Consider the following 115343-nt stretch of genomic DNA (forward strand, 5'->3'; position numbering starts at 1 on the left):
CGTCGTGTACGTGGCCTGAATTCGGATATCGGCGATCTGTGCGATGAGAGACAGGGTGGTCTGTGTGCCGCCACCGGTACCGGCCGGAGACACGGCCTGATTGACGGCGACCGAATCATCGGCATTGATCGGCGGGGCCACCGCTTCCGAGGCTGTCACCGTGCTCTGGATCTGATCCGGGCCGCTGAAGGTGAAGGACGCGCAACGCTGCAGTTGCGACTTGTATGCGGCAAGCGGCTCGGCGACTCGCAGGACCGCGACCGTGATGGTCGAGGCGTCGGACTGGTTGGTCCCGACCGCCACCGCTGCGTCCTGAGGCACCGCGGGAAGAGGCGCCGGCGCGCATGCCGTCGGGACTACCGCCGCCGCGTCGGGGACGCCCCGGATTTCGCGAAGCGCCGATCCGGCCGCCTCGGGCTCCAGCGTCGTGGCGGGATACTGGCGCGGGAAATCAGTGGGCGCCAGCAGTAGCGGACCCACCGGTCCGGCTGGCGCACGCACGGCGCTCGCGGGGGTCGGTGTTGCGGGCTGGGCAGAGCCGGAAGCTTCCACGGCCGATCCATCGATGGCCCGCGTGCATGCCGGAGCGATGGCTGCGCAGCACCCAGCCACAACCATCGTCGCTACCAGCCGCGATGCCGTCACGGTCACATGCTGCCATCGGTACCGCCCGGGCCCCAGGAGGCGCGCGCGAGATTCAGGCGGGACAACTGTTCATATCGCCGTGACGCGCAGGGCATGCACGATTCGGCGAATCGGCGTATGAGTACACCCATGACCAACGGTCTTCGCCCGAGCGGCTCATCCCCGACAGCTGATACTCCTTCCTACGATCTCGTCGTCATCGGGTCCGGCCCCGGAGGCCAGAAGGCCGCCATCGCCGCGGCCAAGCTCGGCAAGTCGGTGGCGGTCGTCGAACGCGACAACATGCTCGGTGGCGTCTGCACCAATACCGGGACCATTCCGTCCAAGACACTGCGCGAGGCGGTGCTCTATCTGACGGGCATGAACCAGCGCGAGCTGTACGGCGCCAGCTACCGCGTGAAGGCCAACATCACCCCGGAGGATCTGCTGGCGCGCACCGAGCACGTCATCCGCAAGGAGATCGAGGTGGTGCGTGCCCAGCTGCAGCGCAACCGGATCGATCTGATCAGCGGCATCGGCCGCTTCGCCGACGAACACACCGTCGTCGTGGAAGAACCTTCGCGCGGAGAGCGCACCACGCTGCATGCCGACTACGTCGTCATCGCCACCGGAACCAATCCCGCCCGCCCCGATGGAGTGGCCTTCGACGAGAAGCGTGTCCTGGACTCGGACGGCATCTTGAATCTGCGTTTCATCCCGGGATCGATGGTCGTCGTGGGCGCCGGTGTCATCGGCATCGAGTACGCGTCCATGTTCGCCGCCCTGGGCACCAAGGTGACCGTGGTGGAAAAGCGTGACACCATGCTGGATTTCTGCGACCCGGAAGTGGTTGAGGCCCTTCGTTTTCACCTGCGGGACCTGGCGGTGACGTTCCGGTTCGGCGAAGAGGTGACCACCGTGGAGGTCAATGACACCGGCACCATGACCACCCTGGCCAGCGGCAAGCAAATTCCCGCCGACACCGTCATGTACTCCGCAGGACGGCAGGGACAGACCGACCAGCTCGACCTCCCCAAGGCGGGCCTGGAGGCCGATCGCCGCGGCCGCATCTGGGTCGACGCAAACTTCCAGACCAAGGTCGACCACATCTACGCGGTGGGCGACGTGATCGGGTTCCCGGCGCTAGCGGCCACCTCGATGGATCAGGGGCGTCTGGCGGCCTATCACGCGTTCGGAGAGCCGTCGAAAGGCATGACGGACCTGCAGCCGATCGGCATCTACTCCATCCCCGAGGTGTCCTATGTGGGCGCCACCGAGGTTGAACTCACCAAGAACGCGATTCCCTACGAGGTGGGCGTCTCGCGCTACCGCGAGCTGGCGCGTGGCCAGATCGCCGGGGATTCGTACGGAATGCTCAAGTTGCTGGTGTCGACCGAGGACCTGCGACTGCTCGGGATACACATCTTCGGATCCGACGCCACCGATCTGGTGCACATCGGCCAGGCGGTGATGGGCTGCGGCGGCACCGTCGAATACCTGGTAGACGCGGTTTTCAACTACCCGACGTTCTCGGAGGCGTACAAGGTGGCCGCACTCGACGTGATGAACAAGATTCGCGCGCTGAATCAGTTCAAGGCCTGAGGCATTTCGCGCTGGGCGAATAGCGGCCGGGCGCGGAATTCGCATCCCGCCCGGGCCGTTGACCCGATAGGTACATTCGCCGTTTGCCTGCCGGTAAGGGACACTGGTAGGACGAGGACGCGAAGGGAGGCGAGCCATGACCAGCAATGAGGGTGTAGAGCCACAGCCGTACAAACCGGATCAGAGCGGCATGTACGAGCTGGAATTTCCGGGCCCGCAGCTGGCATCTGCCGACGGACGCGGCCCGGTTCTCGTGCACGCGCTACAGGGTTTCTCCGACTCCGGCCATGCCGTGAAACTGGCCGCCGCGCATCTACGCCAGACGCTTGAGAGCGAGCTGGTGGCGTCGTTCGCGATCGACGATCTGCTCGACTACCGGTCGCGCCGGCCGGTGATGACATTCAAGAGCGATCACTTCACCGAGTACGCCACCCCCGAGCTGAATCTGTATGCCCTCAAGGACACCAAGGGCACACCGTTCTTGTTGCTGGCCGGGCTCGAACCGGATCTGAAATGGGAGCGATTCGTCAACGCGATCCGGCTGCTCGCCGAGCAGCTCGGCGTGCGTAAGACGATCGGATTGGGCGCCATTCCGATGGCGGTTCCGCATACCCGCCCGATCACGCTGACCGCGCACGGCAACGATCGCAAGACGCTCGACGAGCACCCTGGCTGGATCGATGAGGTTCAGGTGCCGGGCAGCGCGTCCAATCTGCTGGAGTTCCGCCTGGCCCAGCACGGGCACGACGTGGTCGGCTTCGCCGTGCACGTTCCGCATTACCTGGCGCAGACCGACTACCCGGAGGCCTCGCAGCGCCTGCTGGAAGAGGTCGCCAGGACCGGCGATCTGGATCTGCCGCTACAGGAGCTCAGCGAGGCGGCCGCCAAGGTGCGCAACCAGATCAACGAGCAGGTCGAGGGCAGCGAGGAAGTGGCGCAGGTGGTCCAGGCCCTCGAGCGCCAGTACGACGCCTTTGTCGCGGCCCAGGAGAATCGTTCGTTGCTGGCACGGGACGAAGAGCTGCCCAGCGGTGACGAGCTGGCCGGAGAGTTCGAGCGATTCCTCGCCGAACAGGCCAAGTTCGGCGACGATCCCTCGGGTCCGTCACCGGAAGGCCCCATTCTCTAGCCGGGTTGTGCGCTCGCCGCGCCAAATTTGCGGCGACGGGTCAAAATACTTCACATGAATCCTCCACCGCGGCTCCTGCGTCCGGTGCCGGATACCGAGCACATCGACGGGGTCGACGGCGGCGGCGATACGCCATCCGCAGCTACATCGACGCGTCCACGGCTGGCGTTCCGCACCATCCACGGGTACCGGCGCGCCTACCGGATCGCGGGCTCGGGCCCGGTGCTGCTACTCATCCACGGTATCGGCGACAACTCGGCGACATGGGACAGTGTGCATGCGCAGCTCGCCGAGCATTTCACCGTGATCGCCCCGGACCTGCTAGGGCATGGACAGTCCGATAAGCCACGCGCCGACTACTCGGTAGCGGCCTATGCCAATGGCATGCGGGACCTGCTGGCCGTGCTGGACATTGAGAGGGTCACCGTCGTTGGGCATTCGCTCGGTGGTGGCGTCGCCATGCAATTCACCTACCAGTTCCCTCACCTGGTGGAGCGTCTCATCCTGGTGGCGCCGGGAGGCGTGACCAAGGATGTCAACATCGTGTTGCGTTGCGCGTCATTGCCGTTCATCGGAGATGCGCTGGGCCTGTTGAGGCTGCCAATGGCCATGCCGATGCTCCGACTGGGCGGTGCGGTGGCGCGCGCGACGTTCGGCCGGGCGAGTATGGCCCGCGATATCCCCGATGTGCTGCGCGTTCTCGCTGATCTCCCTGAACCCCGGGCCTCCGCCGCGTTCACCCGCACGCTGCGCGCGGTGGTGGACTGGCGCGGCCAGGTGGTCACCATGCTGGACCGATGTTACTTGACCGAATCCGTTCCTGTTCAGCTCATTTGGGGTAGCGACGACCTGGTCATTCCCGTCAGCCATGGACACCTCGCGCATGCCGCGATGCCCGGCTCCGCACTGGAGATCTTCGACAAATCCGGACATTTCCCCTTCCATGACGACCCCGAACGATTCATCGGCATCGTTCGCCAATTCATCGCATCCACCGAGCCCGGCGAATACAACGAGGACGAACTGCGCCGATTGTTGCGAACCGGCGTCACCGAACACGCCATCAGTGGGGCCGCCCGCACCCGCATGGCGGTGCTCGATGCGATGGGCACCGACGAACGCAGCGCCACTTAGCGCGAGAGCTCAAGCGCTGTCAAAGATTTGCGCCAACTCCCGGGTACCCGAGTGCGCGCGGCGCAAGGGACGTAGAGTCGAGGAATGAGCGTTGATGTCGCGGTTGTGCGCGTATTCACCGACGAGACAGGCAACTTCGGCAATCCCCTGGGGATAGTCAACGGTGCCGATGTGGGCGCGGCGGACCGACAGCAGGTCGCCGCCCGGTTGGGTTTCAGCGAGACGGTTTTCGTGGATCTGCCAGCGGAAGGGTCCAACACCGCGCATCTGCGGATCTTCACTCCGGCGGCAGAACTTCCCTTCGCCGGACATCCCACGGTGGGACTGGCCTGGTGGCTGCGTGAACGCGGAACACCGGTCAACACGTTGCAGGTTCCCGCGGGAGTACTGCAGGTCAGCTACGACGATCGGACATGGATACGGGCCCGTTCCGACTGGGCACCGGAAACCGATTTCCACGAATCGGACTCCCCTGCTGATGTCGAGGCCGCGGACCCTGCCGACTACCCGGACGAACTGCTGCATTGCATATGGGCCTGGCAAAACCGCGACGCCAACCTGGTGCGGTCCCGGGTGTTCGCGTCTGATCTGGGCGTCGATGAAGACGAGGCGACCGGGTCCGTGGCGGCACGGCTGACGGACTTGCTCAGCCGTGACCTGATCATCAATCAGGGCAAAGGGTCGCAGATTTTCACGCAGTGGAGCCCGGAGGGCTGGGTCACGATCGGCGGCCGCGTGGTCGCCGATCAACCGCTCACGCTGGACTAGGCAGCCCGGAATCGGCCCGACGGGTCAGGATTCCGCCGGAGCGTCCCGATGGGCCCTCAGTGCTGCGATCTCACGTTCGAAGTCCTCGGCGGAGCTGAACCCGCGATACACCGAGGCAAAGCGCAGGTACGCGACCTCATCCAGGTCACGCAGCGGGCCAAGGATGGCCAGGCCCACCTCATTGCTGGGAATTTCCGGGGATCCAGCCGCCCGGACGGCATCCTCGACCTGCTGGGCCAGCAGGTTCAGCGCATCATCATCGACATCACGACCCTGACAGGCCCTCCGTACGCCCTTGACGACCTTGTCGCGACTAAAAGGCTCAGTGACCCCGCTGCGCTTCACGACGGCCAGCACGGCGGTCTCGACGGTGGTGAAACGGCGGCCGCACTCGGGGCATGAGCGCCGGCGTCGTATCGCCTGACCCTCGTCCGCCTCACGGGAATCGACAACGCGCGAGTCAGGATGACGGCAGAACGGACAGTGCATTACTGCTCCTTCGCCGGTTCTGGACTCTATGTCGTTGGGCTGGGATGACTGACGCACCGCGCAGCGCGCCCAGACCGGTGTCGAGGATACCCGTGCTCCCGCACGCCCGAAGGTCACGTCCGTGTGCCGATCAGCCGACCGGGGAAACCAGCGTCTGACCGGCTTGCACTGTCGCCGAATCAAGTTCATTGAGTTCGCGGATCTTGGACACCACCGCCGAGCGTGGCGCCTCAGGCGCGACACGCGACGCGACGTCGGCCAGGGTCTCTCCGGGAGCGACCTGCACAACCGCAAGGCGGTCCGGCACGCCCGCTCCCCCGATGCCCGCGGCGCTGACCTGGCCGAGCATCAACAGCCACATCGTCGCCACCGCGGCCCCCACCGCGACAACGATGGTGGCCTTCAGGCTCACCGGGCGGCGACGATGTACGCGATGCGCTACCCCCGACACACGGATGCCGTTACCGCGGTAGGCAACCGGTCGGCCGGCAGGCCGCCGATAGGCGACGGTGCGCACCGGCAGCGCCCGGCGCTGAGTCAATGGGTACTCCGCACTGTACGCGCGTGCCGGCGGGGCGTACTCGCGCGGCGCACCCTCGCGAGCGTGAGAACTACGCGGCGGGGTGAGAACGTTTGTGCTCATCGGTATGCCCTTCCTGTCCTGTCGATCTGTCCTGTCGATCGGTTAACCCGTTCGCTCTTATGTTCGAATGTACTCGATCATGTGTTCGACGTCCGAACATGTGATCGATTTGTAGCATCCGACACCGACAAGTGCTGCTGACCTGCCCCGTTACCCTCCCGGGGCGACCCGGCGCCCCCTATTTGCGACACGCATCGAACACATGTTTGATATATGCCGTCGACAGGGCTAGATTCGGGCCCATGAGCGATACACCCAGCAAGGGACCCGCCACCGGTTCACTGACCGAGCGCCAGCGGACCATCCTGGAGGTCATCCGCGCATCGGTGAATGAGCGGGGCTATCCCCCGAGCATCCGCGAAATCGGAGACGCCGTCGGGCTCACCTCCACCTCGTCAGTCGCCCACCAACTACGCACCCTTGAACAGAAGGGCTTTCTGCGGCGTGATCCCAATCGTCCACGCGCCGTTGATGTTCGGGGAATCGATGACGCGGGCACTCCATCGGCGACCACCGACGTGATCGGCTCGGGCGACCTGCCGGAGCCGACATTCGTGCCTGTGCTCGGGCGCATTGCCGCCGGCGGTCCCATCCTCGCCGAGGAGGCCGTCGAAGATGTGTTCCCACTCCCCCGCGAGCTTGTCGGCGAGGGCTCGTTGTTCCTGCTCAAGGTGGTTGGCGAGTCGATGGTGGACGCCGCGATCTGCGACGGCGACTGGGTGGTGGTCCGCCAGCAGAACGTGGCCGACAACGGCGACATCGTGGCCGCGATGATCGACGGAGAAGCGACCGTCAAGACGTTCAAGCGGACATCGGGCCAGGTCTGGCTGATGCCGCACAATCCACTCTTCGAGCCGATTCCCGGCAACGACGCCGCCATTCTGGGCAAGGTCGTCACCGTTATCCGGAAGGTCTAGGCCTCCCCGGGCGCCGGCCCCGGCGCGCGGGAATCGCCGGCGGAGGTCAAGAACAGCTGAAAATGCGTGACGTCATGCCAGCTGCCCAGCTTGTATCCAATCCGCCGGTACAGCGCGACCTGCTCGAATCCCATTGTCCGGTGCAGCTTTTCACTCGCCGCATTGGGTGTGACGACAACCGCGAGCACGGTGCGATAACCCAGCTCCCGTAGCCGGCCGAGTAACGCTGTGTACAACTGGCGTCCGGTGCCGCGCTGCCTGCGCGCGCCGTCGACATAGACACTGACCTCACAGGCCCATTGGTAGGCAGTGCGCGACTTCCACGGCGCCGCATACGCGTAGCCGAGAATTTCCCCGCCATCCTCGGCGACGAGCCAGGCATGTCGGTGGGCCGCCGTCTGGATGCGTTCGGCAAGAACAGCATCCGACGGCGGCACCTCCTCAAACGAGATGGCCGTATCGGTCACATACGGCGCATAGATTGCCGCACACGCGGCCGCATCGGCGGCCGTCGCGTCACGAATGTGCATGGGCGACTAGAGCGAACGCCCGATGATCTCCTTCATGATCTCGGTAGTGCCGCCGTAGATCGTCTGGATACGGGAGTCCATGTATGCCCGGGCCACCGGGTACTCGCGCATGAAGCCGTACCCGCCGTGCAGCTGCAGGCAGCGGTCGATCAGGTGGACCTGCTTCTCGGTGCTGTACCACTTGGCCATCGCGGCCTGCTCGACACTCAGCTCTTCTTTGTTGAGCAACGAGATGAACTCGTCGACCATGACCCGGATGACCGTTGCGTCGGTGGCCAGCTCGGCGAGCAGGAAACGACTGTTCTGGAAGCTCTTGATGGGCTTGCCGAATGCCTTGCGCTCGGTCGTGTACGCAATGGTCTCTTCGAGCACCGACTCCATCGCGGCGGCCGCCATGACGGCGATCGACATACGCTCCTGCGGCAGGTTCTTCATCAGGTAGATGAAGCCCTGACCCTCTTCACCCAGCAGGTTGGCCGCAGGCACCCGGACGTCGGTGAAGGACAGTTCGGCGGTGTCCTGAGCATCCAGACCGACCTTGTCGAGCTTGCGGCCGCGTTCGAAGCCCTCCATGCCGCGCTCCACAACGATCAGCGAGAAACCCAGCGCGCCCTTTTCCGGATCGGTCTGTGCGACCACGATCACCAGGTCGGCGTTGATGCCGTTGGTGATGAAGGTCTTTGCGCCATTGAGAATGTAATGATCGCCGTCCTTGACGGCGCGGGTCTTGATGCCCTGCAGATCGCTTCCGGTGCCGGGCTCGGTCATGGCGATGGCCGAAATCAGCTCGCCGGAACAGAAGCCGGGGAACCAGCGGGCCTTCTGCTCGTCATTGGCCAGGTCCCGGAAGTACGGGCCGGCGACATCGTTATGCAGGCTGAATCCGACGCCGGTGTGGCGTCCCTTGGTCACCTCTTCGGTGATGATCGTGTTGTAGCGGAAATCGATAAGACCACCGCCACCGAACTCCTCGGGCATGTCGGTGCCCAGGAAGCCCTGTTTGCCGGCCTCGACCCACAGTGCACGGTCGACGATCTTGTTCTTCTCCCACTCCTCCTTGTACGGCTCAGCGTGCCGATCCAGGAAGGTCTTGAACGACTCGCGGAACAGTTCGTGCTCGGGTTCGAAAATGGTGCGTTTGAACTTAACGGCGCCGGCCATGATCACCTTCCGGTTTGGATTTACGTACTTGGCAGAATGTATACCAACCCACTGGTCGGTCGGTACTCGCCTGCCCGGTTTCGTCGGACAGAAAGCCTAGAGTCATTCAGGTGATCAGGCCCGCGTTTTCCGCTGTTCAGGTGAGTGGCTCGGCACGGCTTTCCCACACCCACTGGGGCGCGTTCACCCCCGAGGTCCGGGACGGCGAAGTGATCGGCGTCACTCCGATCGAGACCGATCTAGACCCCTCCCCGCTGCTGCAGAACATTCCTGGTTCCATCCGGCACCAGGCCCGGGTGACCGCGCCGGCGGTGCGCAGCGGCTGGCTGCGGGAGGGCCCTGGCCCCAGCGACAAGCGTGGCGCCGACGAATACGTCGAGGTGTCCTGGGATGAGCTGACCGAACTGCTGGCCGATGAACTGCGGCGCGTCGTCGACACCCATGGCAACGAGGCTATCTACGGGGGCTCATACGGCTGGGCCAGCGCAGGGCGCTTCCACCACGCCCAGAGTCAGGTGCACAGGTTCCTGAAACTGCTGGGCGGGTATACCTTTTCGCGTCATTCCTATAGCCTCGGCGCGACCGGCGTCATCATGCCGCACGTCATCGGAACCCACGACGGGCTGTTCAAGCGATCCACATCCTGGGACGTGATCGTCGAAAACACCGATCTGCTGATCGCGTTCGGCGGAATCGCGCTGAAGAACACGGGTGTCAACCATGGCGGCACCACCGCGCACCCGGCGCGCGATGCCCTCAACAGATTCCGCGACCGCGGTGGACGCATCGTCTCCTTTAGTCCGCTACACGATGACATCGACGGCGAATGCGAATGGCACGCCCCGATTCCCGGGACCGACGTGGCGGTCATGCTGGCGCTGGCGCATGTGCTGGCGGTGGAGAAGCTCGCAGATCTGACCTTCTTGAGCAGCTACTGCACCGGCTACGAGCGGTTCGAGCGCTATCTACTGGGCGTCGACGACGGCGTACCCAAGAGCCCGGAGTGGGCGGCACCCATCAGTGGCCTGGACGCGGCCGAGCTGCGCACCTTGGCCCGCCGCATGGCGGCAGGGCGCACTCTGGTGACGGTCAGCTGGTCCCTGCAACGGGTGCGCCATGGTGAGCAGGCACCCTGGATGGGACTCACCCTGGCCGCGATGCTCGGTCAGATCGGGCTTCCGGGAGGCGGTTTCGGCCATGGCTACGGCTCGATGAACGAGCCCGGGCTGGCCCCGGTGAGCTGTCCGCTGCCCACCTTTCCGCAGGGCCCCAACCCCGTCGAGACGTTCATCCCGGTGGCGGCCATCAGCGAGCTCCTGCTGCGCCCTGGGCAGACGCTCGCCTACAACGGTCAAACACTGACCTTGCCGGACATCCGCTGCGTCTATTGGGCGGGCGGCAACCCCTTCCATCATCATCAGAATCTGCCCAGACTGCGCCGCGCGCTGTCCCGGGTCGACACCGTCGTCGTGCACGACCCGGTGTGGACCGCGATGGCCAAGCACGCCGACATCGTCGTGCCGTCCACCACCAGTCTGGAGCGCGATGACTTCTCCGGTAGCCGCAACGACCCACTGCTGGTGGCGATGAAAGCCGTCGCACCGCCCTATGCCAACTCCCGTGACGACTACACCACGTTCTCGGCACTCGCCGACAGACTCGGATTCGGCGAGCAGTTCAGCGAGGGACGCACCGCCGCCCAGTGGCTGCGCCACATCTACACCGAGTGGGCCGGCGCGCTGAACTTTTCGGTGCCCTCCTTCGACGAATTCTGGGACCGCGGCTATCTGGAGTTGCCGACCGATGCCGGCCTGACGCTGCTGTCGGACTTCCGTGAGAACCCCGCTGCGCACCCGTTGCACACTCCCAGCGGGCGCATCGAAATCTTTTCCGAGACCATCGACGGCTTCGGATACTCCGACTGCGGTGGTCACCCACAGTGGTACGAACCCACCGAATGGCTGGGCGGTGAGCGCGCTCAGCGTTTTCCGTTGCATCTGATCGCCAATCAGCCGCGCACCAGGCTGCACAGCCAGCTCGACTTCGGTGGCACCAGCCAAGGGTCGAAGGTGCGGGGACGCGAGCCTCTCCGGATACATCCGCAGGACGCCGCCACCCGTGGTATCGCCGACGGCGACGTGGTGCGGGTGTTCAACGACCGCGGCGCCTGCCTGGCCGGGGCGGTCCTCGATGAGGGCCTACGACGCCAGGTGGTGCAGCTGTCGACCGGGGCATGGTTTGACCCGATCGAGCCCGCCGACCCGAATTCTGCTTGCGCCCATGGCAATCCGAATGTGCTGACAGACGACTCGGGAACCTCGTCGCTGGCGCAGGGCTGCACCGGGCAGCACGTGCTGGTGCAGATCGAACGGTTCGAGGGGACGCCACCGCCGGTGCGGGCACACACCCCGCCGCGGTTCGTCGCCCGCGACTAGAGCGCGGTCAGGACGGCGGCAAGCGCCCGCGGCACCCGCCCCACTACCCGCGTGCCATCGGCGAGATGCTCGGTGGACTGCACCTGCCCCTCGGTGTGGATTCGGGCCACCAGATCGCCGCGCTCGTACGGGATCACCACATCGACGGGTACATCACCGCGGGGCACCGCCTCGGCGATCGCCTCGCGCAGCGTGGCGATCCCCTCGCCCGTGTGCGCCGACACGAATAGCGCCTTGGGTAACGCGCGGCGCAGCTGCGCCAGCGCCAGATCACCCGCCGCGTCGACCTTGTTGATCACCAACAGCTCCGGCGCCGCGGACGCATCATGATCGGCGACCACCTCACCGATCACCGTGCGCACCGCCTCGATCTGGGCCAGCGGTGCCATATCGGACCCATCGACCACATGGACGAGAAGATCCGCGTCGGCAACCTCTTCCAGCGTGGACCGGAATGCCTCGACCAGCTGGGTCGGCAGGTGCCGCACGAAACCAACGGTGTCCGTGATGACGAATTCGCGGCCGTCATCGAATGTTCCGCGGCGCGTCGTGGGTTCGAGCGTGGCGAACAACGCGTCCTGAACGAGCACCCCTGCCCCGGTGATCGCGTTCAGCAGACTGGATTTACCGGCGTTCGTGTAGCCGACGATGGCAACCGATGGGACATCGCTTTCCAGGCGGCGGCTGCGCTTGGTGTCACGAACCTTCTTCATATCGCGGATCTCGCGGCGCAACTTGGACATGCGCTCGCGGATCCGGCGCCGATCGGTCTCGATCTTCGTTTCACCGGGGCCACGGGTGCCCACCCCGCCACCGGCGCCGCCGGCACGACCACCGGCCTGCCGGGACATCGATTCACCCCAGCCGCGCAGTCTCGGCAGCATGTACTCCATCTGCGCCAACGAGACCTGCGCCTTACCCTCGCGGCTGGTCGCGTGCTGGGCGAAGATGTCCAGGATCAGGGCGGTGCGATCGATGACCTTGACCTTGACCGCCTTTTCCAGGGCCACCAGCTGGGCCGGGCTTAGCTCCCCGTCGCAGATCACCGTGTCGGCGCCGGTGGCCAGCACGATCTCGCGCAGTTCGATCGCCTTGCCAGAGCCGATATACGTTGCCGGATCGGGCTTTTGGCGCCGCTGGATCAGACCTTCGAGCACCTCGGATCCGGCGGTTTCGGCCAGTGCGGCAAGCTCGGCCATGCTGGCCTCGGCCTCCTGCGAGGTACCCTCGGTCCAGACCCCTACCAGCACAACTCGTTCCAGGCGCAGCTGGCGGTATTCGACCTCGGTGACGTCGGCGAGTTCGGTGGAAAGCCCCGCCACACGTTTGAGTGCGGCGCGGTCTTCCAGCGCAAGCTCGCCGTCGGTGGGCGTCTCATAGGTGGTACGCATACTGGCTACCGATGCTCCCACCCGGGGCTCATCGAACGCATCCGAATTATCCGCAGGCGCCAATGCCGCCCCACCATTCATCCGAGATTTCGCCATCGGCCAGCAACATGGAAGGCCCGCGCAGGAAGCTGGATTCACCGGTGACCGTCACGCGAACCTGTCCACCAGGAATGTTGACGACGACCTCGCCGGTCCGCTGCCCGATGTGACGCAGCGCGGCGTAGGCCGCCGCTACCGTTCCCGTTCCACAGGAACGTGTCTCGCCGACACCACGCTCGTGAACGCGCATATGCACCGTGTTCGCCGGGCCCGCGGACGGAGCCGTCAGCACCTCGACATTGACTCCATCGGGGAACAACTGCTCGTCGAAGGTAACCGGCGCACCCACATCGAGGATGCGCAGCTGCTCGGTTGTCAGTACGGCATCCACACAGGCCAAGTGTGGATTACCCACGTCGATGGCCAGGCCGGAAAACCGGCGTCCACCGACGATCGCCTCGCCGGCACCGAACTCCTTGACCGGCCCCATGTCGACCGTCACATCGGCGGTGAGCTGGCTCCAGGAATTGATGCGCACCGGCCGGGGCCCGGCCAGCGAGGCCACCACAAACTCGTCCCGATGCTCCAGTCCTACCGATCGCAGATAGTGCGCGAATACTCGCACACCGTTGCCGCACATCTCGGCGATCGAACCGTCAGCATTGCGGTAGTCCATGAACCAGTCTTCGCTGCTCACCCCGGCAGGTTTCTCGGCCAGGACCCCGCCCTCCAGAGCAGCGCCCACCGTGGTCACGCGCAGCACGCCATCGGCGCCGAGACCGCGCTGCCGGTCGCACAACGCCTGGACGGCGGCCACCGACAGGTCGCGTTTGATGTGGACATCCGGCAGCACCACGAAATCGTTCTGGGTGCCGTGCCCCTTGGTGAACTTCACGTATTCGAGGATAGGCGCCAGCGCGACACGATTTCGCCCGCCAGCCCTTCAGGGCCACCGGTCTCCACGGACTCCCCTGCCAGCCATACCACGCGATGATCGCGGCCGAACCACGACCGTTGACGACGGACATAGCGGCGGGTGCCGACGAAGGTCAGGTCGCGCGCCTGCGCCAGCGCCCCTGCACCACCCCCGGCGTCCAGCGCCGCGATGACCTGCGCGTATCCGATGGCCCGCGACGCGGTCACACCGTCACGCAACCCGGTACTCAACAGATATTCGACCTCGCCGACGAAACCCTGCTCGAACATCAGGTCCGTGCGCCGGGCGATCCGATCATCGAGTTTCTCCGTCTCCCAATCCAATCCGACGATCAATGTGTCCCACCGTGGCGGGCCGATGGTGGGCGCCGATGCCGCGAACGGCTGACCGGTGAGCTCGATCACCTCAAGCGCGCGCACTGTGCGGCGCCCGTCGGTGGGCAAGATGATCGCGGCCGCCGCCGGGTCACGCGCGGCGAGTTCGGCGTGCAGCGCGGTGACCCCGATCTGCGCCAAGCGCTCCTCCCAGCGCGCACGCACCTGCGGGTCCGTCGCGGGAAACGCCCAATCATCAAGTAACGCTTGGATGTACATCATCGATCCGCCGACGATCACCGGCACATGTCCGCGCGCACGGATATCGTCGATCGTCGCGACGGCGCGTTCTTGATAGGTCGCGACTGTGGCTGTTTCGGTCACGTCAAGCACGTCGAGCATGTGGTGAACGAGACCCCGCCGCTCGCATTCCGGCACCTTGGCGGTGCCGATATCCATACCGCGATACAGCTGCATCGCGTCGGCATTGACGATCTCCCCGCCCAAGCGCTCGGCCAGCTCCAGCGCGAGCGCCGACTTGCCGGTGGCGGTGGGACCGATGACCGCGATGGGCCGTGTCATGACACCCGCCAAATGCCGGCAAAATACCCCACCCCGTAGGGCGAGCCGCGATACAAGCACCTGGCCTCGACGACGTCGGAATCCACCAGCCCGGCGAGCACCTGGTATGCGGGACGGCCGGTGATGGCGTCCGGCAGGTGCCGTAACGAGGCGGCATCGCCCCGCGTCAGGGCATCGACGACGGCACGCTGCGCCGCCTCGGCGTCGGGCCGGTAACCGCCGGGCGCCTTGTCGGTCAGGGTGTTGGCGCCATCGGCGACGATCAGCACGCCGGGCGGCACCGGTCGCCTCTCGATCTCACCACGCAACGCCCGGCCGAAGGCCAGCGCATCCGTAGCAGGACCGACAAGCCGTACCTCGGCTTCGTCGGCTTCCGCGCGGCTGCGCAGCCACCCGGCGATAAGTACCGGCAGCGGGAGCTGGGCCGGCTTGCCCATCCGATCCGAGAGTGAAACGCGCACGTCAGCTCCGTAGCCGGCGAAAGTGCCCGACATATCGGCGTGGTACTGCCCGTCCCCGACTCCGATCGCGATCCATTGTGCGGGCAGGCTGCGGGCAACAGTCACGCTCGCCGCACGCAGCTCACCGGTCTCGGCCGCGGCCTCACCCCCCAATTCGGGTACCAGCAGCGGGGTCGACGGGCAGATGGCTATCGACAAATTCACAGCGCTAGCTGGCCTTCAGCGTCGGGGCCCACGCGATATCCACCTGGGACATCGCGGCCTCCTCGGGTAATCATCTGGCATATGTTCGCCCGTGCGGCGATGACACCTGTTTGAATGAACGGTGTAGTGAGCTTAGGGCGCCGTGCTGCGCGGCAACAATTGTAGGAAGAGGTTTCATGTCCGATCAGACACAGCCGGAACTCTCAACACAGCAAGAGCGTGTTACCCCCGTCCCCCGGCCGGGGCCGAAACCTCATCCGATGCCGCGCCGTCCCGCGGCGCCGGCTCCCGCGGCTCACCATGTAGACCCCCACAAGTTCGGCCGGGTGGATGATGACGGCACCGTGTGGCTGATCACGAGCGCCGGAGAACGCCAGATCGGGTCGTGGCAGGCCGGGGACGCCGACGCGGCGTATGCGCATTTCGGACGCAGATTCGAAGATCTGGAGACGGAAGTCCAGCTGCTGGAACTGCGGCTCGGGTCCGGGTCAGGTGACGCACGCAAGATCAAGACCGCCGCCGAGCACCTGGCCGAGACGCTGCCCGCCGCCGCGGTGCTCGGTGATGTGGACTCCCTGTCGGCACGGTTGTCGGCGCTCGTGGAGTCCGCGGACGCACAGGCAGCGGCGGCGCGTGCCCAGCGTGACGAGGCGCGCTCGGCCAGTATTTCCCGCAAGGAGGAGCTGGCCGCCGAAGCCGAGGAGCTGGCCGCCAACTCCACCCAGTGGAAGGCCGCCGGTGACCGGATCCGGGCCATTCTCGACGAGTGGAAGTCCATCCACGGTGTGGATCGCAAGACGGACGACGCGCTGTGGAAGCGGTATTCGACGGCACGGGAGACCTTCAACCGCAGACGCGGCGCCCATTTCGCCGAGCTGGACCGTGAGCGCGCCGGCGCCCGCGAGAAGAAGGAAGAACTCTGCAAGCGGGCCGAGGCGCTGTCGGATTCGACGGATTGGGGTGCGACCTCCGCGGCGTTCCGGAATCTGCTGAACGACTGGAAGGCCGCCGGGCGGGCACCGAGAGAGACCGACGACAACCTGTGGCACCGGTTCAAGGCCGCCCAGGACAAGTTCTTTGCCGCCCGCAACGCCGAATCCGCGTCCCGTGACGCCGAATTCGTGGCCAACGCGGAAGCAAAGCGCGCGCTGCTCGTCGAGGCGGAGAAAATCGATCCCGAGGCCGATGTCGACGCTGCCCGCGCGGCACTGCGCGCCATCGGCGACAAGTGGGACGCCATCGGGAAGGTTCCTCGCGAGCAGCAGGCCGACCTGGAGCGGCGCCTACGGGCGGTCGAGAAGAAGGTTCGCGAGGCCGGCGAATCCGGCTGGGGCGACCCGGAAGCCGAAGCACGTGCCGAACAGTTCCGCGACCGCGCACGCCAGTTCGAGGAGCAGGCGGCCAAGGCCGAGGCGGCCGGCAAGACCAAGGATGCCGAGAAGGCCCGCGCCAGCGCCCAGCAGTGGCAGGAATGGGCCGACGCCGCGGTGGCGGCCGTCAAGAGCCGCTCGCGCTAGCTACCCGTCCTACTTGTCGCGGTCCTCGTCATCCTCGAAGGCGTCGTCGAGGATGGTGCGCTGATCGCGCTTGGCGGCCTCACGCCGCTCCTGCTCGGCCGCGAGCTGCACCGCCGTGCGCGACCACACCACGCGCGCCCAGTGGAAGGTCAACAAAATGACAGCGATCCAGGCGATCACCAAGCCGATTCCCGGGCCCGGATGCCCGCTGCCCGCGGTCTGACGCGTCCAGATCGCCAGCATGCCGATGACACTGGCGACAAACGAGCCCGCCAGCGCGATCCAGGACAACACCCACCGGCGCGTCAGCAGCGCCAACATGGAGAACCCGACTCCGAAGATCATCGCGAGCCATACAAAGATCCGCGACGGTACCCGTACCGCTTCCTGATCGGCGATCGCGCCGTTGACCAGAACGTCGAATCCTCTGGCATGGCCGGTGTGCGGGAGCACGAAGGTCAGCAACAGCGCGAAAACCAGGACCGCCACCACCATGGCGCGGGCTCCGGGATCGATTTCGCCGGCGACCTTCTTCTCGGCGGCGTCGATGTCTTTGTGAAACGCCGCGAACTCATCGAATTCGGCGTCTTCTTTTCCCGGCTCGGAGTCATTCATAGCCCGCACCCTGCAACCTCAATCCGCTCTGTCTTCGGGGCCCCAATCGCGGGCATTCCCAAGCCAATTCCCGGCGTACTGGGCTTCTTGCCGGCTTCATGCGCGTCGCCCGCACGGGTGCGCCGGTGACTGCGCACGCCGTCGTCGGCAATCAGGTGGTGCGGTGCGGCACCGGTGACGTCGACGGTGATGATGTCACCGGGACGCAGTGCCCCGTCGACGTGTCCTTGCGGGCGGAAATGCACGAGGCGGCCATCGCGGGCCCGCCCGCTCATCCGGGCTGTCTCCCCGTCCTTACGGCCCTCCCCGGTGGCGATCAGCACCTCGATCATGCGACCGATCTGCTTCTGGTTTTCCTCCAGGGTGACGGATTCCTGCAGCGCGATGAGCCGGTCGTAGCGTTCCTGCACAACGGCTTTGGGCAGCTGGTCGGGGAGCTTCGCGGCCGGGGTGCCGGGACGGATCGAGTACTGGAACGTAAAGGCGCTGGAGAAACGCGCGCGGCGGACCACCTCGAGGGTCTGCTGGAAATCCTCTTCGGTCTCACCAGGGAAACCGACGATGATGTCGGTGGTGATGGCGGCGTCCGGCATAGCCGACCGCACCTTGTCGATGATGGACAGGAAGCGCTCGGACCGGTAGGAACGGCGCATCGCCTTCAGGATGCGGTCCGAACCTGATTGCAACGGCATGTGCAGCTGGGGGCACACATTCGGGGTCTGCGCCATTGCCTCGATGACATCGTCGGTGAATTCGGCGGGGTGCGGCGAGGTGAATCGCACCCGCTCCAGGCCGTCGATACGGCCGCAGGCACGCAGCAGCTCCGCGAAAGCTCCACGGTCCCGGGGAATCTCGGGGTCTGCGAAGTTGACGCCGTAGGCATTGACGTTCTGCCCCAGCAGCGTCACCTCCAGCACTCCCTGGTCTACCAGCGCCTGGACCTCACCGAGGATGTCTCCCGGCCTGCGGTCGATCTCTTTACCGCGCAGCGAGGGAACAATGCAGAAGGTGCAGGTGTTGTTGCAGCCGACCGAGATCGATACCCAGGCCGCATAGGCTGATTCACGGGTCGCAGGCAGGGCCGACGGAAAGTGCTCAAGTGCCTCGACGATCTCGACCTGCGCCTCATTGTTGTGTCGGGCGCGCTCCAACAATGCGGGCAGTGAGCCGATGTTGTGGGTACCGAAGACGACATCGACCCACGGGGCCTTGGCCAGCATGCCCTCGCGGTCCTTCTGGGCGAGGCATCCACCGACGGCGATCTGCATGTTCGGGTTGGCAGCCTTGCGGGGCGCCAGATGGCTGATGTTTCCGTACAGCTTGTTGTCGGCGTTCTCGCGCACCGCGCAGGTGTTGAAGATGACGATATCGGCGTCGGTGCCCTCGGGCGCCTTGACGTATCCGGCCGCATCCAGGAGGCCCGACACCCGCTCGGAGTCGTGCACATTCATCTGGCAGCCGTAGGTGCGCACCTGGTACGTCCGGACCGCCGATTCTCCGGAAGTCGCAGTACTGGTCACTGGCTTATGGTACGTGCCCGCGTTCAGGTGGATTTCAGCGCCGACTGGCACCGCTTCCGCCGGCACGATCCCGAACGTGCCAGCCCTGCCACCAATCGTCGACGGCGCAGATGGCGTTGACACCTATCCACGCCAACCAGCCCGCGCCGAACCACGCACCGGGGACAGTGGGTTCCACGACCGGCTCACACAGGGCTACCAGGACAGTGAGACAGATCAGCGCGATGACAATCGCGAACGAGATATCGCGCCGGGGCCGCGGTCGCTCAAGGTTCTCACCCTCTCGGAAATGCGCCCCCGTATCAACAGTTACTTGACCCGACGGGGTGGCCAAACGCATTAGCGAGCTAGGCAGCAGGAACAATCCGAAAATCAGCCCGAGACTTGCCATAGTCCAGCCCCAGGTAGTTGCCCCATTCATCACCGCAACCGGAAACGATGTGATGAACAGCACAGATGCGAGCACTCTTGCAAACGCCCTAATTCGCGGGCCCTCACCGGAAGACCGTCGACGCGCCCGCATGAATCCAGTATTACAGGAGTTTGCTGTAACCGGCCACACGAAAGGTTCGATCGCCCGGTGCCGGAGGCGCGGGACCATGCGTTCCGGACTGCAAAAGTGTGGGGAACCCGTATTGTCTGACCATGCCGGTGAGCACCGACACGTCAACGAGCGGGGAAAGTTCCTCCGCACCAAGCGTCCCCATGATCGCCCTTGAGCATGTCAATAAGCATTTCGGCGACCTACACGTACTCAAGGACATCACCCTCGAAATCCCGCGCGGTCAGGTCGTCGTAATCCTGGGCCCCTCAGGTTCCGGAAAGTCCACCCTGTGCCGCACCATCAACCGCCTCGAGCCTATTGACGGCGGCACCATCCGAATCGACGGCGCCATCCTCCCCGAGGAGGGACGCGCCCTGGCGAGCCTGCGGGCCGAGGTCGGGATGGTCTTCCAGTCGTTCAATTTGTTCTCACACAAAACCATCCTGGACAACGTGACGCTGGCACCGATCAAGGTACGCAAGCACAACAAGGAGACCGCGCGTAAACGCGCGATCGAACTACTCGAACGAGTCGGCATCGCCAGCCAGAAGGACAAGTACCCAGCACAGCTGTCGGGCGGCCAGCAGCAGCGAGTTGCCATCGCCCGCTCGCTGGCCATGGGACCCAAGGTCATGCTGTTCGATGAGCCCACCTCGGCTCTGGATCCGGAGATGGTCAACGAAGTACTCGACGTCATGGTGTCGCTGGCCAAGGAGGGCATGACGATGCTGGTTGTCACCCACGAGATGGGATTCGCGCGCAAAGCGGCCGACCGCATCATCTTCATGGCCGACGGGGCAATCGTCGAGGACTCCGATCCGGAGAGCTTCTTCACGAACCCGAAGTCCGAACGCGCCAAGGATTTCCTCGGCAAGATCCTCGGACATTGATGAGCCGCCTGCGTGATGAAGATGCTCGGGTGATGAGGAGACGGCACACCGCACTGGTGGCGGCGTTGGCCTTGCTCGCCACACTGGTCAGCGCCTGCGGCAGCACCGAACCACGCCAACTACTCGGATCGATCCGCGGCGGCACGGTCATTCTCGGCACCAAGTTCGACCAGCCTGGCGTAGGCCTGCAACATCCGGACAAGAAGATGAGCGGCTTCGACGTCAAGATCTCCGAGTACGTCGTCAACGCGATCGCCGACGAGCTCGGGGTGAAGCACCCCACCATCCGTTGGTACGAGACGCCCTCCGCACAGCGCGAGCAGCTCATCGACAACGGCACCGTAGACATGATCGCCGGCAGCTATTCGGTCAATTACAGCCGCGCACAGAAAGTCTCGTTCGCCGGACCGTATCTCATCACGTATCAGGGGCTCTTGGTGCGCAAGGCGGATGATTCGCTAACCACGTTGGATGACCTGAACCGAGGCAAGAAGCTGTGCTCGGTCTCCGGCTCGACGCCGGCACAAAACGTCAAGAACCTGCTGCCGGGCACCCAGTTACAGGAGTTCGATTCATACTCGTCGTGTGTCGAGGCGCTGCGACGCGGCAAGGTCGACGCGCTCACCACCGATGAGACGATCTTGGCGGGATACGCCAAGCGCTACGAGGGCGAGTTCAAGCTGATTCAAATGAACTACGAGCTGAGCAAGCCGCTGTGTATCGGAAATCCCAAGAGGCAACGGCGTAACGGGGACCCGTTCTCCCGTGAGGTGTACGGGATCGGCCTCGCCAGGGGCGATACCGCGGCCATCGAGGCCATCGATCGCGCGCTCGACAAGATGATAGCCACCGGAGCCTGGGATTCCGATCTGCGAGAAGCACTCGGCGACAGCACGATCGATGGCTGGGAGAAGCGCGCCGAAAGCGGCACCTACGGACTGCGGCCCGACCCGTCACTGGCCGCGATCGAGAAGATCACCGGCACCAAGCCGGCGGCCGATCCAGCCTGCGGGGCCGCATGAACGCACTGTGGGCGAGCATGGGACCGCAGCTGTGGCCGGCATTCTGGACCACTCTCAGATTGACATTTTTCTCGGCGGTGGGCGCCTTGGTGTGGGGCACCCTCCTCGCGGAGTTCCGGGTCTCACCGGTGCCGGTCATGCGGATCTTCGGCACCTGGTACGTCAACGTGGTCCGGAACACGCCGCTCACACTGATCATCTTGTTCTGTTCGGTGGGGCTCTATCAGAATCTCGGTATCGCGCTGGCACCCGAGAACTCCAACTTCATCAAGAACAACAACTTCTGGCTATCGGTTCTCGGGTTCTCCTTGTACACAGCCACTTTCGTATGCGAGACACTGCGTTCGGGCTTCAACACCGTTCCCTTGGGCCAGGCCGAGGCGGCGCGATCTCTCGGATTGCCGTTCTGGCGGGTCCTGACTCTCATCGTGTTGCCACAGGCCATGCGGTCGGTCCTGGCGCCCATGGGCAGCGTGCTGATTGCACTCGTGAAAAACACCTCGATCGCTTCGGCGATCGGCGTGGCCGAGGCTGCCTTGCTGATGCGTTCGGAAATTGAGCTGTTCGCCGATCAGATCGTGTGGATCTTCCTCATCATCGCCGCGGGATACATGGTGATCACGCTGACGATTGGATTGTCCTTCGGCTACTTCGCCAAGCGACTGGCGGTGAAGCGATGACCGGCGCCACCGTCATGTACGACGCACCCGGCCCAAAGGGCCGCGCGCTCAACCGGATTATCGCCGTGGTGTTCACCGCCCTGGTGGGCGTGGTGGCCGCATGGGTGATCTGGACTCTGGTCGCCAACGAACAGCTCACCACTGAGAAGTGGTCGCCCTTCCTGCGCCTGAACACCTGGACGACATACATACTGCCCGGCCTGCTGGGTACCGTCACCGCCGCGGCGCTGTCGATCGTGTTCGCACTGGCGCTCGGTGCGGTCCTCGGTATCGGCCGCCTCTCCGAACACCGCGCGGTGCGCTGGATCTGCAGCGCACTCGTGGAGTTCTTCCGCGCCATCCCGGTGCTGATCTTGATGGTCTTCTCGTACTACCTGTACGGCCAGCAGGCCGTTTTCCCGTCCGAGTACCTGGCCTTCGCCGCCGTGGTGACGGGACTGTCTCTCTACAACGGTTCGGTCATTGCCGAGATTCTGCGTTCGGGCATCCAGTCGCTGCCCAAGGGGCAGTCCGAGGCCGCGGTGGCGCTGGGCATGCGCAAGTCGCAGATGATGCGACTCATCCTGCTCCCCCAGTCGATATCCGCGATGCTGCCCGCGCTCATCTCGCAGATGGTCATCGCATTGAAGGACTCCGCGCTGGGCTACGCCTTTGGCTACATCGAGGTGGTGCGTTCCGGTATCCGGTCGGCGTCCTACTACGGAAACTATCTGCCTGCCCTCGTGGTCGTCGCGGTCATCATGATCATCATCAATTTCGCCCTGTCCTCGCTGGCCACCAGAATCGAACGCCAACTACGCCAGGGCAGAACGAAGAAAACCATCGAGAAGGACCTGAGCCAGGACTTCGGCGAATAGTCAGCGGATCGGCAGGGGCGACTCGTCACCTTCGGGTCGCGGACCGAAGATGCGGCGCTGCGTTTCGGCGATCGGGGTGTCGTTGATACTGGCTTCACGACGGGACATCAAGCCCTCCGACGTAAATTCCCATAGTTCGTTGCCGTAGCTGCGCCACCACTGCCCGGCCTCATCGTGCCACTCGTACTGGAAGCGCACCGCCATCCGGTTCTCCCGGAATCCCCAGAGTTCCTTGCGCAACGCATATCCATTCTCTTTGGCCCACTTTCGGGTCAAGAAGGCGACGATTTCTGCGCGCCCGGTAATGAACTCGTCGCGGTTTCGCCACACAGAATCCTCGGTATAGGCGGCGGCGACACCCTCGGGGTCGCGGGTGTTCCACGCATTCTCGGCGGCCCGTACCTTCTGGTGGGCGGTTTCGATGTCGAATGGCGGCAACGGCGGGCGTGTCATGTGTCTTTCCTTGTCTACAGCGTCTACAGCGGTGGATTGGCCGGCGAGGGTTCGGCATGCCCCCACCGCAGAGGGCTGCCATTGACGGTCTCAACAACCTCGTCGATGGTGAAGTCGACCGAGCACTGCGCGCCCGGGGCGAAGGTGCTCTCATCCCAATTCAGGCGCGCCGTCCCGGTGAGCTGCAACGTCGATCCGGTGCGCCAGTCGGGAATCAACAGGCCACACCGCGGGTCGACGTGCAGATTTCCTAATGTCATGAACATCGAGTTGCCCAGGTAATCGGGCCAGCGCAGCAACTTCGGCGACAGCAGGCGCAGAAAACCCGGGTTGCCACCGCGATGCGACGCATCGGCGTTGCCGTCACCGTCGGCCGTTCCGATGATGAAGGTGTCGGTCACCGAAACCGCCTGTTGTTGAGCGTCGTCCAGAGCGCTCCCGCGACGCGTCTCACCGGGCAGGCTGGGGCCGATTTCTGAGATATCGCGCCGTGCGATGTACTTGGGGCAGTTCGAGTACACCTGGTCAGTGGTGACAATCAGACCGTCCCCCGAAGGCACGGATGTGCCGTTGACACGCATCCGGCGCCGGCGCTGCGGCTGCAAGGCGAGCATCCCGATCTTGCGCTCCGATTGAAGAACCCCGGCCAGAGGATCACCGTAGTCCGGCGTCGCGTCTATCACGATGGTTCGGGCATCGGCGGCGTGCGCGAAACCCGGCGGGCCCACGATCTGGCTCGCCCACATGCGGCCATCGTCATCTCGCGCTGAAATAAACACCAGCGGCTGGGCGGCCAGAAAGGCCGCCGCAACCTCCGGTATATCTGCCGAGATGATCTGACCGACTCGAATGGCGTTGTCGGACTGACCCATTCGGTGCTGAACGGCGAGTTCACCGGGGTGATAGGCCATCTCAGAAGAACCCGCAGGTGGGCGCGTCGCCCACTGGCGCTTGGTGCTGCTCGGCGCCGCTCGCCGCGAACACCTCAAGACGTATTCCATCCGGATCGGTGAAAAAGATGCCTCCCGAGGTCGCACCCTCCCGGTGCGCGACAACCCCGTCGTGTACGAACACCGTCGATAGTTGCTTCAAGATCGCCTCCACCTGCTGCACCTGCCGCACGGAATCCACTTGGAACGACAGATGGTGTAAGCCCGGAGTGGCCGCCGAGAATTCCCCGCTGCTCTGTTCCCACAGGGTGAGCACGGGGCCGCTGTCGAATCCCAGGAAGGCGAACCGCTGCGCACCGTCGGCGCTCACCGCAAGTTCGTCGAATCCAAAGGCCTGGCGGTAGAACGCGATCGAGCGCTCCAGATCGCTGACGTTCAGTCCGATGTGGCCGGTGACGACGCGGGGCGCGGTGGCTGCACTCATGAGAAGCCTTTCTAACCTATTAAATAGTATTACCGGTTAGACCGTAATCACAGCCGGCCCGCATTGTCAACCATCTATATCGTTTTTGCCGGTTATAATTTCTCCGAGGCACTCGCGCGATAGGGAGGCCGCTAACCTCAGGCCATGTCCGATCCACGTCCCCATCTCGGCGAACCGCTCGCACTGGATCTACTGAACACCCGGTGGATGAGTGGCGATGGGCCGCGGGATCTACTGACCGATCTCGATGGCCTACGAGTCTGGTTGCATACCAACAATCTTCACACTCTCTGCGCCGCCGATACTCAGACGCGGGAGGCGCTACTCGCCGCACGTGAGGCCATCTACCGCGCGGTGAAGGATTCCCAGATCGACGGCCTCAACGCTGTGCTGTCCCACGGCGCGATCCGCCGATCTTTGACCGCCAACGGGCCACTCGACACTGCCGAGGTCACCGAATCACACTGGCTCCCCGGGTGGCTGGCCGCCGACAATCTACTCGCCTTGCTCTCCGAGTCACCCGACCGGATCAAACAGTGCGCCCACCCACAGTGCGTGCTGTTCTTCTATGACACGTCCAAGAACGGTGCGCGCCGCTGGCATTCCATGACTACCTGCGGAAACAGGGCGAAGGCTGCGCGGCACTACGCCAAAAACACCTAGCCAGCCTTCACAGCCGCATCACAGGTGGGATTCTTACTCAACTATCACAATCGAAGCATTACATAACAGGTACCACTTCGTTACCATAATCACCATGCGAAACATCGTATTGACCATTGGCGTGTCCGCCGTCTTTGGAGCGGCATGCGCGGGGGCAGCACTCTCCGGTGCGCCGGTGGCCTACGGCGCTCCGTTGAATTTCGACTGCTTGCAGGTTGCGACGCCTGTTGGCATGAATCTGACCTGCGTGAACCCCACCCCGTTCACGATGGACGCACATTTCAAGGGAAATTGCGGCCCCCTACCGATGCTTAACGAAGACACTGAGATCGGGCCATTCAAGACAATCTCCCGCCAAGTGCCATGCCTGCCGGGTGTGCAGTCACCATCCGCCGAAGCGTCGATGAGTATGCGGTCCAATGGCACCGATGAGGGTGATCCGCCGCCGAGCCCATCGGCTCGCCCCTTCGGGCTGTAACTCATCCGACGTCGCGTCGATCCTTTTCCGAGGCGAGGGCATTCTTCACCACGTCGTAGGCCATCGACTGGCCATATCCGCGCCGTGCCAGCATGGCGACCAACCGTCGCGCCGCCTTGATCCCGCCGTCGTCGAGATTCTCCGACCTGAGTTTCTTTGTGACGAGCTCCGCTGCCCGCGAGCGCTCGGCCTCTCCGTCGATCTGGGCGAGCGCGGCTGCCGCATTTTCGGCAGACACCCCCTTGGTGCGCAGCTCTGCGGCCAAGGCGCGCTTGCCCTTCCCGGAATACGTATGCCGGGACTGCACCCACTGCGTCGCAAAGTCAGCATCATTGACCAGCCCGGCGGTGGCCAACCGATCCATAATTCGTTCAGAGACATCATCGGGGTACCCGCGCCGCGCCAACCTCTCAGTCAGCTCGGCGCGGGTACGCGCCCGACTTGTCAGCAGGCGAAGGCAATATGACCACGCCTGCTCGTCCCGCGAGTCAACCGGTTCACGCGTCGGGGCTTCGGGGACCGACGCGACCCGGGCTCGCAGATCGTCAAGGGTTCCTTGCGAACCCGCTACAGAAACCGAATCAGAAATCGACTGGGGCCGGGACGACTTCGTCATCGGTCAGCACCGCTCCGATACCAAGCTTTTCCTTGATCTTCTTCTCGATCTCATTGGCGACATCGACGTTCTCCAGCAGGAAGTTACGGGCGTTCTCCTTGCCCTGGCCCAGCTGCTCGCCTTCATAGGTGAACCAGGAACCGGACTTACGAATAAAGCCCTGCTCCACGCCCATATCGATGAGCGAGCCCTCCTTCGAGATGCCCTTGCCGTAGAGGATGTCGAACTCGGCCTGCTTGAACGGCGGCGACACCTTGTTCTTGACCACCTTGACGCGGGTGCGGTTACCCACCGCATCGGTGCCGTCCTTGAGAGTCTCGATGCGACGCACATCCAGGCGCACCGAGGAGTAGAACTTCAAAGCCTTACCACCGGTGGTGGTTTCGGGTGAACCGAACATCACGCCGATCTTCTCGCGCAGCTGGTTGATGAAGATTGCGGTGGTACCGGAGTTGTTCAGCGCACCAGTCATCTTGCGCAACGCCTGGCTCATCAAGCGGGCCTGCAGACCGACATGGCTGTCACCCATCTCACCTTCGATCTCGGCGCGTGGCACCAGCGCGGCCACCGAGTCAATGACGATGAGGTCGATGGCGCCGGAACGCACCAGCATGTCGGCGATTTCCAGAGCCTGCTCACCGGTATCGGGCTGCGATACCAACAGCGAGTCAGTATCGACACCGAGCTTCTTGGCGTACTCCGGATCGAGTGCGTGCTCAGCGTCGATGAACGCGGCGATACCGCCGGCACGCTGCGCGTTGGCGACGGCATGCAGAGCCACGGTGGTCTTACCCGAGGACTCCGGACCATAGATCTCGATGACACGGCCGCGGGGCAGACCGCCGATGCCGAGCGCCACGTCCAGTGCGATGGAGCCGGTCGGGATCACGGAGATGGGCTGGCGCACCTCGTCGCCGAGCCGCATGACCGAGCCCTTGCCGAAGCTCTTGTCGATTTGTGCGAGCGCGAGCTCGAGAGCCTTCTCGCGATCCGGTGCCTGCGCCATGGTGTTCTCCGTTTCGTCGTTGTGTTCGAAGATCGGGTTTCCGATCGGTTGAGGCAGACGCTAAACCCACCCACCGACAAGTGGTTGACCTGCGAAAACCATCCGCTCGAACATGCACAACACTAGGGCGAACATCTGTTCGAATCAAGCAGGCGCGCCGGTACGGCGTGTCACCTGTGGTTCACCACTGATCGCGCGGCACGTCGAAGTCCGCACACAACGCACGCCACACATCCCGCGGCTCCACTCCGTCTTCGACGGCCTGCGACGCGGTACGCCCACCGAGGGCCGTCAACACATGATCGACCAGCACCGACGAACCGTAGGCCGCTCCAAACCGGCCGGTGACAAGCTCGTGAAACTCCGTCAGACGCACACCGTCACCTTAGGGCCGCCAGTACGTCCTGGCACACCCGTACCGGATCCTCGACAGCGATGGCGCCCGCCGCGGCCCGGCGAGCGGCCTCGCGGTAACGCGGTTCCCCCAACACCCGGCCGATGGCGGACGCCAGAGAATCTCGACTCAGCGGCCGCACCAATTCGGCACTGCCTTGCCGCACAACACGATTCGCCAGTTCCCACTGATCACCACCGCCAGGAACCACCACCGTCGGCACTCCGGCCAGCAACGCCTTGCTCAGAAAGCCGTGTCCCCCACCACAAACCGCCAGATCAGCCCCGGACAGCAGTAGATCCTGGCGCGCCAGCCCGGCAATCGCCCAGGACGGCAGTCCCGACGAGGGCGGTTCCAGCGCGGAAATGACCACGCGGGCACCAGCCGATTCCAGGGCCTGCACCGCCAGCTCGGTCATTCCCTCGGCTCCGGTGAAAGCCGTCGACGGTGCGATCACCACCACCGGACCGGACCCCGAAGGCGGCTGCAACACAACGTCAGTGGGCTCCCAATGCAGCGGCCCCACCACGACGGCCTCTGCCGGCCAATCCGGGCGCGGCACCTCCAGAGCGGGCAGCGTCGCGATCAGCCTGCGCATGGGGCCGGGATCGCGCGCAGGCAGCCCGATCTCCACGCGTGCCTGTGAGCGCTGTCGCAGACCCTGGTCAATCGATTTCTGGGTCAGCCGGCGCATGAGCCCGTCACGCAATCTGCCGCGCAAGCCGACACCGGGAGCCAGCCCACTACCCAAGGGCGGCAACCCCTTTGACGGCAGATACAGTGGGTGCGGGTTCAGCTCCACCCACGGCACACCCAGTAGCTCCCCCGCCATACCGCCACAAGCGGTAATGACGTCCGACACGATGAGATCCGGAGCCAGCGCTCTGAGCTGATCAAGATTTGCCAGCGCCATATGGGCCGCCCGCTGATGAATTTTGGCGCCCGAATCCGCGTCGTCGTCGTCAACCCGGGGCTGTAGCCCCAGCAGCTCCACCGATTCCACGCCCGCGGCCCGCGCCTGATCAAGCCAGCGGGTACCCGTCAACAACACCGGGTCGTCCCCGGCAGCGGCGAATTTCAAGCACAACGCGAGGGCAGGGAAGGCATGTCCGGGATCGGGACCGGCCACCACGGCAACACGCACCGCCCTACCCTGCCACAGCGATTCGGGCTACGTTGAAACGCATGACCGATACCACGCTGGAACGCTCCACCCTGGCCCCAGCCGAAACCGTCACCCGCTTCCTGGAGGCCGCTCAGAATGGCGACACCGAGTTCGCCGAGAAAGTCCTGGACGAGAACCTCGTCTACCAGAACGTTGGCCTACCCACCATCTACGGACGTCGCGCCGCACTGAAGGTCTTCGAGCCGCTCAAACGGCCCGGCTTCGGGTTCGAGGTGAAGATTCATCGCACCACCACCAACGGAAACACCGTGATGAATGAACGCCACGACGCCATCGTCCTCGGACCACTACGGCTGCAATTCTGGGTATGCGGGGTCTTCGAGGTTTCCGACGAGGGCACCATCACTCTGTGGCGCGACTACTTCGACATGTTCGACATGTTCAAGGCGACGCTGCGGGGCCTGATAGCCATTCCCCTGCCCGCGCTGCGGCCACGTTTCTGACCGCTAGGCGGTCTACGAACCGGTCCAACCCGCCTTGGGCTGTACCCCGATATCCGGCCACACCCCTTTTCTGAGCCGCAACACCTGCCTACCGTGGCCTCATGACGGACACGTTGACCAGCACCCGCCCGACCGAGATCATCGAGGGATTCTGGGATGCCATGCGCCGCAGCGACCTCGCGGCCCTCGATGCGCTGCTCGAGGACTCCGTTCGCTGGGAAAACGTCGGTCTGCCCACCGTGCGGGGACGCGCCGCGGTCATGCGGGCCTTATCAGCGCTGAGGTTGCCGGGGGCCGGCTTCGACGTCAAGATCCATCGGATAGCAGCCAACGGCAATACGGTGATGACCGAGCGCACCGACGTCATCTTCGCGGGGCCGCTGCATATCGCATTCTGGGTATGCGGTGTCAGCGAGCTTTCCGACGGCGGCAAGCTGACACTCTGGCGCGACTACGCGGACGTCTGGAACATCACCAAAGGATTCGCGCGCGGCATCCTGGGCATCGTCGTTCCCGCACTGCGCCCGAAGCTCTGAATCTCACGACAGCGGGGTCTTGTCGGTTTCCCTCACGGCCCGGTACAGCAGCACTGTGCCCAGAATCAGCGCGCCGACCACCAGCATCGGCACCACGAGCTTGAAGATGGCACCCACCATGAGGAAGGCCAGCCACACGAGCAGCAGCACGCCAATGATCTTCCACACCGCAAGTACCCACCATTCTCTCGACGTGCCACGATGACTCAAGCCTGGCAGGGCGATCGGCGCCTGAGGAACCCCGGAGCCGGAAGATCAGGGAAAGATCCGGGATTACCCTGACAGCTGGCCGAGCTCGTCGAGGGCACCGGCCCAACCGGTCAGGCGATCGGTGGCAGATACCAGGTCATCGAAGAGCGCCCCCCGCGACATGGGTGACGCGACCACCGCGCCGCCGTTGCCGGCCGATACCAATTGCGCTGCTGCGGTGACCAACTCGTTGTACTGACGTACGCCGGTGTCGAGCTGCGCAGTGAACGCCTTGATGGTCGGCTGTAGGTACTCGCGGGTGTGCGGGGTTTCAGCGGCGGCCCTCTCCATGGACACCACTTCTTTGGCGGTCGCGGCCATCACGTACGCGGCCCGATTGGCGGCCGAAAGAACCTGCCGCCCTTCACTCTCCGGAATCATGCTGCCGCGTTCCACCACACCGAGCAGCGAGAAGAGGGATCGTTCGGCGGCGTCCAGGGCCGCCATCGGCGGGCGCGCTGAGGACCCGTAGGGCGGCAGTCGCCGCTCCACTCCCGGGCGCGGCGGCGGCAGCGGTTCCGCCTTCAGATAGCGGTATCGCACCAACAGATAGGTGGCCGGAATGGCGCAGCCAGCCGTCAGCAGCGCCGGGATGATCAACAGCCAGGGCGGTGCTCCGGTGGTGGCCAGCACCGTGGTGACAAGCAGCCCTGCCACGCATGCCAGCGCCCAACGGATGCTCCAACGCTTGGCCCGCAGCCGCTTTCGCAACAACTTCTCGCGCTTATCGGACATCGCGCGCATTCGTGCCGCGAGCTCCTCACCGAGATCATTGACGTTCGTGGCCAGGCGGCGCAGCAGCTGCTCCCAGCCTCCGTGCACCGCGGCGCGACGAGGCGGCTGGGGTGTCATGTTCACATTGTGCCCGAAAATCCAACATCCGCCGAGGCCGAATTCCGATGAGACAAATCCGCCGGGGGTGAGCACTCACGCTCGCCCCCGGCGGATTGAAGAGAAGAAAGTTACTGCTGTCCCAGCGGATTGGCCGGGTTCGCCTGCTCGGGTGATGTCGCGGGCGCGGGTGTCGCGGTGCTGCCGGTGGGCAGCGCCTCACCCTTCATCGAAGCGCGGATCTGTTCCAGCCGCGAATGCCCGGCCATCTGCACACTGGCCTGCTCCACCTCGATCATGCGGCCCTGCACCGAGTTCTGCGCCAGCTCGGCCTGCCCGAGGGCATTGGCATAGCGGCGCTCGATCTTGTCGCGCACCTCATCCAGGGTCGGGGTGTTCCCGGGGGCCGCCAGCTCACTCATGGACCGCAGCGAGGCGGACACCTGCTCCTGCATCTTGGCCTGCTCCAGCTGGCTCAGCAGCTTGGTGCGCTCGGCGATGCGCTGCTGCAGCATCATCGCGTTCTGCTCAACGGCCTTCTTGGCTTGGGCGGCCGCGGCAAGTGCCTGATCGTGCAGGGCCTTGAGGTCCTCGACGCTCTGCTCGGCGGTGACCAGCTGAGCGGCGAAGGCCTCGGCCGCGTTGTTGTACTCGGTTGCCTTCGCGGTATCGCCCGCGGTGGTCGCTTGATCGGCCAGGGTCAGCGCCTGACGCACGTTGACCTGTAATTTTTCGACGTCCGCAAGTTGACGGTTGAGCCGCATCTCCAGCTGACGCTGGTTCCCGATGACCGAGGCGGCCTGCTGCGAGAGCGCCTGATGGTTCCGCTGAGCCTCCTCGATGGCCTGTTGAATCTGGACCTTCGGGTCTGCGTTCTCGTCGATCTTCGCGTTGAACAGTGCCATCAGGTACTTCCACGCCTTGACGAACGGGTTAGCCATGAGATCGATCCGCCTTCTGCTTGGATGCCGGTAGTCGTCGCTACCTACGACTGCGTGGGTCCCAACTTATCTGTTGCATGCCGATCCCCACACCCCCTACCGGGCGCGAAACAATGCGACCGCCACAGTAGTTAGGCGGCCGCCATTGCGCGAACCTGCGGAATGACGACCTTGGTGGCCACGTCGATCCCGCTGAGTGACCCGGCCGTCGATGCCAGCGCCGCCTCCGAGGCGGCAACAGGAGCCTCCCGCCGCGCCAGTCTCTCGCTGACCTCGGACAATACCTGCGACAACGGCACATCGAGCGCACCGCAAATCGCGGCAAGCAGCTCGCTGGAGGCTTCCTTACGGCCGCGCTCGACCTCGGACAGGTATCCCAGGCTGACACGCGCCGAGTCCGATACCTCGCGCAGCGTCTTACCCTGCCCTGAACGTGCACTCCGCAGGGTGTCGCCGATGGCTTCTCGAAGCAACAGCGCCATGTCCATCTCCTTAACGTCTGTCCGCGTCCATACCGCGTAGTAGTTGAGTCTGCCTTGCTCAACGTTGCCGCGCATCCAGAGGTTCCCGTTGCGGACAGTCATAAGAGTCACTGCAGTCCACTCAACTCCGCCCATCCCTGAGGTGCCACTCACCGGCCGGGGGGCGACGATGCGCCGATGATGGCCAAGAGCTGGAGCTTTTCGTAGCTTTCACTACCGGGTACGGCCGTGTACACGAGCAAGGAGGTGGACTCCACCGGGTCCAGCAGAATCTGGCAGTTCAGTTCGAGCAGCCCCACCTCGGGATGCCGGAATCGCTTCATCTCCTTCGGCATGACGCCGACCTCATGCTCTTTCCACAGCGCACGGAACTGCTCGCTCTCAGCGTTCAGCAGCTCCGCGAAACGGGCAGCTTTGGATCCAGGCCCGCGCGCGGCCAATACCCTTCGAAGCCCGGAGGCATACATCCGTGAATAGAACTGGTGATCCTCGACCGGATGTATGGAACGCGTGGCGGGGTCGGTGAACCACCGGTAGCCGATACTTCGTGCTGGTCCCGCATACCGGGTCAAGTCACCGGCGAGTGCGATACCCAGCGGGGTCTGCCGCAGAGTCTCGCCCAGCTCCGTGACGATCTCGGCCGCGGTATCGGGGGTGAGCCGGTCAAAAATCCGCATCAAACCCGGGCTGATGTATTCACTTTCGCCACCGGACGCCGGTGGTTGATGACCGGCGAGCCGGAAAAGATGATCGCGCTCCTCGCGTGACAGGTGAAGGCCCTGTGCGATCGCGGCAATCATCTGCTCCGAGGGCTGCGGCCCCCGTGCACCCTCCAAACGCGCGTAGTAATCGGTTGACATATGGCACAGCGCCGCGACCTCCTCGCGCCGCAATCCACGAGTCCGCCGGCGCTGTCCACGTGGAAGCCCGACATCGTCCGGCTGCATTGCCTCGCGGCGGCTACGGAGAAAGCCGGCTAGGCCCGCCCGATCGATCATGCGTGCATCTTGCACCGCGGCCGCCCGCTTATCCACGGATCGTCAGTCCGTGGATACGCAGCACGCCCGCGGGGACGCTCGTCTCAGATGCCTCGATACCGGCACAACACGCCAACACCAGGAGCAATCACATGCCGCGCACACCGTATGACGTCGACATACCCGACCTGTCAGGACAACGCGCGGTGGTCACCGGCGCCAGCGACGGGATCGGGCTGGAAATCGCAATGAAACTCGCCGGGGCGGGCGCCGACGTGTTCATGCCAGTACGAAACCTGCGTAAAGGGCAAGCTGCCGTCTCCAGGATTCGCGCACTGCACCCCCGTGCGCACCTGACACTGGCCGAACTCGATTTGTCGTCATTGGTATCCATCGCTGACCTCGGTGAAAAACTTTGTGCTGAAGGAACTCCCATCCATCTGCTGATCAACAACGCAGGTGTGATGACCCCACCCGAGAGACAGACCACTGCCGACGGGTTCGAACTGCAATTCGGCACCAACCATCTCGGCCACTTCGCACTCACCGGTCACCTCTTGCCGCTCCTGCGGGCCGGGCGGGCGCGGGTGACGTCGCACACCAGCATCGCGGCGCGCAGCGGCGAGATCAATTGGGATGACCTGAATTGGGAGCGCGGTTACGACGGTATGCGCGCCTACCGGCAGTCCAAGATCGCATGCGGGCTGTTCGGTCTGGAGCTCAGCCGGCTGAGCAACACGGCCGGCTGGGGAATCACGAGCAATATCGCCCATCCGGGAGTCGCCCCCACCAGCCTGCTGGCTGCGCGCCCGGAAGTCGGGCGCACCAAGGACACCACTGAAGTCCGGATGATCCGCTGGCTCTCGGCGCGCGGGCTCATCGTGGGCACCGTCGCAAGCGCCACACTGCCCGCCCTGATGGCCGCCGTGGCACCGGAGGCCACAGACGGCGGTTTCTACGGTCCGCGCTGGCCCGGCAGCGCCGGCGGCCCTCCAGGACCGCAGAAACTCTGGAAGCCGTTGCACAGCATCAGGAATGCGTCACGACTGTGGCAGGCATCCCAGGAACTGACCGGTGTCACCTTCACCTGAAAAACGCTAATCGACCGGCAGCACCATGACCGCCGATTCCAGCGGCGGGAATCTAGGGGGTTTTCGGCCGTGGGCGCAGCGCCTGGACCAAATAGTCGATACCGGTGATGACGGTGAGGGCCACCGCCAATCCCATCAAGATCAGCGCAGCGGTGTGCCAGTGGCCGGTCAGCGGCAGCAGATAGCCCGCGATCGCCAACGACTGCACCAAGGTTTTGAGCTTGCCACCCCGGTTCGCCGGAATCACACCATGGCGCAGCACGGAGAAGCGCAAGACGGTGATTCCGATCTCGCGGACCAGGATGACCGCGGTGACCCACCACGACAGATCGCCGAGCAGACTCAGCCCCACCAGCGCCGCGCAGATAAGGGCCTTATCGGCTATAGGGTCTGCGAGCTGACCGAATGGGGTTATCAGGCCGTAGCGGCGGGCAAGTATGCCGTCATACCGGTCAGTGGCGATGGCCAGCGCGAACACTCCAAAAGCGGCAATGCGCCAGGAGCTTTGATGCCCGCCCTCGGTAAAGAGCACCACAACGAACACCGGCACCAGCACGATGCGTAGCACGGTCAGGATGTTGGCTATGTTCAGCACCGGCACCGGCGCAGCCGAAGCCGCCGAATCAGGCTGGGTTTCCGGTGGCATCGGCACGTCAAACACCCTATCTGTTCGTGAGCTGGCTACTGTTCACGCATGAGCGCTGAAGGTACATCCGGCATCTCGGACAATCCGGGGCATCCCGCCCCCGCGGTGACCGTGCGCCGTGCCCGTACCTCCGACGTCCCCGCCATCAAGGCACTTGTCGATGTCTATGCCGGGCGCATTCTGCTGGAGAAAAACCTTGTGACGCTGTACGAGGCCGTCCAAGAATTCTGGGTGGCCGATCTCGATGGGGAGATCGTCGGCTGTGGAGCTTTGCATGTGCTGTGGTCGGATCTCGGAGAGGTGCGCACCATCGCCGTACATCCACGGCTCAAAGGTGCCGGCGTCGGACACGCGCTCGTCAGCCGCCTGCTCGAGGTGGCCAGCGAGCTGGAACTCAAGAGGGTCTTCGTGTTGACCTTCGAGGTCGACTTCTTCGCCAAACACGGCTTCCGCGAAATCGACGGCACTCCGGTGACCGCAGAGGTGTACGAGGAAATGTGCCGCTCCTACGACACCGGTGTGGCCGAATTCCTCGACCTGAGCTATGTGAAGCCGAACACCCTCGGCAACACCCGGATGCTCGCACATCTCTCATCTCGGCCTACGTGACGCGGCGGTCAGCAATGATCGAGGCATGCCACGACTACGCCAAGTGTCCCGTGCCGAAACCGACGACCGACTTGTCCATCGCATGTACGACCAGATTTTCGGCGACCGTGACCCGGTCGCCGATCCGGGCACGACGACGGGCACACCAGGTGACTGGTGGACGGTTTTCGCGCTCGTTCCCGATGCGCTGAAGCACTCGGTGCAGGGTTTCGCGTTCTACCGCAGCCCCGACCGCAAGCTCGACCCTGTGCTGCGCGAACTCGGCCAGACCAGGGCGGGATGGGCACGGCGCAGCCAGTTCGTCTTCTCCCAGCACTGCAAGTCCTGCCGCATGGTCGGCATGACCGAGGAGATGATCGCCGCGATCCCCTCCTGGAGTACCGCCGAGTGCTTCACTGCGGTGCAGCGCGCGGTGCTGGCCTATACCGACTGCCTGGTCCTCGATGGCGGCCGGGTGCCCGACGGGGTATTCGCCGCGCTGCAGGCTCATCTCTCCGACGAGGAGATCCTGGAGCTCACCTACATCACCGCCATGTACGAAATGCACGCCGTGATGAGCACGGCGTTGCGCTTGGAATGGGATAACCGCGAAGAACCGATCGTGGAGATCGCCGCACCCGAGGGTTTCACATCCTTCGACGTGGGTGACGCCATCGCGCTGAGGCGCGACGAAAACGCCTAGAAGTCCTCGGGCACTCCGCCGTCGTCCTCGTCCTCGTCGGCTCCTCCGCCGCCACGTATCGAGGCGAGCACTCCCGCAAGATCTTCGGGCTTCACCATCACTTCGCGTGCCTTGGATCCCTCGCTGGGACCGACGATTCCGCGTGTCTCCATCAGATCCATCAGGCGGCCCGCCTTGGCGAATCCCACCCGCAGCTTGCGCTGCAGCATCGACGTCGAGCCGAACTGGCTGGAGACCACGAGCTCGACGGCCTGCAGGAAGGCGTCCATGTCGTCGCCGATATCGGGATCGACATCGTCCTTACCGGGGCCGCCCCCGACCTTGGCCGTGGTGACGCCCTCGGTGTACTCCGGCTCGGCCTGCTCCTTGCAGGCCGACACCACCGCGGAGATCTCCTCGTCGGTGATGAACGCGCCCTGCATACGAATCGGCCGCCCCGCGCCCATCGGCAGGAACAATCCGTCGCCCATACCGATGAGCTTCTCGGCGCCGGGCTGATCCAGGATGACACGGCTGTCGGTCAGCGACGACGTCGCAAAGGCAAGACGTGAGGGCACATTCGTCTTGATCAGACCGGTGACGACATCCACCGATGGGCGCTGAGTGGCCAGCACCAGGTGAATACCGGCCGCACGCGCCTTCTGGGTAATGCGCACAATGGCGTCCTCGACGTCCCGGGGGGCCGTCATCATGAGGTCGGCGAGCTCATCGACGACGGCGAGGATGTAAGGGTACGGCCGGTATTCGCGCTGACTGCCCAGCGGCGTGGTGATCTCTCCCGAGCGCACCTTGGCGTTGAAGTCGTTGATATGGCGCACGCGGCTGGCCTGCATGTCCTGGTATCGCTGCTCCATCTCCTCGACCAGCCAGGCAAGCGCCGAGGCCGCCTTCTTGGGTGAGGTGATAATCGGCGTGATCAGGTGCGGAATGCCTTCGTAGGGAGTCAGTTCCACCATCTTGGGGTCGATCAGGATCATCCTGACCTCCTCCGGGGTGGCCCGTGCCAGCAGCGAAACCAGCATGGAGTTCACAAAACTGGACTTACCCGAACCGGTGGAGCCGGCGACCAGCAGGTGCGGCATCTTGGCCAGGTTGGCCGAGATGAAGTCGCCCTCGATGTCCTTACCGAGACCGATCACCAGCGGGTGATGATCACGACGAGTTTCGGGTGCGGTCAGCACGTCGGCCAGGCGCACCATCTCGCGGTCGGTGTTCGGCACCTCGATACCGACCGCCGACTTCCCGGGGATCGGGGCGAGTAGACGCACGCTGTCGGTGGCTACCGCGTAAGCGATATTGCGTTGTAGCGCGGTAATTTTCTCCACCTTGACGCCCGGACCCAGCTCAACCTCATAGCGGGTGACGGTGGGACCACGGTTGAATCCAGTAACCGCGGCATCGACCTTGAACTGCTCGAGCACTCCGGTGATCGCGGCGATCATGTCGTCATTGGCCGCGCTGCTCTCCTTCGGCGGATCGCCCGCCACGAGCAGATCCAGTGAAGGCAGCGTGTACGGACCTTCGATCACTCGATCGACAACGGGCATCTGCGGCTTCGGCTTGGCCTTCTTGGTCGACTTGACCACCGGCGCGGGCTTGGGCGCGGGCGGAGCGGGCGGCTCCGGAGCCGCGGCCGCCTCTTCCTCGATCGGGTAGTTGTCCATCGGCGTGGCTCCACGCGTGAACTCACGCGTCGCCTCGTAGTCGCCTTCGGACTGCCCGTCTTCGTAGTCTTCGTAGTCCGGGTCGTCCCACTCCTCATCCCATTCGTCATAGTCCCTGGGCGAGAACATGTTCCGAAGGGTGTCCGGGACGTCGCGAATCGTGGTACCGGTCAACAGCAGCACCCCGAAGACAATCGCCATCACGAGCAACGGTGCCGCGATCCACGCGGTCAGCCCCTGAGCCAGCGGTCCACCGATCACGAAGCCGACGAATCCGCCTGCGGCCGAGCGGCCCTCGGGAGAATCGGGCGAACCCGCAAACAGATGCCACAGCCCCAGGATCGGCAGCGCGACCATGGCGAAGCCCAGTAGGAGGCGCGGACGCTCTTCCGGATTCGGTTCGGTACGCATCAGGAATACGGCGATGACGAGCGCAATGATCGGCACCAGCGCGACGCCGGAGCCGACAACCACGCGGAAGGCATTGTCGATCCAGCCGCCAACCGGCTTAGCGGCATGGAACCACGAGCTCGCCCCCACCACGAACGCCACGCCCAGCAACGCCAGGGCAACGCCGTCGCGCCGGTGACCGTGTTCGATATCGTGAGCCCGGCCCACCGACCGGAACAACGACCCGACGCCATGGGCGCACGCATGCCACCCCGTGCGCGCACCACGTCCCAGCGCAGCCAGAGGTGCGGTCCAGTGCTGGTTACGACGCTGATTGCGGCGCCGTGGGGCCGGACGGCGGGTCGGTGCGGTGTTGCGCGACCGGGGGCCCGGTTTGGTGTTCCGGCTGCGTGAGCGGCTGACAGTCTTACTCGCCATGGGCGACAGCCTAGTCGCAATAGTCACATCTGCACCATCTGCAACACGGGTAAAACCGCTAGTAAGCAAATGTTTTGTCACCTACGCGAGGCCGCCCTGAGACAGTCTCGTGACCTGGGAAACGCCCTAACGGTCCGGGCGCGGCTTGGTCTCGCCCAGCCAGGACTGATTCGCCGCGATATAGAACTGGTCGCCGTTGAAGCTGCTCGCCGAATGGCCCCGGAAGCAGTACACGCCCTCATCCTTGGTGACGGCACATTTCACGGCCCGGTAGTTGAAGTAGTTACCCGGTGTGAGCACGGGTGGACGCGTCGCAGGGGTAAACAGCTGTTCACCGGTCGCGTCGAAATGGGCGCGCCAATCCCCCGGGAACCACGCCACCTGGTTGGTGCCGGCCGGCGCCCCCGGGAACGAACCGTTGCAGCCGAAGCTGCCGTCTATCCAGATCGCGCAATTGAGTCCCCGCGGCGTCGAGAACCAGGCCCCGTCGGTGTCATCCCGCAGGAATTGCTCGAAGTCAGCCTGCCTGAATTTAGTGGCGTTGTTGACGTCCGGATAGGGATTGGGGTCGGCCGAGATGTCCGGATCCGCCAGCGCGGACATCGGCGAGCCGCCCATCAACCCCAGGGCCAACGCGGTGATGCCCACAATCCGAGTGAGGAGCCCCACTTCAACCTCCAGACGCATTCCATGGTTATCCAGTCAGCAAAATAGCGAGGCCGAGTGTACGGAGGTCTGGCGCCCGCCGGGGTAAAACCGGCCAGGACAATTGACAATGACTGTTGCCAACATTGTCGATGCTCGCTAGCCTTTTCTTCATGAGTGGCAACGGCGCCCTGCCGACGGTCGGTACCCATCCCCATGACTACTACTGGCGAGCGGGCATGGAACTGCGCCCCGCTCCCAGCCGCCTGCGGTTCGACTCGATGTGGACCCAATCGCGCAGGGACATTCTGGAACCGTGGATGGACTTTCATGAGGTTCCCCGGGAGACGGACCGCACCCGCCTGCTGGCGGATCACCTGTGGCAGGGCGACGAACTGATGGACGCCGTAGTGGACAGGATCCGCAAGATGCCGGCCCGCCAGGGCCGGGCAATGCTCAACCGGGCCCTTGATCACGGCATCGAGTCGATCGAGGATCCGCCCGCCGAATTCGTCGCGTTGTTCGAGCAGCTCGACAATCCGCCGGCGTGGTACGACCCCGACCTCTGGGAGCGCGGCCGACAGCTGTGGAACAACTCCTCGCTGGCCGCCAAGTTCGGCATGGGGTTCGGCGACACCTTCGGCACCTTTGTGGGCGACGAGGTCGCCTACGCAACCGGTGCGACAGGCAGATTCGTCAATGACACCCTGCGCCGCAACCTAGAGACCACCGCATGGTTTCGCAAGATGACCTACCGCGGTGCGCTGGAGCGCTATGCACAGCCGTTCAAGGACACCGTCCTGGTGCGCCTGATGCACGCACAAGTGCGCGCCGGACTGCGAAGATCCTGGGGTAACGAACAATTCGCCCACCATGGCAACCCGATCTCCAACTCGATGATGATGGGTGCGGCGATGACCTTCGGCCTCATTCCGCCACTGATCGATCATCAGCACGGACGCACCCGCACGCAGGCAGATTTACAGGCCGCCGTCATGTATTGGGCGTACATCGCCTACATATTCGGCGTAGCCGAGGAGCTCATTCCCACATCGGTGTCCGAGGGGATGGAGACGATGGACTACATGGTGGCCTATGCCGGCGGCCCCTCGGAATGGACAGACATCATGATGGGCGCCGCATTCGGCTTCGTGGACAAGGGTTTTGCCGGCCGGGTCGGACGCGCGGTTTTCACCCCAATTCTCGGTGTCGCCGCGTACTACGGCGGCGAGGACCTGGTCCGCGCGCTTGTACGAGCGACTCCCCTGCGAGACGCCCGGCTACAGCCGTGGACCACGCTCACCGGAATCGCGGTGCACGCCAATGTGACACTGCGACGAGTCGGCGACAAACTGCCGGGCGCTGCGCGCCGTGCTCAACAACGCGATGGCGAACTGTTGTGGTGGTCGGCGATGCTCGTGAACAAGACGCTGGCCAAGCTGGGTGGTATGCACGACATGTCGTACACCCATCACGACGCGACGGCGGCGACACCGGCAGGCTGCCCGGTGCCGCACGCCCCGCGTGTCAGTGCCTGATTCGTGTCAGTGCCTGATTCGTGTCAGTGCCTAATCCTGGGCGCCCAGCCAGGTCTTACCGGGCGACACCATGAACTGGTTGGTGTAGCTCGCGTAGTTGCCGCCGCCGGTGCAGTACACATTGTTCTCCGGCGTTGTGGCGCAGCGGGTACTGCCGAGCTCTATGTAGTTGTTCGCCGGCAGCACGCGCTGGGCCTGGCCCGACGAGAATCGGGGCTGCCCCGTGTTATCAAAGTGCGCCGACGAGTCTCCCCTGAACCAGCCAATCTGGTTGGCGCCGCCGGGAGCACCCGGGATCGTGCCTGTACACCCAAAGCTGCTGTCCTCCCAGATGCCACAGTCCAAGCCGAACGGCGTCGAGAACCACAGACCTGGCTTGTCCGCGATCCGGAAACCCTCGAAGTCCAGTTTGGCGTATTTGCTGGTATCCGGGTACGGGTTCTTTTGCGGGTCCGCGGCAGCAGGCAGCGCCGCTCCCGCCGATATAGCCAAGCCAGCGACCGCTCCCGCAATCGCAAACAACTTACGCGACATGATTTGCCTCTCCCCTGTTTCCTAATGACAGTTGCACAGCAGCTGTCTTATGCAGTCTTATCCCGAAAATCATACACATACCGGTTAACTGAAACTGCTCTGCTGCGTGACACAGCTACCTTCTGAACCGACCCTTTCGCAGATCCGTAGATTCATCTATGGTTGTGACATGACCGAGAAGGTCTCGCGCGATGACTACTTCACTGCCGCTTTCGAACTACTCGCGGCCGGCGGCAAGTCCGCGCTGACCACGACCGCCGTCTGCCGCCGGATTGGTATGACGACCGGCTCGCTGTACCACCACTTCGGCAGTGGGGCCGCCTTTTATCGGGCAGTCATCGACTATTGGGAAAACGATGTCACCGTGGCACAACGCCGGCGTGTGGACGCCGTAGCCGACCCCCGGGAACGGCTCGCGACACTCGAACAGGCTGCCCGCGAAGCCGATCACGAGGTCGAGAAGGCAATCCGCTCCTGGGCCATGGCCGACAGGTATGTCGCCGCGGCGCAGCAGCGCGTCGACCAGGTGCGCCATGAGCACCTCACAAAGCACTACATCGAGGCGGGATTCACCCCAGCACGGGCCGATACTCTGGCGCGCATCGGTTTCAGCATCCTGGTCGGTGCCCAGCAATTCGGTACGCGCGTGGATCACAAGCGGCTCAACTCCGCGCTCGACGAGTATTCGGCCTGGGTCAATTCGTCGGTGTCGGCGGAGGTGACCACTTCCCACTGACCTTGGTGTACCGGGATATCAGCGCCAGGGCTTGGTCGGGAAAGAGCTCACGGGGAAATGCTTCACGCGTCCCGGGCCTGTCCGAGAACAGGATCCCCACCGCATGGTCGTTGACGACCACATTCTTGATGTCGGCGTAGTCGCGCAGAACCATCAGCCGCGTCGTCAGAAATGACTGTCCGAGTAGAGCATTCGGTGTCGGGCGCAGCGCCCAGAAGGTGAAGTCTGACGCGCCGAACTCGGCGCGCTGCACGGTCCCGGCCGGTATCGGCCGCATCGATTGCCGAGTGCGAGCGCGAATTCTCGACGTGATCAGTGCTGCTGCCGCCGCCACCACGACCAGGATGACAACACCGGCGGAGATTCCGACAAAAAAGAAGAAGAACGCGACGTACAAGAGCGCCAGCGCCAGCAGAATCCAGACGCCCCGCGACCGCCCGATCGTCTGGAGCGCACCCTTGGCAAGCCTGGCCCGGCCATCCTCAGTGAAAAATACCTCCGTCCGGATCGGCAATCCGCCGGGCGGCCCCTGATCGGTCATGTCCCTCCCCTAGCCCCTGTTGTCCCGCACAGCCTATCGACCCGGCTCCGTTTCGGTACGGTGGAATCGATCCACCCCCAACGACGAGAGGTGTTCCATGCCCACTGTGGTCGCGTTCCTGTATCCCCAGCCCGACAAGCGCGACGAGGTTCGTGCCGCCCTCCTGGAAACGATCCCTCTGGTTCACGATGAGCCCGGATGCAATCTCTACACCCTGCACGAGGCACAGGACCGATTCGTCTTCGTGGAGTCTTGGGCAAGCGGCGAGGCATTGGCCGAACACGGGAAGGCGCCCGCCGTCACCGCCATGTTCGGCAAGGTGGGTCCGCTGCTGAGCCAGCCACCGGAAATTGTTGTCGCCGAGGCTCTCCCGGCTGGTGATCCCGCCAAGGGCGACTTGGTGCACTGAGATGGGAAAACTGGACGGCAAGGTCGCGTTCATCACCGGCGCCGCCCGCGGTCAGGGGCGCGCCCACGCGATCAAACTGGCTTCCGAAGGAGCCAGCATCATCGCGGTCGACATCTGCGCACAGATCCCGTCGGTGGAATACCCGATGGCGACCACCGAGGATCTGGACCTCACCGTCAAAGAGGTCGACGCCCTGGGGCGCGCCATCTCGGCACACGAGACCGACGTGCGTGACCGGGAAGCCTTGCAGGCGGCGTTCGATGCCGGGGTGCACGATCTCGGGCCCGTCGACATCGTGGTCGCGAACGCCGGAATCGCCACTCTGACTCCCGAATGCGGAGACGACGGCTGGCGGGACGTCCTCGACGTGAACCTCACCGGCGTGTACCACACCATCGAGGTGGCGCGACCGTCCATGGTGCAACGCGGGGCCGGCGGTTCGATTGTGCTCACCAGCTCAGTGGCCGGACTGACCGGCATGGTGATGGACAACCCCGGAGGACTCGCCTACACCGCCGCCAAGCACGGACTCGTGGGCTTGATGCGCAGCTACGCGAATATGCTGGCCCCGCATAACATCCGGGTCAACACCATTCACCCGTCGGGTGTGGCGACGCCGATGCTGATCAATCCGGTCACCGAGAAGCTATTCGCAGATGGCTCGCCCGAAGGCATGTCCGACACCGGAAACGCCTTGCCCGTCGTCCTGATGGAGCCCGAGGATATGGCCAACACCGTGGCGTGGCTGGTGTCGGAGGACGCTCGGTACATCACCGGCGTCGCGCTTCCCGTCGACGCCGGATTCACCAACAGGCGGTAACGTGCCACAGTCGAATCCCGCCGCCCAGACCGCCTTTGGCCCGATGGCCATCACCGCCGTCGAACAGCATGAGCCTGCGGCGGCCCGGATCGTCGACGACGACCTTGCGGCCCACATCCTGCCCCGTGGCCTGCGGTGGTTCGTCCGCGCCACCGCTTGGGCACCACTTAGGCACTGGCTGATCAGGCTCACCGAACGCGGCGGGCAGGGCGCCTGGTCGCTCTTTGTGTGCCGCAAGCGGTACATCGATGATCAACTAGCCGCGTCGTCGATCGATGCCGTGGTAGATCTCGGAGCCGGCCTGGACACCCGAGGGTGCCGCGTGGCCCGCGCCGCGCCGACTCCGGTGTTCGAGGTCGATCAGGCGGTCAACATCGCCATCAAACAGCAGGCCGTCAAAAGAGCGCTGGGTGCGGTGCCAGCGTCGCTTCATCTTGTGCCGGTTGACTTCCAGCGCGACGAGCTGGCCGAGGAATTGCGGCGCGCGGGTCATGACACAGCCCACCGCACGTTCTTCATCTGGGAGGGGGTGACCCAGTACATTCCCGAGACCGCGGTGCGCGCCACCCTCGCCTACCTGGGCACTGCGGCCACGGGCAGCCGCCTGGCATTTACCTACGTACAACGCGACTTCATCGACGGTAGCAATCTGTACGGAAACTCAATGTTGTACAAGCGTTTTAGGGTGCGCAGTCAGGTATGGATGTTCGGCCTGACGCCAGGTACGGTGGGGCCCCTACTCGCCGAATACGGCTGGCAGGTCCTGGAGGATGTCAGTGGTCCGGAGTATCAGCGGCGCTACCTGATACCGGCCGGACGTACGCTCTCGACCACCGAGCTGGAACGGACCGTGCTCGCCGAGAAGATCTAGTCGACGGTGAGCACAGTCGGCACGATCATCGGCTGCCGGCGATAGGTCTCGCCGACCCACTTGCCCACCACCCGCCGCACGGACTGGGCAATGCGGCCGGTATCGTTCACCGACTGTTCGGCAAGTGAATTCAGTTCCGTGATCACCAGTTCGGTCACCGGATCCAGCGCCTTCGCGTCGTCGGAGAATCCGCGAGAGAACAGCTGTGGCCGGCCCACCGGGCGTCCATTGCTACGCACCACCACAGTGACGGCCACAAACCCGCCGTTGCCCAAGACCAGACGCTCGCCAACCGTGGCGTCGGAGACATCGCCGTCGACGAGGCCGTGCACGAACATCTTGCCCACCGGTACCCGGCCAGAGATGCGTGCGCGCTCGTTGTGCAGGTCCACGCTGACCCCGTTCTCCGCCAATACGATGCGGCCTTCCTCCACACCGGTCTTGGCCGCGAGCCCGGCGTTGGCGCGCAGGTGCCGCCAGGTGCCGTGCACCGGCATCACGTTGCGCGGTCGCACCGCGTTGTAGAGGTACAGCAGCTCGCCTGCGTACGCATGTCCGGAAACGTGAACCCGCGCGTGGGTGTTGGTCACTACCCGAGTGCCTACCTTGGCCAGGGAGTCGATGATGCCGTAGACCGCTTCTTCATTCCCGGGCACCAGCGACGACGAGAGGATGACCAAATCGTCAGGGGTCAGCGTGATCTGGCGGTGATCACCACGCGCCATCCGCGACAGTGCGGCCATCGGTTCGCCCTGGGTGCCGGTGGTTATCAGTACAACCCGTTGCGGTGCAAGCTCATTCGCGGCCTCGACATTTATGAGGTCACGATCGTCAACCTCCAGGAAGCCGAGCTCACGGGCAATGCCCATGTTGCGCACCATCGACCGGCCCACGAGTGCCACCCGGCGGCCGTGAGCCACCGAGGCGTCGATGATCTGTTGTACCCGAGCCACATTGCTGGCGAAGCAGGCCACGATCACCCGTCCGCGCGCGGTTTCGATAAGCCGGTTGAGAGTCGGGGCGATCTCGCTCTCCGACGGCCCCACACCGGGAACCTCGGAGTTGGTGGAGTCCACAAGGAAAAGATCCACGCCCCTATCCCCCAGACCGGACAGCCCGGGCAAGTCCGTCGGACGCCGGTCCGGAGGCAGCGGATCGAGCTTGATATCGCCGGTGTGCAGGATGGTTCCGGCCTCGGTGTGCACGGCGATGGCCAGCGCATCGGGTATCGAGTGGTTGACCGCGAAGTATTCGCATTCAAACGGCCCGTGGGTGGACCGCTCGCCCTCGGTGACCCTGATAAACCGCGGCGTGATGCGGTGCTCCCGGCACTTGGCCTCGACCAGCGCGAGGGTGAACGCGGAGCCGACGACCGGGATGTCCGGACGCATCTTCAGCAGGAACGGAATGGCCCCGATGTGGTCCTCATGCGCATGGGTGAGCACCAGCGCCTCGACGTCCTCGAGGCGGTCCTCGATGTGGCGGATATCGGGCAGGATCAGGTCCACACCCGGTTCGTTGTGGCCGGGGAACAGCACTCCGCAGTCGATGATCAGTAGGCGTCCACGGAGCTCGAAAACCGTCATATTGCGCCCGATCTCGCTGATACCGCCGAGCGCTGTCACGCGCAATGCACCATCAGCGAGCGGTCCGGGCGCCCGCAGGTCCTCGGGTGGGGTAACTGCCACCTACAGCACCCCGGCGGCACGCATATCGGCGGCCAGTCCCTCGATCTGCTCCGGGCTGGGCGGAACATTGGGCAGGCGTGGATCGCCAACCTCGATGCCCTGCAACCGGAGTCCGGCCTTGACGGCGCCCACCGCGCCCAGGCGCCGACACGCCTCGGTGATGGGTGCGACCTGCGCGTTCAGCTTGCGCGCGGTCTCAACATCGCCCGCGTTGTACGCGGCCAGCAACTCACGCAGTGGCCCAGCGACGAAATGCGAGATGACACTGACGAACCCGACCGCACCCACCGACAGCCACGGCAGATTCAGCGGGTCATCTCCCGAGTAGTAGACCAGGTCGGTGCCCGCGATGATCTGAGCACCACCATGCAGATCACCCTTGGCGTCCTTGACGGCCACGATGTTCGGATGTGCGGCCAGTTCACGGATGATGTGGAAGTCGATCGGGACAACCGAACGTGGCGGAATGTCGTACAGGATCACGGGCACGTTCACCGCATCCGCGACCGCGGTGAAATGTGCCAGCAGCCCCGCCTGCGAGGGCCGCGAGTAGTAAGGGGTGACGACCAGGAGTCCGTGTGCTCCGGCAGCCTCGCACTCACGGGACAGCTTGATGCTGTGGGCGGTGTCATAGGTGCCGGACCCGGCGATGATGCGTGCGCGATCTCCCACCGCCGCCACCACCTCGCGCAGCAGGGTCAGCTTCTCGGCGTCGGAGGTTACGGGAGACTCTCCGGTGGTGCCGGAGAGGACAAGGCCATCGCATCCGGCGTCGACCAAATGCGCGGCAAGCCGCACCGCGGTATCGACGTCAAGGGCGCCTTCGGCATCGAAAGGAGTCACCATCGCGGTGAGCACGGTGCCGAGCCGCGCCACTGTTCCACCTGCTGTCACGGCATGAGAATACCCGCCCCAACCAAGCGGTTAATCCCTACCGGCTGTGTTGTATCCCTCGGTTGTATCCCTCGGTTGTATCCCTCGGTTCTACCCCTCGTAGACCAATGGGGAGATCGCGACCTCCGTGCCGTCGGCCAGGGTCGCGATATCGAAATCTCCGAAGATGGACGGAGCCAGGTCGGCGAGCTGGCGCAGACAGGCAATGGCGAGCCGACGAATCTCCACGTCGGCGTGTTCGCTGGCCCTCATCGCGATGAAGTGTCGCCAGGCCCGGTAGTTCCCGGTGACGACGATCCTGGTCTCCGTAGCGTTGGGCAGCACGGACCGGGCGGCCTGGCGTGCCTGCTTGCGCCGCAGCACCGCGTTGGGAACGTCGGCCAGTGTGGATTCCAATTTCTCCAGCAGCTCGACATACGCCGCGCGGCTGGCATCTGTGGCCTTACGCACCAGCGCGACGAGTTCCGGGTCGTCCTCGACAGCGGGGGGCAGCACGACGTTCGAGTCGTCCTCCGGGACGAATCGCTGGGAGAGCTGCGAGTACGAGAAGTGGCGATGCCGGATCAACTCGTGAGTACAGGACCGCGAGATACCGGTGATGTAGAAGGTCGCCGACGCATGCTCGAGCACCGACAGGTGCCCGACCTCGATGACATGGCGCAGGTAACTCTCGTTGGTGGCGGTGCGCGGGTTCGGCTTGGACCAGCTCTGGTAGCAGGCACGGCCGGCGAACTCGACGAGCGCCGGTCCACCGTCGGCATCGGTGCTCCAGTCGATATCCGGAGGTGCGATGAAGTCGGTCTTCGCTATCAGCTGCACGCGCAGCGGCACGATCTCTGCCACGCGCAACACCCTACGTGTACCGTCGCCGTCCCCACGAACATGCTGAAATGTGCGCCAAAACGGGCGAAATCCGCAATTTTGCGCATGCTCGCGGTGTTTCGCGCCCCGCTTGCACGCCCTACCATCGGCCCCGTGAGTTCCTGGACCCTTGGACCCGAGAACGGAACCCTGACGCTGCACACCGGTGTCACCGGCGCGGCGGCGCGGATGGGGCATCGGCTGACCATCGTCATGGACGCCTGGACCATCTCAGTCGACGGACCCGATGACCAGCCGTCGGCCGTCAGCCTCGTGGTGGACGTCGACTCGTTGCGGGTAGAAAGCGGTGAGGGCGGTCTGACACCGCTTACCGGGCCCGAGAAAACGATCGTGCGGTCGAACGCATTGAAGACACTCAATGCCCAGCGATTTCCCACCATCGAGTTCCATGCCGAGCAGATCGGCAAGACAGCGGCCGGCTATGTCATGCGTGGAGCGCTGACCATTCACGGTGCGACCCGGGCTGTGGACATCGAGCTGTCGGTCGCCGCGGACGGTGCTCTGAGTCTCAGCACCGACGTCTCGCAGCGGGCATACGGCATCAAGCCGTTCTCCATGGCGATGGGATCGCTGAAGGTCGCCGATGCGGTCACGGTGTCGTTCGAAGGACGGCGCCCAGGGGCCTGACCAGGTCTCCGCGCTCACCTACCGCCACACGCTCCAGGCCCAGCCAGGACGCCATGCTCACCAGTTGCTCGGCCAGCGGTCCGGCGATGCCGACAGGGTCTCGGCCCTCTTCGGCAAAGGCTCCGACGACATTGAGCGTGCCGGCCGCGCGATCGGCCTTGAGGTCGACCCTGCCCACCAGTTGCCCATCGAGCAGGAAAGGCCACACGTAGTAGCCGTACTGCCGTTTGGCCGCGGGTGTGTAGATCTCGATGCGGTAGTGGAAATCGAAAAGCCGCTCGACGCGCGGACGAAAAAAGATCAGCGGATCAAAGGGGCACAGCAGTGCCGTCCCCTGGTCGGCTCGCGGAATCGTCCGTCCGGCAGCCAGATATGCCGGTGCACCCCACCCGTCGACGGACACTCTCTCGACCTCGCCCGCGTCGGCGAGCACAGCGAGTGCGGGTTTGATCTGTCCGGCCGAGAGCCGGAAATAGTCACGGATATCGGCCTCGGTCCCCACCCCCAGCGCACCGACCGCACGGCGGGCCAGCTCCAGTACTGCCTCCTCGTCGGATACCTCGCGCTGGTAGATTTCGGCGGGAATCACCTTGTGCGCCAGTTGGTAATGCCGCGAAAAGCCGACCCGCTTATCGGTGGTCAGCTCGCCCGAGGAAAACAGGGCTTCGGCGATCCACTTGGTTTCGCTGCGATCCCACCATGGGCCCTTGCGTCCTGGCGCCTCACGTTCCAGGTAGGCCTCGATCTGCCCGGCCGTGCACGGCCCCAATTCGGCGACGGCGGCCAACACCTCGTCGACGAGCCCCGGATTCTCCTCGACGAACTTTCGCGCCCACCGCCCATGGCGGTACTCGCGCATACGCCAGCGCATCAACGGCCAATCCTGAATCGACATCAGGGCCGCTTCGTGCGCCCAGTATTCGATGAGTAGCCGCGGCGTGCGCGCGCTGTGGCTCCACGCGGCGTCGTCGAGCAGCGCGCGGTCATAGGGCCCAAGCCTGCTGAACACGGGCGCGTAGTGCGCACGCACAGCCACCGATACCGAATCCAGTTGCAGTACCTGAATTCTGGAAATGAGCTTGCGCAGATGTGCACGGGTAACGGCCGTCGCGGAGGTGTCTGTGAAACCCTGCGCCGCGATCGCGATGCGCCGCGCCTGGGCCACGGTCAAGGCCGACCGGCTCACCGGGCTCCCACAAGACGGGACAACCAGCCGGAGTCGGACGGATCGATCATCTCCCCCGAATTGTCGATGACGCCGGGCACACCGCCCAGGCCGTGGTCGGTGAGCTGCTGCTCATTGCCCGCGGTCCGCTGGCGGTCGACTTCGTTGACTTGCAGAGAGGAGATTTCACGCAGCACCTCGCCCGTCACCCCTGCCCCGGCGGCGATCTCGCTGATTTGCAGGTTCGTCAGATTTCCCACACCTTCGACCGGCTGCCTCCGGAACATCTCGCCGATGAAGCCCAGGATCACCGCGTCGGTGGCGCCGGCTTTATCGATCAGGAACAACGCGGCCGCCGCCCGTGACGAGTAGTCGCCGCTTGCCGAGATCCGGTCCAAAAAGCTCACCGGCCGATAGGTCACCTGCAACCGGCCCTCGGTGACGTACGTGGTGATGTCCTCACCGTATTGGGCCTCGAACCGTTGGCAGAACGGGCACTGGAAATCGAGAAACACAGTGATTCCGGCGGCCACGTCGCCCGCGCCGCCCACCGTCACACCTGCCCCCTGGCTGTTCCCCCAGCCCGCCGCTTCCACGGGTGCCGACGCCGTTCCCTCCACGGTGCGCGCACAGCCGGTCAGAACGAGCAGCACTATCGCCGCAAGCAGCAGCACCTTGGGCACCCCTGCCGCACCCGGGGCACTCACCCGTCGACTTTCCGATAACTCAGGAATTGATAGCGCAAGCCGGACTCGCTTGTCTGCCAGTCATTTTCCTCGACAACCCAGCCTTCTCCGAGTTCCGGAGCAAGCGCGTCACCCGGCACGTCGGCCTCCACCACCGTCACTTCGCAGCGTTGTGCCAACGGCAGAAACAGCCGATAGATCTCTCCGCCGCCGATGACCCAGGGCGCCTCGTCGGAAGCCGCCAGGGCCGCGTCCGCGCAGCCGACGGCCAATGCCCCGTCGGGCTCGAACAGGGCATCCCTGGTCAGCACGATATTGGGCCGACCCGGCAAAGGACGGACACTACCGGGCAGCGACTCCCAGGTCTTGCGCCCCATGATCACTGTGTGCCCCATGGTGATTCGCTTGAAACGTGCCTGGTCTTCGGGTAGCCGCCAGGGAATGGCACCGTCCGCGCCGATGACGCCGGCTCGGGTTTGCGCCCAGATCAGCCCGATGGTTCCCGTCATACCGCGACCGGCGCCTTGATGGCGGCGTGATGCTGGTAGTTCTCGACGGTGATGTCCTCGTATCGGTAGTCGAATATCGAATCACGCTGCGCCAGAACAAGCGTGGGATAGGGGTAGGGGTCGCGGCTGAGCTGTTCGGTGACCTGCTCCACATGGTTGTCATAGATATGGCAGTCCCCACCGGTCCACACAAAGTCTCCGACTCCCAGGCCCGCCTGTGCCGCCATCATGTGGGTGAGCAGTGCGTAGCTGGCGATGTTGAACGGGACCCCGAGGAATAGATCGGCGCTGCGTTGATACAGCTGGCAACTCAGCTTGCCGTCGGCCACATAGAACTGGAAGAAGGCGTGGCAGGGCGGCAGCGCCATCTGCGGGATTTCGCCGACATTCCATGCCGAAACGATGTTCCGGCGCGAATCCGGATTGGTACGCAGCAGATCCAGTGCGGCGCTGATCTGGTCGATGTGCTCACCAGACGGGGTGGGCCAGGCGCGCCACTGCACGCCGTACACGGGGCCCAGTTCGCCGGCCTCCGACGCCCACTCGTCCCAGATGGTGACCCCGCGCTCCTGGAGCCAGCGGACATTGGATTCACCGCGCAAGAACCACAGCAGCTCATAGATCACCGACTTCAGGTGGACCTTCTTGGTGGTGATCAGCGGGAAGCCGTCCTCCAGGCGATAACGCAGCTGGTGTCCGAAGACACTGCGGGTGCCGGTGCCGGTGCGATCCGCCTTCGGCGTGCCCTCTTCGAGCACGAGACGCAATAGATCCTCGTAGGGAGTGGGAAGAGACACGCAGCTAGTTTACGTCGCGGCCATGACGATCCCGAGGTCCCCGACGCCCACAGCGCGCCCCCGCGCCCTGCGTTCTACGGTTCTGCGAGCGCCTCCACTCCCGCGACGATCCCGGCACGCAACGCCTCGGCCTGCTCCCCCGTCAGCGCCCCCGCGGCGAATTTACAGACGACGGTGAACTCCGCGCCGATGGAATAGACCTCATAACGCGATGCCTGCGGCGCCGGCGGACCGCTCGACGGTGTGCGCGGCGTGGTCAGCTGAGCGTCGAAATCCTCCAGGGTCAGACCCGCAGGCAAGGGCGGAAGGGGCAAAACGCCAGGATTGGTGATCCGGATGAAAGGCCCCCAATTGCCGGTGAGCGCCGTGCCCCCAATGTGATTCACGCTTTGCACAAGGAAGCCACTGGCGATGTCGTCGTTGATCTGGGCTGCCACAGCGGCGCCGACGCGCAGTGGATCATCATTCGCGCGCACCGGGACTTGGCTGCGGGCGATCATGATGCCGTTGGCGATCTCTCCGAGTTCGGCGGGTGGTGTCAGGTGCCTGCGATAGTCCACGAGCGATTCGAAACCCAGATTCACCGGTTCGTCGTCGCCGATGCGGAACAAGGCACGTTCGGCAAGCGCGATCACGCCCGTGACGAGAGTGTTCAGGGTGGTGTCCCGTCGCCGCGCCGACGCGCGCAGCGAGGCAGACAACTCCGGATCGAAGCGTTGTTTCCAGCCCAGCACCATCTGCGGCGACGTCGAGTTGTCCTGTTGCCTGCCTGCCCAGGACGTTGGGCCGAACCACGGCTTCTCCGGCAGGGCGGCCCGGTGCAGGCCCCGCTTGGCCAGTGCGGCCTCTGGAGCCATAGGGATCGGCTGACGCCGCGGCCGCGGGATCGTGCCAGACGTCACGATCTCGGTGTACAGCTCCCACAATTCGTGGAAATACGAATAACTCAGGCGCGCATCGGCAATCGAGTGGTCCACCCCCACGGCGACGGCGCTGCCGGAGTCCCCTGGATAGACCAGAATCGCGTATGTGCCGTCGTCCAGCGACAGCACCGGCAGCGCCGCAACATCCCGAAGGCGCTCGTACCGCACAGATACGACCGTGTCGCGGACCTGCTCGGTGGTGACCCGGAAAAGCCGCCCGACGGGGTCAACCCGCGCCGCGAGGTAGGGATGATTACCTTGCATGACCGCGCCGGCGGCGCTCAAGGCGGCGATATCGAGATCACCCCGCAGCCGCGCGACATACCAAATGGTCGTGTACTTGCGCAGGTGATTTAATTCTGACTCTGCCGCCGAAAGCATCCGCTCAATACCGACGGTCTCTTTTACACGCGCAGTGGCACTCACGGGCGAATTCCAATTCATGTGGGCTGAACAGGCGATATTTAGCCTATGCCCTTTATATGGATATGCGAGACACCCAGCGACTCCACACCATTAATAACACGTTATTTTTGGCGCCCGATTTAACAGACTACGCCGGATATGACAGATTGAATTTAGCCAACCGAATTTCACCAGGGATGGCTAGGAAGACCCCGGGGACCGGTGACGCAATCGCCCCGCCGCCCCGTACAGGCCCCGCGATACCGTGCGCACGGCATAGAACCCCGCGATCAAGGTCAACGCAAGCATCACCAGGAACATGACCAGCCAATTGCTCCGGGTGTGTTCGATGTTCCACCAGATCACGGTGAACAGAACAGCCCCGACGAACACGAGGATGTCCCGCCAGCCACCGCCGTAGGACAAGGCCGCCTCACGCAGCGAGCGGCCACGATCATTGCTTGCGACGAGATCGTCGATGCGCTGATCGACCATGCGTCGCACCGCCGCGCGACGCTCTGCCTGTTCCTCAGGAATGCGATCGAGTAGATCGAAGTCCTTGGAGATCAGCTCCCGGATGTCGGGGGGTTTGAGGTTCCCGGCTACCGCACCCAGCAGCGCGCCACCGGCGATGGGCGCTGCCCCCAGGGCAAGTTCGGCCAGTGCTGGCATGGCTGTCTCCTCATCGCATCAAGATCGCCGCGAGCGTGCCGCCAAGGTTATAGGCCTGCTCGCGTGTTGAGGCGTCGATCGGCCCAACCACCTCCAGCACGTCCGCCGCTTTCTCCAGCGCCAGGCCGGTCACGATCTTGTCCACCGCTGCCGCCGCGCCCACGGTGTCGTTGTTGCCATGCACCCACACGCCGTAGGGCCGTGCGGCCACATGATCGAGGCTCGGGTAGTAGACGGTGTCGAAGAAGTGCTTGAGGGCGCCGGACATGTAGCCAAAATTGGCGGTGGTGCCGAACAGATAACCGTCGGCATCCAGCATGTCCGGGATCGTCGCGGCAAGAGCAGGCCGGATCACCACCTCCACCCCGGAAATCTCCGGGTCGTTGGCGCCCTCCAGTACGGCTTCCAATAGTTCGCGGGTGGCCGGCGACGGAGTGTGATGCACCACCAGCAGGCGACTCATCTCGCGGCGTCCTGCTGCATCTGTACCGCGGTGCGCATGGTGTCCCGGGCGCGGCCCCGGTCTCCCGCGTAGTCGTAGGCGCGAGCCAAGCGGTACCACCCCACCCAGTCGTCGGGTTCCGCTTCGACCTCGGCCTTCACGGTCGCGAAGAGCGCATCGGCATCCTCGCGGTTGACCCGCCCGGACGGCGTGGTGCGTAGCGCACTCACATCCAGTTCACGGCCCTGCTGGGCGGCCAGCGCGGCGAGGCGCTGATGCGCGAAACCCGCACGCAGCGTGGCGATCATGGCCCACAAACCGATGAACGGCAGGATCAGAACCCCGACCCCCATGCCGATCGCAGCGGCCTTCCCGGTCTGCACGAGGGCGATACCCATCTTTCCCAGGATCAGGAAGTACACCACCATCGCCACACACATGAAGGCGATGAGGATCTTGACCCTGGCCGCGGCGGACACTACAGCTCCAGCAGGGGCTCGATGCCGATCGTGAGGCCGGGTCGCTTCGCGATATCACGCACGGCCAGCAGCACCCCCGGCGCAAAGGAGCTCCGATCGATGCTGTCGTGCCGGATGGTCAACGTCTCACCGGTTGTCCCGAACAGCACCTCTTGGTGCGCGACGAGTCCGGAGACGCGTACCGCATGCACCCGCACCCCGTCGACGTCGGCGCCGCGCGCTCCCTCGAGCCCGGTGCTGGTGGCATCCGGGCTGGGTGGCAATCCCCGGCGGGCCTCGGCGATGAGTCGCGCTGTGCGCGTGGCCGTTCCGGAGGGTGCGTCCGCCTTGTTCGGGTGATGCAACTCGATAATCTCTACCGATTCAAAGAATCGGGCCGCCTGCTGAGCGAACTTCATGGACAACACCGCGCCGATCGCGAAGTTGGGGGCAATCAGCACACCCGTTCCGGGGCTGTCCGCCAGCCAGGAGCGCACCTGGTCCAATCGCTCGTCGGTGAAGCCGGTGGTGCCAACGACGGCATGGATGCCCTTACCGATCAAGAACTTCAGGTTGTCCATGACGACATCGGGATGGGTGAAGTCGATGACCACGCTGGCCGCGGTGAGCGCCTCCAGTGAGTCGTTCTTATCGACGGCGGCCACCAGGTCCAGATCGGCCGCGGAATCGACCGCCTGACACATGGCCTGGCCGACCTTGCCCTGTGCTCCCAGCACTCCGGTCGCGATGTTAGTCACGCCGGTCACCCTAATCCTCCGCACCGCGATGGCCGAGAGGACGTCCGCCCAACGCCCGGCGCTCCGCGACACGGCCGACATGCCCGGGAATCGCGTCGTTGCCCGTCGGCGCAAGTTCACCAGGGTGCTACTCGATATTCATACGAGCTACACGATTTCCCGCGGATCCTGTCGGCCGCTCAATTTGCCAGAAAACCATGTCAACTCCTGGTTGAGCCTGTTTTTGGCGGCGCAAGCGCGTGTGACCGCACCGGACGGAGCAACATGCTGTGATGGCAGTCACGGTTCTGGCAACCATTTGCCAACGTCGGGCGAAGCTCTCAGGTTCCTCTCAGAAACATGTCTCTAGCTGCGGTACGGCCAATTTCAGGCATCCACTGGTACTCTGGTGCGCATGTCGGGCCGCAAGCGATACGCGCGCGTGGGGGGCTTCGTTATCGCCTTCCTCGCGGCCGTGTGCTTCCTTGGACCCGCCGCACATGGGCAGATGTTTGGGTGGCGAGCTGCAGTCGTCGGAACTTCGCCAGCAACGAGCCTGTTGCCTGAAGAAATCCACGAGCACGTCAAGAGCTCGGTCAATTCAGCGGTCACCCGGATCCGTCAGCAACCCACGTCGATACCGGTTCCGTTCGCGCTCGTCTTGACCTCACTGTTGGGCGCCAGCCTGTTGGCACTGCTGGCCGCACGGGGCTTCGTCTTCTCCCGAGCGCCCGACAATCTGGGACGACAACGCCTTATCACCATCGGGATAGATCGACGCTGAGTCGTCGCCGTGACGGCAACGACGCCGTCATACGCGTCTCCTTCACTCACACTCATCTATCCACAAAGTCGCGCGTGCGCATCTAGCCGCGATTGCAGCGACTCTTCATCCCGATAGGGCTTACTTCCATGACGACTTCTGTCACCGAGCAGACCGCCAAGCCGTCGCTACTGCAGAATCTGCGGCACGACCTCCCGGCCTCTCTCGTCGTATTCCTCGTCGCACTGCCACTTTCGCTGGGCATCGCGATCGCCTCCGGTGCCCCGCTGATGGCGGGACTCATCGCGGCCGTGGTCGGTGGCATCGTCGCCGGCGCAATCGGCGGATCACCACTTCAGGTCAGCGGCCCGGCCGCCGGCCTCACTGTGGTGGTCGCCGAAATCATCAACAAGTTCGGCTGGCAGATGGCCTGCCTGATCACCATTGGTGCGGGCCTGCTGCAAATCCTGTTCGGACTCAGCCGCATCGCACGTGCCGCACTGGCCATCGCGCCCGTGGTGGTCCACGCCATGCTGGCCGGCATCGGTGTGACCATCGCGCTGCAACAGATCCATGTCCTGATGGGCGGCTCCTCGCAGAGTTCCGCCTGGCAGAACCTCAAGGCGCTGCCCCAGGGTGTCATCAATCACCACCTGCCCGACGTCATCATCGGCGTGATGGTGATCGCGATCCTGCTGCTGTGGCCCAAGCTGCCACCGAAGATCCGCATGGTGCCCGGCGCCTTGGTAGCCATCGTCACCGCTACCGCCTTCGCGGTGCTGACCAACTCTCCCGCGGAGCGAATCAGCTTGGCGGGCGACTTCTTTGACGCAATCAGCTTCCCCACACTGATCGGCCCCGCCGACGGTGACTGGGCGGGAGTTCTTCTGGGTGTGCTGACGGTCGCACTTATCGCCAGCGTCGAATCCCTGCTGTCCGCCGTTGCCGTGGACAAGCTCCACACCGGCCCCCGGACCAACTTCGATCGCGAGATGATCGGTCAGGGCAGCGCCAACGTAATGTCCGGCTTCCTCGGTGGCCTGCCGATCACCGGTGTGATCGTCCGCAGCTCTACCAACGTCGCCGCCGGCGCCAAGACCCGGGCCTCGGCGATCCTGCACGGCATCTGGGTGCTGTTGTTCGCCTCGCTGTTCAGCAGCTTGGTGCAGCTCATCCCCAAGGCCGCGCTGGCCGGTCTGCTGATCGTCATCGGCATCCAGCTGGTGAAGTTGGCTCATATGAAACTCGCTTGGCGCACCGGCGATCTGGCGGTCTACGCCATCACCATGGTCTGCGTCGTGTTCCTGAATCTGCTGGAAGGCGTGGGCATCGGCCTGCTGGTCGCCATCGGCATCCTGGTGGGCCGCGTCATGCGGGCACATATGGATGCCCGGCCGTTCGGCACCGAGGGATCGCGACAGTGGCATGTCGAACTCGACGGCACACTGAGCTTCCTGTCGCTGCCCCGGCTCACCAAGACGCTCAGCACCGTTCCCCCGGGGGCGCACGTCACGCTGGCCATCAACGCCGACTATGTCGATCACGCCATCTCGGAAGCCATCTCCGACTGGAAGCGCGCCCATGAAGCGGGAGGCGGCACCGTGATGATCGTCGAGTCCTCGCATGCAAAGCTGCATCACGCGCACACCACCCGCCCGAAGCGCCATTTCGTTTCGCGTGCTGTCGGTTTGGTGCCGTGGCGGTCGTGGCGCCGGGAGCAGAACGGCGAAGCGGGTGCCTCGATCATCGATGGCATCAATGAGTACAACAGCCGTGGCTCGGGTGCGCTGCGACCTCATGTCACCGAATTGGCCGACTACCAGGATCCCGACGCACTCTTCCTCACCTGCGGTGATTCGCGCATCCTGCCCAATGTCATCACGGCAAGTGGCCCCGGCGACCTGTTCACGATCCGCAATGTGGGCAACGTGGTGCCCACCGATCCCGCCGATGGCTCGGTGGACGCCTCGCTGGACTTCGCGGTGAACCAGCTGAACGTGAGTTCTGTTGTGGTGTGCGGACACTCGTCATGCGGAGCCATGAAAGCGCTGCTGTCCGAGTCGACCGACACGCCGACCACCCCGGTGGGACGCTGGCTGGACTACGCCCGCGACAGCCTCATCGCGTTTCAGGAACACCACCCCGCGCGGGCAAGCGCGGAGGCCCACGGGTTCAACGAGGTCGACCAGCTCGGTGTCGTGAATGTGGCAATCCAGGTGGAGCGGCTCGTCCACCACCCAATCCTGGCCGGGGCCGTGGTGTCCGGGCGGGTGCGTGTGGTCGGCACCTTCTTCAACATCGCCGAAGCACATGTGTACGAGGTGGACGAGAACGGGATCGTCGGGCAGGACGGCAACTCCGACGGAGTTCTGGAGGACCCCGCACCCGCCATCAGCTGATCGGCGCTCTACAGGGGCGCTCCCCCACGTAGATGCTCGAAGATCAACGACGTCTGTGTGCCCGCGACATCGGGCAGCGCGTTGAGTTTCTCAACGACGAAGGACCGCAGGTCCTCGGTGTCGCGGGCCGCGACGTGCAGGATGTAATCATCCGCGCCCGCAAGGAAGTACACGTCGATCACTTGTGGCAACTCACGTATGTCACGGATGAAGGTGCGGATCTTGCCACGCGCATTGGCCTGCAGGCTGACCGAGATCATCGCCTGTAGCGGCCTACCAATGGCGGCGGGGTCCACGTCGGTGAAGAATCCACGGATCACACCGGTCTCTTGCAGGCGCCGGACCCGTCCATGACATGTGGAGGCCGCGATCCCCACGGCCTCAGCCAACACACTGTTGGGTATACGTGCGTCGTTGTGCAGTTCCAGCAGGATGCGGCGGTCCACGTCATCGAGCTCCACGCGCCGAACATCATTCGGCGCGGGAGGCATGTCGAACCGCGATTCCGGTGATTTTGCGACCATTTTTGCAATCTACCGAATCTTCCACGGAAATATTGCGCGTTTATCGACGCTTCTTCACACTTGAACGCGGGACTTAGTTTTGAAACAGGAGAAGAAGAATCATGCGCGTAGGCATCCCTACCGAGATCAAGAACAACGAATATCGCGTGGCCACCACACCCGCGGGTGTGGCCGAACTGACCCGTCGCGGGCACGAGGTGATCATTCAGTCGGGCGCGGGTGACGGCTCCTCGATATCGGATGTGGACTTCAAAGCCGCTGGCGCACAGGTGATCAACGGCGCCGAACAGGTTTGGGCCGAGGCCGATCTGCTACTCAAGGTCAAGGAACCGATCGAGCCCGAATACGCCCTCATGCGTCGTGGCCAGACGCTCTTCACCTACCTGCACCTGGCCGCCTCGCTGCCGTGCACGCAGGCGTTACTGAAGTCAGAAACCACCTCGATCGCGTACGAGACAGTGCAGACCTCCGACGGTGCGCTCCCCCTACTGGCCCCTATGAGTGAGGTCGCCGGACGGTTGGCCGCACAGGTCGGGGCGTACCACCTGATGACCCCCGTGGGGGGACGCGGCCTGGTCATGGGTGGTGTGCCTGGAGTCGGCCCGGCCGACGTGGTCGTGATCGGTGGTGGCGTCGCCGGATACAACGCGGCACGCATCGCCGCCGGAATGGGTGCTCACGTCACCGTTTTCGACGTCAACTTGGGCAAGCTGCGGGAGCTGGACGGAGAGTTCGGCGGCACTATCCGTACCCGGTACTCGTCGACCATGGAGCTGGAAGGCGCCGTCAAACGCGCCGACCTGGTGATCGGAGCCGTGCTCATCCCGGGCGCCAAGGCTCCTAAACTCATTTCGAATTCCCTTGTTTCTCAAATGAAACCGGGTTCAGTGCTCGTGGACATCGCCATCGATCAGGGGGGCTGCTTCGCCGATTCACGCCCCACCACTCATGACGAACCGACCTACACCGTCCACGACAGCGTGTTCTACTGCGTGGCCAATATGCCCGGCGCGGTGCCACGGACCTCCACCTTTGCCCTGACCAACGCCACCATGCCGTACGTGCTGGCACTGGCAGACAAGGGCTGGCGCCAGGCCTGCCGCGACGACGCCGCGCTCGCCCAGGGACTCTCCACACATGAGGGCGCGCTACTGAACACGCATGTCGCACACGACCTGGGGCTGGCCTTCACCGATCCTGCCGAGGTCCTCGGGTAGCTATTCGTAGATCACGACGGCAATCACGCTGTCATCGGTGATCTAGACAGCGGTCTGCGCGGTGAGGTCATTGGTCCACGTGGGCGTTTTGATCTTCTTGCGGTACGGGACTTTGTCGTTGAACTTGTTCACCGCGCGCCCCACCTTATGGAGCGGATGGTCGAAGTCAGTGAAGTACGTGCTGTTGACGATCGGGTAACGCAGCACCCGGAAGATCGGCAGCCTGCGCGCATTGCTGCTCTTCCGGCCACCCGATTCCGCGTAGCGATCGAACGCGCGCTGGATCAAGATCGTGTCGATACCCATGTTGCGCATGGCGTCACCCACCCGGGTGAGGAAGCCTGCGAACCGGATAACATGGGGGTTTGCCAACCCGACGGCACGGACGATGGTCACCGGCTTGAGCAGCGGCGCCACATCCTCCACCAGCATTCTGGAGAACTTACGGGTGCCCAACATATCCATAACCGCGAATCCGATTGCCAGATGCCGTGATTCGTCGGAGTTGATCTTGGCGAACACCTCGTGGAACAGCGGATCCTCGACCTCGCCCGACAGGAATTTCAGCACCGCGCCATCGAGGCCCACCTCGAAGAACGGGATGACGGTGGCCATGTAGACGAACGGGAGCCGCCGGTCACCGAGGTTGTCGAATCCACGAAGTGCCTGCAGTAATGCCTTGATGTCCCCGGACTGAGGCGGGATCTCACCCTCGGCCAGCATGCCCCACCGGCGCATCAGTGCGATTTCGGCGTTGGCATGCCGCTGCTCTTCGGCATGGAAGTAGCTATAGATCTCTCTGAGCGTGTCGTTGGGCGCGGTGATGCCCAGCGTGCCCATCATCCGTCCGCCAATGTGCTCAATCCACACCAGGTCCGACATGAACTGCTTGAGATCGTCGAACTGCTCGGGGTTGATGGTGTCAGCCCCCGGCTTGTCCCAGTCGAAGTCCGCCAGTGTCCACTGCCTGGCTTTGATCTTGCCGAGGACGTTCTCAAAGAATTCGTCGTTCTTGGCGATGTCCTTGGTGTTGTCTCTGGTCAGCTCATCTGGGAGCACGGCGGTCATTGGGCTACCCCTAACTTCGCGGAATTGATGGAATCGAGTTCCTGCTGGGTGAGAATCTTGTAATCGGCGGCATCGACGTCGGCCAACGCACGCCGGAATTCGGTTGTCGTACCTGGGAAGAGCTCACTGGCCACGGTGTCCTCTGGCTTGTACCAGCGGAACGCGCCATCGCGCCATGTGGTCCGATCGAGTCTTTGCGCCGCACGTGCCTGCTCACGCTCGAGGGCCTCCCGACGCACCTCGATCGAGACAAATGCCAACGAATCGATCAACGCCAAAGAAGCTGTCACATAGTCAATTTGCGCTTCGACATGCGCAAGACCAGCCAAGGCGTTGGTCCCGGACCCGGGTCCGGCGAGCAAGAACAGATTGGGGAATCCGGGCACATTCACGCCGCGGAATGCCGTGGGCTGGGTGCCCCAGTGCTCGCCCAGCGTGGAGCCGTCCACCCCCTTGATCGGGAACGGCTCCTCGATGAGTACCTCCGGGGCATCGAGCGCGAAGACCAGGCAGTCGGCCTTATGTGTCATCGCGTCGGCAGATCGAACCCCAATGGCGCTCACTCCCGTGACGGGCCAGGGCACCAGCTTGCAATTGTCTTGCTGTATCGCCGAATAGAAGTCGTCGGAAAACAGAATCCGGCGACTGCCCGCGCGATATGCCGGCAGCAGGTTACGGCGCAACCACGGGTCCTTCACATTGCGGTTGAGGTGGTTCTCGGCGACCGCCTCGACAAGCCGGGTGCCGACCCCACGCCACACCAGACCCCGACGCAGCGCTTCATGTGAACGGCTCGCCACCCGTCCCGCCAGCGATCCCGAGGCCCGGGACACCAGCCGCCCGACCGCACCCGGAGCTTCGGCACCCCAGCGGGGCAGCACCCAATCAGGGGCGCGCTGAAAGACCCGGACTCGCGCGGCCTTCTTGACCAGCTCGGGCACCACGTGCACGGTGCTGGCGCCGGCCGCGATCACCGCGACATTGCGGCCGGCGAAATCGAAACTCGGATCCCAATCCGCCGTGCTCAGGATCGGACCCTCGAACTGCTCGATACCGGCGAGTTCCGGTGGCTCCGAAAGTGTTCCAGCACCGACAGCAAGAATCACCCGTCGCGCGGATACCGATTTCTTGCCCGCCACGGTGATGCGCCAGGCGGCCTTACCTTGTTCGAAGGACAACCCGGTGACCCGATTTCGCAAGCGCAGCGCGGGCTCAAGGCCGTATCGCGCGATGAGATCTCGCTGATAGGACAAGACACCCTCGCGCGTCGCCCAGAGCGTGCGCGACGACGTGCTGGGCGAAAACGAGTACGACTGCTGGACAGCTAACTCGTCGCCGGCGACGGAAGAGAAGGTGCTACGCCGCCAGTAACCGCCGATTTCCGGGGCTTGCTCGAGGATCAGCAGGTCCTGGACCCGGGCCTGACGCAATCTCGCAGCCATGCCCAACCCGGCTATGCCGGCTCCGATGATCGCAACGTCAACGGGGTTATTGACTGCCATCTGCGCGCTTACCATCCTCATCTTCGTTGACGAAAGACTGACTTACGTCAACGGTAGCAGGCCGCGGGCCCACTACGACAAGGGCCGGTTCAGTCACGCTTCCTATCAATAGTGATCTGCATCACAGCACTACCGGATGATCTGGTCTTCGAGTATGGCCTGGTAACGGCGCATTCCCGCGATCCATCTGTCGTAATCGGCGCCCTTCTGGCGATACATGTCGAGCACCTGGGGATGCGGCAAGACCAAGAACTTCTCATCCCGGATCGCATCGAGTGCCATGGCAGCCACCACCGCCGGTTCGAGCACGTCACCCGCCGCTGTTATAGAGGTACCCGCCACACGCACGTCCGGGTCATCGGATTCGGTGAGGCCGTCCAAGAGTGCCGTCTTGACCCCCATCGGACACAGGCAACTCACTCCGACCCCCTGACCGCCGTAGGTGATCGAGAGCCACTCGGCAAAGCCGACCGCGGCATGTTTGGTCACCGAATACGCGGGTGAACCGATCTGGGTGAGCAGTCCGGCCGCTGATGCCACCGACAGGAAATAGCCACGGCCGCGCTCTACCCATCCGGGCACCAGCAGCGTGGCCGCGCGGATATGCGCCCGAAGGTTCACATCGATGGTGAGGTCCCATGCCGCCTCGCCGATACCGAGCCCGAGGCCGCCGGCGATACCGGCGTTGGCCGCGTAGAGATCGACGGGACCAAATTCCTTCTCCGCCAAAGCAATAAGATCCTCGATATCGGAGACCGCGCTGGCATCGGCTCGCTGACCGACGATGCCGTCTCGAGCCGCGGCGGTGCGCCCCACGGCATCGGCGTCGATATCTGACGCCACCACGGTGGCTCCGGCATCCACAAGCCCCCAGGCAAGGGCCTGTCCGATTCCCGAACCGGCTCCGGTGACGATGGCGACGCTGCCGTTGATATCCATACCCGGACCTTATTGGATGGCCGCGAAGACCCCCACGGCGGCGGCCGCGACCGCGAAAACACCGGCAAGGACGCGGGCCGTGCGCCGCGGAGACTGGGTGAAACGCTCCCAGGTGACCGCGACCGTCAACGGCACCATCCACACAATATGCGCGGTCGGAGCAAGGGCCATCGCCAGCATGACGGCCCAACACGATCTGACGCATGCCCATCCACCGAACGCACCAAACCGTATGGCGCCCTGGGCCGCAGGCCAACCGGTGGGTGGCAGCGGGCGTGACGCGTGACAGTCACCGAGGGCCCGGCGTTTGAGCGGGGTCAACTGCCAGAGCGCGGCGACAACGAGAGCCCCGGTGAACAGCCACCAAGGCGACGGGCCCACCGCAGCCGATTGCGCCAGCGCGACGACGACACCGATCACTGTCCAAACTGCGAGCCAGACTGCCCCATAGAGAACTACGGCCCCGCCGCGGCGCCCCCGGGGCGTGGTCTGCTCGATGTACCGCACCGACGGCAGGGTGGCCGGTCCCATCATGGCGACGGTCATGACAATCCAGGCGATGATCGCGATCCACAGCACCGGTTGATGTGTGACCGGCGTGGGCATCGGGGCCATACCCGCGTGCTGCATTCCATGCATGCTGTGCTCGCCGGCAGGCGCCTGTGAGTGAGCGCCCGCATGTTGCGGAAGCAACGCGAAAGCCAACCACGACAACAAAATTACCGCGGCCACGATCCCTGTGTATGTGCCAGCCGTTAGTTCCCTAACGCGCTGAATCGCATGGGCGACCATCAGCTAGAGGATATCTTCCCGGCCGTGAACTAGCTTGTGGATTCAATCATCGTCCGCAATGTGCGCGGCAACGTCCGCTTGGATCGGTACGGTCCCACCACCGCCGCCCCGGCGGGGCCGCCGAGCAACTGGCGGGCGATGGCGTTGACCTCGTCGGCCGTCACCGCGTCGATCCTGTCCAGGGTCGCGGAAATGGTGCGGTGCTTGCCGTTGTTCAGCTCGCTGCGGCCCAACCGATTCATCCGCGATGCCGAATCTTCAAGCCCCAGAACGAGTCCACCGGAGAGCGCCCCCTTGGCACGATCGATTTCCGCCGGGGTGAATCCGTCCTCGACGACCGATCCCAACACCTGCGAGGTCACCTTCGTCACCTCGTCGAATCGCTCCGGGGAGCAGCCCGCGTATACCGACAAGGCGCCGGTGTCCGAGAAGGTATCCACCGTCGAATACACCGCGTACACCAGCCCTCGCTGCTCGCGAATCTCTTGAAACAGGCGAGAACTGAGGCCACCGCCGAGTGCGCTGTTGAGTACCGACAGCGCCCAGCGATGCTGCCAGCCGCGCCCGGGAGTGCGCACCCCAAGCGACAGGTGCACCTGCTCACCGTCGCGTGACACCAACTCGAGCCCCGGCTTGGCCGCGACCCGGCCACTGCCCTTGCGGGGCGCCACCGTCCGCACCGATGAGTCCAGATGCGACTTGAAATACTTGCGCGCCAACCGGACTACACGATCGTGTTCGATGTTTCCGGCGACCGCCAGCACCATACGTTCGGGGCGGTACCGCCGCACATGGAATGAATGCAGTTGCGCCCGCGTCATCGCCGAAATCGATTCGGAGCTGCCCAGCACGCTGCGGCCGATCGGATGATCACCGAACAGCGCACCCAGGAAGGCCTCCCCCAGCAGATCCTCGGGATCGTCGTCACGCATCGCGATTTCTTCGAGCACCACATCACGCTCGACCTCGACGTCGTCGCTGGCGCATCGCCCGCGCAACACCACATCGGCCACCAGGTCTATGGCCAACTCCAGATCGGAGTCCAGCACATGAGCGTAATAACAGGTCTGCTCGCGTGCGGTGAAGGCGTTGAGCTCGCCCCCGACGGCGTCGATCGACTGGGCGATATCGGCCGCCGACCGGGTGGGCGTGGATTTGAACAGCAGGTGCTCGAGGAAGTGCGCCGCACCGGCGACACTGCGCCCCTCGTCGCGCGACCCCACGTCGACCCACACGCCGACGGACGCCGAGCGCACCGAGGGCATGGCCTCGGTGACTACTCGGAGCCCACCTGGAAGAACCGTGCGGCGTACCGATGAGCCGCTTGCGCGAAGAGACTCGGACCCTGCGCTCGGGACCTTACTGGGTGACGGCATCAGCCGGCTGGGCCTCCGCGGGTGCGGGAGCTTCCGCGGCATCCTCTTCGCCGACCGGGACCAGCGAGATCTTGCCGCGGTTGTCGATATCGGCGATCTCCACCTGGATCTTGTCGCCGACCTTGACCACGTCTTCAACCTTGGCAATCCGCTTGCCCTTACCGAGCTTGCTGATGTGCACCAGGCCGTCGCGGCCAGGCAAGAGGGAAACGAAAGCTCCAAAGTCAGTGGTCTTCACCACCGTTCCGAGGAAACGCTCGCCGATCTTGGGCAACTGCGGGTTGGCGATGGCGTTGATCTTGTCGATCGCGGCCTGCGCCGAAGCGCCGTCGGCAGCACCGACGAACACGGTGCCGTCATCCTCGATGGAGATGTTCGCGCCGGTCTCCTCGGTGATGGAGTTGATCATCTTGCCCTTGGGCCCAATCACCTCACCGATCTTGTCGACCGGCACCTTGATGGTGGTGATACGCGGCGCGTACGGGCTCATCTCGTCGGGAGCGTCGATCGCCTCGGCCATCACCTCGAGGATGGTGGTGCGGGCGTCTTTGGCCTGCGACAACGCGGCGGCCAGCACCTGCGACGGGATGCCGTCGAGCTTGGTGTCCAGCTGCAGGGCGGTGACGAAGTCCTTGGTGCCGGCGACCTTGAAGTCCATGTCGCCGAAGGCATCCTCGGCACCCAGGATATCGGTGAGCGCGACGAAGCGACGCTCGGCGGTGCCGTCTGCGAGTTCGATGTCATCGGACACCAGACCCATGGCGATACCGGCGACGGGCGCCTTCAGCGGCACGCCGGCGTTCAGCAGCGCCAGAGTGGAAGCACACACCGAACCCATCGAGGTAGAACCGTTGGAGCCCAGCGCCTCCGAGACCTGACGGATCGCGTAGGGGAACTCCTCAATGCTCGGGAGCACCGGGATGAGCGCCCGCTCGGCGAGGGCGCCGTGGCCTATCTCGCGACGCTTCGGCGAACCGACGCGGCCGGTCTCACCGGTGGAGAAGGGCGGGAAGTTGTAGTGGTGCATGTAGCGCTTGGTGGTCTCGGGTCCGAGCGAATCGACCTGCTGAGCCATCTTGATCATATCCAGGGTGGTCACACCCATGATCTGGGTCTCGCCACGCTCGAACAGGGCACTGCCGTGGGCACGCGGGATCACGGCGACCTCGGCTGACAGGGCGCGAATGTCGGTGACACCGCGGCCATCGATGCGGAACTGATCCTTCAGGATGCGCTGGCGCACAAGCTTCTTGGTGAGCGAGCGGAACGCGGCGCCGATTTCCTTCTCACGGCCGTCGAAGCCCTCCTGGAGCCTGCCCAGCACGTCGACCTTGATCTCGTCGGTCTTCTCATCACGCTCGGCCTTGCCCGCGATCGAGAGCGCCTGCGACAGCGGCTCGGTGGCCACAGCCGCGACGGCGGCGTAGACGTCGTCCTGGTAGTCCGGGAACAGCGGGAACTCGCCGGTGGGCTTGGCAGCGCTGCCGGCCAGCTCCTCCTGCGCGGTGCACAGGGCAGCGATGAACGGCTTGGCCGCCTCGAGGCCCTCGGCGACAACGGTTTCGGTGGGCGCACCGGCGCCACCGTCGATCAATGCGATGACGTTGTCAGTGGCCTCGGCCTCGACCATCATGATCGCCACGTCGGAATCACCGGCGGTGCCTACTTTGCGGCCCGCGACCACCATGTCGAACACAGCCTTCTCCAGCTGCTCGACGGTCGGGAACGCCACCCACTGTCCCTCGATCAGGGCGACTCGCACTCCGCCAACCGGGCCCGAGAACGGGAGTCCGGCAAGCTGAGTGGAGGCGGACGCCGCATTGATGGCCAGCACGTCGTACAGATCGGCGGGGTTCAGGCTCAGCACCGTCACCACGACCTGGATCTCGTTACGCAGCCCGCTCACGAACGACGGGCGCAGCGGCCGGTCGATCAGACGGCAAGTCAAAATGGCGTCGGTGGAGGGACGACCCTCACGACGGAAGAACGAGCCGGGGATGCGGCCCGCGGCGTACATCCGCTCCTCGACGTCGACGGTCAGCGGGAAGAAGTCGAAGTGATCCTTCGGAGTCTTGCTGGCGGCCGTGGTCGACAGCAGCATCGTCTCGTCGTCCAGGTACGCGACGACCGAACCGGCGGCCTGCAGGGCCAGGCGCCCCGTCTCGAACCGGATGGTGCGGGTGCCGAAGCTCCCGTTGTCGATGGTCGCGGTGGACTCGAAGATGCCTTCTTCAATTTCTGTAACAGACATAGGTGTCCGATTTACCTCTCAGTTATTCAGCGTGTTCGCTGTAGTGGGCATGCGTGCCATCACACGGTCAGCGCGCGGTTGTACCAGCGCGAAGTGGACCCGGAAGGTGATCGGCCACGGCCGTTCGATCGAAGCGGTCGGGATCTTGAAACCCGGCAGCCACTACCGAAGACCGCCCGTTACCCGGCGGGACCAGCATGACAACGCACACACCCTACCACCTGCGGCGTTTGCGGCCGTGCAGCTTGATCAGGGCAGTTCTTCCACGCACACGGTGAAGTTGCGGTCCACGTACGGATAGCCGAGCCCCGTGATGCAGTCGTCAGCGGTCGAGACTTGCTGCAGAATCTGGGTGACACGTTTCTTGTTCTGGGCGCGAGGATCGTTGCAATCGACGCGCACCGGGTCGCCGTCCCATTTGTCCGGAACGTCCATGCAGCCGCCGACCACCCAGTCGATGTCCAGACACAGAGCCTGGCTTTTGCGGCCGAATCCACGCTTGGCGTAATAGGAGGAATCGGCGTCACGTGGGCAGTCAGCGTCCGTCGCGGCCTTGGCAAAGACCTTGAAATTCGACGTGGGACTGCCGCACGGTTCCTTGACCATCTTGGCTCGCTGATCGCTGCCGCTGAGGTTCACACAATCGCCGACGGCCAGGCCATCGGAGGCCGCTGCTGCCGAACAACCCGACAACAGCGCCACACCGACAGTAAGAAGAACAATGGACGCCGCCCCCAACGTTCCAGGGCCGCCCACTCGGGGGGAAAACAAAGTCAGCGGCGCAGGCCCAGGCGCTCGATCAGCGAGCGGTAACGCGCGACGTCGACCTTGGCGACGTACTTGAGCAGACGACGGCGACGGCCGACCAGCAGCAGCAGACCACGACGGCTGTGGTGGTCGTGCTTGTGGGTCTTGAGGTGCTCGGTCAGATCGACGATGCGCTTGGTCAGCATCGCGACCTGCGCCTCGGGGGAACCGGTATCGGTCTCGTGCAGCCCGTACTGGGCGAGGATTTCCTTCTTCTGCTCTGTGGTCAACGACACGGCAGGCTTCTCCATCAGTGAGGTTCGCGTCGAATTATCTGTAGCGGGCCACCGCGAACTGCAGCACCACCAGCGACGAAGTGTAGCGGTGCTTTAGTTTCGCGCCAAAATCGTGCGCGCCTTCTCGGCATCCTTGCCCATCGCCACAACCAGGTCGTCGATGGATTTGAACTTCTCCATGCTGCGGATTCTCGCGACGAAGTCGACTGCTACGTGCTGGCCGTACAGATCGGCGGTGGTGTCCAGAATGAACGCCTCGACAGTGCGTGCCTTCCCGGAGAAGGTCGGGTTGCTCCCCACCGAGACCGCCGCCTGATAACGCTCACCGGGAACCACGGTTCCCATGGTCGGACCGTGTCCGAGCAGTGTGAACCAGGCCGCGTACACCCCATCGGCGGGAATCGCCGAGAACATCGGGGGCGCCACATTGGCGGTCGGAAAGCCCAGTTCACGGCCGCGTCCGTCCCCGCGCACGACGACGCCTTCGACACGGTGCGGACGTCCCAAGGCTTCGGTGGCGGCCACCATGTCACCGGCATCGACACATGACCTGATGTAGGTCGACGAGAACGTCACGGCGTGCTCTGTGACCAAGGTGACCGCGTCAACCTTGAAGCCGAAGCGCTCCCCGGCCTTCTTGAGCATCTGGACGTTCCCTGCGGCCTTTTTACCGAACGTGAAGTTCTCCCCGACCACCACCTCGGCGACGTGCAACCTCTCGACCAGCAGTTCATGCACATAGCGCTCGGGTGAGAGCTTCATGAACTCCGGCGTGAACGGCACCACGAGGAAGACGTCGACACCCAGTTCTTCGGCCAGCTCAGCGCGCCGGGTCAAGGTGGTGAGCTGCGCCGGGTGTGTTCCCGGGAACACCACTTCCATCGGATGCGGATCGAACGTCATCAGGACGCTCTTCAGATTAAGCTCACGTGCCGCCTTCACGGCGCGCCCGATGAGTTCGGCGTGACCTCGGTGTACACCGTCGAACACACCGATCGTCAGCACGCACCGACCCCAGTCGGACGGGATTTCGTCTTGCCCGCGCCAGCGTTGCACGGCCTAAAGCCTACTTCGGAAGCTGTGAGAAGGCCGACTTGGCGTTCGGTCTTCATTCCCTGACTAGGCTTACCTTCGTGAGCCCCACTCGATCCGACCGGCCCGCCGGATCCGCCGATACCGATCTGACGACGGTCGCTCAGGACTACCTCAAGGTGATCTGGACCGCGCAGGAGTGGTCACACGAAAAGGTCAGCACCAAAATGTTGGCCGAGCGCATGGGCGTGTCGGCGAGCACCGCATCTGAATCGATACGCAAGCTCGCCGACCAAGGGCTCGTAGACCACGAAAAGTACGGCGCGGTGACGCTGACCGACCACGGCCGCAAGGCGGCGGTGCTCATGGTCCGTCGGCACCGGCTGCTGGAGACGTATCTGGTCAACGAACTCGGCTATGGCTGGGATGAAGTGCACGACGAGGCCGAAGTGCTGGAGCATGCCGTCTCGGACTTGCTCCTGGCCAAGATCGACGCAAAACTCGGCCACCCTCAACGCGATCCACATGGCGACCCGATCCCGGGCCCCGACGGCCAGGTGCCCACTCCCCCGGCACGCCAGCTATCGGACTGCGCCAACGGCGATACCGGCGTGGTGGCCCGAATCTCCGATTCCGATCCGGAGATGTTGCGCTACTTCGACACCGTGGGCGTGGCCCTGGATGCGCGGGTCACCGTCGATGAACGACGCGACTTCGCCGGAACCATCTCGGTCTCCATCGACAGCGATGAGCCGGGCCGCGACGAAAGGAAGCTGGAGCTGGGAAACCCAGCCGCGCAATCGATTTGGGTTGTACTCGACTGAAATGGCCGACCACGCGGCGTGTGAATGCCTATTGTGCGTCGACTACGGCGATCGCGATCAGTACAACGACAGTGATCGCGACATCATCGGGAGTGTCACCGAATACGGTTGGAGCGCACTGGGAATCGGCCCCACCTCGTCGGAAGAAAGTCCACCGTTCGCTTACACCGTGGGGTTGTGGCACACCATGCGGTTGCCCGAGCTGGCAATCTACGGGGTCAACGACATCACGATGATGCAGCGCGCGCTCAATGCCGTGGCCAAGCAGGCACAAGAAGGGCGGGTGTTGCAGGTCGGCGAGACGTTCGCCGATGTGCTCGCGCTACCCGACGTGGACGACTACCGCGTCAAACTCTCCCCCATCGACCCCAGTTGGTACGACAACGAATTCGGTTTCGGACTGTGGTTCAACCGCACTAACCATGTGCGGTATCTGCAGATCCTGTGGCCCGACGGCGCGGGGCGTTTTCCCGGGAATCCCGAGCTCGATCCGCATTTCGACGATCGGCAGCCGCTGATGTGGATGCCCAGGGAGCTGCACCCTCCCAGCCGGTGGATCCGCCCGGCCGACTGATTGAGCTGTTCTTTGTGGGTATGAACATCCACAAAAAGGGTGGAACCGAATCGCCGCCAGCCGCGTCAGACCCATAAAAGACCGCATCGAACCCAGGGAGGGCGAGGTAATGACATCAGCCGGCAATCCGCCGCTGCAGGTGGTAATCGACGAGGTCGGTGCGCTCAGTAAGTTCGCCGCGAGCCTTGCCGACCAAATGAGAGCGGGGTCAAGTTCACTGGATCGCGACGTCCAGTCGTTGTTCGGCGTCTGGAGGGGCAGTGCTGCCGATGCCTATCGGTCCGGATGGGACGAAATGCAGGACGGTGCAACGAAAGTGTGGAATGCGCTGACTGATATCGCCTCTACGCTGGGCTCAAATGCTGCGGTATTCCATGCGCAGGAGACCTCAACCGCGTCGTCCATCACTTCGACACAGGCGGGCTGACTGGATGCCCGCTCACGTGGAATCGGAGTTCTCCTTCGATCTTGACCACATCGAGCAGGTGACGTCCCGCGCTCGGGGTTTCAAGGAGTTTGTCACCGAGAACCTCGACCAGCTGGAGTCGCGCGCTCAGAAACTTGTGCAAAGTGGGCAGTGGACCGGTGCCGCTGCCGCCGCCTACTCCGAAGCCCACAAGGAGTGGATGGATGCGGCACGTGAGCTTGTCGAGGGGTTGAACCAGATGGAAGAGGCCGCGCGAACCGCTCACGGCGCCTACTCGGAGGCACAAGAAGCCAATCTTCGAATGGCGCGAGGTTGATGTGCCCGTTGTCGTCGAATCAGCGGCGTACTACGCGGCCGCCAACACCTGCTACAAACTCTCGACCGACGTCCAAGCCGCATTCAAACCTCTTTCCCGTGTCCTCACCTTGGAAACCAGCGGAATGGCCGGCGGCTATCAAGCCGTCAAAGCCTGGTCTTCGGGATATGACAATCGTGCCGCAGCTCTCACCACGGCGACCACCGAATATGCACGAGCGCTACAGCGCCTGGGCGACATCCTGACTGCGGCGGGCTACAACTGGGCCATCGCCGACTGGAGAGCAAACCGCGATCCCAACAAGGGAACGGGCCCAGCCTGCCCTCGGACGATCCCGTCCGAACTGCCTTATGGGGCAGATGTTGTCGTCGGTGTGGCATCGTCAAAACACAACGGCCCGGGTCTTGAGTCGGATGTGCCCGACCTGTACAAGAAGGTTGTCGCTCAGGTAGCGGGCGGGGAGATCCCGGACGGTGATACAAACAAGCTCGACAGTGCGGCCAAGGCGTGGAAGACGTTTGCCGACAATGACGCGATCTCCCGGGGCGAATCCGATCTGAGGCTCGCGGCTAGCGCATTGAGTAATTTTCATGCCCCGGATATCCCGAACCTCAGCGAGCACCTCACGACGCTCTCGACAAGTGCTGGCAGAATCAAGCTGGCCGCAAGCGATCTCGCCACCTCGACAACCGCCCACTATGCGGCGCTTAGTCAGCTGCGCTCAGATATGCAGTTCGCCATCGCCACTACTCTCGGTGTTGGACTAGCCGCCATCGCCGCGATCGCTGTCATCACTCGGGGCCGTGCTACCGCAGGTGGCGCTGAGATCGCAGCCACAGCGGTAGACGCCTGCGCATCATCGCTTGCGGCATGCATCCGTCCCTTCCTTACAACGTTGGGCGGTATCACTTTTAACGCAGAAGCGGTCACCGCCGCGGGCCTCGGCGCGATCATCGGATTGTCGATCGCAACGATTACCGGGGAAACAGTGGTCTACTCGAACTACAAGCCACCTGGTGACGCGTTCGACAAGACCGGCGCGAAGTCACCCGGTTATCCGGGTGACTATCCGGCGGGATCATTGCCAAGAGAGTTCGTACCTCCGAAGGACGGACCCAAATGGGTGCCCAATCCCAACCCCAAAGGTAACCGTTTTGGCTGGCTAGACGCCGATGGAAACGTGTGGGTCCCCACCGGCAAGGGGGGCCTGGCCCACGGTGGGCCGCACTGGGACGTCCAGGATCCGAAAACTGGTAAACACGAAAATGTTCCGCCACCACTTCCCGAAGGAGAAGGTAAGTGAGCGATCGTACACCGGTGGTCGTCCGAGCACCGGGCGTTGTCTACCAATCCGACTTCGATGAAGCGGTGTTCTTCCAATGGCTCGACAAGATGCCAGGGGCTTGGTCGCATGGCGGTGCGCGCCAAACGTTACAGGTGGCCGTTGATCCCGATGCTCTCGATGAAGACGCCCTGAGTGAATTCGTCGGGCTCTATCGGCGTTACCACGTAAGCGCCGCAGAGCTCCAGGTCTTGGCTGGCACTCGCCTAGGTTCCTGGTTTAGCTCGCCCGATCGATTCTGGCATCGAGAGATTTTCGAGCGCCCTTCGCCGGCCGAGGATCAGCTGAGCCGCGAACTGTTCTCGGGCGATCTCCCTTGGAACATCGAACCCACCGTTGGCACACGCGTGAACGTCTGGCCGCCTGACATCAATGTGAGCCCCACTCCAGATCATGTGGTCCTCAAGGCCACCGGTGTCCGCTACTATTCCGAGCTCGACGAAGCGGCCTTCTTTGAATGGCTGGATAAAAACCCACAAGTCGAGTCCTACCGTGGTCGCAACCACACTCTCTACATCAATGTGAATGTCGACAGCGGCGAGGAATGGGAACTGTGCGAACTCGCCGCTCTCTACACCCGATACAACATCGACATGACAGAACTGCGAGTTCTGAATTCGGGCAACTTCGGACCTTGGTTCAGCGACCCCAAATGGTGGTGGCACAAGGCCGTTTTCGGGTAGCCGCTACAAATTCGCGGGCCGCAACACCACGACCGATGTGGTGCGTGATCCCTTGTCCGCCAGCAGCGCGATGACGCGATCATCGGCATCCACCGCCGCGTAGGTGCCTTCGATCCCCGCAGGCGCCAGTGGCCGACCGTTACGCACCGCATCCACCTCGGCGGCGTCCAGGTCACGCCGGGGAAAGCCTTGCCGGCACGCGGAATCCAGGTCCAGGGTTAGCGTCGCGCCATCGGCCAGCTCCTCGAGCGTGCGGGCTCGATCCAGCCCGAAATCACCAACCCTGGTGCGCCGCAGTGCCGTCAGGTGTCCGCCCACACCGAGCGCGGCCCCCGCATCCCGGGCGAGCGCACGAATATAGGTCCCCGAGCTGCAGTCGATTTCCACGTCCACATCGATCAGGTCCTCACCCGAGCCTCGCACCGCCAACACGTCGAAGCGAGAGATACGCACCGGACGCGCGGCCAGCTCGACCGACTGCCCCTCGCGTGCCAGCTTGTACGCGCGCTGTCCGTCGACCTTGATCGCACTCACCGAGGACGGCACCTGCGCGATATCTCCACGCAGTCCGGCCACGGCGGCCTCGATATCCACCTCGGTGAGGTGCGATGCCGAAATCGTTTGCAGCACCTCCCCTTCGGCATCATCGGTGCTGGTGCTCTGACCGAATCGGATAGTCGCCGCGTACGACTTGGTGGTCAACGTGAGTAGGCCCATGATCTTGGTGGCCCGCTCGATCCCAATGACCAGTACTCCGGTAGCCATCGGGTCGAGGGTCCCGGCATGCCCCACCTTACGGGTGGAAAATATTCTGCGACAACGCGACACCACGTCATGACTCGTCATTCCGGCGGGCTTGTCAACGATCACCAGGCCCGCCCGGCTCAGCGGATCGGTCACGGCACCACAATCGCGGTCAAGATCAAACCCTTGTCGATGATCCATCGGCCGTCAAAGGCCGACAGCACGGTGCCGTCGTTGGCCCTGCCGTCAACCAAGATTCGCGAAGTAAACGTTCCATCCGGGTCAATCGTGATGTGAGCGTCCTCGAAACCAAGCCAGCGGGCAGTCAACGGGAACCATGCCTTGTACGTGGTTTCCTTGGCACAGAACAACAATCGGTCCCAATGGGTGCCAGCAGGCAACGCGTCCAGCTCGTCACGCTCGACGGGCAGGGCAATCGACTTGAGCACGCCATTGGGCAATACATCGTGCGGTTCGGCGTCGATGCCCACCGAACGCACCTCGCCCGTCCGCCCCACCACGGCCCCCCGGAAGCCCTCGGTATGCGTCATGCTGCCCACGATCCCATCGGGCCACAGCGGTTGCCCCTTGTCTCCCTTGAGGATCGGCACCTCTGGAATGCCAAGCACGGAGAGCGCCTGCCGGGCGCAGTACCGCACGGTGATGAATTCGTTGCGCCGCTTGGCCACCGACTTGGCGATCAACGGTTCCTCTTCGGGCAGCGGCTCCAGACCGGGCGGGTCTTCATACAACTCGGCCGACGGCAACAGCTCGGGAACTACCGAAGCGATCAACTGATCAGTCACTGGCACGCTCCTTGGCAAGCCGCTCACGGAATCGTTTGGCTGCCACCCTCATCTGCTCAGTGATCTCGAAATGACCACCGAACTCGTTGAGGTAGCCGGGCGGATAATGTGGCGCCGGCAGAATCTGCCGAAGCCACGAATATGGTTTGCGCTGGGCCCATTCCCGCGGATAGCCCACCGATACCTCTTCAAACCTGACGTCGTCGTACCAGGTGGTTCGCGGAATGTGTAGATGTCCGTACACCGAGCATGCGGCGTTGTAACGGGTATGCCAGTCCGCGGTTTCGGTGGTTCCACACCACAGCGAGAACTCGGGGTAGAACAACGCGTCGCAGGGTTCACGCACCAGCGGAAAATGGTTCACCAGGACTGTCGGAGTCATCCAGTCCAAATCCTCTAGGCGCTTGCGGGTGTACCGCAGCCGATCTCGGCACCAGGCATCGCGTGTGGCGAAAGGCTCACTGGAGAGCAAGAACTCGTCAGTGGCCACCACGTTGCGATCACGGGCGATCTTGAGCCCCTCGGCCTTGCTGTTGGCCCCTTCCGGCAGAAATGTGTAGTCGTACAACACAAACATCGGCACGATGGTGGCCGGACCACCCTGTTCCACCCATACCGGGTAGGGATGTTCGGGGGTGATTACACCCATCTCGTCGCACATGTTGACCAGGTAGTCGTACCGGGACTGCCCGAAGATCTGCATCGGATCGCGCGCCGTGGTCCACAGTTCGTGGTTGCCCGGTACCCAGATCACCTTGGTAAACCTGCGCCGCAACAGATCCAGCGCCGCCCGGATGTCATCGCTACGTTCGGCCACATCCCCGGCGACGATCAGCCAGTCCTCGGGAGAGGCCGGGTGCAGTTCTTCCAGGACAGACTTGTTGGCCGACTGCCCGACATGCAGGTCACTGATGGCCCAGAGCGTGGGCTCGCGTTCCTGCGTCATCCGGCCAATGTACCTACAGGTTTATCTTGCAGCTCTGCCCCACGTCGAGAACGCGCAGCGCGCGTCCACTTCCCACCCAGAACGCACAGGACAGCGCGAGATCCGTCAGCAATCCGTCATCGAAATGCTGACGTGCCCGCTCCCAGAACTCGTCGTCCTCGCGTAACCCAACGTGATCGGTGGCGAAACGGTGCGCGAACTCGGCGGCCGTACGCTCCGCCTCGCTGTATCGCGCCGAGGTACGCCACCGATCGGCCTCGGCATAAAAATCCCCGTCGAGTTCACCGCTCTGCACAAAACGGGTGTTCTGACACACCGAGCATTCGTTCGCAAAGGCCACTGCCATCCGGGCCAACTCCCGCACCCCAAGGGGAAGCCGACTGCGGTTGTACACCGCATCAGAAAATCCGGCGAAACCCGGCGCCATTTCCGGGGAGCCCATCAGCCAGCCGGCCACGTCGTCGTCTGCATAGTTCCCAATTCGTGCCATGGCGTCACGGTACTCCTGGACTAGAACGTGTTCTAGTGTTTTCGATGTTCCGTAGGAGACGACGAGGCGCACCGCTAGACTTCGGCGCACCGCGGCCGACCAGATTGAGGTGACTTCGCATGGCCCAACGGGCAGCCCTTGTCCGAGCTGGAATCTGCGTCGCCCTGGTGGCGCTGGTGCTGAGCATCGTTACCGTCTGGCGCACCGCCCCCGCGGAGCACACCGCGAGCGCGCCGGTTCAGCTCAGGTTCTCCACCGCACCCATGACCGGGCCCGCGAACACGGGCGCCACCACCACGATCAAATGGCCGGTCGTTCCGGTCACCGATCCTCGCCCGTTCGACCCCTGCTTCGATATCCCCAGTTCGGTCATCGCCGCCGCAGGACTCGACCAGACACCGCCGGCGCCCGAGGAAGGGCTGCGCTGCCGCTACGACTCGCGTAACAACTATCAGTTGGCCGTCGAGGCAGTCGTGTGGCGCACCTACGAAGACTCGCTGCCTGCCGATGGCGTGGAGACCACCATCGCCGGTCACCGCGCGGCCGAATACAACATCATGAAGCCGACCGACTGGAACAACCAGTGGTGGGTGTCGTGCATGATCACGTTCAAGACGAGTTACGGCGTGGTCCAGCAGTCGCTGTACTACGCGTCGCAGAAGTACTCCCCCGACGGCCCCGGCTGTCTCGTGGAGAATCGTCGGGTCGCAAATATTCTCGCGCCCTCCTACAAATTCTGAGACCGGCAAATTCTGAGACCGGCCGGTTAGCCGCGCGCCGCGATGCGTGCCAGCACTTCGGGCCGCCGCAATGGAGGCACGGTCTTGGGCGGCTGACGACGCGCCGGCAGTGACCCCAGCAGCCGCATCGTGGTGGCGGTAACCTCGGCCACCGCCTGCTCGAATGCCTCCCGATTGGCGTCGGAGGTCTTCTGGATTCCGCTGATCTTGCGGACGTATTGCCGTGCCGCCGCCTCGATCTCCTGATCGGTCGCCGCAGGCTCGAGTCCGCGCAGCTCGGTGATGTTCCTGCACATATCTACGACAGTAGAAACAGATTCCGGAAGACGCCATGCCCCACCCACCGGTTAGTTCACATGCGCGTGTATACGTAAGTCATGCCAGTGACGTCATCGGAGCCGTCTAGCGCCGGGTCCAACGCCCTTCATACCAGCGGTTCATCGCAACGCGACCGTGTCGCCGCTGCCGCCCACGAGGTGCTCGCCAAACATCCCCCCGCGACGACGCCGGTGACCGACCTATTGGGCGCCGTCTACGACGCGGGCCTGGCCTGGGTACATTTCCCGGTCGGCCTGGGTGGCCTGGACGCGCCGCCGGCGCTGCAGGCCGTTTCCGACACCATCCTGCGCGCGGCCGGTGTGCCAGACCCCTTGTTTGTCAACGTGATCGGGTATGGCATGGCAGCGCCGACGGTACTAGCGCATGGACAACCGGAATTGATCCGGCGGATCCTGCGTCCCCTGTTCACCGGTGAAGAGCTGTGGTGTCAGCTCTTCAGCGAGCCGGGTGCCGGCTCCGATTTGGCAGGCCTGGCCACCCGCGCGGTACGCGACGGCGATGAGTGGGTGATCAACGGTCAGAAGGTGTGGACCTCGGGGGCGCATCAGGCGCGCTGGGCCTTGTTGGTGGCCCGCAGCAATCCCGACGTGGCCAAGCATCGGGGCCTGACCTACTTCGTCGTCGACATGACCGATCCCGGCGTCGAGGTCCGTCCCCTGCGCCAGATGACCGGCGACGCCGAGTTCAACGAGGTCTATCTCACCGATGTCCGCATCCCGGACGCACACCGCCTGGGCAACGAGGGCGATGGCTGGCGGGTGTCGATGACCACGTTGATGAACGAGCGCAGCGCACTGGGTGGCGCCTTCGATCACGGCCGCGGCGGTGGCTCGATCGGCAATGCCCTCAATCTGTGGAAGCAGCGCCCCGATCTGCACACTCCCGAGCTGCGGGCCAAGCTGACGAATCTTTTCGTACGCTCGGAAGGCAACCGCTACGGCACACAGATGAGGATCGCCGCCCAGGGCGATGCGCCTATGGGTCCCGAAGGATCTATCGGCAAGCTGATGGGCGCGGAACTCAACCAGCAGATCTACGACTTCTGTGTTGAACTGCTGGGCATCGAGGCGACCCTGTACGCCTCCTATGACATGCGCCGGGTGGTGGAAGACGACCGGCGTGCCGACACCATGTGGGCCTTCCTGCGATCCAAGGCCAACACCATCGAAGGCGGTACCTCCGACGTGATGCGCAACATCATCGGAGAACGCGTACTCGGATTGCCCGGCGATATTCGGGTCGACACCGACAAAGCCTGGAAGGACGTGCCCCGCGGATGAGCGCCAGCGAAGACCATCAAACCCGGATGAGCGCCAGCGAAGACAATCAAACCCGGATGAGCGCCAGCGAAGACAATCAGGCCCAGATCAATGAATTCGAGTTCACCGAAGAACACGGCGACCTGCGCTCGCTGGTACGCAGCTGGTGTGAACGGGTCTGGACACCCAAGCACGTGCGCCAGATTGCCGAGGCTGGATCAGTGGATCTGGATGCCTGGCGCGCCCTCGGCTCCGAACTGGGTGTGGTGGGCCTAAGTCTGCCCGAACAGCATGGCGGCGGTGGGTTGGGTGTCATCGAATTGTCCATCGTGGCCGAGGAATTGGGGCGGGCTCTGGCGTGCCTGCCGTGGATATCCAGTGCTGCCCTGGGCGCCACCGCCCTGGTGTCCAGCGGCGACGACAGCGCCTTGGCCGAGTGGGTACCGGCGCTGGCCGCCGGCGAGAAGACGATCACGCTGGCGGGCGGCCGTACCCGTTTAGCGGACGCGATCACCGTGTCTGCCGAATCCGATACCGACGGCTGGAAGCTCACCGGCGACACCGAGCATGTTCCCGACGGCGCGACCGCCGACGTGATCCTGGTGCTCGCCGATACCGATTCGGGACCAAGCCTTTTCGCGGTCGACGGCGATGCGCCAGGTGTCGACCGACACTCGCTGGCGACCCTTGATATGACCCGGCGGCAGGCCAACATCCACTTCAACTCCGCCCCCGCACGCCTGATCGGTGCACAGGGGCGGGGTGCGGAGGCCGTCGCCACGGCACTCGACGTCGCAGCCACCGTACTGGCGGCCGAGCAGGCCGGTATCGCCGCCCACATGCTGGATGTGACAACCGAATACGCGAAGTCCCGGATCCAGTTCGGGCGCATCATCGGGTCATTCCAGGCCGTCAAACACCGCCTTGCCGATATGGCCGCGGCGACCGGGAATGTGCGTGGCGCCGCGTATCACGCGGCCTGGTCACATGATCACCCGAGCCTTGACGATCCGGCGCTGGCCACCAGTATTGCTCAACAGGTGGCGTCGGCAGGAGCTGTGGAGGTAACCGCCAAGGCCATCCAGAGCCATGGCGGCATCGGTTTCACCTGGGAGCACCCGGCCCATCTGTATTACAAACGCGCCGTGAGTAACTCGGCCCTCTTCGGGGGGCGCGCCGTCCACGCCGAACGTATTGCCAAGGAGGTAATCGACGCATGACCGAACCAATTTTGTTGACCCACACCGAAGACCGCATCTGCACCATCACCCTGAACCGGCCGCAAGCACGTAACGCCTTGAGCACCGCCCTGGGCGAGGAGATCGTCAAGGCCGTCACCGCGGCCGACGCCGACGAGAACGTCGACGTGATGATCCTGACCGCGGCCGACCCGGTCTTCTGCGCGGGCGTGGACCTCAAGGAGCTGGGCAGTGGCGATCGTGCCGAGTCCCTGGACCCGTGGTGGCCCGAACTGAGCAAGCCGGTCATCGGCGCCATCAACGGCGCTGCGGTGACCGGCGGTCTGGAGTTGGCACTGGCCTGCGACATTCTCATCGCCTCGGAGAAGGCACGATTCGCCGACACCCATGCGCGCGTTGGCATCTTGCCGACCTGGGGGCTGACCACCCTGCTGCCGCTCTCGGTGGGGCGGGGCCTGGCCCGGCGGATGAGCCTGACCGGCGACTACCTCTCCGCCGAGGATGCGCTGCGGGCAGGCCTGGTGACCGAGGTGGTCGCGCACAACGAGCTCCTCCCCGCCGCCAAGCGTCTCGCCGCGACCATTGCCGGCAACAACCAGCCCGCGGTCCGCGAACTGCTGGCGTCCTACCGCCGTATAGAGTCCGAGCTCGTCGGCAACGGCCTGCAGGTGGCTCTCGACGATGCTCACCGGTGGATCGATCAGAACTCGATCGCCGAGGGCGTAGAGGCTCGGCGCACCGCGATCATGGAGCGCGGACGCAGCCAGAACGCCTAGGCGCGATCGGTTCGGTACAACGCGATCCGGCGATCGGGCCGAATATCGAACTCACCCAGGAACGTCCAGCCAATCCGGTCGAGCGCCTTGCGCATCGGCGTATTCGACGCTGCCGGTTCTATCATCATTCGTCGGCAGTCGGGATCGGCGTGGTAGGTCGCGCTCGGCAACAACCGCATCCATTCCGACACCACACCACGGCCTAAATAGCGCGTGTCGGCGGTCGCGACATGCAGCCCGACATCATGCGCATGCGCAGGGTAGATCCGTGCGATCTCGTCACGCGCGGCACGGTAAAGCTCGATATAGCCGATCTCGGTTCCGTCCACCGACAGGATGCAGGGCAGTGAATAGTCACCGGCCAGACGGTAGGAAGAGTCTTCGTGCCACCGGGCGGCTGACCATGGCTGCTCCCACGTCTCCACCAAATGCGGCCGGGCGAACCACTCACTGAGCATCTCCGGGTCCGTGCCCAACGGATCTACCCGACGCAAGGCATACCGAGTACCGTCAAATGACGGCATCGGCGGCGGCCCGGCCGCCATCACCTCGGCCACCACATCGGTGTTCTCGCGCGCGATGCGGTAACCGGTGGGGCTATTCATCGGCCAGGAGACTCCGTTCGATTGAGGCTTAGCTTAGGTAAGCCTATATTTTACGAAGCACCCGCCGAGACGACCTCGCGCACCCCTACATCAGGTGCGGCGTCTCCCTATGGATCTTGTGATCGTGGTGCACTGTGCCACCGACGACCGCGAATCCGAGACCGGCGGTCACCAGGAGTGCGACCGCTGCCACCATTCCCCAGCCATGATGCCCGGAGGCCAACGCCGCCAGACCCAGCGCGGTAATCGTGACCGACATCAGGCCCAGGAAGTAACCGGTCCACACGGCAAATCGATCAAGGTTCATTTCGAAACACCTCCTCGTCCAGCTTTTCCACGATACCCCTGAAGTGATGTGGATCACATATCCACGCAATCGACGGGACTCGATATCATGAAGCAGCTATCGGAGCGGGGGGAGAAAATCGTGTCGTATCCACAGCACTATCCGGCGGCGGGGCCCCGGTCCTTTCAGGTGCGGCTGACCAAACACACCGGGATGCTTCTCATGTTCAGCACCCGCAGCTACACGATCACCGGGACGCTTGAACAATGCGAGGCCGCCTATCGCGACGCGCAAACCCACAACCTGGCCGCCGGCTGGTGGAGTTTTCTGTCCATCCTCCTCATGAACTGGATCGCCATCTTCGGAAACATGGGGCAAATCAACCAGATTCGGCGTTTGGCAGCACAGCCGCCGGCATACCAGGCTTATCCACCGGTCGGGTATCCCCAGCCGCCCTACCCCCAATATCCGCAGACGTCCTGATCAGGAGCCAGTGCCCGGCACGGCCCATCCTCCGGACAGTGCGCGCCAACCGACCAACACCAGCCGCAGGACCAGGAAAAGGGTGAGTCCGCACCAGATCCCGGCAAGCCCCCACCCGAAAACCAGTGCCAACCACACGCTCGGCAGGAATCCGCACAATGCGCTGATCATGGTGGCATTGCGCATGAACCGCGCATCGGCAGCTCCCAGCAGCACCCCGTCCAGCGCGAACACCAGACCCGATATCGGCAACTGACACACCAGGAACCACCATGGCACCCGCATTTCATGCAGCACGGCGGCGTCGGAGGTAAACAGCCTCGGCAGCACCGGCGCACCGAGGGCAAGTATGCCCGCCAACAGCACCGCGAACCCCAGCGAGAAGATGCTCACACGCCACGCCACCGACTTGGCCTCGGGCACCCGGCCCGCGCCCAATGCCGCACCTACCAGGGTTTGAGCCGCGATGGCCAGCGAGTCGAGCACCAGTGCAAGGAAACTCCACATCTGCAGGACCACCTGATGGGCGGCCAATGCCGCCGCCCCAAACCGGGCCGCTACCGCGGCAGCACTGATGAAGCACGCTTGAAAGGCCAGACTGCGCACCAGCAGATCGCGCGCCAGCACCAGCTGCGCGCGCAGCACCGCACGGTCCGTCCGAAGCGGCGCATGCTCGGCGTGCAGAGCACGCAAGAAGAGGATCGCGGCCAGCCACTGCCCCACCAGATTGGCCACCGCCGAACCGGCCAACCCCATCCGCGGCACACCCGCCAGCCCGTAGATCAGCACCGGGCACAGTACGGCCGACACGGCAAAACCGGCGATGACATATCGCAACGGCCGCACCGTATTCTGAACTCCCCGCATCCAGCCGTTGCCCGCCAGGGACACCAGAATGGCCGGTGCCGCGAAGATGGCGATACGCAGCCACCCCAGGCCCTGAGCAGCGACATCGGGCGCCGCGGCAATGGCGCGCACCACCGGCCCGGCCACCGCATGCACGACGAGCACCACGACGGCTCCGATGAGCAGCGCCAGCCAGGTGGCCTGCACGCCCTCATGGACCGCGCCAGGCCTGTCGCCGGATCCGAATCGCCGCGCGGCGCGCGCGGTGGTGCCGTACGACAGAAAGGTCAGCTGCGTCCCCACCAACGAAAGGACCAGTCCCCCAACAGCCAATCCCGCCAAAGGGACCGCTCCCAGGCGGCCCACCATGGCGATGTCGAAAAGCAGATACAGAGGTTCGGCTGCCAAGACGCCCAATGCGGGCAGCGCCAGCGAAATGATCCGTCGAGCCAGGCCGGGCATTCCGGCGATGCCGGTGGCGTCAGTCAAGGGCGCGAACCAGCGCCGCCACTACGTCATCGACCGGACCCGTCGCCGAGAACCCGGCTGCCAGCCGATGTCCACCACCGTCGAAAGTGGCCGCTACCGCGGAAAGATCGACCGCGGACCGCGCGCGCATCGATACCGACCAATGCTCCGGCTCGATTTCCTTGAACACCACCGCAACCTCAGCCTCGGTGGTGGTGCGGACGATATCGACTATCGATTCAACCTCTTCGGTGCGTGCGCGGGACCAGACATCGTGGGTGACAACGGCATACACCATTCCCGCACCCCCAACCGCATGGGGGACGAGCTCCGCGGTGCCCAGCACACGCGACAAGATCGGCAGCCACACAAAGGGATGCGAGTCCATGAAGGTGCGGGTGATGTTCACGCCATCGGCGCCCAAGTCCAGCAACCGGGCCGCCAGCCGGTGGCCCCGTGGGGTGGCCCAGCGGAACGAGCCGCTGTCGGTGACCAAGCCCGCGTACAGGCAATGCGCCATCTCGGGGGTGATGTCCACTCCCCAGGCGTCGAGCAGCTGAACCACCATCATCGTCGTCGAATCTGCTGCGATATCAACGTAGTTCGCCGTGCCAAAGAGCTCGTTGGACACATGGTGGTCAATGACCAGCACTGGCGTGGACCCCTCGGTCAGCTGGGCGAGTTGACCGAGTCGGCGCACGCTGGGGCTGTCGACGGTGACCACAAGATCTGGATCCCGGCGCAGCTCTTGGGGCCGAACGAGCAAGTGTGCACCGGGCAGCGTGCCCACCGACTCCGGCGGCGCCGCCGGTTCGCCGAAGCTCACCTGGACGTCAACGCCCTTGGCCACCAACGCCTGTCCCAGCGCCAGCCCACTGCCTACCGTGTCGGCGTCGGGATGCACATGACAGATGATCACCACCCTGCTGGCCTTCGCCAGCAGGGCCACGGCACCGTCCTCGTCTACGCGTGCCCCCACGGCACCCGTCTCAATCGGGACGGCGCTCATCGTCCTCGTAGGCTGCGGGTTCCTCGGCCGCAGATTCCTTGTACGGATCGGCATCGCCGGCGTGTACCGCTCCCTGACGCACCTCGGCAAGAGCCGCATCGGCCGCGCGCGTGCGGTCCAGCAGCTCCTCCATGTGCCGGGCCGAATCGGCCATCGTGTCGAGCACAAAGGTCAGGGTGGGCGTGAACCTCACTCCTGTACCGGCACCCACCTTGGTTCGAAGCACACCCTTTGCCTTATCTAGCGCAGCCGCCGCGCCGGCGAAATCCGGCTCGTCGGAAAGAGTCTGCCCCATCACGGTGTAGTACACGGTCGCATCGTGAAGATCGTTGGTCACCCGAGTATCGGTGACCGTGACCATCGTCAGCCTCGGATCCTTGATCTCGTACTCGATCGCCGAGGCGACGATGGCCCCGATCCGCTTCGCCAGCCGGCGTGCGCGGGCGGGATCTGCCACGTTAGACCCGCTCCTTCTCGCGCAGCTCGTACGCCTCGATGACGTCGCCTTCCTTGATGTCGTTGTACGTCAAGGTCAGACCGCACTCGTAGCCGTCGCGCACCTCGACCACGTCGTCCTTCTCCCGCCGCAGCGACGAGATGGTGACGGTCTCGGCGACCACGATGTTGTCGCGCAGCAGGCGCGCCTTCGCGTTGCGCCGGATGATGCCCGAGGTGACCAGGCAGCCGGCGATGTTGCCGACCTTCGACGACCGGAACATGGCACGAATCTCGGCGCGCCCCAGCTCGACCTCTTCGTAGACCGGCTTGAGCATGCCCTTGAGGGCGCTCTCGATCTCGTCGATGGCCTGGTAGATCACCGAGTAGTACCGGATGTCGACACCCTCGCGGTTGGCCAGCTCGGTCGCCTTGCCCTCGGCGCGCACATTGAAGCCGATGATGATGGCATCCGAGGCCGACGCCAGGTTGACGTTGGTCTCGGTCACACCACCGACACCACGATCGATGACGCGCAACTGCACCTCGTCGTCGATCGCGATTCCGAGCAGTGCCTCTTCCAGGGCCTCGACCGTACCGGCGTTGTCGCCCTTGAGGATCAGGTTCAGCTGGCTGGTTTCCTTCAGCGCGGCGTCCAGGTCGTCCAGGCTGATCCGCTTGCGGCTGCGTGCGGCCAACGCGTTGCGCTTACGCGCACTGCGCCGGTCGGCAATCTGCCGGGCGATGCGGTCCTCGTCGACGACGAGCAGGTTGTCACCGGCACCGGGCACCGAGGTGAAACCGATGACCTGGACCGGACGCGACGGCAAGGCCTCTTCGACATCCTCGCCGTGCTCGTCGACCATGCGGCGCACGCGACCGTACGCGTCACCGGCGACGATCGAGTCGCCGACCCGCAGCGTGCCGCGCTGGATGAGCACCGTGGCCACCGGACCGCGACCGCGGTCCAGATGCGCCTCAATGGCGACACCCTGGGCCTCCATGTCGGGGTTGGCCCGCAGATCCAGGGCAGCATCCGCGGTCAGCAGCACCGCTTCGAGCAACTGCTCGATGTTGGTGCCCTGCCTGGCCGAGATGTCGACGAACATCGTGTCGCCACCGAAGTCCTCGGCCACCAAGTTGTACTCGGTGAGCTGAGCCCGGATCTTGGCCGGATCGGCGCCTTCCTTATCGATCTTGTTGACCGCCACCACGATCGGCACATCGGCCGCCTGCGCGTGGTTGATGGCTTCCACCGTCTGCGGCATGACACCGTCGTCCGCGGCCACCACCAAGATCGCGATATCGGTGGCCTTCGCACCGCGGGCACGCATGGCGGTGAACGCCTCGTGACCCGGGGTGTCGATGAAGGTGATGGGACGCTCGGTGCCGTCATGTTCGACAGCGACCTGGTAGGCGCCGATGTGCTGGGTGATGCCGCCGGCTTCACCCTCACGCACGTTCGCCTTACGGATGGTGTCCAGCAGTCGGGTCTTACCGTGGTCGACGTGACCCATCACGGTCACCACCGGCGGACGTGTCCGCAGGTCCTCCTCGCCGCCCTCGTCCTCGCCGTAGGTGAGGTCGAAGGACTCCAGCAGCTCACGGTCCTCGTCTTCAGGACTGACGACCTGGACGACGTAGTTCATCTCGCCGCCCAGCAGCTCGAGGGTCTCGTCACCCACCGACTGCGTGGCGGTCACCATCTCGCCGAGGTTGAACAGCGCCTGCACCAGCGACGCTGGGTTGGCATCGATCTTCTCGGCGAAATCGGAGAGCGAGGCGCCGCGCGCGAGCCGGATGACCTCACCGTTGCCATGCGGCAACCGCACGCCACCGACAACAGGCGCCTGCATGTTCTCGTATTCGGCGCGTTTCGCCCGCTTGGACTTGCGACCACGCTTCGGGGCGCCACCGGGACGACCGAACGCACCTGCCGCACCACCGCGCTGACCGGGACGTCCACCGCCGCCGCCACCACCTGGGCGGCCGCGGAAACCGCCACCCGCTCCGGGAGGGCCGCCCGCGGGAGCGCCCGTACCGGTACCGCCGCCACGGTAATTGCCACCACCGCCACCACCTGGGCGACCGGCACCACCGGGACGGGGACCACCGCCGGGACGGGGACCACCGCCGGGACGCGGCGGCCGCGGTCCCATGGAACCGGGCGACGGACGCGGCGGCATGTTGCTCGGGGAGGCACCACCGGGACGGGGAGCCCCGGGACGCGGCGCCTGGGGACGCGGTGCCGGACGTTCGGCCGGCTGCGCCGAGGAGAATGGGTTGTTGCCAACGCGCGGCACACGAGGAGCACCCGGCTTGGGGCCGGGTGTCGCACCCGGCCGGGGCGCTGGTGCGGGTGCCGGAGCGGGCGCAGCCGCTTCTGCCGCTGCGGGCCGCGCGGCGGGGCTCGGCTTCGGCGCGGGGGCCGCAGGTGCGGCGGGCGCTGCCGGGGGTTCCGGCGCGACAGGCGCCTCCACAACCGGTTCCGCAACCTTCTTGGGCGCCGGCTTAGGGGCGCCCGGCTTGGGACCGGCCTTCTTCGGAGGAGCCGCCGCCTCTGCAGCCGCACCATTGGACGCGGCGGGAGCGGGCTTATCGCCCCCACCAAATGATTCACGAAGGCGCCGCGCGACGGGAGCTTCCACCGTCGACGACGCAGACTTAACGAATTCGCCCTGATCGCTCAGTCGGGCGAGAACTTCTTTACTGGTCACACCGAGTTCTTTGGCCAACTCGTGTACCCGGGCCTTGCCTGCCACTGCTCTCCTGTCTGCGAGGCAGTGACCTTAAGGGGACTTAAGGGCCCGTGCCTCGTGTTAGCTGTGATGGACGATCATCATCGACGCTTCACGGTGTGCTCATTGTTCGTTGTTGCCAATCTCTTGGTATTGCTCAACATGTTCGGAGACCGCGGAGGTGTCCGGGTTTCCGGTGATCCGGAGCGCTCGCGCGAAGGCTCGCCGCTTTACCGCTAGCTGGTAACACTGCGCCGACCGATGTAACCACGCACCTCGGCCGGGCAGTCTGCGCCGGACGTCGACCACCAGGTGTCCGTCGTCCGCAGCAACCACACGAAGCAGATCTGCAGCCAGCTCTCGCCCCCGGCAGCCGACACATGTCCGTACCGGCTTACCGGTTTGGGCAGGTGCGGACACCGAAGTCTCACGCTGGATCACGGCTTAGTCTACCGTCCGCGACACCCAATTTATGAATCGGCCCACAGCATCGAATAACAAGGCTGTATTCCGGTCATTGAACCCCCGCCGCGACGAGCGCCACCAGGGTGATGAGAGACACCGTCTTGAGGCACTCGGCCGCGACATAAGCCAGGTGGATGCGACTACGCCCTGCATATGCGGCGCCATCCCGGATCGCGTTGGTCCGCTGCGCGATCGCGGGCCGTATCGCTAGCAACTGGATGGCAAGACAGGCGCACGCGCCCACAGCCGCGACGGTTACCGCGGTAGCGGGCTTGCCGACAACCAGCAGCAGCACCAAGACCGCCGCCAGCACGCACTCCACCGCGTTCAGCGCACGGAAGACCAGGCGGCCGATGGCCAGCCCCAGCTGAATGGTCACCCCCGGCGCGCGGAACTTCAGTGGCGCCTCGATAAACGAGATCGCCACCACCAACCCAAGCCAGAATGCCGCCAGCGCCGCCGTCAGCACCTCGACGCGCGTCATGCCACGGCCGACGCCAATGGACCGAACAGCTCGTGATTGATCTGCTCCTGAGGGATACCGAGTGACACCAAGTCCTCGTTGATTGCCGACATGAACGGCCGGGGGCCGCAGACGAACACCGTGGACGAGAGATCGATCGGAAGGCGGTCCAGGCTCATGCGCCCAATTCCATCAGCCGGATGCTCGACATGTGCCCGTTCGTACCAGGTGTGTAGCCGCCCTGCGGGCAAACGACCCACCAGGTCTGCCAGCTCGTGCCGATATGCGTGTGCGGCGGCCGACTGGTCCGCGTGGAGGACCACGACTTCACGCGGCGACTGCGTGGCCACGAGCTCTTGCAGCATTCCCATGATCGGCGTGCAGCCGATCCCCGCCGATACGAGAACCAACGGATCCGCCGAGTCATCGAGCGTGAACTCACCCATGGGCACCGAAACCCGCAGTTGTTGTCCTTCAAAGACGTTGTCGTAGATGAAATTCGACACCTCACCCGCGGGGGTGTCACCGACGTTCAGTCGCTTGACGGCAATACGCCAGTCTCCCGCTGTGGATCCGCGCGACAAACTGTATTGCCGGATCTGCCTGGCCCCGTCCGGCAAGGTGACTTGTACCGATATGTACTGTCCCGGTACAAAATTCGGCAATTTACCGGACACACCGCGTAACTCGAATCCGGCCACGTCCGCTGATTCCAACTGGCGGCGCACCACTATGGCCTGGAGCCACACGTCCCCCGGCGCTACCCCGGCGGCGTCGTAGAGCGCCTTTTCCCGAGCGATCAATTCGTCGGCCATCAGCCAGTAGAACTCACTCCAGGCCTTGGCGACATCGGCGGTCACCGCCCCGCCCAGCACCTCCGCGATCGCGGCGAACAGGTGCTCGTACACAATCGGATACTGCTCGGCGACGATGCCCAATGAGGCATGCTTGTGAGCAATCCTGTCGAGCACCGAGTCATACTGAGCTCCATTGCCTTCCAACACCATTCCGGCGAATGCCGCAATGGATGCGGCCAGCGCCTTCGGCTGCTCCCCTGCCGCCTGATTTCCACGGTTGAACAGATCGCGAAGAAGTTCCGGATGCGCCGCGAACATCTTGGAGTAGAACAACGGCGTGATCTCATCGATCGCACCCGCCACGGCGGGCAGCGTTTCACGGATGACTCCCAGCGACTCTGCTGATAGCACTTTGACTACTTCCTTTCCATTGTTGGACGGGCTATTTCGGCCACCGTCCACTGATCGAGGTGAGTGAAGAACGCGTCTTGGGCGGAGCGAAGCGCCTCACGAAGACGGCAATTCCTGCGGAGAGGACAGGGCGGATCCCCCTCGCAGTCGATGACCTCGCCGCTGCGCTCTAATTTTCGGGCCAGCGAACCCACCCGGCGGCCGAGTCCGTCCTGGGTGATGCGGACTCCCCCATGGCGTCCGCGCGTAGACTCAATTGCCCCCATTTCCGAAAGCCGGGCAACAACTTTCGTGGCATGCGTATAGGAAACACACAATTGGGCGGCAAGATCATCGGTGTGCAGCTGGGCGTTCGGCCCCTCAACGGCCAAGCGCATGACAATGCGCAGGCCCAGGTCGGTGAATCGCGTCAGTTGCACATAACTTGTATATGAGATGCAAGTTATGTGCCGATAGGGACTTTGGTCAGTACCTACCGCTACCCGGTGCTAGTTTTCGGGGTCCGCGTCACTTCTGATGTCGATGCGCCATCCGGTCAGTCGCGCGGCAAGCCGGGCGTTCTGCCCCTCCTTGCCGATCGCCAGCGAGAGTTGGAAATCGGGCACAATGACGCGGGCAGCCTTGCCCGCCTCGTCGATAACCGAAACCGAAACCACCTTGGCGGGCGACAGCGCATTCGCCACGAATCGCGCGGGGTCCGGGTCGTAATCGATGATGTCGATCTTCTCGCCGGACAGCTCACTCATCACGTTGCGCACACGCTGACCCATCGGGCCGATGCAGGCGCCCTTGGCGTTGAGCCCAGAAACCTTCGATGCCACCGCGATCTTGGAGCGATGCCCCGCCTCACGTGCGACCGCGACGATCTCTACCGAGCCGTCGCTGATCTCTGGAACTTCCAGTGAAAACAACTTACGTACAAGGTTCGGGTGGGTGCGCGACAGGGTGATCAACGGCTCCCGGGCGCCCCGCGACACGCCAACGACGTAGCAGCGCAGGCGGTCTCCGTGGTGGTACTCCTCTCCTGGCACCTGCTCGGCCGACGGAATGACCCCCTCGGAGCCCTTCGTCTCGCTACCCATGCGGACCACGACGAGCCCGCGGGCGTTGGCCCGGGCGTCACGCTGGATCACGCCGCCGACGATCTCGCCTTCACGCGTGGAGAACTCGCCAAACTTGTGCTCGTTCTCCGCGTCACGCACTCCCTGCTGGAACACCTGCCGCGCGGTGGTGGCCGCGATGCGGCCGAATCCTTCGGGTGTGGCATCCCACTCCGTGATGAGGTTGCCGTCCTGATCGGTCTCACGCGCCATCACGCGCACCACACCGGTCTTGCGGTCGATTTCGATACGCGCGTTGGGCTCGTGCCCATCGGTATGGCGATACGCGGTGAGCAGCGCCGACTTGATGATGTCGATCGCCTCGTCGACCGTGATGCCCTTATCGGCAGCCATCAGGTTTACCGCTGCGGGATCGATATTCATGCGCCACCTCCAGTTTCGGCTGCCCCAGCCAGATTGAGTTCCTGCGGGTTGGGCGTGTTGAACTCCACCTGCACGACGGCGCTCTCGATATCCGAGAACGCAAGATCACGCACGGTCCATCCGGTCCCCTTGATGGGTTTGCGCAGCACCACCTGCACCCCGTCATCATGCGTGATGCCGATACGCCCAAGAAGATCCTCGCCATTGGTAAGGCGGATCTGGGCCAGTCTCAGGTGTGCCCGCCGGAAGTGCGCCACGGTGGTGAGCGGCCGATCAACACCCGGTGTGGTGATCTCGAGCTCGTAGGCCTGCCAGCCGGTGTCCGCCTCGTCCAACAACGCTGACGCTGTCCTGCTGAGCCCCGCAACCGCATCCAAGTCCACCGGCGTATCCGAATCGACCACCACCGCGATGCGGGACGGCCTACCTGCCACGCCGCCGTCGCTCACCACGACACTTTCGATCTCTACGCCGGAACGGGAAAATTCGGGAGCAAGCAGCTCGAGCACCTGGTCATCAGATGGCAGCCCCGTCGACGAGTCACTCGGGTCAAGAGGATCCGGCATGACGTTTGTGGCTCCTCATCTTGAGTTGTCGGGCGTTCGGCTTGCACACACTAGTCGGACCTTCGTCCTGACCAGCACTCCACCTTACGCCCGGCGAGGGCTGTCATGCGGCAACCGCGCGCACTGGCAGGATGGGCGAATGCTCAGAAGCCTGTCGCGCCGCGACCTGTTGATCGGCGGTGCCGCCCTCGGCGTCACCGCCGTGGCCGCCGCGTGCCAGCAGACACCTGATACCAAACCCGAGGAGGACGCCCTCCAAGCGCAGATCGACTTGGCGGTCCGGGACGCCGCCTCCGCTACCGCGGCGGCAACCGCCAACGTCGAGCTGGCACCGGCGCTGAATACGATCGCCGGTATCCGCAGTGCCCATGTGGCGGCACTGGCCAAAGAGCTCAAACGCATCCCCGGCGCCGCAGCGACCGTCCGCTCCACCCCGAGCACCACCACAGCGCCAGTCGCCCCGCCATCGGCCGACCAGGTCAAAAACCAGCTCAAGGACTCCGCACGCGCAGCAACCGACCTGGCGGCCAAGCAAAGCGGATACCGTGCCGGACTGCTGGCCTCTATCAGCGCGGCCTGCTCCTGCGCGGCCGAGGTGGATCTGCCATGACAACGACCGAGCCCACGCCACAGCCGGCCTCGTCCGCCGACGACACCGCCTTGGCCAATGCCCTGGCCAACGAGCACGCGGCCATCTACTCCTACGGCCTGGTGTCGGCGCATTCGGTGCCCGACAACAACTGGCTGGTGACCGAATGCCTGGTCGAACACCGCCAGTGCCGCGAGGAGTGCATCGCCACGCTGCGCGGTCGCTCGGTCACCGCACCCGTGGCCGCCGCCGGTTACAAGGTTCCGTTCCCGGTGAGCACCCCGGCCGACGCCATCAAGCTGGCGTTGCAGGTCGAGACCGATACCGCGGCGTGCTGGCGTGCCGTCGCCGAGCAGGCCGACAGCGCCGACGATCGTAGATTCGCGGTGCGCATGCTGACCGAGAGCGCGATTCGCGCGGCACGGTGGCGGGTGGCCGGCGACATCGCTCCGGCGAGCGTCGCGTTCCCAGGCGGAACCGAGAAGGCCTGACCCATCCCCTTACCCCGACACGCCGTGTTGTGCGCGCTTCACTCGCACAACAGCACACAAAACGGCGTGTCGGTGGGGAGGGCGTCGCTAGGCGAAGTGCTTCTGGGTGTCGGTGATCAAACCGGACAGCCCGCGACGGATCACCGGCTTGAGGTGGCGGGTGAATCCGAGCGAAGGCTCGATGAAGAAACTCCAGGTGAACAGCGAGCCGGTCGCGGTGCCGACCACTTCGTAGAGCTCACCGAACCGCTTGGTACCGGGGAAGGTCGCCGTCTCGACGGTGAATGCGTTGCGGTATCGCTCCGGGCTCTCCTCCCACACGATGAACCGCTCGTTGACGGCCGCGCCCGGCAGGGCGAGCTTGGCGGTGCGGGTGGAACCCACTCCGCGCGGCTCCGGTGATGTCCAGCCGATCTGGTTGATGGCTTTACACCAGTGCAGCGGGCTTTCCCCATTGAGTTCGGCCCACACCGTTGCCGCGTCCTTGGGCAGCGGCGTGGAGAACGTATACACGAAATCGCTTGTGTTGAAATCACTCTCGACCAGCGGCTCGAGCTTGAAAGACGGCATGACCATTACCCTATCGCTTGTGTGACGGACGCCACGGCGTCGGTCACCGCGATGGGCTGCGTCTCCCCGGTGAATCGGTTGCGCAGTTCGATGGTTCCGTCTGCCCAGCCCCGACCGATCACCACAATCCAAGGCACACCCAGCAGCTCGGCGTCCTTGAACTTCACTCCTGGCGAGGCGGTGCGATCATCGAGCAGCACCTCGTGGCCCAACCGGTCCAGTTCGGCGGCCAGCTCCTCGGCCCCCGCACGTGCGGCGTCGTCCTTGTTGGCGATCACCACGTGCACGTCGAATGGTGACACCGCCGAGGGCCACCGCAGCCCCAGCTCGTCATGCTGCTGTTCGGCGACCACGGCCACCAACCGGGACACCCCGATACCGTAGGAGCCCTGGGTCAGCCGCACCGGCTTGCCATTCTCACCGAGCACGTCGACAGTGAACGCATCCGTGTACTTGCGGCCCAATTGGAAGATATGGCCGATCTCGATGCCGCGGGCCGACACCAGCTGCCCAGCACCGTCGGGCGAGGGGTCGCCGTCACGCACCTCGGCGGCCTCGATGGTGCCGTCCGCGGTGAAGTCGCGACCGGCCACGAGGTCAACCACATGCTTGCCCGGCTCGTCGGCGCCGGTGATCCAGCTGGTGCCCTCCACCACCCGCGGATCGACGAGGTATCGGACACCGTTGGCCAACAAGGCCTTCGGCCCGATGTAACCGCGCACCAAAAATGGATACTTGGCAAAATCCGCATCGCCGAGCAGCTCATACTCCGCGGGCTCGAGCGCCGCTCCGAGACGCTTGTCGTCGACCTCACGGTCGCCGGGCACGCCGACGGCCAGCAGCTCCCAGTCTCCGCCCGGCTGACGCACCTTGAGCAGAATGTTCTTGAGGGTGTCGGCGGCGGTCACGGTTCTGCCGAGACCGGCGGAGTTGGCCCAATCCACCAGGGTGGCGATGGTTGGGGTATCACCGGTTTCGTGTACGACGGCCTCGGCCAGTCCTTCGATGGGCCGGGCCGGCGGCGCGGGCGTGATAACCGCCTCGACGTTGGCCGCGTACCCCGACTCCACGCACCGCACGAAAGTGTCTTCTCCGGTGGGGCTTTCGGCGAGGAATTCCTCAGAAGCGCTACCACCCATGGCACCGGAGGTGGCTGCCACGATCACGTAGTCCAGGCCGAGCCGACCGAAGATCCGTTGGTAGGCATCGCGGTGGGCGTGGTAAGCCGCCTTGAGCCCGTCATCGGAGGTGTCAAAGGAATACGAGTCCTTCATCACGAATTCTCGGCCACGCAGGATGCCCGCCCGCGGCCGCGCCTCGTCCCGGTACTTGGTCTGTACTTGGTAGAGGATGACCGGAAAATCCTTGTAGGAGCTGTACTCCCCTTTGACCGTGAGCGCGAACAGCTCCTCGTGGGTTGGGCCCAACATCATGTCGTTGTCGCGGCGGTCCTTGAGCCGGAACAGCGAATCCCCGTACTCGGTCCACCGGTTCGTGGTCTCGTAGGGCGCGCGCGGCAGCAGGGCAGGCAGCAGAATCTCTTGGCCACCAATGGCATTCATCTCTTCGCGAACGATGTTCTCGATCTTGCGCAGCACCCGCAGCCCGAGCGGCAGCCAGCTGTACACGCCGGGTGCGACGGGGCGCACGTATCCCGCGCGGATCAACAGCTTGTGGCTGGGAACCTCGGCGTCGGCCGGATCGTCGCGCAGCGTACGTACGAAAAGCTCGGAGAGCCGGGTAATCATTGATGAGCCTCTCGGGCGAAGACCATGTTTCGTTGAGCCTCTCGGGCGAAGACCGTCAGTTACGGTTGCACAGCATATCGGCGTGCCGCCGTGGCCTCCGGCTAGCATCACACACATGCGTGCGTGGACAGTCATTCCGGCGGTGACAGTGCTTGGTCTGGGATTCGCGGTGCCGGCCGAGGCGGCGCCGGCCACCGTCAAATACTCGTTGTCGGCCATCGGAATCGGCAACGCTGACTTCACCGTCCAGTTTCAGGATGGCGGCCAGCTACGCGAAGAATCCGGGCACACGTTCGCCGGGTATTACTGGGAGCGCACCGTGAAGCTCGACGGGGCCCGACCCATATTGCGCGTCACTCCGGCCGGCCCACCCAGCGTCTTTCGAATGTCCTGCCACATCACCGTGAATGACGGCATACCCGTCACCAATGGACTGCTCTTTCGCGCCGGCGATTACACCCCGCAGGACTGCTAGGGCCTATTCGAGCTCGTCCTCGTCCAGACCCTGGTCGTGCGCGGCCTGCGCCTTCTGAGCGTGGGCGATGTCGGCCGCGCTGTAGGTGATGAACAACGCCGCCACACCCACCAGGACGGCCGTTCCGGCAATCCACAGCATGCCGTAGGTGTAGCCGTGGTCAAGGGCGTGCAGCTGGTCCCGGTTCATGTTCTGCACCGGGCCCGTGGCGCCACCGAGATAGAGCGTCCGCGACGTGATGATCGCTTGGATGATCACCAGAACGATTGGCCCGCCCAGGTTTTGCAGCATGAGCGAAATGGCGGATAGCGGGCCGATGCGGTCGGCATCGACGCCGGTGATCGCCGACAAGATAACCGGCACCACGATGGTCCCGATACCGATTCCACCGACGAAGATGGCCGTCGCGAAATCCGGGAAGTACGCGATGGTCCGGTCGATGGTCGAGCCGTAGAGCATGGCGCCGAACACGACCACGCCACCACACAGGATCAGCACCCGCGGCGCCAGCCGCGTGACGAGTTGTGACGATAAGCCCAGGCCGATACCCATGCCGACCACGAAAGGAATGGCCGCGATTCCAGTCCGCAGCGGGCTGTACTTCATCAGATCCTGCATGTACAGGCCGATGGTGATGGTGAGAGTGAAGAGCACCCCGCCCGCCATGAAGATCGCCGCAAATGTCGCGACCCGGTTGCGATCGGTAAACAGACTGAACGGCAACACCGGGTTCTCTGCGGTGCGTTCCACAAATAGGAAGGCGATCAGCAGCGCGGCGGCAGCGATCAGCGACACGATCGTGTACGGCGAATCCCAACCGCGGTCGGGCCCCTGGGTGAATCCGAACACCGCCGCCGTACAGCCCAGCGTGGCAAGCACCGAACCCGCCACATCCAGCTTCATCGGCTCGCGTTCGGTCTCGGTCAGTGACCGCACGGCCAGATAGATCATCAGGGCACCCGCCGGCACGTTGATGAGGAAGGCCAGGCGCCAGGACACCTCGGCCAGTGCACCGCCGACAATCAGCCCGGCGATCGAGCCCACCCCCGTCATGGCCCCGAAAACTCCCACGGCGGCAGTACGCAGCGGACCCTTGGGAAAGGTGGTCGCAATCAGGGCCAGCGCCGTGGGCGAGGCGACGGCCGCACCCACACCCTGGATGAGGCGGAAAATCGCCAGACCGATGTCCTCTTGCGCGAGGCCCACCCCGATGGAGGCGAGGGTGAACAACGTAATGCCGCCGATGAAGACCCGCTTGCGGCCGAAGGTGTCACCCAGGCGGCCGCCGAGCAGCATCAGCCCGCCGAAGGACAACATGTACGCGGTGATCACCCAGCTGCGGGTGGCGTCATTGAGGTGCAACTCGGCCTGAATCTTGGGCAGCGTGACCACCGCGATGGTGCCGTCCATGGTGGCCAGGAACTGCATACCGGCGATCGCGATGACGGCATACAGGTAGTGCCGGGATGGCAGAAATTCGCGCGCCTTTTGAGTGAGCTGCTCGACGCTGAGGCCAGACATGGAGGACACCTTACCGTCCTCTTAACGTCGCTTTAGAGATCAGAAGGCGCCGTAAGCAGCGACAGGCCCGATGACGATGATTGCCGGCGGTCTGATGCCCTGCGAGCGAATGCGTTCTGGCGCGGTCGCGAGGTCGGCACGCAACACACGTTGCTCGTCGGTGGTGCCGTGTTGAACCACCAATACCGGGGTATGCGCAGGTCGGCCCCCTTCAATGAGCACCCTCGCGAACTGCTCGATGCGCTCGACAGCCATCAGCAACACGATGGTGCCGTTCAAGGCAGCAAGCGCATCCCAATTGACTAACGATTCCGGGTGGCCGGGGGCTACGTGTCCGCTGACGACAACGAACTCGTGGTTCACGGCGCGATGAGTGACGGGCACACCGGCCGCCGCAGGAACGGAGATCGCGCTGGTCACGCCGGGCACGACGGTCACCTGCACACCGGCCTCGGCGCACGCCAGCACTTCTTCGTAGCCGCGAGCGAAGACGAACGGGTCTCCGCCCTTCAGGCGCACGACGAACTTGCCTTCTTGGGCGCGTTCGATAAGCACTCGGTTGATCTCCTGCTGCGCCATCGCGCGCCCGTACGGGATCTTCGCCGCGTCGATGACCTCGACATGAGGTCCCAGATCGGCGAGTAGTTCGGCGGGGGCGAGCCGATCGGCGACGACCACGTCGGCCTGTGCAAGGAGTCTGCGTCCGCGGACGGTAATGAGATCAGGATCACCCGGTCCCCCGCCGACAAGCGCGACGCCTTCGGGTTTGACGTCCGCGGTCTCGGTAATCAAGCCGCGTTGCAGCGCTTCATGGATCGCTGAACGTAGCGCTGCCGACCGTTTGTGCTGGCCACCGGTCAAAACGCCCACGGCAATGCCATCGTGGTTGAAGGACGCGGGAGTGACAGCAGTACCGTCTCGCGCCGAGTCGGCCCGCACACAGAAGATGTGCCGCCGTTCCGCTTCGTCCACGACGGCGGCATTGACGGCTGGGTCGTCGGTGCAGGCGATCGCGTACCAGGCTCCGTCCAGGTCACCGTCCTGATAGGGCCGCAGCTGGAGATTGATCGAGGCCATGCCTTCGACGGCCGGGGTCGCGTGCGGCGCGATCACGTGGACATCGGCTCCGCTGGCGATCAACAGGCCGAGACGCCGCTGCGCGACAGATCCGGCGCCGACGACTACAACCTTGCGTCCGGCAAGGCGGAGGCCGACGAGGTAGGCGTCATGAGTCACCGCGCGAGTTTACGTGGACGCAGATCGCGGGGCTGGGTTAGCCATGCTCTAATCGGTCCCAGTGCAATCCCATCGCATGCAACCAGCGGAGTTGGCCCAGGCCGCGATGACTGCTGCCCTCATGGGCGCCATCGCCGTCGTCTCCATCGTGCTACCGGGCGCGGTGGTGTTCGCCTGGCTCGGGGCGGTACCGATGGGAGTGCTGTGTTACCGGCATCGCATCCGCGTGGCGTTGGCCGCGTGTGTTGCCGCCGGTCTCATCAGCTTTCTTATCGCGGGCTTCGGTGGCCTGGTGTCGGCATTGACGTGCGCGTACATGGGCGCGATATCGGGTCAGGTGAGACGCCGCAGTCGCGGTGCCGCAACGATGTTCACAGTCGCCGCGCTGTGGGGCGTGCTGGTTTCGACATTCTGTGTTGGGGTGTTCGCCGCCCTGCGAAATTTGCGCGAGGTGGTGCTGGGCGCCGTGGCTGCCAATGTCGGCGGGTTCGCGACGCTGCTGCAGGGAGTTCCGGTTCTCGGACGGGGTGCGGCGGGCCTGGACCATGCCGTCGCCGGCTGGCTTGTGCATTGGCCGTGGTTCTTTGGAGTCTCGGTGTGGCTGATCGTCATCTTCGGGACGTCATTCGGGTGGCGGGTGCTGACGCCCGTACTCAGACGGCTCGAAGAAGTCACCGACCTGGCATCGGTGGGCACGCTGCCCGCTCCACACGAAAGCACTGCGCCCGGCCCGCTACCGACGGTTCTCACCGATGTCGGCTATCGATACGCCGGAGCGGAGCGCGATGCGCTGGCGCCGGTGACGATGCGGGTCGATGTCGGTGAACACATCGCGGTGACCGGCGCCAACGGCACCGGCAAGTCGACCCTCATGCGCATCTTGGCGGGCGTTCCTCCCACTACCGGTAGCGTCGAGCGCCCCGCAGGGGTGGGCTTGGGCCAGGTGGGCGGGACCGCATTGGTGTTGCAGCACCCGGAAAGCCAAGTGCTCGGTCTGCGCGTGGGGGACGACATCGTGTGGGGGTTGCCGCCTGACCGCGACATCGACATCGAAGGCCTGCTCACCGAAGTCGGCTTGAGCGGCATGGCCGGTCGTGACACCGCGGGCCTGTCTGGTGGTGAGTTGCAGCGGCTGGCCGTCGCCTCGGCACTTGCCCGGGAACCTGCGCTCTTGATCGCCGACGAGGTCACCACCATGGTCGACCACGACGGACGCCAGACACTCATCAATGTGCTCGACGGGCTCACCACCCACCACCGTCTGGGGCTCGTGCATATCACTCACTATCCGCAAGAGGCGGATGCCGCCGACCGAGTGGTGGCACTGGGAGGCATAGCTGTCCGCCCGCCTGCTGAGCCACCATCCCCCGCCGAATCCCCAAGCAAAGAAACGATTCTCGATGTGCGGAGCGTCTCGTTCGACTACGCGGTGGGCACGCCATGGTCGCAGCCGGTGCTACGGGATGTTTCCTTCCGAGTCGACTCCGGTGACGGGATACTGCTGTGCGGCGGCAATGGCTCGGGCAAGTCCACCCTGGCGTGGATCATGGCGGGGCTACTGGACCCCTCGGCGGGTCAGTGTCTTCTCGACGGCCGGCCCACTGCCGAACAGGTTGGTGCCGTTGCATTGTGCTTCCAGGCGGCACGGTTGCAGCTGCTGCGCGGACACGCCGGGGCGGCGGTGGCGGCGTTGGCCGGATATTCCGCCGCCGACACCGACAGCATCGATCGCGCGCTGGCTTCGGTCAGTCTGGATCCAGCGATTGGCGGGGTACTGATCGACAGGCTTAGCGGCGGCCAGTTGCGGCGCGTCGCGCTGGCCGGGCTGCTGGCCCGCTCGCCGCGTTTGCTGATTCTCGACGAGCCTCTTGCGGGCCTGGATGTGGACGCCCAGGCCGACCTCATCGATCTGCTGATACGTATCCGCAACGGCGGGCAGGCCGTGATCGTGATCTCCCACGATACCGACAGTCTGTCTCCACTGTGTCCGCGCACAATCCGTCTGGAGCAGGGTGAGTTGGTGACCGCCGGATGAGTCAGCGACGCCCGTTGATGCTGATGCGGCCGGTTCCCGGACCATCACCGATCCACGCGCTGTGGGCCGGCACCAAACTCCTCGCCGTGCTGGCGATATCGGTGCTGCTGACCATCACGCCGTCCTGGCCCGCGATCGGGCTCGTCGCACTGCTCATCCTGGTAACCGCCGGTCTGGCCGGGATCTCCCCCAGGTGCATCCCGTCCGTTCCGCGGTGGGTCTGGTTGCTCGTGGTGGCGGGCAGTTTGTTCACCATCGTCAACGGAGGCGCCCCCGAGCTGAAGCTCGGCCCTGCCACCATCGGCGTGGGCGGCTTCCTGGACTTTCTCCGCGTTACGTCGCTGGGGCTTGTCTTGATCGGCCTTGGCGCGGTGATCTCGTGGACCACCCAGGTCGCCGATATCGCTCCAGCGGTTGCACTTTTATGTCGGCCACTGCGCGTACTGCGGGTGCCCGTCGACGACTGGGCAGTCACCATTTCCTTGGCGTTCCGCATGTTTCCGATGCTCTCCGAGGAGTTCCGGCTGTTGGCGGCCGCCCGCAGACTCCAGCCACCTGCGCCGGAGAAGCCGTCCCGGCGTGCGGAAGTCGTCGATCTGTGCACAGCCGCGATGGTGGTATCGCTGCGGCGCGCAACCGAGATGGGTGACGCCATCACCGCGCGGGGTGGCGCCGGGCGCATCTCCGCGCACACCGTCTATCCGGGCTGGCGCGATGCCATCGCTGCGGCGGTGCTCGTCGGCGTGGTGACGCTCGCGGTGGTGCTGGGCTGACGCGGTGGCTAAATCTCTTCTGCCCCAATACCGACATCGGCAACCTCACCCTCGCCTGCGCCCCCACCACCGCCTCCTCAACCAGGGCTGGACCACCCGAAAACACCCCAACGGCACCACCCAATGGATACCCCCCACCACACCTGGAACTCAGCGGTGTTACGCACGCAGGATGCCGAAGATTCCCAGAGTGAGCAGGATCAATCCGAGGACCGCGACGATTCCGGCAACGTCGATTCGCCGCCGCGATCGAACCCAGGTGTGTAGTGCCGACACCATCTGGTACGTCCGGCCCGGCATCGCCGCATAGCTCAGCAGTGGCAACCCCACCATCGAGAAAGCCACCACGTTGAAGAAGAGCAGCGCCATCGACTGGACCGGCTGCGTCTCTCCGGAGGCGTGGATGAGTGCGATCACCGCCAGAAAGTCCGCCGACGGCAACGCAATTCCCAAACCGCTCACTCCCGCGACCCATAGCGAGTTGTTCTGCAGAAAACCTCGTACCCGCGTCGCAAGCTTGCCCGCGAAACCCGTAGTGGTGCGCGGCGCCGCAGGAGGCCGGCTACCCGACGCCGTCACCGCCAGTACCGCGGCCACCAACAACGCAAGCACCCCGAGTCCGATTTGGATATACGGACCGGAAACATCCGCCTTCCCCACCGGCGAAACCCGCAGCACAAACAGCAGTGTCAGACCTAGGCTGAGCCCCATCGCGAAGGCCCCGCACAGGAACACAAACAGCTGCAACAACGGTCGCGGCCGGTTCAGCATCAGAACCGTTAGGCCCAGCCGAGTGGGTTCAACACTCACGCCAATGGCCATCAGCAGCACGATGGTCCACATGACTACCGCGCAGGCACAACGTCATTCTGTTCGCAGACCCGCGCGAACGTCGACTTCACCAGGTCTACGTAGCGGGTGATCGACTCCCGCGCAACGGGATTGTCGGGGTACGCGATCATCAGCGTGGTCTCGGTCGGGAACCGCGAGATAAAGATGGTCAGCTGATACACCGACTTGCTTTCCGCGTAGAGACCGATGGGATTGCTGACCAACAGCGGGTTGGTGAACAACTGCGACAGCGGCGGAGCGCCACCGTCGAAGAAGTTGATCATCGGGTGGTACGGCCGCGGCCAGCTCAGCTGCGGCACCAATTCCAGCACTCGGTAGAACGGGACGTTGACCAGCTGTCTGCCCCGATCGAAGGATTCCTGTGCCGCGACCGCGGCAGCCGCGAAGGTCCCGTCAACCGGTGCGGTAATCGGGACCAGACCCGTGAACCACCCCGTCGTGAACATGTCGGCTTCCTCACGAGCATCACTCGGGGTGATCCCGTAATAGGTATCGGTACCGGTCAATTCGCGCTCGGCGAAGCCGAGCGCCGCCATCACGCCGCCGATGAACCGCGCTCCCGCATCCACACACAGGGACTCGAACTTCAGCGCCTGCTGCTCGTCCAGCAGCTGCTCGGTGACGATCGCGGTGCCGCACTGCACACCGTGATCGCCCAGCGGCAGGGGGAAGTCCGGCAGACTGCCACGGTTGTTCTCGGCGAACTGAGTCCACTCGCGGACGGGTTCGGAATCAGGCGTCAGGCCTGATAGGAACTCGTGCTGCCGGATGCAGTAATCGCCGTAACTGCCTGCGGGCGGGAGCTCGATGGGCGCGCCACCCTGAACCAGCGCCTTGTATCCCATGAGGATCTCCATGATCAGCAAACGGGCAAAGGTGGCGTCCAGATGCAGGTGATCGACACTGAAGTAGAAAGTGAAATGTCCTGAACTCTGGACGATCCCGAAGCGGAAGCAATCCCACCGGAAGGGATCGGGAGTCTCCGAAACCACCAATTCCCGCACCTCGTCGGACGTCATCTCACCGAGCTTGACCTGAACGAACTCCACATCCGCCGGATCGGCCATCGTCCGTCGCACGATGTTCTGCTCATCATCAAGCGAGAACCAGCTGCGGTAGGTGTCGTGCCGTCGCAGATGCGCGTTGATCACGTGACCCATCGCACGCTTATCGCATCGGCCCGGCATGTCCAGGGTGAAGACGAGCACCCGCGAGAAGTCGAGGCCCTTGGCCGCCTGTCGCAGGTATGTTCGTAGATGCTGCACCTGCATGAAGCTCGGCGGTACGTCACTGACAGGCGCCTCAAGCGCTTTCGCGTACGACGCCGGCGAAGGCTGCCAAGTGATCACCGATCCGGCGGTCGGCTCCCACTTGTCGGTCAGCGAAACTGTTACTGGTCCACCACGCATTGTTTCCCCTTAGGACGACGCGACTTCGGATTCCTGCTCGGCCAATCTGTCGTAGATGTGCGCTGCCAAAGAACGCACGGTAGACACATCGGCCGGACCGATGCGGACGCCGGTGTCCGCCTGGATACGAGTACGAATTTCAAGATTGCCCAACGAATCCAGGCCGTAATCCGGGAGGGAACGGTCCGGATCGATCGAACGGCGCAACACCAAACCCACCTGCTCGGCGACCAGCTTCCGGAGCCGGGTAGGCCACTCCTCGCGCGGCAAGGCCCGCAGCTCATCGAGGAATTTGTTGGTCTCCGTTTGATTTTGGCCTGCATCGCGGAAGGCCTGCGCGAACGGACTGCGCTCCACGAAGTCCGCCAGCCACGATATCCCGGCCATCGGCGCATACGCGGTGTAGGCGCGGTTGTGCCGAAGTACGGTGTCGAAGGCATAGGCGCCTTCATCCGGGAGGATCGCGGCCTCCGCGTTCTGCGCCAAATGAGTGCCCTGCCCGATCTCCGACCAGGCACCCCAGGCGATGACGGTGGCAGGCAGCCCCTGTGCGCGCCGCCAGTGCGTGAATCCGTCCAGCCAACTGTTGGCGGCCGCATACGCGCCTTGGCCCGGGGAGCCCACCAGCGCCGCTATCGACGAGAACGAGCAGAACCAATCCAGCGGCTGATCCGCGGTGGCCTCGTGCAGGTTCCAGGCACCATGCACCTTGGGTCGCCAGTCACCCCGATCGATCAGCTCATCGGTGATGTTCGCCAACGTGGCATCGTGAACCAGCGCCGCGGCGTGCAGCACACCACGCACCGGCTTGCCGGTCTCCGTGGCGGCCGCGACCAGACGCTGTGCTGTGTCCGGCTCGGCGATGTCTCCCAACGCCACGTCGATCTCGGTGCCGCCCTGCCGGATCTGTTCAATCGCTGCCAGTGCCTCCGGCTTCGGAGCACTACGGCCGTTGAGGATGATTCGCCCGACCCCGGCCGCTGCCAGTTTGCGCGCCAGAAACAATCCCAGCCCGCCGAGGCCGCCGGTGACAACGTAGGCACCGTCCCTGCGGAAAGCCGGGGCATGCGACGGCGGAATCACCGCGGACACCTCACCGGCCTTGGGCAGATCCAGGACGAGCTTGCCGGTATGTCCTGCCGCTCCCATCACCCGGATCGACTCCGCGGCCTCCTGCAACGGCGACGGCGAGATCTCCGGCAGGGGCAGCACCCCCTCGGCCATCTGCCCGTACAAGGCAGTCAATGTGCGGTAGATCGCTTCCGGCCGCGTCTTGGCCACCAGGACAAGATCGACGGCGTGGAACGACAGATTCCTCCGGAAGGGGAACAGGCCCAGCCGGGTGTCGCCGTAGATGTCGCGCTTGCCGATCTCAATGAAGCGGCCACCGAAGGTCAGCAGTTCCACTCCGGCCCGCTGTGCGGCGCCGGTGAGCGAGTTGAGCACGATGTCCACACCGTAGCCATCGGTGTCGCGACGGATCAGCTCGGCGAAGTCCGTGCTGCGAGAGTCGTACACATGCTTTATGCCCCAGCTGCGCAACAGGTCTCGCCGCTCCGGGCTGCCCGCGGTGGCGTAAATCTCCGCGCCGGCCGCACGTGCGATGGCAATCGCTGCCTGTCCCACACCACCGGTCCCGGAATGGATCAGCACCTTGTCGCCCGCCGAGATCCTCGCGAGCTCGTGTAACCCGTACCACGCGGTGACATGAGCACCCGGGACCGCTGCGGCCTCCCGGTCGGGCACCTCGGCCGGGAGTGTGGCGGCGAGGTTGGCATCGACCACGACGAAGCTTCTCCAAGCACCGGTGGGTGTCATGCCACCCACCCGGTCACCGACCTGATGCTGCGTGACTCCCTCGCCCACGGCCGTGACCACACCGGCGAAATCGACACCAAGCTCCTGTCGGCCTTCGAAACTCGAGTACCTGCCGTATACGTTCAGCACATCGGCGAAGTTGATGCTGGTGGCCGTCACCGAGACCTCGATCTGTCCCGGCCCAGGGGCGACCCGATCAAAAGCGACGAAGCCAAGCGACTGCAGATCACCCGGGGTCCGAACCTCGAAGCGCACACCCTCGTTATTCGGCGTCGCGACAGTACTGCGCCAATCGTCGGGGCCGAGCGGACCCAGGTTCAGACGCGCCCGGTACCAGTGATCCTCACGCCAGGCCGTCTCGTCTTCCTCCGAGCCCGAGACCAACTCGCCAGCCACATTCTGTGCGGCAGTGTGTCTATCGACATCGATGTGGGTCACCCGCAGGTGCGGGTATTCGGCACCGATGACGCGCACCAAACCGCGCAATCCGGCCTGTTCGAGGTTGGTGATATCGCCATCCACCACCGTCTGTGCGTTGCGGGTCACCACAAACAGCCGTGGCGGCTCACCAGGCAGGTCCACCAATTCGCGGGTTATCCGCACCAGATGCCGCACCTGATCGGCACCCTGCAAGACCACCCGATCGGCACCGCCCTCGGAGCCCGGCGCGGTGACCACGAGCACGCCGTCGAACGTACCGGACTCCAGCTGGTCATACAGAAGCTTCAGCGCCGCAACACGATCGGTGTTCGGCCGCCACTGGATCAGCGACACCTCACTCTCGCGTACCTTGAGCGAATCGATCAGCTCGGCCGCCCACGGATCAACGCTCTCACCGGTGCTGACCAGCAGCCAGCGGCGCGGGGCACCCGAGACCGACTCCGGCAACCGCTGCTGCTGCCACTCGATCGCCAGCAGACGGTTGTTCAGCAGCTGATCGCGTTGTTCGTCATCGGAAGATCCGGTGCCAAATCGGAAGCCTCGCACGGCAATCAGCACCGATCCCGTCTCATCCAACAAGTCGATATCGGCTTCCACCTCATTGCCGACCACCTTGGTCACTCTGGTGTAGCAGTACTGGGTGGCGCGTGCGGATTCATAGGCGTGCAGACTGCGTACGCCCTTGGGCAGCGGCAGCGCGTCCTTGCTGGCTTCCTGGACGTCCGGCAACGCGATGACGGATTGGAAGCACGCATCCAGCAGTGCGGGATGCACGATATAGCTGCCCTGTTGTGCGCGAACATCACGAGGCAAGGTCACCTCCGCCAGCACCGATCTGACGGTCTCGTCCCCGCGGTACGCCGCGGCCAGCCCCTGGAAGGCCGGGCCGTACTGGACTCCTCTCTCATCGAACGACGCCCGCAGGTCGTCGCCGGACTCGCGATGCGGGTGCTCGGCACGCAAGGCGGACAGGTCGTAGGCGATCGGCATATCGACATCACCGCCATTGCCCAAGACCGCAGTCGCACGCTTGACGACATCACCCTCATCGTGCGTTTCCACCACGAACTCGAGGATGTCCGCGGACTTCGCCGTGGCCGTCGCCGATATCGGCGTCGACTCCCCCAATGTCAGCAACTGTTCAAACGAAATACTCTGTACCGCAGAGCCTTCACCGAATACAGCGGCCGCCGCCGACAGCGCCATCTCGCAGTACGCCGCGCCCGGGTACACCGCGACGTGCCGGACCTGATGATCGGCGATCCACGGCTGGCCCACGGTCCCTACGTCCGCCTGCCAGATGTGCCGCTCGGGTTCTTCGGCCAGCCGTACATGCGCGCCCAGCAACGGGTGGACCGCAACGGTATGCGTGCCGTGGCCCTGCTGCGCCTGTGCGGACAGATCCAGCAGATAGGACCGGCGCGTCCAGCTGGGCAGCGGCACATCAACCAGTTGGCCTGTCGGATAGAGCACCGAGAAGTCCACGGCCCCGCCGGCCGTGTACAGGTCACCGACGAAATCGCGCAAGCCGTGCGGCAATTCCTGCTCACGACGCATACCTGCCAGGGCCACCATCGGGATATCGAGGCTACGCGCGGTCTGTTCTGCCGGGTACACCAGCAACGGGTGCGGAGCGAGCTCACCGAACACCCGATACCCGTCGTCCAGCGCCGCCTGCACCGCAGCGGCGAAACGTACCGTGTGACGCAGATTGTCCACCCAGTAGTCGGCGTCCATGATCGGCCGTTCGCGCGGGTCGAAGGAAACCGAAGAGTACAGCGGGACAACGGGTGTCCGCGGCGTGAGGTCTTCGAGCGCGTCGGCGAGATCGTCCAGGATCGGATCGACCTGCGGTGAGTGGGATGCCACGTCGACCGCCACCTCGCGGGCCATCAAACCCCGATCGGACCATTCGGCGATCAGCTGACGAACCGTTTCCGTGGCACCGCCGACAACCGTGGACTGCGGCGACGCCACCACGGCCAGCACCACGTCATGGATATCTCGATCGGCCAGTTCGGAGACCACCTGCTGAGCGGGCAGGTCGACGGACGCCATGGCACCGGCGCCCGAAATGCGCAACATCAATTGAGAACGACGGCAGATGACCTTGACACCGTCTTCCAACGACAAGGCCTCGGAAACAACCGCAGCCGCGACCTCACCCATCGAATGTCCGATGACGGCCCCGGGCCTGACACCGTACGAGGCAAGTGTCGCCGCGAGCGAGACCTGCATCGCGAACAGTGTCGGCTGGACACGGTCAATGCCGGTGACGGTCTCCGGGGCCGAGATAGCGTCGGTGACCGAGAAGCCCGACTCGGCGTGGATCAACGGCTCAAGACGAGCAATGGTCTCGGCGAATACCGGTTCCTTACCGAGTAGTTCAGCACCCATGCCCGCCCATTGCGACCCCTGACCCGAGAACAACCACACCGGGCCGCGGTCGTCTTGCGCGACAGCGGCCGGGTACGGGGCGTCGCCCTCGGCAACGCCGCGCAGCGCATCGATCAGCTCGTCGGCGCCATCGGCCACCACCGCGGTACGTACCGACCGGTGGGCCCTCCGGCGAGCCAACGTGTATCCCACATCTCCCGGCGCCACTTCCGGGCGCTCGGCTACCCAATCGGCCAATCTGGCTGCGGTACGGCGCAATTCTTCCGCCGAAGTCGAAGAAACCGGGAAAATAAGTTGTGACCCGAGCGGGGACTCCACCGCAGGCGGCGTGGACGACTCGACAGGCGGAGCTTGTTCCACCACCGCATGAACATTGGAACCCGACATCCCATATGCCGACACCCCGGCCCGCCGCGGGCCCTGCGCCTTACCCGGCCACGGAATAACCGTTTGCGGCACGAAAAGGTTCGTCTTGACAGGGGCAAGCTTGTCGGGGATACCCGTGAAATGCAGGTTCGGCGGAACAACGCCATGTTCGACCGCGAGAACGATCTTCATCAGACCGAGCGCGCCCGCCGCCGACATGGTGTGCCCAAAGTTGGTTTTTACCGATCCCACCGCACAGGGCCCATCGACCCCATACACCTGTGCCAGACCGGTGTATTCGATGGGATCACCCACCGGCGTTCCGGTGCCATGGGCCTCGATCAGCCCGACCGTGTCGGCTTCCACACCGGCGACGGCCAGCGCCGTGCGGCATGCGGCCGCCTGCGCTTCCGAGGAGGGAGTCGACTGATTGACCGTACGCCCGTCCTGATTTGATGCCGTGCCCCGCACGACCGCCAAGATCCGGTCCCCGTCGCGCACTGCGTCGTCCAGCCTCTTAAGCAGAACCATGACGCAGCCCTCCGACATCACGAAACCGTCGGCCTCCCCGGTAAATGTGTGGCAGCGTCCGGTCGGAGAGAGCATGCGCTGCTGTGAAGCACCGACGTACCTGCGCGGCTCCAAGACCAGATTCACGCCACCGGCCAGCACCAGGTCGCTTTCGCCGGCGGCCAAGCTCTGGCACCCCATATGCACCGTCGCCAGCCCGGCGGCGCACCCGGCATCGACCGTCAGAGACGGCCCGTGCACACCTAAGGCATATGAGATACGCCCCGACGCCATGCAGAAGTTCGTACCCGCAAAACCATAGGGGCCACCGAGATCCGCCGCGTCCGCCGCTACCAGCTGATAGTCGTTGTGCGTCACCCCGACGAACACACCGGTCTGCGAGCCGGCCAGCGCCCGCGGATCGATCCCAGCGTGTTCGACTGCTTGCCAAGATGTTTCAAGTAATACGCGGTGTTGCGGGTCGATCGAGACCGCCTCGCGCTCGTTGATGCTGAAGAAGTCCGCGTCGAATCCACCGACGTCCTCCAGGAAGGCCCCCCACTTGGAGGGCGACTTGCCCGGCACGCCTGACTCGGGGTCGTAATACTCAGTCAAGTCCCAGCGCGCGGGGGGCACCTCGGTAATGAAATCCTCACCCCGCAGCAATGCCTGCCAGAACTGCTCGGGTGACTCGATCCCACCCGGAAGCCGGCACCCCAACCCGATAACTGCAACTGGGGTTACAGACGCGTTTTTCATCTTGCTACGTCCTCCTCGCACACCGACAATCGCCTGGTAGTAGACCTGAAGATAACTAGCAGTAGAGCCCGACAGACCTAAACATAGGGCGCAGGAAGTGAATTCGCGACTCGGGAGATCAGGATCACAGTGCCTCGCCGCCGGCCGTCTCACGACATCGGAAAAGGGCCGTTTCCATGCGTTCAATCCGCCCCGTTTTAACAGCCCATTGATAGCCGGGAAACACGGAATTCATAAATTGTCCCCGACCATCCGCCATTAGCCATATGACGGTTTGCCACGCCCAGTGCATCACTGTAGACCATCCCAAAGGTCCAGTTCAAGCCTTATCTAAGAGCACATTTCACTCCTTCGGCCAACGCTCACAGTTCATTCACAGGACTTTGGATGGTTTGCGACATGCACATACGGACAGAACGTCTGACACGCGCTTACCTACGAAATATTTATGCGATTTACTCACCATGAGTAGAAACTTCTCGAGGCTCCACGTCAGACACGATCAAATAGACCAAAGAATTGACTACACCGTCCAGGTCCGCTATTTGATCCGGTGGCCGAGGGCCCGTGCCGCGTCGCCGGGATGCGGCCACCCAACACATGCGCATGCGCCTGCGCCGCTCCCCCGCGTCACCACTTCCCTTAGACATCGCAAAGTTAGCTCGCTCGTGTCGCGAGCCGACCGGAAATGAAGTACCGTCCCCACCATCAGGCGGAACTCCAGTTCCGTTGGGCAAAGAAGCCCCACTCGACCAGCCGCGGCAGTTCTCATGTGTGGACCGTGAGCGTGTGCCAATACCATTGAGCGCAAAGGGGTTTGAGATGTTCCGCACTATCCGAAAAATCTGGATGCCGCTCCTGATCGCAGCGGTGGTGGCGATCGGGGGTTTCGCGGTCTTTCGTGTTCGGGGGATCTTCGGATCAGAGTCTTTTGGCGCCTCGGCGGACAACAACGCCAAAGATGCCGTCCCGTACAACCCAAAAACCCTTGTATACGAGATATTTGGCGAACCCGGCGCGATGGCGGATGTGAACTACTTCAACGAGGACGCGCAGCCCACCCGCGTGGACAACGTGCAACTGCCCTGGGCCTTCAAGATCGTCTCCACGCTGCCGTCATTGAGCGGGAACATTGTGGCACAAGGAAATGGCGATCAGATCGGATGCCGAATAACGGTCAACGGTGAGGTCAAGATGGAACGGGTGTCCACTGAGCACAACGCCTACATCTACTGCCTGGTGAAGTCCGCATGAGGCACGGTAGCGGTGACCACACCGCGCGCCCGCCACGTATCGCGCGGCTTATCCGCACATTGTCCATTCCGATCATTCTCTTCTGGCTGGGCATCGCGATCGTCCTGAACATCGTCACCCCATCTCTGGACGAGGTGGGCAAAGCCCACTCGGTCTCCATGTCCCCGAAGGACGCCCCCTCGATGATCGCGATGATGCATACGGGGAAGGTCTTCGGAGAGTTCGACTCTGACAGTTCGGTGATGATCGTGCTGGAGGGGCAGCAGGAACTGGCCGATGAAGCACACCGCTTCTATGACGAGATCATCAAGAAGCTCAAGGCCGATCCCACTCATATCCAGCACATCTCCGACTACTGGGGCGATCCGCTCACCGCGTCCGGCGCACAGAGCGCTGACGGAAAATCCGCCTACGTCCAGGTCAATCTGGCCGGTGATCAGGGCACCACACTGGCGAATGAGTCCGTCGATGCTGTCCGCAAGATCATCGCCGAGACCCCCGGCCCCGCAGGCGTACAGGCGTATGTCACGGGCGGCACCGCCGCCAGCGCGGACACCGGGACCGCGGGCAACAAGAGCATGCAGAAAACCACACTGATCGCGGTCGGTGTTGTGCTGTTGATGTTGCTACTGGTCTATCGATCAGTGATCACCACCATCGTCGCGCTGTTGATCGTGGGGCTCGAACTCATGGCGGGTCAGGGTGTGGTCGCGACGCTGGGCAATCTCAATGTCATCGGATTGTCCACCTACGCCGTCAGCATGGTCACCATGCTCGGTATCGCTGCCGGCACCGACTATGTGATCTTTCTGCTGGGCCGCTATCACGAGGCGCGTCATCGTGGACAGGATCGGGAAGCAGCCTTTTACACCGCGTATTCCGGTGTCTCACACGTAATCCTGGGATCGGGTCTGACGATCGTCGGCGCGACCCTGTGCCTGAGCCTGACACGGCTGCCGCTCTTTCGGTCGATGGGCGTCCCGTGCGCACTGGTCATCCTGGTGATTGTCGCGGCCGCGCTCACGCTGGCCCCGGCGATTCTGGCATTGGGTAGCCGTTTTGGGTTGTTCGAGCCCAAGCGTAAGTATGACGAAGGCGGATGGCGGCGCATAGGTGCGGCCGTAGTGCGTTGGCCCGGGCCCATTCTGGTGGTCACGTGTGGCATTGCCCTGGTCGGTCTGCTCACCCTGCCCGGCTATACACCGGGATATGACGACCGCCAGTACATGCCCGACAATGTGCCTTCGAAGGTCGGATACGCTGCGGCAGAACGTCACTTCTCGCCTGCCCGGATGAACCCCGAGATGCTGATGATCGAAGCCGACCATGATTTACGGGACCCGTCGGACATGCTGGTCATCGATCGGATCGCCAAGACGGCGTTTCACGCGCGCGGAGTCGGCCGGGTTCAGGCCATCACCCGTCCCCTGGGAACGCCCATCGAGCACAGCTCGATTCCGTTCCAGATCGGTCTGCAGGGAGCCGGTCAGATCCAGAACATGAAATACATGAAGGACCGCATGGCAGACATGCTGACCATGGCGAACCAGATGGGAATCCTGATCGGAACCATGGAACGGGTGTACGGCATGATGCGCGAACTCACGGACATCATGCACGACATGACCGGTCAGATGAAGGAAATGCAGGGCAAGATGCACGACATGCGTGACCTGATGTACACGTTCGACGACTTCTTCAGGCCGATCCGAAACTACTTCTACTGGGAAAAACATTGCGCCGACATCCCCATCTGCTGGGCGTCTCGCACCGTATTCGACGCCCTCGACGGCGTCGATCAGATCACCGAAGACATGGACGGCATGGTGGTGAACGTCGACAAGATCGATGTCCTGATGCCGCGCGTACTGGCCGAGTTCCCACCGATGATCGCGATCATGAAGACCATGCACGGTTCGTTGTTGACGATGCACAGCACCATGGCCGGAATCATGAACCAGATGGATGAGAGCACCAAGAACTCCACCCTGATGGGGAAATACTTCGATGAGGCCAAGAACGACGACTCGTTCTATCTACCGCCCGAGGTGTTCGACAACCCTGACTTCAAACGCGGCCTGAAGATGTTCCTCTCCCCCGATGGCAAGGCTGTCCGAATGACCGTCTCACATCAAGGCAACCCGGCCTCGGTACAAGGAATCGAGACTGTCGGCAACATCCGGGAGGCAGTCGCAGACGCAATCAAGGGAACGCCTTTGGAGAACGCGAAGGTTTACATGGGCGGCACGGCCGCGACCAACAGGGATCTGCAGGAGGGCGCCAAGTATGACCTCATCCTGGCGGGTATCGCCTCGCTCTGCCTGATCTTCATCATCATGCTTCTGGTCACCGGCAGCGTGGTGGCGGCTCTGGTCATCGTCGGCACCGTCGCGGTATCGCTCGGCGCGTCTGTGGGTGTCTCGGTCCTGATTTGGCAAGACCTCTTGGGAATGGACCTGCACTGGTTCGTGGTCCCGCTGTCGGTGATCATCCTGTTGGCCGTAGGGTCTGATTACAACCTGCTTCTCATCGCGCGATT

General features: G+C 64.2%; 119 protein-coding genes and 1 pseudogene (2 of these 120 only partly in view). 45 read left to right on the forward strand and 75 right to left on the reverse strand.

The window, feature by feature from the left end:
- Nucleotides 1–651: the 5' portion of a hypothetical protein gene (locus tag MAB_RS15375; RefSeq protein WP_005090276.1), read on the reverse strand. It extends 84 nt beyond the left edge of the window; 651 of the gene's 735 nt are visible here — the first part of the coding sequence; its start codon is at nt 649–651; the stop codon falls past the left edge of the window.
- 123 nt (nt 652–774) lie between these two features.
- On the opposite strand from MAB_RS15375, the gene sthA reads away from it, so the two are divergent.
- The 4 genes from sthA (at nt 775) to MAB_RS15395 (ending at nt 5257) form a co-directional block, all read left to right on the forward strand.
- Complete coding sequence (gene sthA / locus MAB_RS15380; RefSeq protein ID WP_005081884.1) at nt 775–2226, forward strand: Si-specific NAD(P)(+) transhydrogenase; 1452 nt, start codon at nt 775–777, stop codon at nt 2224–2226.
- 136 nt (nt 2227–2362) lie between these two features.
- Entirely contained in the window at nt 2363–3355 is a 993-nt protein-coding gene (locus MAB_RS15385; RefSeq protein WP_005057202.1) for a proteasome assembly chaperone family protein, read from the forward strand.
- 54 nt (nt 3356–3409) lie between these two features.
- Nucleotides 3410–4489, forward strand: a complete 1080-nt coding sequence (locus MAB_RS15390; RefSeq protein WP_005076519.1) for an alpha/beta fold hydrolase — start codon at nt 3410–3412, stop codon at nt 4487–4489.
- An 84-nt stretch (nt 4490–4573) separates the two neighbouring features.
- Entirely contained in the window at nt 4574–5257 is a 684-nt protein-coding gene (locus MAB_RS15395; protein ID WP_005081880.1) for a PhzF family phenazine biosynthesis protein, read from the forward strand.
- A 24-nt stretch (nt 5258–5281) separates the two neighbouring features.
- On the opposite strand, the gene nrdR is transcribed toward MAB_RS15395, so the two are convergent.
- Both nrdR and MAB_RS15405 read right to left on the reverse strand, forming a co-directional pair.
- Nucleotides 5282–5746, reverse strand: coding sequence for a transcriptional regulator NrdR (gene nrdR / locus MAB_RS15400; RefSeq protein WP_005057199.1), 465 nt, complete (start codon nt 5744–5746; stop codon nt 5282–5284).
- Nucleotides 5747–5876: 130 nt separating this feature from the next.
- Nucleotides 5877–6389: a LysM peptidoglycan-binding domain-containing protein gene (locus MAB_RS15405; protein WP_005081878.1), complete on the reverse strand. Its 513-nt coding sequence runs from the start codon at nt 6387–6389 to the stop codon at nt 5877–5879.
- Between the two features lie 242 nt (nt 6390–6631).
- Between MAB_RS15405 and lexA the strand changes: the two genes are divergently transcribed.
- Complete coding sequence (gene lexA, locus MAB_RS15410; RefSeq protein ID WP_005076527.1) at nt 6632–7306, forward strand: transcriptional repressor LexA; 675 nt, start codon at nt 6632–6634, stop codon at nt 7304–7306.
- On the opposite strand, the gene MAB_RS15415 is transcribed toward lexA, so the two are convergent.
- Both MAB_RS15415 and MAB_RS15420 read right to left on the reverse strand, forming a co-directional pair.
- Entirely contained in the window at nt 7303–7836 is a 534-nt protein-coding gene (locus MAB_RS15415; RefSeq protein ID WP_005081875.1) for a GNAT family N-acetyltransferase, read from the reverse strand. The genes lexA and MAB_RS15415 overlap by 4 nt on opposite strands.
- Nucleotides 7837–7842: 6 nt before the next feature.
- Nucleotides 7843–8997 carry an acyl-CoA dehydrogenase family protein gene (locus MAB_RS15420; protein WP_005081873.1) on the reverse strand — a complete coding sequence of 385 codons (1155 nt, stop codon included), beginning with the start codon at nt 8995–8997 and terminating at the stop codon, nt 7843–7845.
- Between the two features lie 140 nt (nt 8998–9137).
- Here MAB_RS15420 and MAB_RS15425 point away from each other — a divergent pair, with 140 nt between their 5' ends.
- Nucleotides 9138–11432, forward strand: coding sequence for a molybdopterin guanine dinucleotide-containing S/N-oxide reductase (locus MAB_RS15425; protein WP_005111541.1), 2295 nt, complete (start codon nt 9138–9140; stop codon nt 11430–11432).
- Here MAB_RS15425 and hflX read toward each other — a convergent pair.
- The 4 genes from hflX to MAB_RS15445 are packed head-to-tail and all read right to left on the reverse strand — an operon-like array spanning nt 11429 to nt 15360.
- On the reverse strand, nt 11429–12823 hold the full coding sequence (gene hflX, locus MAB_RS15430) for a GTPase HflX (protein WP_005090287.1): 1395 nt from the start codon (nt 12821–12823) through the stop codon (nt 11429–11431). The two genes, MAB_RS15425 and hflX, sit on opposite strands and share 4 nt — an antisense overlap.
- A gap of 46 nt (nt 12824–12869) precedes the next feature.
- Nucleotides 12870–13757, reverse strand: coding sequence for a diaminopimelate epimerase (gene dapF / locus MAB_RS15435; protein ID WP_005111544.1), 888 nt, complete (start codon nt 13755–13757; stop codon nt 12870–12872).
- On the reverse strand, nt 13754–14695 hold the full coding sequence (miaA, locus tag MAB_RS15440; protein ID WP_005093732.1) for a tRNA (adenosine(37)-N6)-dimethylallyltransferase MiaA: 942 nt from the start codon (nt 14693–14695) through the stop codon (nt 13754–13756). The genes dapF and miaA overlap by 4 nt, the downstream gene beginning before the upstream one ends.
- Nucleotides 14692–15360 carry a class III extradiol ring-cleavage dioxygenase family protein gene (locus MAB_RS15445; protein ID WP_005081861.1) on the reverse strand — a complete coding sequence of 223 codons (669 nt, stop codon included), beginning with the start codon at nt 15358–15360 and terminating at the stop codon, nt 14692–14694. The genes miaA and MAB_RS15445 overlap by 4 nt, the downstream gene beginning before the upstream one ends.
- Nucleotides 15361–15536: 176 nt before the next feature.
- Here MAB_RS15445 and MAB_RS15450 point away from each other — a divergent pair, with 176 nt between their 5' ends.
- Nucleotides 15537–16877 carry a DUF349 domain-containing protein gene (locus MAB_RS15450; protein WP_012296629.1) on the forward strand — a complete coding sequence of 447 codons (1341 nt, stop codon included), beginning with the start codon at nt 15537–15539 and terminating at the stop codon, nt 16875–16877.
- Between the two features lie 9 nt (nt 16878–16886).
- Here the strand turns inward: MAB_RS15450 and MAB_RS15455 are convergent, their stop codons facing one another.
- From MAB_RS15455 to MAB_RS15465, 3 genes are read right to left on the reverse strand one after another with little or no spacing between them, the layout of a single operon-like run.
- Nucleotides 16887–17492: an Rv2732c family membrane protein gene (locus tag MAB_RS15455; RefSeq protein ID WP_005081855.1), complete on the reverse strand. Its 606-nt coding sequence runs from the start codon at nt 17490–17492 to the stop codon at nt 16887–16889.
- Nucleotides 17489–19012 carry a tRNA (N6-isopentenyl adenosine(37)-C2)-methylthiotransferase MiaB gene (gene miaB, locus MAB_RS15460; RefSeq protein WP_012296630.1) on the reverse strand — a complete coding sequence of 508 codons (1524 nt, stop codon included), beginning with the start codon at nt 19010–19012 and terminating at the stop codon, nt 17489–17491. Before miaB ends, MAB_RS15455 begins: the two co-directional genes overlap by 4 nt.
- 34 nt (nt 19013–19046) lie before the next feature.
- Nucleotides 19047–19478, reverse strand: coding sequence for a hypothetical protein (locus MAB_RS15465; protein ID WP_005111547.1), 432 nt, complete (start codon nt 19476–19478; stop codon nt 19047–19049).
- Between the two features lie 239 nt (nt 19479–19717).
- Here MAB_RS15465 and gluA point away from each other — a divergent pair, with 239 nt between their 5' ends.
- The 4 genes from gluA to MAB_RS15485 are packed head-to-tail and all read left to right on the forward strand — an operon-like array spanning nt 19718 to nt 23005.
- A complete protein-coding gene (gluA, locus tag MAB_RS15470) occupies nt 19718–20446 on the forward strand; it encodes a glutamate ABC transporter ATP-binding protein GluA (RefSeq protein WP_005081846.1) in 729 nt (242 codons plus the stop codon).
- Nucleotides 20446–21468 carry a glutamate ABC transporter substrate-binding protein gene (locus MAB_RS15475; protein WP_005111551.1) on the forward strand — a complete coding sequence of 341 codons (1023 nt, stop codon included), beginning with the start codon at nt 20446–20448 and terminating at the stop codon, nt 21466–21468. The genes gluA and MAB_RS15475 overlap by 1 nt, the downstream gene beginning before the upstream one ends.
- Nucleotides 21465–22148, forward strand: a complete 684-nt coding sequence (locus MAB_RS15480) for an amino acid ABC transporter permease (RefSeq protein ID WP_005057178.1) — start codon at nt 21465–21467, stop codon at nt 22146–22148. Before MAB_RS15475 ends, MAB_RS15480 begins: the two co-directional genes overlap by 4 nt.
- The gene (locus MAB_RS15485) at nt 22145–23005 is read left to right on the forward strand and encodes an amino acid ABC transporter permease (protein WP_005090302.1); all 861 of its coding nucleotides are present in this window, start codon (nt 22145–22147) and stop codon (nt 23003–23005) included. Before MAB_RS15480 ends, MAB_RS15485 begins: the two co-directional genes overlap by 4 nt.
- On the opposite strand, the gene MAB_RS15490 is transcribed toward MAB_RS15485, so the two are convergent.
- Genes MAB_RS15490 through MAB_RS15500 form a run of 3 tightly spaced genes read right to left on the reverse strand, consistent with a single transcriptional unit; the run spans nt 23006 to nt 24832 of the window.
- Nucleotides 23006–23458, reverse strand: coding sequence for a nuclear transport factor 2 family protein (locus tag MAB_RS15490; RefSeq protein WP_005076559.1), 453 nt, complete (start codon nt 23456–23458; stop codon nt 23006–23008). It abuts the gene before it with no gap.
- A 23-nt stretch (nt 23459–23481) separates the two neighbouring features.
- The gene (locus tag MAB_RS15495) at nt 23482–24369 is read right to left on the reverse strand and encodes a pyridoxamine 5'-phosphate oxidase family protein (RefSeq protein WP_005111553.1); all 888 of its coding nucleotides are present in this window, start codon (nt 24367–24369) and stop codon (nt 23482–23484) included.
- 1 nt (nt 24370) lies between these two features.
- On the reverse strand, nt 24371–24832 hold the full coding sequence (locus MAB_RS15500; RefSeq protein WP_005093742.1) for a VOC family protein: 462 nt from the start codon (nt 24830–24832) through the stop codon (nt 24371–24373).
- A gap of 144 nt (nt 24833–24976) precedes the next feature.
- On the opposite strand from MAB_RS15500, the gene MAB_RS15505 reads away from it, so the two are divergent.
- Both MAB_RS15505 and MAB_RS15510 read left to right on the forward strand, forming a co-directional pair.
- Entirely contained in the window at nt 24977–25495 is a 519-nt protein-coding gene (locus MAB_RS15505; protein WP_005081838.1) for a CGNR zinc finger domain-containing protein, read from the forward strand.
- Nucleotides 25496–25589: 94 nt separating this feature from the next.
- Entirely contained in the window at nt 25590–25973 is a 384-nt protein-coding gene (locus MAB_RS15510; protein WP_005057171.1) for a hypothetical protein, read from the forward strand.
- A gap of 1 nt (nt 25974) precedes the next feature.
- On the opposite strand, the gene recX is transcribed toward MAB_RS15510, so the two are convergent.
- From recX to MAB_RS15530, 4 genes are all read right to left on the reverse strand, one after another.
- Nucleotides 25975–26589, reverse strand: coding sequence for a recombination regulator RecX (gene recX, locus MAB_RS15515; RefSeq protein WP_005116815.1), 615 nt, complete (start codon nt 26587–26589; stop codon nt 25975–25977).
- Nucleotides 26555–27595, reverse strand: a complete 1041-nt coding sequence (gene recA, locus MAB_RS15520; RefSeq protein WP_005057169.1) for a recombinase RecA — start codon at nt 27593–27595, stop codon at nt 26555–26557. The genes recX and recA overlap by 35 nt, the downstream gene beginning before the upstream one ends.
- 181 nt (nt 27596–27776) lie before the next feature.
- Complete coding sequence (locus tag MAB_RS15525; RefSeq protein ID WP_005057168.1) at nt 27777–27971, reverse strand: DUF3046 domain-containing protein; 195 nt, start codon at nt 27969–27971, stop codon at nt 27777–27779.
- A gap of 4 nt (nt 27972–27975) precedes the next feature.
- On the reverse strand, nt 27976–29133 hold the full coding sequence (locus MAB_RS15530) for a glycosyltransferase (RefSeq protein ID WP_005090308.1): 1158 nt from the start codon (nt 29131–29133) through the stop codon (nt 27976–27978).
- A gap of 41 nt (nt 29134–29174) precedes the next feature.
- Between MAB_RS15530 and MAB_RS15535 the strand changes: the two genes are divergently transcribed.
- Both MAB_RS15535 and MAB_RS15540 read left to right on the forward strand, forming a co-directional pair.
- A complete protein-coding gene (locus MAB_RS15535) occupies nt 29175–29618 on the forward strand; it encodes a limonene-1,2-epoxide hydrolase family protein (RefSeq protein WP_005057166.1) in 444 nt (147 codons plus the stop codon).
- A 101-nt stretch (nt 29619–29719) separates the two neighbouring features.
- Complete coding sequence (locus MAB_RS15540) at nt 29720–30154, forward strand: limonene-1,2-epoxide hydrolase family protein (protein ID WP_005081832.1); 435 nt, start codon at nt 29720–29722, stop codon at nt 30152–30154.
- Between the two features lie 3 nt (nt 30155–30157).
- Here MAB_RS15540 and MAB_RS15545 read toward each other — a convergent pair whose 3' ends face one another.
- The 5 genes from MAB_RS15545 to MAB_RS15565 form a co-directional block, all read right to left on the reverse strand.
- Nucleotides 30158–30322, reverse strand: coding sequence for a hypothetical protein (locus MAB_RS15545; RefSeq protein WP_005111558.1), 165 nt, complete (start codon nt 30320–30322; stop codon nt 30158–30160).
- Nucleotides 30323–30427: 105 nt separating this feature from the next.
- Nucleotides 30428–31255: a phage shock envelope stress response protein PspM gene (gene pspM / locus MAB_RS15550; RefSeq protein ID WP_012296632.1), complete on the reverse strand. Its 828-nt coding sequence runs from the start codon at nt 31253–31255 to the stop codon at nt 30428–30430.
- A 110-nt stretch (nt 31256–31365) separates the two neighbouring features.
- Nucleotides 31366–32175 (reverse strand): phage shock protein PspA, encoded by an 810-nt coding sequence (gene pspA, locus MAB_RS15555; protein ID WP_005057162.1) that lies wholly within the window; start codon nt 32173–32175, stop codon nt 31366–31368.
- Nucleotides 32176–32306: 131 nt separating this feature from the next.
- The gene (gene clgR, locus MAB_RS15560; RefSeq protein WP_005081829.1) at nt 32307–32657 is read right to left on the reverse strand and encodes a transcriptional regulator ClgR; all 351 of its coding nucleotides are present in this window, start codon (nt 32655–32657) and stop codon (nt 32307–32309) included.
- A gap of 149 nt (nt 32658–32806) precedes the next feature.
- Nucleotides 32807–33655 (reverse strand): helix-turn-helix transcriptional regulator, encoded by an 849-nt coding sequence (locus tag MAB_RS15565; RefSeq protein WP_005133070.1) that lies wholly within the window; start codon nt 33653–33655, stop codon nt 32807–32809.
- 131 nt (nt 33656–33786) lie between these two features.
- On the opposite strand from MAB_RS15565, the gene MAB_RS15570 reads away from it, so the two are divergent.
- A complete protein-coding gene (locus tag MAB_RS15570; protein WP_005090311.1) occupies nt 33787–34725 on the forward strand; it encodes an SDR family oxidoreductase in 939 nt (312 codons plus the stop codon).
- Nucleotides 34726–34777: 52 nt separating this feature from the next.
- On the opposite strand, the gene pgsA is transcribed toward MAB_RS15570, so the two are convergent.
- Entirely contained in the window at nt 34778–35377 is a 600-nt protein-coding gene (gene pgsA / locus MAB_RS15575) for a CDP-diacylglycerol--glycerol-3-phosphate 3-phosphatidyltransferase (RefSeq protein WP_005093751.1), read from the reverse strand.
- 42 nt (nt 35378–35419) lie between these two features.
- On the opposite strand from pgsA, the gene MAB_RS15580 reads away from it, so the two are divergent.
- Entirely contained in the window at nt 35420–35980 is a 561-nt protein-coding gene (locus MAB_RS15580) for an amino-acid N-acetyltransferase (protein WP_005057157.1), read from the forward strand.
- Between the two features lie 25 nt (nt 35981–36005).
- On the forward strand, nt 36006–36662 hold the full coding sequence (locus tag MAB_RS15585; protein WP_005081822.1) for a carboxymuconolactone decarboxylase family protein: 657 nt from the start codon (nt 36006–36008) through the stop codon (nt 36660–36662).
- On the opposite strand, the gene MAB_RS15590 is transcribed toward MAB_RS15585, so the two are convergent.
- Together MAB_RS15590 and MAB_RS15595 are read right to left on the reverse strand one after the other, a co-directional pair.
- A complete protein-coding gene (locus MAB_RS15590; protein WP_012296633.1) occupies nt 36659–39154 on the reverse strand; it encodes an FtsK/SpoIIIE family DNA translocase in 2496 nt (831 codons plus the stop codon). The two genes, MAB_RS15585 and MAB_RS15590, sit on opposite strands and share 4 nt — an antisense overlap.
- Nucleotides 39155–39280: 126 nt before the next feature.
- A complete protein-coding gene (locus MAB_RS15595) occupies nt 39281–39841 on the reverse strand; it encodes a hypothetical protein (protein WP_005081818.1) in 561 nt (186 codons plus the stop codon).
- Between the two features lie 110 nt (nt 39842–39951).
- On the opposite strand from MAB_RS15595, the gene MAB_RS15600 reads away from it, so the two are divergent.
- Nucleotides 39952–41337, forward strand: a complete 1386-nt coding sequence (locus MAB_RS15600) for an oxygenase MpaB family protein (protein ID WP_005081816.1) — start codon at nt 39952–39954, stop codon at nt 41335–41337.
- A 30-nt stretch (nt 41338–41367) separates the two neighbouring features.
- Here the strand turns inward: MAB_RS15600 and MAB_RS15605 are convergent, their stop codons facing one another.
- Complete coding sequence (locus MAB_RS15605) at nt 41368–41871, reverse strand: hypothetical protein (RefSeq protein WP_005090325.1); 504 nt, start codon at nt 41869–41871, stop codon at nt 41368–41370.
- A gap of 169 nt (nt 41872–42040) precedes the next feature.
- On the opposite strand from MAB_RS15605, the gene MAB_RS15610 reads away from it, so the two are divergent.
- Nucleotides 42041–42607 (forward strand): TetR/AcrR family transcriptional regulator, encoded by a 567-nt coding sequence (locus MAB_RS15610; RefSeq protein ID WP_005111568.1) that lies wholly within the window; start codon nt 42041–42043, stop codon nt 42605–42607.
- Here the strand turns inward: MAB_RS15610 and MAB_RS15615 are convergent.
- Nucleotides 42567–43148, reverse strand: a complete 582-nt coding sequence (locus tag MAB_RS15615; RefSeq protein WP_005111571.1) for a hypothetical protein — start codon at nt 43146–43148, stop codon at nt 42567–42569. The genes MAB_RS15610 and MAB_RS15615 overlap by 41 nt on opposite strands.
- 97 nt (nt 43149–43245) lie before the next feature.
- On the opposite strand from MAB_RS15615, the gene MAB_RS15620 reads away from it, so the two are divergent.
- Genes MAB_RS15620 through MAB_RS15630 form a run of 3 tightly spaced genes read left to right on the forward strand, consistent with a single transcriptional unit; the run spans nt 43246 to nt 45248 of the window.
- Nucleotides 43246–43557 (forward strand): putative quinol monooxygenase, encoded by a 312-nt coding sequence (locus MAB_RS15620; RefSeq protein ID WP_005076607.1) that lies wholly within the window; start codon nt 43246–43248, stop codon nt 43555–43557.
- A 1-nt stretch (nt 43558) separates the two neighbouring features.
- A complete protein-coding gene (locus MAB_RS15625; RefSeq protein ID WP_005081811.1) occupies nt 43559–44377 on the forward strand; it encodes a mycofactocin-coupled SDR family oxidoreductase in 819 nt (272 codons plus the stop codon).
- Between the two features lies 1 nt (nt 44378).
- The gene (locus MAB_RS15630; protein ID WP_005111575.1) at nt 44379–45248 is read left to right on the forward strand and encodes an SAM-dependent methyltransferase; all 870 of its coding nucleotides are present in this window, start codon (nt 44379–44381) and stop codon (nt 45246–45248) included.
- Here the strand turns inward: MAB_RS15630 and MAB_RS15635 are convergent.
- The 3 genes from MAB_RS15635 to thyX form a co-directional block, all read right to left on the reverse strand.
- Nucleotides 45245–46936: a ribonuclease J gene (locus MAB_RS15635; protein ID WP_005111577.1), complete on the reverse strand. Its 1692-nt coding sequence runs from the start codon at nt 46934–46936 to the stop codon at nt 45245–45247. The genes MAB_RS15630 and MAB_RS15635 overlap by 4 nt on opposite strands.
- Nucleotides 46937–47812: a 4-hydroxy-tetrahydrodipicolinate synthase gene (gene dapA / locus MAB_RS15640; RefSeq protein WP_005081807.1), complete on the reverse strand. Its 876-nt coding sequence runs from the start codon at nt 47810–47812 to the stop codon at nt 46937–46939. It lies immediately after the preceding gene.
- Between the two features lie 108 nt (nt 47813–47920).
- Entirely contained in the window at nt 47921–48673 is a 753-nt protein-coding gene (gene thyX, locus MAB_RS15645) for an FAD-dependent thymidylate synthase (protein WP_005057143.1), read from the reverse strand.
- A 132-nt stretch (nt 48674–48805) separates the two neighbouring features.
- Between thyX and MAB_RS15650 the strand changes: the two genes are divergently transcribed.
- A complete protein-coding gene (locus MAB_RS15650; protein ID WP_005111582.1) occupies nt 48806–49339 on the forward strand; it encodes a YceI family protein in 534 nt (177 codons plus the stop codon).
- Here the strand turns inward: MAB_RS15650 and MAB_RS15655 are convergent.
- From MAB_RS15655 to dapB, 9 genes are all read right to left on the reverse strand, one after another.
- Nucleotides 49302–50525, reverse strand: coding sequence for a winged helix-turn-helix domain-containing protein (locus MAB_RS15655; RefSeq protein ID WP_012296635.1), 1224 nt, complete (start codon nt 50523–50525; stop codon nt 49302–49304). The genes MAB_RS15650 and MAB_RS15655 overlap by 38 nt on opposite strands.
- The gene (locus MAB_RS15660) at nt 50522–51211 is read right to left on the reverse strand and encodes a DsbA family protein (RefSeq protein ID WP_005090334.1); all 690 of its coding nucleotides are present in this window, start codon (nt 51209–51211) and stop codon (nt 50522–50524) included. The genes MAB_RS15655 and MAB_RS15660 overlap by 4 nt, the downstream gene beginning before the upstream one ends.
- Entirely contained in the window at nt 51208–51699 is a 492-nt protein-coding gene (locus MAB_RS15665) for a dihydrofolate reductase (protein WP_005057139.1), read from the reverse strand. Before MAB_RS15665 ends, MAB_RS15660 begins: the two co-directional genes overlap by 4 nt.
- A complete protein-coding gene (locus MAB_RS15670; protein WP_005057138.1) occupies nt 51696–52496 on the reverse strand; it encodes a thymidylate synthase in 801 nt (266 codons plus the stop codon). The genes MAB_RS15665 and MAB_RS15670 overlap by 4 nt, the downstream gene beginning before the upstream one ends.
- Before the next feature lie 74 nt (nt 52497–52570).
- Nucleotides 52571–53845, reverse strand: a complete 1275-nt coding sequence (locus MAB_RS15675) for a phthiocerol/phthiodiolone dimycocerosyl transferase family protein (RefSeq protein WP_005093781.1) — start codon at nt 53843–53845, stop codon at nt 52571–52573.
- A 180-nt stretch (nt 53846–54025) separates the two neighbouring features.
- Nucleotides 54026–54496, reverse strand: a complete 471-nt coding sequence (locus tag MAB_RS15680; RefSeq protein WP_005093783.1) for a hypothetical protein — start codon at nt 54494–54496, stop codon at nt 54026–54028.
- Nucleotides 54497–54506: 10 nt separating this feature from the next.
- Entirely contained in the window at nt 54507–54959 is a 453-nt protein-coding gene (locus MAB_RS15685; RefSeq protein ID WP_005069385.1) for a flavodoxin family protein, read from the reverse strand.
- Nucleotides 54956–55417 (reverse strand): hypothetical protein, encoded by a 462-nt coding sequence (locus MAB_RS15690; RefSeq protein ID WP_005090337.1) that lies wholly within the window; start codon nt 55415–55417, stop codon nt 54956–54958. The genes MAB_RS15685 and MAB_RS15690 overlap by 4 nt, the downstream gene beginning before the upstream one ends.
- Nucleotides 55417–56154 (reverse strand): 4-hydroxy-tetrahydrodipicolinate reductase, encoded by a 738-nt coding sequence (gene dapB, locus MAB_RS15695; protein WP_005081787.1) that lies wholly within the window; start codon nt 56152–56154, stop codon nt 55417–55419. The genes MAB_RS15690 and dapB overlap by 1 nt, the downstream gene beginning before the upstream one ends.
- Before the next feature lie 487 nt (nt 56155–56641).
- On the opposite strand from dapB, the gene MAB_RS15700 reads away from it, so the two are divergent.
- Entirely contained in the window at nt 56642–56917 is a 276-nt protein-coding gene (locus MAB_RS15700; protein ID WP_005100559.1) for a hypothetical protein, read from the forward strand.
- 128 nt (nt 56918–57045) lie between these two features.
- Nucleotides 57046–59295 carry a SulP family inorganic anion transporter gene (locus tag MAB_RS15705; protein ID WP_005057131.1) on the forward strand — a complete coding sequence of 750 codons (2250 nt, stop codon included), beginning with the start codon at nt 57046–57048 and terminating at the stop codon, nt 59293–59295.
- Nucleotides 59296–59303: 8 nt separating this feature from the next.
- On the opposite strand, the gene aldR is transcribed toward MAB_RS15705, so the two are convergent.
- Nucleotides 59304–59819, reverse strand: coding sequence for an HTH-type transcriptional regulator AldR (gene aldR, locus MAB_RS15710; RefSeq protein ID WP_005081784.1), 516 nt, complete (start codon nt 59817–59819; stop codon nt 59304–59306).
- A gap of 101 nt (nt 59820–59920) precedes the next feature.
- Between aldR and ald the strand changes: the two genes are divergently transcribed.
- Nucleotides 59921–61036 (forward strand): alanine dehydrogenase, encoded by a 1116-nt coding sequence (ald, locus tag MAB_RS15715; protein ID WP_005081781.1) that lies wholly within the window; start codon nt 59921–59923, stop codon nt 61034–61036.
- 42 nt (nt 61037–61078) lie between these two features.
- Here the strand turns inward: ald and MAB_RS15720 are convergent, their stop codons facing one another.
- The 9 genes from MAB_RS15720 to MAB_RS15760 all read right to left on the reverse strand — a co-directional run bounded on the left by MAB_RS15720 (nt 61079) and on the right by MAB_RS15760 (nt 71063).
- Nucleotides 61079–62104, reverse strand: coding sequence for a hypothetical protein (locus MAB_RS15720; protein ID WP_005057128.1), 1026 nt, complete (start codon nt 62102–62104; stop codon nt 61079–61081).
- A complete protein-coding gene (locus MAB_RS15725; protein WP_005111591.1) occupies nt 62101–63621 on the reverse strand; it encodes a flavin-containing monooxygenase in 1521 nt (506 codons plus the stop codon). The genes MAB_RS15720 and MAB_RS15725 overlap by 4 nt, the downstream gene beginning before the upstream one ends.
- 114 nt (nt 63622–63735) lie before the next feature.
- On the reverse strand, nt 63736–64545 hold the full coding sequence (locus tag MAB_RS15730) for an SDR family oxidoreductase (RefSeq protein WP_005111593.1): 810 nt from the start codon (nt 64543–64545) through the stop codon (nt 63736–63738).
- Nucleotides 64546–64554: 9 nt separating this feature from the next.
- Nucleotides 64555–65277: a DUF2182 domain-containing protein gene (locus tag MAB_RS15735; protein WP_005081773.1), complete on the reverse strand. Its 723-nt coding sequence runs from the start codon at nt 65275–65277 to the stop codon at nt 64555–64557.
- 89 nt (nt 65278–65366) lie between these two features.
- Entirely contained in the window at nt 65367–66713 is a 1347-nt protein-coding gene (locus MAB_RS15740) for a M16 family metallopeptidase (RefSeq protein WP_071997834.1), read from the reverse strand.
- Complete coding sequence (locus MAB_RS15745) at nt 66697–68964, reverse strand: polyribonucleotide nucleotidyltransferase (RefSeq protein ID WP_005081771.1); 2268 nt, start codon at nt 68962–68964, stop codon at nt 66697–66699. Before MAB_RS15745 ends, MAB_RS15740 begins: the two co-directional genes overlap by 17 nt.
- Nucleotides 68965–69213: 249 nt before the next feature.
- Nucleotides 69214–69720, reverse strand: a complete 507-nt coding sequence (lppU, locus tag MAB_RS15750; RefSeq protein ID WP_005098286.1) for an LppU family putative lipoprotein — start codon at nt 69718–69720, stop codon at nt 69214–69216.
- 17 nt (nt 69721–69737) lie between these two features.
- A complete protein-coding gene (rpsO, locus tag MAB_RS15755; RefSeq protein WP_005057119.1) occupies nt 69738–70007 on the reverse strand; it encodes a 30S ribosomal protein S15 in 270 nt (89 codons plus the stop codon).
- 93 nt (nt 70008–70100) lie between these two features.
- Entirely contained in the window at nt 70101–71063 is a 963-nt protein-coding gene (locus tag MAB_RS15760; protein ID WP_005081766.1) for a bifunctional riboflavin kinase/FAD synthetase, read from the reverse strand.
- A gap of 77 nt (nt 71064–71140) precedes the next feature.
- On the opposite strand from MAB_RS15760, the gene mntR reads away from it, so the two are divergent.
- The 6 genes from mntR (at nt 71141) to MAB_RS15790 (ending at nt 75205) form a co-directional block, all read left to right on the forward strand.
- Nucleotides 71141–71863, forward strand: coding sequence for a manganese-binding transcriptional regulator MntR (mntR, locus tag MAB_RS15765; protein ID WP_005057117.1), 723 nt, complete (start codon nt 71141–71143; stop codon nt 71861–71863).
- A gap of 1 nt (nt 71864) precedes the next feature.
- A complete protein-coding gene (locus MAB_RS15770) occupies nt 71865–72437 on the forward strand; it encodes a DUF4262 domain-containing protein (protein ID WP_005081765.1) in 573 nt (190 codons plus the stop codon).
- Nucleotides 72438–72546: 109 nt separating this feature from the next.
- Nucleotides 72547–72864, forward strand: a complete 318-nt coding sequence (locus MAB_RS15775) for a WXG100 family type VII secretion target (protein ID WP_005081762.1) — start codon at nt 72547–72549, stop codon at nt 72862–72864.
- A gap of 4 nt (nt 72865–72868) precedes the next feature.
- Nucleotides 72869–73180: a WXG100 family type VII secretion target gene (locus MAB_RS15780; protein WP_005114477.1), complete on the forward strand. Its 312-nt coding sequence runs from the start codon at nt 72869–72871 to the stop codon at nt 73178–73180.
- Between the two features lies 1 nt (nt 73181).
- Nucleotides 73182–74483 (forward strand): polymorphic toxin type 37 domain-containing protein, encoded by a 1302-nt coding sequence (locus tag MAB_RS15785; RefSeq protein ID WP_005093803.1) that lies wholly within the window; start codon nt 73182–73184, stop codon nt 74481–74483.
- Nucleotides 74480–75205 (forward strand): hypothetical protein, encoded by a 726-nt coding sequence (locus MAB_RS15790; protein WP_005093805.1) that lies wholly within the window; start codon nt 74480–74482, stop codon nt 75203–75205. Before MAB_RS15785 ends, MAB_RS15790 begins: the two co-directional genes overlap by 4 nt.
- 3 nt (nt 75206–75208) lie before the next feature.
- Here the strand turns inward: MAB_RS15790 and truB are convergent, their stop codons facing one another.
- The 4 genes from truB to MAB_RS15810 are packed head-to-tail and all read right to left on the reverse strand — an operon-like array spanning nt 75209 to nt 78191.
- Nucleotides 75209–76105, reverse strand: coding sequence for a tRNA pseudouridine(55) synthase TruB (gene truB, locus MAB_RS15795; RefSeq protein ID WP_012296636.1), 897 nt, complete (start codon nt 76103–76105; stop codon nt 75209–75211).
- Nucleotides 76102–76743 (reverse strand): 4'-phosphopantetheinyl transferase PptT, encoded by a 642-nt coding sequence (pptT, locus tag MAB_RS15800; RefSeq protein ID WP_005093809.1) that lies wholly within the window; start codon nt 76741–76743, stop codon nt 76102–76104. Before pptT ends, truB begins: the two co-directional genes overlap by 4 nt.
- 4 nt (nt 76744–76747) lie before the next feature.
- A complete protein-coding gene (locus MAB_RS15805) occupies nt 76748–77701 on the reverse strand; it encodes a metallophosphoesterase family protein (RefSeq protein ID WP_005057109.1) in 954 nt (317 codons plus the stop codon).
- 13 nt (nt 77702–77714) lie between these two features.
- On the reverse strand, nt 77715–78191 hold the full coding sequence (locus MAB_RS15810) for a carboxymuconolactone decarboxylase family protein (protein WP_005057107.1): 477 nt from the start codon (nt 78189–78191) through the stop codon (nt 77715–77717).
- A gap of 119 nt (nt 78192–78310) precedes the next feature.
- On the opposite strand from MAB_RS15810, the gene MAB_RS15815 reads away from it, so the two are divergent.
- Nucleotides 78311–78931, forward strand: a complete 621-nt coding sequence (locus MAB_RS15815; protein WP_005111603.1) for a DUF3558 domain-containing protein — start codon at nt 78311–78313, stop codon at nt 78929–78931.
- Between the two features lie 26 nt (nt 78932–78957).
- Here MAB_RS15815 and MAB_RS15820 read toward each other — a convergent pair whose 3' ends face one another.
- Nucleotides 78958–79227, reverse strand: coding sequence for a DUF2277 domain-containing protein (locus tag MAB_RS15820; RefSeq protein ID WP_005057105.1), 270 nt, complete (start codon nt 79225–79227; stop codon nt 78958–78960).
- 81 nt (nt 79228–79308) lie between these two features.
- Here MAB_RS15820 and MAB_RS15825 point away from each other — a divergent pair, with 81 nt between their 5' ends.
- From MAB_RS15825 to MAB_RS15835, 3 genes are read left to right on the forward strand one after another with little or no spacing between them, the layout of a single operon-like run.
- Nucleotides 79309–80550, forward strand: a complete 1242-nt coding sequence (locus tag MAB_RS15825) for an acyl-CoA dehydrogenase family protein (RefSeq protein WP_005115331.1) — start codon at nt 79309–79311, stop codon at nt 80548–80550.
- The gene (locus MAB_RS15830; protein WP_005111606.1) at nt 80547–81749 is read left to right on the forward strand and encodes an acyl-CoA dehydrogenase family protein; all 1203 of its coding nucleotides are present in this window, start codon (nt 80547–80549) and stop codon (nt 81747–81749) included. Before MAB_RS15825 ends, MAB_RS15830 begins: the two co-directional genes overlap by 4 nt.
- Entirely contained in the window at nt 81746–82504 is a 759-nt protein-coding gene (locus MAB_RS15835) for an enoyl-CoA hydratase (protein WP_005081745.1), read from the forward strand. Before MAB_RS15830 ends, MAB_RS15835 begins: the two co-directional genes overlap by 4 nt.
- Here the strand turns inward: MAB_RS15835 and MAB_RS15840 are convergent.
- Nucleotides 82501–83109 (reverse strand): GNAT family N-acetyltransferase, encoded by a 609-nt coding sequence (locus MAB_RS15840; protein ID WP_005076691.1) that lies wholly within the window; start codon nt 83107–83109, stop codon nt 82501–82503. The two genes, MAB_RS15835 and MAB_RS15840, sit on opposite strands and share 4 nt — an antisense overlap.
- 85 nt (nt 83110–83194) lie before the next feature.
- Nucleotides 83195–83416, reverse strand: a complete 222-nt coding sequence (locus tag MAB_RS15845) for a membrane protein (RefSeq protein ID WP_005057100.1) — start codon at nt 83414–83416, stop codon at nt 83195–83197.
- 87 nt (nt 83417–83503) lie between these two features.
- Here MAB_RS15845 and MAB_RS15850 point away from each other — a divergent pair, with 87 nt between their 5' ends.
- Entirely contained in the window at nt 83504–83878 is a 375-nt protein-coding gene (locus MAB_RS15850) for a hypothetical protein (protein WP_005133076.1), read from the forward strand.
- On the opposite strand, the gene MAB_RS15855 is transcribed toward MAB_RS15850, so the two are convergent.
- The 10 genes and pseudogenes from MAB_RS15855 to rimP form a co-directional block, all read right to left on the reverse strand.
- Entirely contained in the window at nt 83879–85186 is a 1308-nt protein-coding gene (locus MAB_RS15855) for an MATE family efflux transporter (RefSeq protein WP_005122934.1), read from the reverse strand.
- Between the two features lie 19 nt (nt 85187–85205).
- Nucleotides 85206–86201 carry a DHH family phosphoesterase gene (locus tag MAB_RS15860; RefSeq protein ID WP_012296638.1) on the reverse strand — a complete coding sequence of 332 codons (996 nt, stop codon included), beginning with the start codon at nt 86199–86201 and terminating at the stop codon, nt 85206–85208.
- The gene (rbfA, locus tag MAB_RS15865) at nt 86182–86658 is read right to left on the reverse strand and encodes a 30S ribosome-binding factor RbfA (protein ID WP_005076703.1); all 477 of its coding nucleotides are present in this window, start codon (nt 86656–86658) and stop codon (nt 86182–86184) included. The genes MAB_RS15860 and rbfA overlap by 20 nt, the downstream gene beginning before the upstream one ends.
- A 1-nt stretch (nt 86659) precedes the next feature.
- Nucleotides 86660–89398, reverse strand: coding sequence for a translation initiation factor IF-2 (infB, locus tag MAB_RS15870; RefSeq protein WP_012296639.1), 2739 nt, complete (start codon nt 89396–89398; stop codon nt 86660–86662).
- A 207-nt stretch (nt 89399–89605) separates the two neighbouring features.
- Nucleotides 89606–89815, reverse strand: a pseudogene (locus tag MAB_RS25425) (YlxR family protein); the annotation flags it as partial.
- Nucleotides 89816–89888: 73 nt separating this feature from the next.
- On the reverse strand, nt 89889–90323 hold the full coding sequence (locus tag MAB_RS15880; RefSeq protein ID WP_005081729.1) for a hypothetical protein: 435 nt from the start codon (nt 90321–90323) through the stop codon (nt 89889–89891).
- Entirely contained in the window at nt 90320–91510 is a 1191-nt protein-coding gene (locus MAB_RS15885; RefSeq protein WP_005093835.1) for a globin domain-containing protein, read from the reverse strand. The genes MAB_RS15880 and MAB_RS15885 overlap by 4 nt, the downstream gene beginning before the upstream one ends.
- 5 nt (nt 91511–91515) lie before the next feature.
- Complete coding sequence (locus MAB_RS15890; protein WP_005081726.1) at nt 91516–91929, reverse strand: RrF2 family transcriptional regulator; 414 nt, start codon at nt 91927–91929, stop codon at nt 91516–91518.
- Between the two features lie 69 nt (nt 91930–91998).
- Nucleotides 91999–92994, reverse strand: a complete 996-nt coding sequence (gene nusA, locus MAB_RS15895; protein ID WP_005057086.1) for a transcription termination factor NusA — start codon at nt 92992–92994, stop codon at nt 91999–92001.
- Complete coding sequence (gene rimP, locus MAB_RS15900) at nt 92991–93560, reverse strand: ribosome maturation factor RimP (RefSeq protein WP_005093836.1); 570 nt, start codon at nt 93558–93560, stop codon at nt 92991–92993. Before rimP ends, nusA begins: the two co-directional genes overlap by 4 nt.
- A gap of 139 nt (nt 93561–93699) precedes the next feature.
- Between rimP and MAB_RS15905 the strand changes: the two genes are divergently transcribed.
- Together MAB_RS15905 and MAB_RS15910 are read left to right on the forward strand one after the other, a co-directional pair.
- Nucleotides 93700–94170, forward strand: coding sequence for a hypothetical protein (locus MAB_RS15905; RefSeq protein WP_005081718.1), 471 nt, complete (start codon nt 93700–93702; stop codon nt 94168–94170).
- Nucleotides 94167–94640 (forward strand): ferritin-like domain-containing protein, encoded by a 474-nt coding sequence (locus MAB_RS15910; RefSeq protein WP_005093837.1) that lies wholly within the window; start codon nt 94167–94169, stop codon nt 94638–94640. Before MAB_RS15905 ends, MAB_RS15910 begins: the two co-directional genes overlap by 4 nt.
- A gap of 87 nt (nt 94641–94727) precedes the next feature.
- On the opposite strand, the gene MAB_RS15915 is transcribed toward MAB_RS15910, so the two are convergent.
- Together MAB_RS15915 and MAB_RS15920 are read right to left on the reverse strand one after the other, a co-directional pair.
- The gene (locus MAB_RS15915; protein ID WP_005088271.1) at nt 94728–95216 is read right to left on the reverse strand and encodes an SRPBCC family protein; all 489 of its coding nucleotides are present in this window, start codon (nt 95214–95216) and stop codon (nt 94728–94730) included.
- Nucleotides 95216–96958: a proline--tRNA ligase gene (locus MAB_RS15920; protein ID WP_005081714.1), complete on the reverse strand. Its 1743-nt coding sequence runs from the start codon at nt 96956–96958 to the stop codon at nt 95216–95218. The genes MAB_RS15915 and MAB_RS15920 overlap by 1 nt, the downstream gene beginning before the upstream one ends.
- A gap of 115 nt (nt 96959–97073) precedes the next feature.
- Between MAB_RS15920 and MAB_RS15925 the strand changes: the two genes are divergently transcribed.
- Nucleotides 97074–97433, forward strand: a complete 360-nt coding sequence (locus MAB_RS15925) for a hypothetical protein (RefSeq protein WP_005081712.1) — start codon at nt 97074–97076, stop codon at nt 97431–97433.
- Nucleotides 97434–97436: 3 nt separating this feature from the next.
- Here the strand turns inward: MAB_RS15925 and MAB_RS15930 are convergent, their stop codons facing one another.
- A complete protein-coding gene (locus MAB_RS15930) occupies nt 97437–98954 on the reverse strand; it encodes an MFS transporter (RefSeq protein ID WP_005093840.1) in 1518 nt (505 codons plus the stop codon).
- Between the two features lie 39 nt (nt 98955–98993).
- A complete protein-coding gene (gene cobA / locus MAB_RS15935) occupies nt 98994–100190 on the reverse strand; it encodes a uroporphyrinogen-III C-methyltransferase (RefSeq protein WP_005088280.1) in 1197 nt (398 codons plus the stop codon).
- A 76-nt stretch (nt 100191–100266) separates the two neighbouring features.
- Between cobA and MAB_RS15940 the strand changes: the two genes are divergently transcribed.
- Nucleotides 100267–102225, forward strand: a complete 1959-nt coding sequence (locus MAB_RS15940; RefSeq protein ID WP_005111617.1) for an ATP-binding cassette domain-containing protein — start codon at nt 100267–100269, stop codon at nt 102223–102225.
- On the forward strand, nt 102222–102998 hold the full coding sequence (locus tag MAB_RS15945; protein ID WP_005111618.1) for an energy-coupling factor transporter transmembrane component T family protein: 777 nt from the start codon (nt 102222–102224) through the stop codon (nt 102996–102998). Before MAB_RS15940 ends, MAB_RS15945 begins: the two co-directional genes overlap by 4 nt.
- A gap of 159 nt (nt 102999–103157) precedes the next feature.
- Here the strand turns inward: MAB_RS15945 and MAB_RS15950 are convergent, their stop codons facing one another.
- Genes MAB_RS15950 through pks2 form a run of 3 tightly spaced genes read right to left on the reverse strand, consistent with a single transcriptional unit; the run spans nt 103158 to nt 111550 of the window.
- On the reverse strand, nt 103158–103841 hold the full coding sequence (locus MAB_RS15950; protein ID WP_005088284.1) for a GAP family protein: 684 nt from the start codon (nt 103839–103841) through the stop codon (nt 103158–103160).
- 2 nt (nt 103842–103843) lie between these two features.
- A complete protein-coding gene (locus MAB_RS15955; protein WP_005057073.1) occupies nt 103844–105259 on the reverse strand; it encodes a condensation domain-containing protein in 1416 nt (471 codons plus the stop codon).
- Between the two features lie 9 nt (nt 105260–105268).
- Nucleotides 105269–111550, reverse strand: a complete 6282-nt coding sequence (gene pks2 / locus MAB_RS15960; RefSeq protein WP_005111620.1) for a sulfolipid-1 biosynthesis phthioceranic/hydroxyphthioceranic acid synthase — start codon at nt 111548–111550, stop codon at nt 105269–105271.
- 822 nt (nt 111551–112372) lie between these two features.
- Here pks2 and MAB_RS15965 point away from each other — a divergent pair.
- Both MAB_RS15965 and MAB_RS15970 read left to right on the forward strand, forming a co-directional pair.
- Nucleotides 112373–112804 (forward strand): MmpS family transport accessory protein, encoded by a 432-nt coding sequence (locus MAB_RS15965; protein WP_005081696.1) that lies wholly within the window; start codon nt 112373–112375, stop codon nt 112802–112804.
- Nucleotides 112801–115343: the 5' portion of an MMPL/RND family transporter gene (locus MAB_RS15970; protein WP_005081693.1), read on the forward strand. It continues 283 nt past the right edge of the window; 2543 of the gene's 2826 nt are visible here — the first part of the coding sequence; the start codon lies at nt 112801–112803; the stop codon falls past the right edge of the window. The genes MAB_RS15965 and MAB_RS15970 overlap by 4 nt, the downstream gene beginning before the upstream one ends.

The organism is Mycobacteroides abscessus ATCC 19977 (assembly GCF_000069185.1).
In the GTDB taxonomy this organism is placed as follows: Bacteria; Actinomycetota; Actinomycetes; order Mycobacteriales; family Mycobacteriaceae; genus Mycobacterium; species Mycobacterium abscessus.

Coding starts and splice junctions, on each gene's coding strand:
- sthA (WP_005081884.1), top strand. CDS start 775: ATGACCAACGGTCTTCGCCCGAGCGGCTCATCCCCGACAGCTGATACT.
- MAB_RS15385 (WP_005057202.1), top strand. CDS start 2,363: ATGACCAGCAATGAGGGTGTAGAGCCACAGCCGTACAAACCGGATCAG.
- MAB_RS15390 (WP_005076519.1), top strand. CDS start 3,410: ATGAATCCTCCACCGCGGCTCCTGCGTCCGGTGCCGGATACCGAGCAC.
- MAB_RS15395 (WP_005081880.1), top strand. CDS start 4,574: ATGAGCGTTGATGTCGCGGTTGTGCGCGTATTCACCGACGAGACAGGC.
- nrdR (WP_005057199.1), bottom strand. CDS start 5,746: ATGCACTGTCCGTTCTGCCGTCATCCTGACTCGCGCGTTGTCGATTCC.
- MAB_RS15405 (WP_005081878.1), bottom strand. CDS start 6,389: ATGAGCACAAACGTTCTCACCCCGCCGCGTAGTTCTCACGCTCGCGAG.
- lexA (WP_005076527.1), top strand. CDS start 6,632: ATGAGCGATACACCCAGCAAGGGACCCGCCACCGGTTCACTGACCGAG.
- MAB_RS15415 (WP_005081875.1), bottom strand. CDS start 7,836: ATGCACATTCGTGACGCGACGGCCGCCGATGCGGCCGCGTGTGCGGCA.
- MAB_RS15420 (WP_005081873.1), bottom strand. CDS start 8,997: ATGGCCGGCGCCGTTAAGTTCAAACGCACCATTTTCGAACCCGAGCAC.
- hflX (WP_005090287.1), bottom strand. CDS start 12,823: ATGCGTACCACCTATGAGACGCCCACCGACGGCGAGCTTGCGCTGGAA.
- miaA (WP_005093732.1), bottom strand. CDS start 14,695: ATGACACGGCCCATCGCGGTCATCGGTCCCACCGCCACCGGCAAGTCG.
- MAB_RS15450 (WP_012296629.1), top strand. CDS start 15,537: ATGTCCGATCAGACACAGCCGGAACTCTCAACACAGCAAGAGCGTGTT.
- MAB_RS15455 (WP_005081855.1), bottom strand. CDS start 17,492: ATGAATGACTCCGAGCCGGGAAAAGAAGACGCCGAATTCGATGAGTTC.
- gluA (WP_005081846.1), top strand. CDS start 19,718: ATGATCGCCCTTGAGCATGTCAATAAGCATTTCGGCGACCTACACGTA.
- MAB_RS15475 (WP_005111551.1), top strand. CDS start 20,446: ATGAGCCGCCTGCGTGATGAAGATGCTCGGGTGATGAGGAGACGGCAC.
- MAB_RS15480 (WP_005057178.1), top strand. CDS start 21,465: ATGAACGCACTGTGGGCGAGCATGGGACCGCAGCTGTGGCCGGCATTC.
- MAB_RS15485 (WP_005090302.1), top strand. CDS start 22,145: ATGACCGGCGCCACCGTCATGTACGACGCACCCGGCCCAAAGGGCCGC.
- MAB_RS15490 (WP_005076559.1), bottom strand. CDS start 23,458: ATGACACGCCCGCCGTTGCCGCCATTCGACATCGAAACCGCCCACCAG.
- MAB_RS15495 (WP_005111553.1), bottom strand. CDS start 24,369: ATGGCCTATCACCCCGGTGAACTCGCCGTTCAGCACCGAATGGGTCAG.
- MAB_RS15500 (WP_005093742.1), bottom strand. CDS start 24,832: ATGAGTGCAGCCACCGCGCCCCGCGTCGTCACCGGCCACATCGGACTG.
- MAB_RS15505 (WP_005081838.1), top strand. CDS start 24,977: ATGTCCGATCCACGTCCCCATCTCGGCGAACCGCTCGCACTGGATCTA.
- MAB_RS15510 (WP_005057171.1), top strand. CDS start 25,590: ATGCGAAACATCGTATTGACCATTGGCGTGTCCGCCGTCTTTGGAGCG.
- recX (WP_005116815.1), bottom strand. CDS start 26,589: ATGACGAAGTCGTCCCGGCCCCAGTCGATTTCTGATTCGGTTTCTGTA.
- recA (WP_005057169.1), bottom strand. CDS start 27,595: ATGGCGCAGGCACCGGATCGCGAGAAGGCTCTCGAGCTCGCGCTCGCA.
- MAB_RS15535 (WP_005057166.1), top strand. CDS start 29,175: ATGACCGATACCACGCTGGAACGCTCCACCCTGGCCCCAGCCGAAACC.
- MAB_RS15540 (WP_005081832.1), top strand. CDS start 29,720: ATGACGGACACGTTGACCAGCACCCGCCCGACCGAGATCATCGAGGGA.
- pspM (WP_012296632.1), bottom strand. CDS start 31,255: ATGACACCCCAGCCGCCTCGTCGCGCCGCGGTGCACGGAGGCTGGGAG.
- pspA (WP_005057162.1), bottom strand. CDS start 32,175: ATGGCTAACCCGTTCGTCAAGGCGTGGAAGTACCTGATGGCACTGTTC.
- clgR (WP_005081829.1), bottom strand. CDS start 32,657: ATGGCGCTGTTGCTTCGAGAAGCCATCGGCGACACCCTGCGGAGTGCA.
- MAB_RS15565 (WP_005133070.1), bottom strand. CDS start 33,655: ATGATCGATCGGGCGGGCCTAGCCGGCTTTCTCCGTAGCCGCCGCGAG.
- MAB_RS15570 (WP_005090311.1), top strand. CDS start 33,787: ATGCCGCGCACACCGTATGACGTCGACATACCCGACCTGTCAGGACAA.
- MAB_RS15580 (WP_005057157.1), top strand. CDS start 35,420: ATGAGCGCTGAAGGTACATCCGGCATCTCGGACAATCCGGGGCATCCC.
- MAB_RS15585 (WP_005081822.1), top strand. CDS start 36,006: ATGCCACGACTACGCCAAGTGTCCCGTGCCGAAACCGACGACCGACTT.
- MAB_RS15590 (WP_012296633.1), bottom strand. CDS start 39,154: ATGGCGAGTAAGACTGTCAGCCGCTCACGCAGCCGGAACACCAAACCG.
- MAB_RS15595 (WP_005081818.1), bottom strand. CDS start 39,841: ATGCGTCTGGAGGTTGAAGTGGGGCTCCTCACTCGGATTGTGGGCATC.
- MAB_RS15600 (WP_005081816.1), top strand. CDS start 39,952: ATGCTCGCTAGCCTTTTCTTCATGAGTGGCAACGGCGCCCTGCCGACG.
- MAB_RS15605 (WP_005090325.1), bottom strand. CDS start 41,871: ATGTCGCGTAAGTTGTTTGCGATTGCGGGAGCGGTCGCTGGCTTGGCT.
- MAB_RS15610 (WP_005111568.1), top strand. CDS start 42,041: ATGACCGAGAAGGTCTCGCGCGATGACTACTTCACTGCCGCTTTCGAA.
- MAB_RS15615 (WP_005111571.1), bottom strand. CDS start 43,148: ATGACCGATCAGGGGCCGCCCGGCGGATTGCCGATCCGGACGGAGGTA.
- MAB_RS15620 (WP_005076607.1), top strand. CDS start 43,246: ATGCCCACTGTGGTCGCGTTCCTGTATCCCCAGCCCGACAAGCGCGAC.
- MAB_RS15625 (WP_005081811.1), top strand. CDS start 43,559: ATGGGAAAACTGGACGGCAAGGTCGCGTTCATCACCGGCGCCGCCCGC.
- MAB_RS15665 (WP_005057139.1), bottom strand. CDS start 51,699: ATGACGGGAACCATCGGGCTGATCTGGGCGCAAACCCGAGCCGGCGTC.
- MAB_RS15680 (WP_005093783.1), bottom strand. CDS start 54,496: ATGCCAGCACTGGCCGAACTTGCCCTGGGGGCAGCGCCCATCGCCGGT.
- MAB_RS15685 (WP_005069385.1), bottom strand. CDS start 54,959: ATGAGTCGCCTGCTGGTGGTGCATCACACTCCGTCGCCGGCCACCCGC.
- MAB_RS15700 (WP_005100559.1), top strand. CDS start 56,642: ATGTTTGGGTGGCGAGCTGCAGTCGTCGGAACTTCGCCAGCAACGAGC.
- MAB_RS15705 (WP_005057131.1), top strand. CDS start 57,046: ATGACGACTTCTGTCACCGAGCAGACCGCCAAGCCGTCGCTACTGCAG.
- aldR (WP_005081784.1), bottom strand. CDS start 59,819: ATGGTCGCAAAATCACCGGAATCGCGGTTCGACATGCCTCCCGCGCCG.
- ald (WP_005081781.1), top strand. CDS start 59,921: ATGCGCGTAGGCATCCCTACCGAGATCAAGAACAACGAATATCGCGTG.
- MAB_RS15720 (WP_005057128.1), bottom strand. CDS start 62,104: ATGACCGCCGTGCTCCCAGATGAGCTGACCAGAGACAACACCAAGGAC.
- MAB_RS15725 (WP_005111591.1), bottom strand. CDS start 63,621: ATGGTAAGCGCGCAGATGGCAGTCAATAACCCCGTTGACGTTGCGATC.
- MAB_RS15730 (WP_005111593.1), bottom strand. CDS start 64,545: ATGGATATCAACGGCAGCGTCGCCATCGTCACCGGAGCCGGTTCGGGA.
- MAB_RS15740 (WP_071997834.1), bottom strand. CDS start 66,713: ATGCCGTCACCCAGTAAGGTCCCGAGCGCAGGGTCCGAGTCTCTTCGC.
- MAB_RS15745 (WP_005081771.1), bottom strand. CDS start 68,964: ATGTCTGTTACAGAAATTGAAGAAGGCATCTTCGAGTCCACCGCGACC.
- MAB_RS15770 (WP_005081765.1), top strand. CDS start 71,865: ATGGCCGACCACGCGGCGTGTGAATGCCTATTGTGCGTCGACTACGGC.
- MAB_RS15775 (WP_005081762.1), top strand. CDS start 72,547: ATGACATCAGCCGGCAATCCGCCGCTGCAGGTGGTAATCGACGAGGTC.
- MAB_RS15780 (WP_005114477.1), top strand. CDS start 72,869: ATGCCCGCTCACGTGGAATCGGAGTTCTCCTTCGATCTTGACCACATC.
- MAB_RS15805 (WP_005057109.1), bottom strand. CDS start 77,701: ATGACGCAGGAACGCGAGCCCACGCTCTGGGCCATCAGTGACCTGCAT.
- MAB_RS15810 (WP_005057107.1), bottom strand. CDS start 78,191: ATGGCACGAATTGGGAACTATGCAGACGACGACGTGGCCGGCTGGCTG.
- MAB_RS15815 (WP_005111603.1), top strand. CDS start 78,311: ATGGCCCAACGGGCAGCCCTTGTCCGAGCTGGAATCTGCGTCGCCCTG.
- MAB_RS15820 (WP_005057105.1), bottom strand. CDS start 79,227: ATGTGCAGGAACATCACCGAGCTGCGCGGACTCGAGCCTGCGGCGACC.
- MAB_RS15825 (WP_005115331.1), top strand. CDS start 79,309: ATGCCAGTGACGTCATCGGAGCCGTCTAGCGCCGGGTCCAACGCCCTT.
- MAB_RS15830 (WP_005111606.1), top strand. CDS start 80,547: ATGAGCGCCAGCGAAGACCATCAAACCCGGATGAGCGCCAGCGAAGAC.
- MAB_RS15835 (WP_005081745.1), top strand. CDS start 81,746: ATGACCGAACCAATTTTGTTGACCCACACCGAAGACCGCATCTGCACC.
- MAB_RS15840 (WP_005076691.1), bottom strand. CDS start 83,109: ATGAATAGCCCCACCGGTTACCGCATCGCGCGCGAGAACACCGATGTG.
- MAB_RS15845 (WP_005057100.1), bottom strand. CDS start 83,416: ATGAACCTTGATCGATTTGCCGTGTGGACCGGTTACTTCCTGGGCCTG.
- MAB_RS15850 (WP_005133076.1), top strand. CDS start 83,504: ATGAAGCAGCTATCGGAGCGGGGGGAGAAAATCGTGTCGTATCCACAG.
- MAB_RS15855 (WP_005122934.1), bottom strand. CDS start 85,186: ATGCCCGGCCTGGCTCGACGGATCATTTCGCTGGCGCTGCCCGCATTG.
- MAB_RS15860 (WP_012296638.1), bottom strand. CDS start 86,201: ATGAGCGCCGTCCCGATTGAGACGGGTGCCGTGGGGGCACGCGTAGAC.
- MAB_RS15880 (WP_005081729.1), bottom strand. CDS start 90,323: ATGACGCGCGTCGAGGTGCTGACGGCGGCGCTGGCGGCATTCTGGCTT.
- nusA (WP_005057086.1), bottom strand. CDS start 92,994: ATGAATATCGATCCCGCAGCGGTAAACCTGATGGCTGCCGATAAGGGC.
- rimP (WP_005093836.1), bottom strand. CDS start 93,560: ATGCCGGATCCTCTTGACCCGAGTGACTCGTCGACGGGGCTGCCATCT.
- MAB_RS15905 (WP_005081718.1), top strand. CDS start 93,700: ATGCTCAGAAGCCTGTCGCGCCGCGACCTGTTGATCGGCGGTGCCGCC.
- MAB_RS15910 (WP_005093837.1), top strand. CDS start 94,167: ATGACAACGACCGAGCCCACGCCACAGCCGGCCTCGTCCGCCGACGAC.
- MAB_RS15915 (WP_005088271.1), bottom strand. CDS start 95,216: ATGGTCATGCCGTCTTTCAAGCTCGAGCCGCTGGTCGAGAGTGATTTC.
- MAB_RS15920 (WP_005081714.1), bottom strand. CDS start 96,958: ATGATTACCCGGCTCTCCGAGCTTTTCGTACGTACGCTGCGCGACGAT.
- MAB_RS15925 (WP_005081712.1), top strand. CDS start 97,074: ATGCGTGCGTGGACAGTCATTCCGGCGGTGACAGTGCTTGGTCTGGGA.
- MAB_RS15930 (WP_005093840.1), bottom strand. CDS start 98,954: ATGTCTGGCCTCAGCGTCGAGCAGCTCACTCAAAAGGCGCGCGAATTT.
- MAB_RS15940 (WP_005111617.1), top strand. CDS start 100,267: ATGCAACCAGCGGAGTTGGCCCAGGCCGCGATGACTGCTGCCCTCATG.
- MAB_RS15945 (WP_005111618.1), top strand. CDS start 102,222: ATGAGTCAGCGACGCCCGTTGATGCTGATGCGGCCGGTTCCCGGACCA.
- MAB_RS15950 (WP_005088284.1), bottom strand. CDS start 103,841: ATGTGGACCATCGTGCTGCTGATGGCCATTGGCGTGAGTGTTGAACCC.
- MAB_RS15955 (WP_005057073.1), bottom strand. CDS start 105,259: ATGCGTGGTGGACCAGTAACAGTTTCGCTGACCGACAAGTGGGAGCCG.
- pks2 (WP_005111620.1), bottom strand. CDS start 111,550: ATGAAAAACGCGTCTGTAACCCCAGTTGCAGTTATCGGGTTGGGGTGC.
- MAB_RS15965 (WP_005081696.1), top strand. CDS start 112,373: ATGTTCCGCACTATCCGAAAAATCTGGATGCCGCTCCTGATCGCAGCG.